This is a genomic window from Natrinema zhouii, assembly GCF_013456555.2.
GTDB classification, from domain to species: domain Archaea; phylum Halobacteriota; class Halobacteria; order Halobacteriales; family Natrialbaceae; genus Natrinema; species Natrinema zhouii.
Genome location: NZ_CP059154.1, coordinates 852,041 through 964,690 on the forward strand (window position 1 = coordinate 852,041; position 112,650 = coordinate 964,690).

General features: G+C 59.7%; 112 protein-coding genes, 1 tRNA gene and 4 pseudogenes (2 of these 117 only partly in view). 59 read left to right on the forward strand and 58 right to left on the reverse strand.

The features are described 5' to 3' along the window. Window positions 1-1,305, reverse strand: partial view of a gamma-glutamyltransferase gene (gene ggt, locus HYG81_RS22825; RefSeq protein ID WP_219628711.1) — the 5' portion only. 501 nt of this gene lie to the left of the window's left edge; only the first 1,305 of its 1,806 coding nucleotides appear in the window; it begins with the start codon at window positions 1,303-1,305; its stop codon lies off the left edge, out of view. A gap of 898 nt (window positions 1,306-2,203) precedes the next feature. Between ggt and HYG81_RS22830 the strand changes: the two genes are divergently transcribed. Then, entirely contained in the window at window positions 2,204-4,711 is a 2,508-nt protein-coding gene (locus tag HYG81_RS22830) for an MFS transporter (protein WP_180841976.1), read from the forward strand. A gap of 97 nt (window positions 4,712-4,808) precedes the next feature. Here HYG81_RS22830 and HYG81_RS22835 read toward each other — a convergent pair whose 3' ends face one another. From HYG81_RS22835 to HYG81_RS22855, 5 genes and pseudogenes are all read right to left on the reverse strand, one after another. Next, window positions 4,809-5,312 carry a PIN domain-containing protein gene (locus HYG81_RS22835; RefSeq protein ID WP_180841977.1) on the reverse strand — a complete coding sequence of 168 codons (504 nt, stop codon included), beginning with the start codon at window positions 5,310-5,312 and terminating at the stop codon, window positions 4,809-4,811. Further along, window positions 5,309-5,640, reverse strand: a pseudogene (locus HYG81_RS22840) (ribbon-helix-helix domain-containing protein). Before HYG81_RS22840 ends, HYG81_RS22835 begins: the two are co-directional and overlap by 4 nt. A 191-nt stretch (window positions 5,641-5,831) precedes the next feature. Further along, the gene (locus HYG81_RS22845) at window positions 5,832-6,818 is read right to left on the reverse strand and encodes an NAD-dependent epimerase/dehydratase family protein (protein ID WP_180841978.1); all 987 of its coding nucleotides are present in this window, start codon (window positions 6,816-6,818) and stop codon (window positions 5,832-5,834) included. Further along, a complete protein-coding gene (locus tag HYG81_RS22850) occupies window positions 6,815-7,768 on the reverse strand; it encodes an NAD-dependent epimerase/dehydratase family protein (RefSeq protein WP_180842962.1) in 954 nt (317 codons plus the stop codon). The genes HYG81_RS22845 and HYG81_RS22850 overlap by 4 nt, the downstream gene beginning before the upstream one ends. Window position 7,769: 1 nt before the next feature. Next, complete coding sequence (locus tag HYG81_RS22855; protein ID WP_180841979.1) at window positions 7,770-9,020, reverse strand: NAD-dependent epimerase/dehydratase family protein; 1,251 nt, start codon at window positions 9,018-9,020, stop codon at window positions 7,770-7,772. Window positions 9,021-9,604: 584 nt separating this feature from the next. Here HYG81_RS22855 and HYG81_RS22860 point away from each other — a divergent pair. Together HYG81_RS22860 and HYG81_RS22865 are read left to right on the forward strand one after the other, a co-directional pair. Further along, the gene (locus HYG81_RS22860; RefSeq protein ID WP_180841980.1) at window positions 9,605-11,410 is read left to right on the forward strand and encodes an ABC transporter ATP-binding protein; all 1,806 of its coding nucleotides are present in this window, start codon (window positions 9,605-9,607) and stop codon (window positions 11,408-11,410) included. A 525-nt stretch (window positions 11,411-11,935) separates the two neighbouring features. Further along, window positions 11,936-12,988 carry a glycosyltransferase family 4 protein gene (locus HYG81_RS22865; RefSeq protein ID WP_180841981.1) on the forward strand — a complete coding sequence of 351 codons (1,053 nt, stop codon included), beginning with the start codon at window positions 11,936-11,938 and terminating at the stop codon, window positions 12,986-12,988. 281 nt (window positions 12,989-13,269) lie between these two features. Here HYG81_RS22865 and HYG81_RS22870 read toward each other — a convergent pair whose 3' ends face one another. Beyond that, window positions 13,270-14,415 (reverse strand): O-antigen ligase family protein, encoded by a 1,146-nt coding sequence (locus HYG81_RS22870; protein WP_180841982.1) that lies wholly within the window; start codon window positions 14,413-14,415, stop codon window positions 13,270-13,272. Window positions 14,416-14,728: 313 nt separating this feature from the next. Then, window positions 14,729-15,505: an FkbM family methyltransferase gene (locus tag HYG81_RS22875; protein WP_226777516.1), complete on the reverse strand. Its 777-nt coding sequence runs from the start codon at window positions 15,503-15,505 to the stop codon at window positions 14,729-14,731. Between the two features lie 339 nt (window positions 15,506-15,844). On the opposite strand from HYG81_RS22875, the gene HYG81_RS22880 reads away from it, so the two are divergent. Together HYG81_RS22880 and HYG81_RS22885 are read left to right on the forward strand one after the other, a co-directional pair. Beyond that, window positions 15,845-16,039 carry an AAA family ATPase gene (locus tag HYG81_RS22880; RefSeq protein WP_180841984.1) on the forward strand — a complete coding sequence of 65 codons (195 nt, stop codon included), beginning with the start codon at window positions 15,845-15,847 and terminating at the stop codon, window positions 16,037-16,039. A 78-nt stretch (window positions 16,040-16,117) separates the two neighbouring features. Further along, window positions 16,118-16,690, forward strand: coding sequence for a Cdc6/Cdc18 family protein (locus HYG81_RS22885; RefSeq protein WP_180841985.1), 573 nt, complete (start codon window positions 16,118-16,120; stop codon window positions 16,688-16,690). A 294-nt stretch (window positions 16,691-16,984) separates the two neighbouring features. Here HYG81_RS22885 and HYG81_RS22890 read toward each other — a convergent pair whose 3' ends face one another. Next, window positions 16,985-17,764, reverse strand: a complete 780-nt coding sequence (locus HYG81_RS22890) for a glycosyltransferase family 2 protein (RefSeq protein ID WP_180841986.1) — start codon at window positions 17,762-17,764, stop codon at window positions 16,985-16,987. Between the two features lie 197 nt (window positions 17,765-17,961). Here HYG81_RS22890 and HYG81_RS22895 point away from each other — a divergent pair, with 197 nt between their 5' ends. Next, complete coding sequence (locus HYG81_RS22895) at window positions 17,962-18,915, forward strand: glycosyltransferase family 4 protein (RefSeq protein WP_180841987.1); 954 nt, start codon at window positions 17,962-17,964, stop codon at window positions 18,913-18,915. A 38-nt stretch (window positions 18,916-18,953) separates the two neighbouring features. After that, complete coding sequence (locus tag HYG81_RS22900; RefSeq protein WP_180841988.1) at window positions 18,954-20,486, forward strand: alkaline phosphatase family protein; 1,533 nt, start codon at window positions 18,954-18,956, stop codon at window positions 20,484-20,486. Window positions 20,487-20,705: 219 nt separating this feature from the next. Here the strand turns inward: HYG81_RS22900 and HYG81_RS22905 are convergent, their stop codons facing one another. After that, on the reverse strand, window positions 20,706-21,470 hold the full coding sequence (locus HYG81_RS22905; protein WP_180841989.1) for a polysaccharide deacetylase family protein: 765 nt from the start codon (window positions 21,468-21,470) through the stop codon (window positions 20,706-20,708). Continuing rightward, on the reverse strand, window positions 21,467-22,585 hold the full coding sequence (locus HYG81_RS22910) for a glycosyltransferase family 4 protein (RefSeq protein WP_180841990.1): 1,119 nt from the start codon (window positions 22,583-22,585) through the stop codon (window positions 21,467-21,469). The genes HYG81_RS22905 and HYG81_RS22910 overlap by 4 nt, the downstream gene beginning before the upstream one ends. 4 nt (window positions 22,586-22,589) lie before the next feature. Here HYG81_RS22910 and HYG81_RS22915 point away from each other — a divergent pair, with 4 nt between their 5' ends. Further along, entirely contained in the window at window positions 22,590-22,985 is a 396-nt protein-coding gene (locus HYG81_RS22915) for a hypothetical protein (RefSeq protein ID WP_226777517.1), read from the forward strand. Between the two features lie 5 nt (window positions 22,986-22,990). Next, on the forward strand, window positions 22,991-24,082 hold the full coding sequence (locus HYG81_RS22920; protein WP_180841992.1) for a glycosyltransferase: 1,092 nt from the start codon (window positions 22,991-22,993) through the stop codon (window positions 24,080-24,082). Window positions 24,083-24,137: 55 nt separating this feature from the next. Here the strand turns inward: HYG81_RS22920 and HYG81_RS22925 are convergent, their stop codons facing one another. Then, window positions 24,138-25,631 (reverse strand): sugar transferase, encoded by a 1,494-nt coding sequence (locus HYG81_RS22925; RefSeq protein ID WP_180841993.1) that lies wholly within the window; start codon window positions 25,629-25,631, stop codon window positions 24,138-24,140. Between the two features lie 295 nt (window positions 25,632-25,926). Here HYG81_RS22925 and HYG81_RS22930 point away from each other — a divergent pair. Beyond that, window positions 25,927-26,217: pseudogene (locus HYG81_RS22930) on the forward strand (UDP-glucose 4-epimerase); the annotation flags it as partial. 799 nt (window positions 26,218-27,016) lie between these two features. Continuing rightward, window positions 27,017-27,691: an O-antigen ligase family protein gene (locus HYG81_RS45540; protein WP_340674431.1), complete on the forward strand. Its 675-nt coding sequence runs from the start codon at window positions 27,017-27,019 to the stop codon at window positions 27,689-27,691. Window positions 27,692-27,888: 197 nt separating this feature from the next. Here the strand turns inward: HYG81_RS45540 and aglF are convergent, their stop codons facing one another. Continuing rightward, on the reverse strand, window positions 27,889-28,632 hold the full coding sequence (aglF, locus tag HYG81_RS22940; RefSeq protein ID WP_180841994.1) for a UTP--glucose-1-phosphate uridylyltransferase AglF: 744 nt from the start codon (window positions 28,630-28,632) through the stop codon (window positions 27,889-27,891). Between the two features lie 300 nt (window positions 28,633-28,932). On the opposite strand from aglF, the gene HYG81_RS22945 reads away from it, so the two are divergent. Beyond that, window positions 28,933-29,349, forward strand: a complete 417-nt coding sequence (locus HYG81_RS22945) for a VanZ family protein (RefSeq protein ID WP_226777518.1) — start codon at window positions 28,933-28,935, stop codon at window positions 29,347-29,349. A 91-nt stretch (window positions 29,350-29,440) separates the two neighbouring features. Here HYG81_RS22945 and HYG81_RS22950 read toward each other — a convergent pair whose 3' ends face one another. Next, window positions 29,441-30,043 carry a sulfite oxidase-like oxidoreductase gene (locus HYG81_RS22950; RefSeq protein ID WP_180841996.1) on the reverse strand — a complete coding sequence of 201 codons (603 nt, stop codon included), beginning with the start codon at window positions 30,041-30,043 and terminating at the stop codon, window positions 29,441-29,443. Between the two features lie 154 nt (window positions 30,044-30,197). Between HYG81_RS22950 and HYG81_RS46065 the strand changes: the two genes are divergently transcribed. After that, window positions 30,198-30,428 (forward strand): DUF8075 family protein, encoded by a 231-nt coding sequence (locus tag HYG81_RS46065; protein WP_486641982.1) that lies wholly within the window; start codon window positions 30,198-30,200, stop codon window positions 30,426-30,428. A 15-nt stretch (window positions 30,429-30,443) separates the two neighbouring features. On the opposite strand, the gene HYG81_RS22955 is transcribed toward HYG81_RS46065, so the two are convergent. Then, complete coding sequence (locus HYG81_RS22955) at window positions 30,444-30,794, reverse strand: DsrE family protein (protein WP_180841997.1); 351 nt, start codon at window positions 30,792-30,794, stop codon at window positions 30,444-30,446. A gap of 318 nt (window positions 30,795-31,112) precedes the next feature. Between HYG81_RS22955 and HYG81_RS22960 the strand changes: the two genes are divergently transcribed. The 7 genes from HYG81_RS22960 (at window position 31,113) to HYG81_RS22990 (ending at window position 37,309) form a co-directional block, all read left to right on the forward strand. Then, entirely contained in the window at window positions 31,113-32,102 is a 990-nt protein-coding gene (locus tag HYG81_RS22960) for an alpha/beta hydrolase (protein WP_180841998.1), read from the forward strand. Window positions 32,103-32,572: 470 nt separating this feature from the next. Continuing rightward, window positions 32,573-33,376: an alpha/beta fold hydrolase gene (locus HYG81_RS22965; RefSeq protein ID WP_180841999.1), complete on the forward strand. Its 804-nt coding sequence runs from the start codon at window positions 32,573-32,575 to the stop codon at window positions 33,374-33,376. Between the two features lie 272 nt (window positions 33,377-33,648). Continuing rightward, window positions 33,649-33,795, forward strand: coding sequence for a hypothetical protein (locus HYG81_RS22970; protein ID WP_180842000.1), 147 nt, complete (start codon window positions 33,649-33,651; stop codon window positions 33,793-33,795). Window positions 33,796-34,163: 368 nt separating this feature from the next. Continuing rightward, window positions 34,164-34,700: an OB-like fold-containing membrane protein gene (locus tag HYG81_RS22975; RefSeq protein ID WP_180842001.1), complete on the forward strand. Its 537-nt coding sequence runs from the start codon at window positions 34,164-34,166 to the stop codon at window positions 34,698-34,700. Then, a complete protein-coding gene (locus HYG81_RS22980; RefSeq protein WP_180842002.1) occupies window positions 34,693-35,211 on the forward strand; it encodes a metal-dependent hydrolase in 519 nt (172 codons plus the stop codon). Before HYG81_RS22975 ends, HYG81_RS22980 begins: the two co-directional genes overlap by 8 nt. Window positions 35,212-35,327: 116 nt before the next feature. Continuing rightward, entirely contained in the window at window positions 35,328-36,464 is a 1,137-nt protein-coding gene (locus tag HYG81_RS22985) for a DUF4330 family protein (RefSeq protein ID WP_180842003.1), read from the forward strand. 11 nt (window positions 36,465-36,475) lie between these two features. After that, window positions 36,476-37,309 (forward strand): hypothetical protein, encoded by an 834-nt coding sequence (locus HYG81_RS22990; protein ID WP_180842004.1) that lies wholly within the window; start codon window positions 36,476-36,478, stop codon window positions 37,307-37,309. 103 nt (window positions 37,310-37,412) lie between these two features. Here HYG81_RS22990 and HYG81_RS22995 read toward each other — a convergent pair whose 3' ends face one another. Beyond that, a complete protein-coding gene (locus HYG81_RS22995; RefSeq protein WP_180842005.1) occupies window positions 37,413-38,156 on the reverse strand; it encodes a beta-ketoacyl-ACP reductase in 744 nt (247 codons plus the stop codon). 769 nt (window positions 38,157-38,925) lie between these two features. Between HYG81_RS22995 and HYG81_RS23000 the strand changes: the two genes are divergently transcribed. Then, on the forward strand, window positions 38,926-39,141 hold the full coding sequence (locus tag HYG81_RS23000; RefSeq protein WP_180842006.1) for a hypothetical protein: 216 nt from the start codon (window positions 38,926-38,928) through the stop codon (window positions 39,139-39,141). Window positions 39,142-40,047: 906 nt separating this feature from the next. On the opposite strand, the gene HYG81_RS23005 is transcribed toward HYG81_RS23000, so the two are convergent. Continuing rightward, on the reverse strand, window positions 40,048-40,203 hold the full coding sequence (locus tag HYG81_RS23005; RefSeq protein ID WP_180842007.1) for a hypothetical protein: 156 nt from the start codon (window positions 40,201-40,203) through the stop codon (window positions 40,048-40,050). Between the two features lie 127 nt (window positions 40,204-40,330). Between HYG81_RS23005 and HYG81_RS46070 the strand changes: the two are divergent. Then, window positions 40,331-40,435 (forward strand): annotated as a pseudogene (locus tag HYG81_RS46070) (DUF7970 domain-containing protein); the annotation flags it as partial. Between the two features lie 207 nt (window positions 40,436-40,642). Here HYG81_RS46070 and HYG81_RS45545 read toward each other — a convergent pair. Together HYG81_RS45545 and HYG81_RS23015 are read right to left on the reverse strand one after the other, a co-directional pair. Further along, window positions 40,643-40,918 carry a sensor histidine kinase gene (locus HYG81_RS45545; RefSeq protein ID WP_226376025.1) on the reverse strand — a complete coding sequence of 92 codons (276 nt, stop codon included), beginning with the start codon at window positions 40,916-40,918 and terminating at the stop codon, window positions 40,643-40,645. 14 nt (window positions 40,919-40,932) lie between these two features. Further along, window positions 40,933-43,398 carry a PAS domain S-box protein gene (locus tag HYG81_RS23015; RefSeq protein ID WP_180842008.1) on the reverse strand — a complete coding sequence of 822 codons (2,466 nt, stop codon included), beginning with the start codon at window positions 43,396-43,398 and terminating at the stop codon, window positions 40,933-40,935. Window positions 43,399-43,566: 168 nt separating this feature from the next. Here HYG81_RS23015 and HYG81_RS23020 point away from each other — a divergent pair, with 168 nt between their 5' ends. Continuing rightward, window positions 43,567-44,004 (forward strand): DUF7344 domain-containing protein, encoded by a 438-nt coding sequence (locus HYG81_RS23020; RefSeq protein ID WP_180842009.1) that lies wholly within the window; start codon window positions 43,567-43,569, stop codon window positions 44,002-44,004. Between the two features lie 622 nt (window positions 44,005-44,626). On the opposite strand, the gene HYG81_RS23025 is transcribed toward HYG81_RS23020, so the two are convergent. From HYG81_RS23025 to HYG81_RS23035, 3 genes are all read right to left on the reverse strand, one after another. Further along, window positions 44,627-44,974: an avidin-fold protein gene (locus tag HYG81_RS23025; protein WP_180842010.1), complete on the reverse strand. Its 348-nt coding sequence runs from the start codon at window positions 44,972-44,974 to the stop codon at window positions 44,627-44,629. 117 nt (window positions 44,975-45,091) lie between these two features. Beyond that, window positions 45,092-45,319 (reverse strand): hypothetical protein, encoded by a 228-nt coding sequence (locus tag HYG81_RS23030; RefSeq protein WP_180842011.1) that lies wholly within the window; start codon window positions 45,317-45,319, stop codon window positions 45,092-45,094. A 457-nt stretch (window positions 45,320-45,776) separates the two neighbouring features. Further along, window positions 45,777-47,204 carry a sodium-dependent transporter gene (locus HYG81_RS23035; RefSeq protein ID WP_180842012.1) on the reverse strand — a complete coding sequence of 476 codons (1,428 nt, stop codon included), beginning with the start codon at window positions 47,202-47,204 and terminating at the stop codon, window positions 45,777-45,779. 560 nt (window positions 47,205-47,764) lie between these two features. Here HYG81_RS23035 and HYG81_RS23040 point away from each other — a divergent pair. Further along, window positions 47,765-47,956 (forward strand): hypothetical protein, encoded by a 192-nt coding sequence (locus HYG81_RS23040; protein ID WP_180842013.1) that lies wholly within the window; start codon window positions 47,765-47,767, stop codon window positions 47,954-47,956. A gap of 419 nt (window positions 47,957-48,375) precedes the next feature. Then, window positions 48,376-49,656 (forward strand): RNA-guided endonuclease InsQ/TnpB family protein, encoded by a 1,281-nt coding sequence (locus HYG81_RS23045; RefSeq protein WP_180842014.1) that lies wholly within the window; start codon window positions 48,376-48,378, stop codon window positions 49,654-49,656. A gap of 49 nt (window positions 49,657-49,705) precedes the next feature. Here the strand turns inward: HYG81_RS23045 and phaC are convergent, their stop codons facing one another. The 4 genes from phaC to HYG81_RS23065 are packed head-to-tail and all read right to left on the reverse strand — an operon-like array spanning window position 49,706 to window position 52,697. Continuing rightward, complete coding sequence (gene phaC, locus HYG81_RS23050; protein ID WP_180842015.1) at window positions 49,706-51,298, reverse strand: class III poly(R)-hydroxyalkanoic acid synthase subunit PhaC; 1,593 nt, start codon at window positions 51,296-51,298, stop codon at window positions 49,706-49,708. Then, window positions 51,295-51,843 (reverse strand): poly(R)-hydroxyalkanoic acid synthase subunit PhaE, encoded by a 549-nt coding sequence (locus tag HYG81_RS23055; protein ID WP_180842016.1) that lies wholly within the window; start codon window positions 51,841-51,843, stop codon window positions 51,295-51,297. Before HYG81_RS23055 ends, phaC begins: the two co-directional genes overlap by 4 nt. A 42-nt stretch (window positions 51,844-51,885) precedes the next feature. Next, window positions 51,886-52,371, reverse strand: coding sequence for a hypothetical protein (locus tag HYG81_RS23060; RefSeq protein ID WP_180842017.1), 486 nt, complete (start codon window positions 52,369-52,371; stop codon window positions 51,886-51,888). Continuing rightward, window positions 52,368-52,697, reverse strand: a complete 330-nt coding sequence (locus HYG81_RS23065) for an AbrB/MazE/SpoVT family DNA-binding domain-containing protein (RefSeq protein WP_180842018.1) — start codon at window positions 52,695-52,697, stop codon at window positions 52,368-52,370. The genes HYG81_RS23060 and HYG81_RS23065 overlap by 4 nt, the downstream gene beginning before the upstream one ends. Window positions 52,698-52,963: 266 nt before the next feature. On the opposite strand from HYG81_RS23065, the gene HYG81_RS23070 reads away from it, so the two are divergent. The 8 genes from HYG81_RS23070 (at window position 52,964) to cdd (ending at window position 61,023) form a co-directional block, all read left to right on the forward strand. Continuing rightward, complete coding sequence (locus HYG81_RS23070; protein WP_180842019.1) at window positions 52,964-53,602, forward strand: MaoC family dehydratase; 639 nt, start codon at window positions 52,964-52,966, stop codon at window positions 53,600-53,602. 120 nt (window positions 53,603-53,722) lie between these two features. Continuing rightward, on the forward strand, window positions 53,723-53,878 hold the full coding sequence (locus HYG81_RS23075; RefSeq protein ID WP_180842020.1) for a rubrerythrin-like domain-containing protein: 156 nt from the start codon (window positions 53,723-53,725) through the stop codon (window positions 53,876-53,878). 180 nt (window positions 53,879-54,058) lie between these two features. Further along, window positions 54,059-55,459 carry a phosphohexomutase domain-containing protein gene (locus HYG81_RS23080; protein WP_180842021.1) on the forward strand — a complete coding sequence of 467 codons (1,401 nt, stop codon included), beginning with the start codon at window positions 54,059-54,061 and terminating at the stop codon, window positions 55,457-55,459. Between the two features lie 106 nt (window positions 55,460-55,565). Next, on the forward strand, window positions 55,566-56,618 hold the full coding sequence (locus HYG81_RS23085) for a BMP family lipoprotein (protein ID WP_180842022.1): 1,053 nt from the start codon (window positions 55,566-55,568) through the stop codon (window positions 56,616-56,618). Between the two features lie 4 nt (window positions 56,619-56,622). Next, window positions 56,623-58,266: an ABC transporter ATP-binding protein gene (locus HYG81_RS23090; protein ID WP_180842023.1), complete on the forward strand. Its 1,644-nt coding sequence runs from the start codon at window positions 56,623-56,625 to the stop codon at window positions 58,264-58,266. Further along, on the forward strand, window positions 58,263-59,513 hold the full coding sequence (locus tag HYG81_RS23095; protein WP_180842024.1) for an ABC transporter permease: 1,251 nt from the start codon (window positions 58,263-58,265) through the stop codon (window positions 59,511-59,513). The genes HYG81_RS23090 and HYG81_RS23095 overlap by 4 nt, the downstream gene beginning before the upstream one ends. After that, window positions 59,506-60,549 (forward strand): ABC transporter permease, encoded by a 1,044-nt coding sequence (locus HYG81_RS23100; protein ID WP_180842025.1) that lies wholly within the window; start codon window positions 59,506-59,508, stop codon window positions 60,547-60,549. The genes HYG81_RS23095 and HYG81_RS23100 overlap by 8 nt, the downstream gene beginning before the upstream one ends. Window positions 60,550-60,624: 75 nt before the next feature. Beyond that, window positions 60,625-61,023, forward strand: coding sequence for a cytidine deaminase (cdd, locus tag HYG81_RS23105; RefSeq protein WP_180842026.1), 399 nt, complete (start codon window positions 60,625-60,627; stop codon window positions 61,021-61,023). A gap of 290 nt (window positions 61,024-61,313) precedes the next feature. Here cdd and HYG81_RS23110 read toward each other — a convergent pair whose 3' ends face one another. Then, window positions 61,314-61,745, reverse strand: a complete 432-nt coding sequence (locus tag HYG81_RS23110) for a DUF488 domain-containing protein (RefSeq protein ID WP_180842027.1) — start codon at window positions 61,743-61,745, stop codon at window positions 61,314-61,316. Window positions 61,746-61,806: 61 nt separating this feature from the next. Between HYG81_RS23110 and HYG81_RS23115 the strand changes: the two genes are divergently transcribed. Further along, window positions 61,807-62,628: a nucleoside phosphorylase gene (locus tag HYG81_RS23115; RefSeq protein ID WP_180842028.1), complete on the forward strand. Its 822-nt coding sequence runs from the start codon at window positions 61,807-61,809 to the stop codon at window positions 62,626-62,628. A 25-nt stretch (window positions 62,629-62,653) separates the two neighbouring features. Here HYG81_RS23115 and HYG81_RS23120 read toward each other — a convergent pair whose 3' ends face one another. Beyond that, complete coding sequence (locus tag HYG81_RS23120; RefSeq protein ID WP_180842029.1) at window positions 62,654-63,421, reverse strand: mechanosensitive ion channel family protein; 768 nt, start codon at window positions 63,419-63,421, stop codon at window positions 62,654-62,656. Window position 63,422: 1 nt separating this feature from the next. Next, window positions 63,423-64,235, reverse strand: a complete 813-nt coding sequence (dacZ, locus tag HYG81_RS23125; RefSeq protein WP_180842030.1) for a diadenylate cyclase DacZ — start codon at window positions 64,233-64,235, stop codon at window positions 63,423-63,425. 840 nt (window positions 64,236-65,075) lie between these two features. On the opposite strand from dacZ, the gene HYG81_RS23130 reads away from it, so the two are divergent. Next, window positions 65,076-65,756 (forward strand): helix-turn-helix domain-containing protein, encoded by a 681-nt coding sequence (locus tag HYG81_RS23130; RefSeq protein ID WP_180842031.1) that lies wholly within the window; start codon window positions 65,076-65,078, stop codon window positions 65,754-65,756. A 245-nt stretch (window positions 65,757-66,001) separates the two neighbouring features. On the opposite strand, the gene HYG81_RS23135 is transcribed toward HYG81_RS23130, so the two are convergent. Together HYG81_RS23135 and HYG81_RS23140 are read right to left on the reverse strand one after the other, a co-directional pair. Continuing rightward, window positions 66,002-66,086, reverse strand: a tRNA-Leu gene (locus HYG81_RS23135). 46 nt (window positions 66,087-66,132) lie between these two features. After that, window positions 66,133-66,306 (reverse strand): hypothetical protein, encoded by a 174-nt coding sequence (locus HYG81_RS23140; RefSeq protein WP_180842032.1) that lies wholly within the window; start codon window positions 66,304-66,306, stop codon window positions 66,133-66,135. A 237-nt stretch (window positions 66,307-66,543) separates the two neighbouring features. Here HYG81_RS23140 and HYG81_RS23145 point away from each other — a divergent pair, with 237 nt between their 5' ends. Next, the gene (locus HYG81_RS23145; protein WP_180842033.1) at window positions 66,544-66,852 is read left to right on the forward strand and encodes a transcription initiation factor IIB family protein; all 309 of its coding nucleotides are present in this window, start codon (window positions 66,544-66,546) and stop codon (window positions 66,850-66,852) included. Window positions 66,853-67,027: 175 nt separating this feature from the next. On the opposite strand, the gene HYG81_RS23150 is transcribed toward HYG81_RS23145, so the two are convergent. Then, window positions 67,028-67,492, reverse strand: coding sequence for a phosphopantetheine adenylyltransferase (locus HYG81_RS23150; protein WP_180842034.1), 465 nt, complete (start codon window positions 67,490-67,492; stop codon window positions 67,028-67,030). A gap of 146 nt (window positions 67,493-67,638) precedes the next feature. Between HYG81_RS23150 and HYG81_RS23155 the strand changes: the two genes are divergently transcribed. After that, on the forward strand, window positions 67,639-69,894 hold the full coding sequence (locus HYG81_RS23155) for an NADP-dependent malic enzyme (RefSeq protein WP_180842035.1): 2,256 nt from the start codon (window positions 67,639-67,641) through the stop codon (window positions 69,892-69,894). 4 nt (window positions 69,895-69,898) lie between these two features. After that, window positions 69,899-71,362, forward strand: coding sequence for an outer membrane protein assembly factor BamB family protein (locus HYG81_RS23160; protein ID WP_180842036.1), 1,464 nt, complete (start codon window positions 69,899-69,901; stop codon window positions 71,360-71,362). 245 nt (window positions 71,363-71,607) lie between these two features. On the opposite strand, the gene HYG81_RS23165 is transcribed toward HYG81_RS23160, so the two are convergent. Continuing rightward, window positions 71,608-72,795, reverse strand: a complete 1,188-nt coding sequence (locus tag HYG81_RS23165) for an ATP-binding protein (protein WP_180842037.1) — start codon at window positions 72,793-72,795, stop codon at window positions 71,608-71,610. 273 nt (window positions 72,796-73,068) lie between these two features. On the opposite strand from HYG81_RS23165, the gene HYG81_RS23170 reads away from it, so the two are divergent. Beyond that, a complete protein-coding gene (locus HYG81_RS23170) occupies window positions 73,069-73,440 on the forward strand; it encodes a 30S ribosomal protein S8e (RefSeq protein WP_180842038.1) in 372 nt (123 codons plus the stop codon). Window positions 73,441-73,548: 108 nt separating this feature from the next. Here the strand turns inward: HYG81_RS23170 and HYG81_RS23175 are convergent, their stop codons facing one another. The 5 genes from HYG81_RS23175 to HYG81_RS23195 all read right to left on the reverse strand — a co-directional run bounded on the left by HYG81_RS23175 (window position 73,549) and on the right by HYG81_RS23195 (window position 79,640). Continuing rightward, on the reverse strand, window positions 73,549-74,532 hold the full coding sequence (locus tag HYG81_RS23175) for an aldo/keto reductase (protein ID WP_180842039.1): 984 nt from the start codon (window positions 74,530-74,532) through the stop codon (window positions 73,549-73,551). 99 nt (window positions 74,533-74,631) lie between these two features. After that, a complete protein-coding gene (locus tag HYG81_RS23180) occupies window positions 74,632-75,627 on the reverse strand; it encodes a phosphate uptake regulator PhoU (RefSeq protein WP_180842040.1) in 996 nt (331 codons plus the stop codon). 217 nt (window positions 75,628-75,844) lie between these two features. Beyond that, window positions 75,845-76,072: a DUF7511 domain-containing protein gene (locus HYG81_RS23185; protein WP_180842041.1), complete on the reverse strand. Its 228-nt coding sequence runs from the start codon at window positions 76,070-76,072 to the stop codon at window positions 75,845-75,847. 369 nt (window positions 76,073-76,441) lie between these two features. Then, complete coding sequence (ppk1, locus tag HYG81_RS23190) at window positions 76,442-78,934, reverse strand: polyphosphate kinase 1 (RefSeq protein ID WP_180842042.1); 2,493 nt, start codon at window positions 78,932-78,934, stop codon at window positions 76,442-76,444. Window positions 78,935-78,947: 13 nt separating this feature from the next. Beyond that, entirely contained in the window at window positions 78,948-79,640 is a 693-nt protein-coding gene (locus HYG81_RS23195; protein WP_180842043.1) for a metallophosphoesterase, read from the reverse strand. Between the two features lie 170 nt (window positions 79,641-79,810). Here HYG81_RS23195 and HYG81_RS23200 point away from each other — a divergent pair, with 170 nt between their 5' ends. After that, window positions 79,811-80,476, forward strand: coding sequence for a 2,5-diamino-6-(ribosylamino)-4(3H)-pyrimidinone 5'-phosphate reductase (locus HYG81_RS23200; protein WP_180842044.1), 666 nt, complete (start codon window positions 79,811-79,813; stop codon window positions 80,474-80,476). 13 nt (window positions 80,477-80,489) lie between these two features. Here the strand turns inward: HYG81_RS23200 and HYG81_RS23205 are convergent, their stop codons facing one another. Next, window positions 80,490-81,260 carry an enoyl-CoA hydratase/isomerase family protein gene (locus tag HYG81_RS23205; protein WP_180842045.1) on the reverse strand — a complete coding sequence of 257 codons (771 nt, stop codon included), beginning with the start codon at window positions 81,258-81,260 and terminating at the stop codon, window positions 80,490-80,492. Window positions 81,261-81,387: 127 nt separating this feature from the next. Here HYG81_RS23205 and msrA point away from each other — a divergent pair, with 127 nt between their 5' ends. The 3 genes from msrA (at window position 81,388) to HYG81_RS23220 (ending at window position 84,046) form a co-directional block, all read left to right on the forward strand. After that, window positions 81,388-81,924, forward strand: a complete 537-nt coding sequence (gene msrA / locus HYG81_RS23210) for a peptide-methionine (S)-S-oxide reductase MsrA (RefSeq protein WP_180842046.1) — start codon at window positions 81,388-81,390, stop codon at window positions 81,922-81,924. A gap of 323 nt (window positions 81,925-82,247) precedes the next feature. Then, window positions 82,248-82,673, forward strand: coding sequence for a CBS domain-containing protein (locus HYG81_RS23215; protein ID WP_180842047.1), 426 nt, complete (start codon window positions 82,248-82,250; stop codon window positions 82,671-82,673). A 149-nt stretch (window positions 82,674-82,822) separates the two neighbouring features. Beyond that, on the forward strand, window positions 82,823-84,046 hold the full coding sequence (locus HYG81_RS23220) for an FAD-dependent oxidoreductase (protein WP_180842048.1): 1,224 nt from the start codon (window positions 82,823-82,825) through the stop codon (window positions 84,044-84,046). 71 nt (window positions 84,047-84,117) lie between these two features. Here the strand turns inward: HYG81_RS23220 and HYG81_RS23225 are convergent, their stop codons facing one another. Next, complete coding sequence (locus HYG81_RS23225; RefSeq protein ID WP_180842049.1) at window positions 84,118-84,477, reverse strand: winged helix-turn-helix domain-containing protein; 360 nt, start codon at window positions 84,475-84,477, stop codon at window positions 84,118-84,120. A gap of 114 nt (window positions 84,478-84,591) precedes the next feature. Between HYG81_RS23225 and HYG81_RS23230 the strand changes: the two genes are divergently transcribed. The 4 genes from HYG81_RS23230 (at window position 84,592) to HYG81_RS23245 (ending at window position 87,045) form a co-directional block, all read left to right on the forward strand. Further along, window positions 84,592-85,281 (forward strand): cob(I)yrinic acid a,c-diamide adenosyltransferase, encoded by a 690-nt coding sequence (locus HYG81_RS23230; protein WP_180842050.1) that lies wholly within the window; start codon window positions 84,592-84,594, stop codon window positions 85,279-85,281. 118 nt (window positions 85,282-85,399) lie between these two features. Then, the gene (locus HYG81_RS23235; RefSeq protein ID WP_180842051.1) at window positions 85,400-85,678 is read left to right on the forward strand and encodes an acylphosphatase; all 279 of its coding nucleotides are present in this window, start codon (window positions 85,400-85,402) and stop codon (window positions 85,676-85,678) included. A 12-nt stretch (window positions 85,679-85,690) separates the two neighbouring features. Then, the gene (locus HYG81_RS23240; RefSeq protein ID WP_226376026.1) at window positions 85,691-86,797 is read left to right on the forward strand and encodes an MBL fold metallo-hydrolase; all 1,107 of its coding nucleotides are present in this window, start codon (window positions 85,691-85,693) and stop codon (window positions 86,795-86,797) included. Beyond that, window positions 86,797-87,045, forward strand: coding sequence for a hypothetical protein (locus tag HYG81_RS23245; protein ID WP_180842052.1), 249 nt, complete (start codon window positions 86,797-86,799; stop codon window positions 87,043-87,045). Before HYG81_RS23240 ends, HYG81_RS23245 begins: the two co-directional genes overlap by 1 nt. A gap of 33 nt (window positions 87,046-87,078) precedes the next feature. On the opposite strand, the gene HYG81_RS23250 is transcribed toward HYG81_RS23245, so the two are convergent. Both HYG81_RS23250 and HYG81_RS23255 read right to left on the reverse strand, forming a co-directional pair. Beyond that, complete coding sequence (locus tag HYG81_RS23250) at window positions 87,079-87,396, reverse strand: DUF3784 domain-containing protein (protein WP_180842053.1); 318 nt, start codon at window positions 87,394-87,396, stop codon at window positions 87,079-87,081. 60 nt (window positions 87,397-87,456) lie between these two features. Beyond that, entirely contained in the window at window positions 87,457-88,377 is a 921-nt protein-coding gene (locus HYG81_RS23255) for a DNA-3-methyladenine glycosylase family protein (RefSeq protein WP_180842054.1), read from the reverse strand. A gap of 146 nt (window positions 88,378-88,523) precedes the next feature. Here HYG81_RS23255 and HYG81_RS23260 point away from each other — a divergent pair, with 146 nt between their 5' ends. Then, window positions 88,524-88,997 carry a DUF555 domain-containing protein gene (locus HYG81_RS23260; RefSeq protein WP_180842055.1) on the forward strand — a complete coding sequence of 158 codons (474 nt, stop codon included), beginning with the start codon at window positions 88,524-88,526 and terminating at the stop codon, window positions 88,995-88,997. 149 nt (window positions 88,998-89,146) lie between these two features. Here HYG81_RS23260 and HYG81_RS23265 read toward each other — a convergent pair whose 3' ends face one another. From HYG81_RS23265 to HYG81_RS23280, 4 genes are all read right to left on the reverse strand, one after another. After that, window positions 89,147-89,386 (reverse strand): UPF0058 family protein, encoded by a 240-nt coding sequence (locus HYG81_RS23265; protein WP_180842056.1) that lies wholly within the window; start codon window positions 89,384-89,386, stop codon window positions 89,147-89,149. Window positions 89,387-89,650: 264 nt separating this feature from the next. Next, window positions 89,651-89,830, reverse strand: a complete 180-nt coding sequence (locus tag HYG81_RS23270) for a DUF7836 family putative zinc-binding protein (RefSeq protein ID WP_226376027.1) — start codon at window positions 89,828-89,830, stop codon at window positions 89,651-89,653. A 125-nt stretch (window positions 89,831-89,955) separates the two neighbouring features. Next, on the reverse strand, window positions 89,956-90,939 hold the full coding sequence (locus HYG81_RS23275; RefSeq protein WP_180842057.1) for a transcription initiation factor IIB: 984 nt from the start codon (window positions 90,937-90,939) through the stop codon (window positions 89,956-89,958). A gap of 218 nt (window positions 90,940-91,157) precedes the next feature. Beyond that, a complete protein-coding gene (locus HYG81_RS23280; RefSeq protein WP_180842058.1) occupies window positions 91,158-91,445 on the reverse strand; it encodes a DUF357 domain-containing protein in 288 nt (95 codons plus the stop codon). A gap of 106 nt (window positions 91,446-91,551) precedes the next feature. Here HYG81_RS23280 and HYG81_RS23285 point away from each other — a divergent pair, with 106 nt between their 5' ends. Together HYG81_RS23285 and grxC are read left to right on the forward strand one after the other, a co-directional pair. After that, window positions 91,552-92,868 (forward strand): TIGR00341 family protein, encoded by a 1,317-nt coding sequence (locus tag HYG81_RS23285; RefSeq protein ID WP_180842059.1) that lies wholly within the window; start codon window positions 91,552-91,554, stop codon window positions 92,866-92,868. A 58-nt stretch (window positions 92,869-92,926) separates the two neighbouring features. After that, window positions 92,927-94,252, forward strand: a complete 1,326-nt coding sequence (gene grxC / locus HYG81_RS23290; protein ID WP_180842060.1) for a glutaredoxin 3 — start codon at window positions 92,927-92,929, stop codon at window positions 94,250-94,252. 64 nt (window positions 94,253-94,316) lie between these two features. Here the strand turns inward: grxC and HYG81_RS23295 are convergent, their stop codons facing one another. From HYG81_RS23295 to HYG81_RS45725, 5 genes and pseudogenes are all read right to left on the reverse strand, one after another. Continuing rightward, window positions 94,317-94,649 carry a type II toxin-antitoxin system PemK/MazF family toxin gene (locus HYG81_RS23295; protein ID WP_180842061.1) on the reverse strand — a complete coding sequence of 111 codons (333 nt, stop codon included), beginning with the start codon at window positions 94,647-94,649 and terminating at the stop codon, window positions 94,317-94,319. Then, window positions 94,646-94,999, reverse strand: a complete 354-nt coding sequence (locus tag HYG81_RS23300) for a MarR family transcriptional regulator (RefSeq protein WP_180842062.1) — start codon at window positions 94,997-94,999, stop codon at window positions 94,646-94,648. Before HYG81_RS23300 ends, HYG81_RS23295 begins: the two co-directional genes overlap by 4 nt. Window positions 95,000-95,089: 90 nt before the next feature. After that, window positions 95,090-95,302 carry a hypothetical protein gene (locus HYG81_RS23305; RefSeq protein ID WP_226777519.1) on the reverse strand — a complete coding sequence of 71 codons (213 nt, stop codon included), beginning with the start codon at window positions 95,300-95,302 and terminating at the stop codon, window positions 95,090-95,092. Between the two features lie 351 nt (window positions 95,303-95,653). Beyond that, the gene (locus tag HYG81_RS23310; RefSeq protein WP_233289910.1) at window positions 95,654-98,047 is read right to left on the reverse strand and encodes a BGTF surface domain-containing protein; all 2,394 of its coding nucleotides are present in this window, start codon (window positions 98,045-98,047) and stop codon (window positions 95,654-95,656) included. A 3-nt stretch (window positions 98,048-98,050) separates the two neighbouring features. Further along, window positions 98,051-98,125 (reverse strand): annotated as a pseudogene (locus HYG81_RS45725) (surface glycoprotein); the annotation flags it as partial. 489 nt (window positions 98,126-98,614) lie between these two features. Between HYG81_RS45725 and HYG81_RS23315 the strand changes: the two are divergent. The 5 genes from HYG81_RS23315 (at window position 98,615) to HYG81_RS23335 (ending at window position 102,010) form a co-directional block, all read left to right on the forward strand. Beyond that, window positions 98,615-99,295: a carbonic anhydrase gene (locus HYG81_RS23315; protein ID WP_180842064.1), complete on the forward strand. Its 681-nt coding sequence runs from the start codon at window positions 98,615-98,617 to the stop codon at window positions 99,293-99,295. Between the two features lie 597 nt (window positions 99,296-99,892). Next, window positions 99,893-100,456 (forward strand): S1C family serine protease, encoded by a 564-nt coding sequence (locus HYG81_RS23320; RefSeq protein WP_226777521.1) that lies wholly within the window; start codon window positions 99,893-99,895, stop codon window positions 100,454-100,456. A gap of 208 nt (window positions 100,457-100,664) precedes the next feature. Continuing rightward, window positions 100,665-100,910, forward strand: a complete 246-nt coding sequence (locus HYG81_RS23325; RefSeq protein WP_180842066.1) for an AbrB/MazE/SpoVT family DNA-binding domain-containing protein — start codon at window positions 100,665-100,667, stop codon at window positions 100,908-100,910. Further along, window positions 100,907-101,293, forward strand: coding sequence for a PIN domain-containing protein (locus tag HYG81_RS23330; protein WP_180842067.1), 387 nt, complete (start codon window positions 100,907-100,909; stop codon window positions 101,291-101,293). Before HYG81_RS23325 ends, HYG81_RS23330 begins: the two co-directional genes overlap by 4 nt. Before the next feature lie 381 nt (window positions 101,294-101,674). Further along, on the forward strand, window positions 101,675-102,010 hold the full coding sequence (locus HYG81_RS23335) for a DUF5789 family protein (RefSeq protein WP_180842068.1): 336 nt from the start codon (window positions 101,675-101,677) through the stop codon (window positions 102,008-102,010). A 414-nt stretch (window positions 102,011-102,424) separates the two neighbouring features. Here HYG81_RS23335 and HYG81_RS23340 read toward each other — a convergent pair whose 3' ends face one another. Beyond that, window positions 102,425-102,760, reverse strand: a complete 336-nt coding sequence (locus HYG81_RS23340) for a chorismate mutase (RefSeq protein WP_180842069.1) — start codon at window positions 102,758-102,760, stop codon at window positions 102,425-102,427. Continuing rightward, the gene (locus HYG81_RS23345) at window positions 102,757-103,629 is read right to left on the reverse strand and encodes a shikimate kinase (protein WP_180842070.1); all 873 of its coding nucleotides are present in this window, start codon (window positions 103,627-103,629) and stop codon (window positions 102,757-102,759) included. Before HYG81_RS23345 ends, HYG81_RS23340 begins: the two co-directional genes overlap by 4 nt. 132 nt (window positions 103,630-103,761) lie before the next feature. Here HYG81_RS23345 and HYG81_RS23350 point away from each other — a divergent pair, with 132 nt between their 5' ends. Together HYG81_RS23350 and HYG81_RS23355 are read left to right on the forward strand one after the other, a co-directional pair. Next, entirely contained in the window at window positions 103,762-104,193 is a 432-nt protein-coding gene (locus HYG81_RS23350; RefSeq protein WP_180842071.1) for a DUF5796 family protein, read from the forward strand. Further along, window positions 104,193-104,438, forward strand: a complete 246-nt coding sequence (locus HYG81_RS23355; protein ID WP_180842072.1) for a DUF7508 domain-containing protein — start codon at window positions 104,193-104,195, stop codon at window positions 104,436-104,438. The genes HYG81_RS23350 and HYG81_RS23355 overlap by 1 nt, the downstream gene beginning before the upstream one ends. Window positions 104,439-104,460: 22 nt before the next feature. Here HYG81_RS23355 and HYG81_RS45355 read toward each other — a convergent pair whose 3' ends face one another. Then, window positions 104,461-104,595 (reverse strand): DUF7128 family protein, encoded by a 135-nt coding sequence (locus tag HYG81_RS45355; protein WP_255647662.1) that lies wholly within the window; start codon window positions 104,593-104,595, stop codon window positions 104,461-104,463. A gap of 262 nt (window positions 104,596-104,857) precedes the next feature. Here HYG81_RS45355 and HYG81_RS23360 point away from each other — a divergent pair, with 262 nt between their 5' ends. Next, entirely contained in the window at window positions 104,858-107,092 is a 2,235-nt protein-coding gene (locus tag HYG81_RS23360) for an AAA family ATPase (protein ID WP_180842073.1), read from the forward strand. Window positions 107,093-107,129: 37 nt separating this feature from the next. Here HYG81_RS23360 and HYG81_RS23365 read toward each other — a convergent pair whose 3' ends face one another. From HYG81_RS23365 to HYG81_RS23375, 3 genes are read right to left on the reverse strand one after another with little or no spacing between them, the layout of a single operon-like run. Beyond that, window positions 107,130-108,290 carry a TrkA C-terminal domain-containing protein gene (locus tag HYG81_RS23365; RefSeq protein ID WP_226376028.1) on the reverse strand — a complete coding sequence of 387 codons (1,161 nt, stop codon included), beginning with the start codon at window positions 108,288-108,290 and terminating at the stop codon, window positions 107,130-107,132. Beyond that, window positions 108,290-109,672, reverse strand: coding sequence for a DUF8167 domain-containing protein (locus HYG81_RS23370; protein WP_180842075.1), 1,383 nt, complete (start codon window positions 109,670-109,672; stop codon window positions 108,290-108,292). Before HYG81_RS23370 ends, HYG81_RS23365 begins: the two co-directional genes overlap by 1 nt. 19 nt (window positions 109,673-109,691) lie before the next feature. Then, a complete protein-coding gene (locus HYG81_RS23375) occupies window positions 109,692-110,201 on the reverse strand; it encodes a DUF7382 domain-containing protein (protein ID WP_180842076.1) in 510 nt (169 codons plus the stop codon). 74 nt (window positions 110,202-110,275) lie between these two features. Here HYG81_RS23375 and HYG81_RS23380 point away from each other — a divergent pair, with 74 nt between their 5' ends. Further along, window positions 110,276-111,352 (forward strand): ATP-binding protein, encoded by a 1,077-nt coding sequence (locus tag HYG81_RS23380; RefSeq protein WP_180842077.1) that lies wholly within the window; start codon window positions 110,276-110,278, stop codon window positions 111,350-111,352. Window positions 111,353-111,421: 69 nt separating this feature from the next. Here the strand turns inward: HYG81_RS23380 and HYG81_RS23385 are convergent, their stop codons facing one another. After that, on the reverse strand, window positions 111,422-112,650 hold the 3' portion of the coding sequence (locus HYG81_RS23385) for a CDC48 family AAA ATPase (protein ID WP_180842078.1). 1,000 nt of this gene lie beyond the right edge of the window; only the last 1,229 of its 2,229 coding nucleotides appear in the window; the start codon falls outside the window, past its right edge; its stop codon occupies window positions 111,422-111,424.

Here is a 112,650-nt window from a genome sequence, read left to right on the forward strand (position 1 = left end):
CATGTTCCCCTCAGCGTCGGCCGTCGTGAAGTGCGTCGTCTGCCCGGGATGAGTCACGGCACTGTTCTTGTGGGGCTCGTTGCGTTCTTCTTTCCGTGCGCCCGAGGCGTTGCTACCGTGTTTGGATTGCTCGATGTCTCTGGGGCTCGTGTAGTACTGTTCGCCGGGCTGGTACGCGAAGGGGTCACCGGGCTCGCGAGTCGCGTCCGTCGCTTTCTTCGGGTTGATAATCTGCCGGCGAGCGTCGACGTACTCGTCGTCGAGCATCCCCTGCCACGGGATATCAACGAACTCCTCGTCGCCGAGGTACTCGTTACGGTCGGCAAACGCGAGCTGGAACGCTTCGATCAGTCGGTGGTAGACGTCGAACGACCGCCGATCGTAGTCTGCGAGATCGAACGGCTCGAGGAGGGAGAGAATCTGCGCGATGACGTATCCACCGGAAGTTGGCGAACGCATCGTCCGGACGGTGACCTCGTGTGCGGCACCGTTGTAGGTCTCATAGGTGGGCCTGGTGATATTGACGTTGTATCGGCCGAGGTCGTCGACGGTCATGCTCCCGCCAGTCTTTCGGTAGCGTGCTGCACCCTGGACTGTCTCGGCGATGTCCGCCGCGATCTCCCCCTTGTAGAACGGACCGATGCCGTCGTCGCGGATGAGACGGAGGGTATCGGCGAGGTCCGGCTGGACGAGTTCGTCGCCTACCTCGAGGGGCTTGCCTCCCGGAGCGAACACGTTCTGGGCAGTCGGGGTGAGTGCTCCGTCTTCGACGTTGTCTGCGATCGAACTCGCCAGGAACTCGTCGACGGTAACTGTTCGTCCGTCTGCTGCGGCCAACTCGATCGCTGGCTGGATGAGTTCGCTGAGTTCCGTTCGCCCGAACCGTTTGACGGCTACGTCAGCAGCCTTCAGCGTTCCGGGGACGCCGACTGCCTTCCCGTTCGTGTGGCGCGCGAGGAATGGTACCTCCTCGTCTTTGTTGTCCAGGAACATATCGGATTGGGCTCCGAGGGGTGCTCGCTCCCGGTTGTCGATCGCGATGATCTCGTCCTCTTCGGCGCTATAGACGAGCATGAACCCACCCCCGCCGATCCCCGACGAGTGGGGCTGAACGACGTTGAGCGCGAACTGGACGGCGACCGCCGCATCGATAGCGTTCCCACCGTTCTCGAGGACCCCGACGCCGGCTTCCGTCGCCTGCGGATGGACGCTCGAGACCATCCCACCGTTCGATTCTGCGACGGCAGTGGAGTCAGTCGTGATCGACGACTTCTCGAACGCGCTACTGGCTCCGACTGGCACCATGCTGGCTCCCAGTGTGGCTCCTGTACCTTGGAGGAACGTCCGCTTTGTTGCCGTAACGCGTTCTGTGTTAGCATCTGCCGGGTCATTCGACTCTGCTGGAGGCCTATCTTGTCCCATAGATGACTATCCTGAGTGAATGTGATGAGTATTCACACCATATGTGATGGCGGAAATATTATTAATTTAGTCAGAGCAGTGGAGTGTGAAGGCTCATCCTCAAAGAGCAACCGACCACAGTGAGTGAGCGAGTAGAGCGGAGATACGACGCCCTCACAATAGTCGAATTGACGGACTACGGATCTTTACTAAAATTCGATCTCTTGTGTTATCGGCTCCTTCTTCAACGATGACTGTTCTTGTGGTGAATACATCATCGCACATCTGAGCTAGCTCGGTTCACTACGCCGATGGCTCACCATACGGTGAGAAAACCATTGCTCGAGCAATCGAGCACACCTCTGACTTCTACGAGCCGACCGAGGCGACACCGGATGAAACACAGACGCAGGAAGTCGAGTCGTCGAAAGATCGGGAACAGGCCTACCTCGAAGAGAAGCTTTCACTCCTTCGAAAGCAGAACACGACCCTCGAGGCGCAACTAGAGGAGAAAACCACACGTATCGAACTGCTCGAACGTCGACTCGAGAGATATGAGGGACGACCGATGACTCGAGAGAAGTCGCTTGAGCAATCGCCAGAGACTCGGTCACGATCGATCTTCAATTGGTTACGGAACGTGACTAAACGGTGATCTGACCGCCTCGAGAGTCACTTTTCAGCTTGATTGATTGCTCTGGTAGACGAAGGCTTCCACAGTCCCACTGACACTCATGTCTCGGCCTGAACATATTCGTTCAGAACGAAAATATGATAGCATTGTACACTCACCAGATGGATAATGCCTACTGACGGCGTCCCAGGCGACATCGCCGACGCCACGGCCTCGTTCCTCGAGGACCGTGATGACGGCAATCAGGCGCTTGAGATCGTCCTCGCCGCCGACGCCAATCACGAAACATGGACGTTCGACGACGTGGACCTGGATTCTGGAACCTTCGGAGAACTCGTCTCCCGAGGGATCGTCACGAAGGTCGACGGCGCGTACCGGGTCGCCGATCCGGCGGTCGTCGAATCGGTGATGGCGGGTGAGGAACTCGAGCCGGAAACAGGGACGGCCAGCTCTGGGTTCGACCTCGACCTCGAGCGGCTCCGGGACGCTGTCGATTTGCGGGCGCTGACGGCGCTGCTGGGGGCCCTGCTGGTCGTCGCAGCGGCTCGGATGACGGCGTTTCGGTCGGTGTTCCAGCAGGGCTACGTGGTCTCACCGGGGAACGATCCCTACTACTTCCGCTACTGGATGGAGGAATTGATGGCGACGGCGTCGGGACCCGCGGATTACGAGGTGTTGGTAGATGCGCCGACCGGCGTTTCGGGAGTCCGACCGCTCGCGCACGCGACGAACTGGTTCATCGCCGAGTTACTCGGCGGTGGGCAGGGGGCTGCGGATACCGTCGCGGCGTGGCTTCCCGTCGTCGCCTCCGTCGCGCTCGGGCTCGTGATCTACAAACTGGCCGTCCTGTTGACTCGAGACATCCGGGTCGGCGTCGCGTCCGTCCTCGTCTTCGCCGTGACGCCGATCAACGCGGTCTACACGGGCCTCGGGTTCATCGATCACCAGCTTCACCAGTACTTCTGGCTCGGGATCACGCTCCTGACGCTGACGTGGCTCGCCGTCGACCTCCAGCGGCGACTCGAGGGCGGCGTGGCTTCCCGCGTCGGTGTTCGAGCGCATCTCCGAGCGCCACAGACGTGGATCGTCGCCGTCGCCTTCGGCGGCTCGGTCGCGGCCGGTATCCATGCCTGGGGCGGCTCGCCGCTCCTGCTGGTCCCGCTTGCGGCGTACGTCGGCCTCCGGGTCGCGATGGACGCTCGAGCGGACGTGTCGCCCGCGCTCGCGAATCTGCCGTTGCTCGCCGGATTGGTCCTGGGGAGCGGGCTCTCGCTCGCCCTCCACCACCGCTGGGGCTGGCACGCGGAGTTCGTCGCGACGACGCCGGCGCTGGTGCTTGGAGGAACGGTCGCCGCCGTCGCGCTTGGCGAGCTATGGCAGCGATCGGACGTGCACCTCGGCGGCTTGCTCGCGCTCGAGGGACTGGTCGCGGCCGGCGGGCTCTTCGCGTTCACACGGTTGCAGCCCGAGGCATGGGCCGAGGCGATGACGCGCGTCGACGATCTGTTCTTCCGGGAGGGGGCGACCGAGACGGCCTCGCTGTTCGCCACGGAGTACTACGTCATCTTCGGCCCGCTGTACCAGCTCGGGATGGGGTTTTACGTCGCGCTCGCGGTGCTGGGCTGGGTCGCGTGGATCGTCGCGCGGCGGTACGAACCCGGCTGGTTACTCGTTGGAACGTATGCGGGGTACCTGCTCGTGCTGGCCGGGATTCAGGTCCGCTTCGCCGGGCAGTTGGCGATCCCGCTAGCCGTGCTGACCGGGCTTGGGATCGTCCAGTTGCTTGCGGTCGTTGACCTGGCCCGAACGCCGATCCCGTTCCGCGAGTCAGACGTTTCAACCGGCGGCGCTCGAGGCGGCGGGCCGGCCGCCGCGGACGGCGGTGAGCGAACCGATGAGTCGCAATCCTCGTCGAAGCGCGGTTCCGACAGCAGTCGGTCACTCGAGCCATCGATTTCGATACCGGACGGTCGCCGGATCGGCTATCTGCTCGGGATCGGGCTGCTCGTGTTCGGACTGAGCCTCATCTACGTGCCCGGGCTGACGGCGGACGTGACCCACGGCGAGGCAAAGATCGAGGCAGTGAGCGCGATCGGCGACCACGCCGACGCGGCGAACCAGACCTACCCCGAAAACTTCGTGCTGAGCGAGTGGGGCGACAACCGGATGTACAACCACTTCGTAAACGGCGAGTCACAGAGCTACGGATACGCTCAAAGTAACTACGGCGAGTTCCGATCCGGGACGGATCCGGACGGCCGGTACGATCAGTTTAGCGGGCGGGTCGGCTACGTCGTCGTGACTGCAGTCGACGGCGACGCGCCGGCTGAAAGCGCGCAGGTTCGGTTGCTCGAGGAGTACGGTGCCGGCGGCAACGGCACTGACGGGCTGGCTCATTACCAGGCGCTGTTCGTCGACGACGAGGCTGCAGCGTTCGCGGTGGTTCCCGGGGCGACGCTCGAGATTCCCGGCGAGTCCGGAGAAAACGTGACCGTCGAGACTGAGGTGTCCGTCTCCGGCGAATCGTTCACCTACGAGCGCGAGGAGGTTATCGAGGATAACGGGCAGGCCACGGTGACGGTGCCGTACGCTGGTGAATATACGGTAGGTAATCGGACGGTGCGTGTTTCCGAGGACGATGTGTTGAACGGGAGTTCGATTTCGCTCGAGGAGTGAGCGCTCTGTTCGTTGCGGGAAGATGTGTGTCGATTTCGTCAGGTGTCACGTGTTCCGGGGCTCGAGTGGTAGCGAACGTGAGCCACCGACGGGGAAGTCATTCGAAGAGCTGTGTCGCCTGGTGGACGTACGCGTTTCCGTCCCAGCTTCGACACTGCGGGATTCCGTCCAGCAGGGATTTCGCGTCCGATTTCGAGAGATTCCCGTGGACGACGAACGCCTTCAGTAGCCGCGGCGTCGTCACGAGCCGTGCGTCGGGCAGCGACGCATGGATGAGCGCGAGCTGATTGTACTCATCACAATAGAAGAACGCCGCGCCGATTCGTTCGGCAAACTGGATCGCGGCGTTTTCGCCGTCGTCGAGCGGAAAACCGGGATCGAGATCGACGGAATGGATCGTCAATTGTGCTCGGCTATCGAGGACAGTTCGTGCTGCCGTTCCGTGTTCGTTGTCGTACTGTGCGATGGTTTCGAGCTCGTCGAGAACCACATCGGGCACGGCGACATCGTAGCCGTCCAGGAGCAGCGGTAGCGCACTTCGGCGGACCGTATCAGTACTCGCGAGGCTCACGAGTGCGGACGTATCGGCAACGAGATTCATTCGTCGAGGGCAGCCGCGAGGTCATCGCTCAGTTGGTCGTCTGTCAGTTGGTGTTTGAGCACGCGAAAATTCTGCGCGGTCTCGACGCCGACGATCGCTTCACCTGCTCGAAGTTGAGTCGGTCTTCGTAGTACGCGTTCGCGATCGCCTGCCGGACGCGGTCCTCGTCACTCGCGTTTTCGAGGTACTCACGAAGTGCTTCGACGAGGACATCGCTCCGGTTTTTCCCCTCCGCGATCGCGAGCGCATCGGCCTGTTCGATCAGCCGCTCGGGAGCGCGGCGTACACACGCGCCTTGGGAATTCCGGTCGCTTCGGAGATGTTCGATGCGGTCGTTCAACCGGCCCGGAGCAAGTGGGCGAGTACCGTCGCCTCGTACTCCTTCAGGTTCAATCGCTGAAGCAATTCAGTTAAATCGGTTCGCGTACCCATTATTGTTCTCTCGCCCCTTGTAACTGTAAATAGCGGTGTTCGAAAGCCTTCGTATCGGTCAGTGAACTGGCTGGTCACGGAAGTGGATTATGCCGATCGACGGATCAGTTCTCTAACTGATGCCTCGACCGTGTGCCGCGCCTCCCAGCCGAGTCGTTCGTTCGCTGTTGAGGTGTCGACTACGAAGTTTTCGACCATTGTCTCGCCGCTACGCGGGTTTTCGACGAGTTCGACATCGACCGAAACACCGAGTTCGTCGGCAGCGATCGACTGGATCGTTTCAGCGACGGACATGACTGACGGATCCTCGTTTCCAGCGATTTCGTACGTTTCGGTCCCTGTCTCCCCGTTCGATAGCTGATCGAGCAGTCGCTCCGTACTCCGAACGTACGCCCGTGCGACATCTTTGACGTGGACGAAGTTTCGGGACTGCGTTCCAGGTTCATAGACCGTCAATGGTTCCTCCGCCCTCACTCGGTTGGCGAAGAAGTTGATCACGGTCGGCTTCGAAACCACGGTTTCGTCGACAACGTGCTCGCCGTAGAGATTCGACTTCAGGAACAGATGGGCCGGAAACGATCCGGATGCAAACGACTCGATAGCCCGTTCACCGAGCAGTTTCGTTCGTCCGTACCAGTTCAGCGGATCCCGCGGCAAGTCGACGGTGATTGGAAATATCTCCGGATCGCCTAGAACGGCCATACTGAACGGAAAGGCGAGTGCCGTACCGCTTTTCCGGCAGAACCAGGCGACGTTGTTCGTTCCCGTCACATTGACCTCGTAGGCCAGGTCGGAGTTCTTGTCACAGTCGTCAACACCGCTTATCGCTGCGAGGTGTAACACGACATCTGTTCCATCGAGATGTGCCTCGAGTCGATCACGGTTTCGAATATCGACGTGGTCGATATCGATGTCGCCAACGGAGTCGACCTGCCCCCGATACTGGTTATCGATCGCTCGTACGTTCCACTCCGGGTGCGTCGACTGTAACTGCTGGAGAACGCGACTCCCGATGTATCCGGCCGCTCCGGTGACGGTGATCGTCGGGGACACAGCAGTATCTCGTGCGGTCATGCGGAGATCAGCTCCGATTGCGTTCGCTGCATGTGTTTCGCGAGGTCACGGATTCCGTCTCGAAGCGTCCACTCAAATTCGAATCCGGTTTCCTCGAGTCGATCGAAGTTCACGTGATAGGATGGACCGGGGTGTTCGTCCTCGAGATAGGTAATATCTAATTCTCGGTCGAGTTCCTCCCGGATGAGTTCGGCGATTTCGGAGATCCGATAGTTCCCCGCGTTCGAACCGACGTTGTACACCGTTCGGTACCACGACTCGGGGTTCAGTGCGGCATCCGCGTACGCCCGTGCGGCGTCGACGACGTGAATGAACGGTCGCCAGTTGCTGCCGTTGCCGTAGACGGTCAGCGGTCGGTCGGTGAGCCCCCGGAACACGAAGTGATTCACCACGAGGTTGAACCGAATTCCCGGAGCCCACCCGTAGTTCGTACTCATCCGAAGCGCGGTCCCGTCGAAGTCGTACTCGTTCATCGCTTCCTCAAGGAGTCGCTCGGCTTCGACTTTCGACTCGGCGTAGGGGTTGAGCGGGTCCTGTGCCGTCTCTTCGTCGATGTCCGTACTGGCCGCTCGCCCGTAATTGTTACACGACGAGGCGAATACGACGCGATCGACATCGAATTTTCCGGCGGCGGTGAGCACATTCTCCGTTCCATCGAGATTACTCGCGAAGGTTTCCTCGCGGCGATCGTGGGTCGAAGCGGCTCCCGTAATTGCTGCCAGATGGATCACGGTATCTACATCACGCATCGCGCTTTCAACATCGCCGTACTCACGTACGTCACCGCGTCGGAACTGCAGCCGGTCGTCGATACAGCCACTGAGGTTCGCTGGCGTCCCTGATGAGAGCGAATCGAGGACCACAACGTCGTTGACCCGTTGGTCGTCGAGCAGTGTCGGGACGAGAACGCTCCCGATGTATCCGCAACCTCCCGTCACGAGAACGCGCATCTCAGTCATCTTCCGTCGATGCCTGAACGGTCTCGGACGGACTGGACTCCTCCTCGTACTCGATGGTCGTATCGTCGCCCTCGTCGGTATCCAGCACGCCGGGAAGGAACCGATCTTCGTGCGCGACGACTGTCTCCTCATAGTCGATTAACGTCCCCAGAATCTGTCGAATTCCCTCCTCGAACGTGGTCGACTGCCCGTCGATCAGGTCGTCGTACCGATCGCTCTCGATCTCCATCTTGTGAGTCTCGTCCTCCTCACGCGGGTTCTCGAAGTGTTTGACGTCAACGTCAAGGTCGAATTCATCGGCGACGTCCGCGATCGTCTCAGCGATCTCGACGATGCTGATCGCTCGCGTTACCTGATTGTAGACGACGTGATCGTCGGGGCGCTCGTCGGGATCGGTAAGGGCGAGGCGAGCGAGACCTTCAACCGCGTCCTCGAGCGCAATGAACGGTTTGCGCTGTTCGCCCTTGCCGTAGACGGTCATCGGATAGCCGGCGATGGCCTGGGCACAGAAGCGGTGAACGACGACGCCGAAGTGGTAATCGAAGTCGAACCGTGTCGCCAGCCGCGGATCGGCCGCCGTCTCCTCGGTCTCGGTGCCGTAGGCGATGGCGGTCCGCACATCCGAGATTGGAATCCCGAACTGCTTGTGCGCCAGCCGCATGTTCGCTGCGTCGTGGGACTTCGTCAAGTGATACCAACTCCCGGCCATCGCGGGGAACGGAACCTCGTCGCGCTCGCTGCCGTTTTCCATCGTCGCCCCACCCTCGGGGATGGGAAACTCGGGCGCGCCATAGACGCCGGTCGTCGTCGTCTCGACGAAGTGGGTGTCCGAGAGACCGTTCTCGTCGAGCCCCCACAGGAGATTGCGTGTTGATTGGAGGTTATTGTGCTGGGTGAAGTTCGCCCGTTCACCGTTGATCTGCGAGTACGGCGCGGAGGGCTGGGCCGCCGTATGGACGACCGTCTCCGGTTCGTGCACCGAGAGGAGTTCGTCGACGAACGCCCGATCAGTGAGATTACCCTCGACGAACGAGAGGTTTCGCAGCCCGAGCGTCTCCTCAGCTGCCTCAAGTCGCTCGTTGATGTCTGCGATGGGGACTGCACTCTTCGAGCCGACCGACTCCACCCATTCCCGCCGACCGAAGTTATCGACCAAGACCACGCGGTCGTCAGTTCGCGTCGCGATTCGAAGTGCCGTCGGCCATCCGATGTACCCGTCTGCTCCCGTTATGAGAACACTCATAATTACTCAGGATCTGAGTATGTCAGCACGGAGTTATAGTCTTTCCGTTCAGCAGCGCCCGAGCGGCCACAATAGTTATATCGAGTTCACGAGGTGTTGAGAGATTGTGTTATATGGAGACCGAACCAAACACGACTGAACCAACAGACAAGCGAGATGACGATTGCCTCAAGGATGGGGCAGATGGGTGTGGCTGTACCGAAATTCAGGAGCATCTCACCGTATCTCGAGACGACGAGTGAGTGGCGATCTCGAGCTGTATTGATCAGATTACTTTTTGGTCGAATTTCATAGTCTTTTGAAAGACTTCTTAGTGAACAATAAGGGGAACATTCCACTGAATGATTTCAGCCAGAATTCCGCTTTGTCGATTCTAATCTTCGATCAGTTCTCATAACCGGAATATTGGACTTGTCGTTACTGAGTCCTATAAATCATCTAGTCGGGTACGGTGAGTTCAATTACTATTGAGTAAATATAAGCGAAACATAATGTGGTCGTCTTCTTTCGAGTGATATCTAGAATCCAGTACCGACGAAGTTATCAGGGTCCTTTCCAGATTGTGGCATAGTTGGATTCGTCATATGTCACTCACAGATTCTGAAGAGGTCTCTCGGCGCGAAAAGATCAACGCTCTTCTTGATGTTGCCCGGTTCGATCCGAAGTTTACTATTCTGATCATTGGGCTCGGGTTGATCGCGGCGATCCTCGAAGGGATCGGAATGAGTTTTATCCTCCCAATTATCGAGATTATTCAGGTCGACGATCCTGCGGCGGAGGCGGACGGGATGATGGCCGTCTTCGTAACTGCGTTCCAGACACTGGGAGTCCCATTCACGTTGGGGTACGTCGTCGTCGGCGTGTCCGCTGTGATGGTCGTGCGGTATACATCCAGTTTTTTCGTCGACTGGTTCCGCGAGGCATTACGGACCTACTACATCCGTGATTTGCAGATCCGTGCGTTCGGGAACGCGCTCGATGCTCGAATCGAATACTTCGACGAACAGGGATCGGATGATATGCTCAATGCGATCGTCACACAGACATTCTACGCCGGACGGGTGATCGTCCGTGTCGTGCAGTTGCTCGAACAGTTGTTTCTCGCGCTCGTCTATCTCGTGCTCGCCTTCGTGTTCGCGCCACTCCTCACACTATTCGCCCTCGGGGTGCTCGGTGGACTTACGGTAGTACTTCGATACGTGATCGAACCCGGGTACAAGATTGGAGACGTCGTCGCTGATTCGAATGAGCGCCGCCAAGAGGCAGCCCAGGCCGGAACACAGGGGATTCGCGACGTTCGGATTTTCGGCCTCGCAGAAGAACTGTCTCGTGATTTCGTCGACGCAGTCGACCAGTACACTAACGCACGAATCTCCCTTCAGCGAAACGAAGCTGCAATTCAGCGGTTCTACAATCTCGGTGTTTCGGTTTCGGTATTCGTGCTCATCTACCTCGCGCTCACCTACGCCGAGCTTTCGCTCGGTGCATTAGGGGTCTTTCTCTTCGCGATGTTTCGTCTCGGACCGAGGGTGAGCAACGTGAACCAGAAGTTCTACCAGGTCGAGAACGATCTCCCGCACTTGGTTCGCACGCAACAATTCATTCAAGAGCTGAAAAATCAGGAAGAGCCGAACGATCCTAGCCACGATGTCCCGACGGAAATAGAGCGCGTCGAGTTCGACGACGTTCGATTCTCCTACGACGACGAAGAGCAGGTTCTGAGAGGACTCGACTTCGAAGTCGAGAAGGGTGAATTCGTTGCGTTCGTCGGGCAATCGGGGGCCGGTAAATCGACGGTCGTTTCACTGCTGGCTCGACTCTACGATATAGATAGCGGTGAAATTAAGGCCAACGGGATCCCGATCGACGAGATGGACATCAACGAATGGCGAGACCGACTGTCTGTCGTCCGCCAAGATCCGTTCATCTTCAACGATACCCTCCGTTACAACCTCACCGTCGGACAGCGTGACGTTTCAGACGAAGAGTTAGACCGGATCTGTGAGATTGCCTGTGTTGACGAGTTCTTTGACGACCTTCCCGCCGGGTACGAGACCGTTCTTGGAGACGACGGTGTCCGATTGTCTGGCGGCCAACGACAGCGGGTCGCCCTTGCACGCGCGCTATTGAAAGACGCTGATATTCTCGTTCTTGACGAGGCAACGAGTGATCTCGACTCCAATTTAGAGAAAGAAGTGCAAGCAGCCGTAGAGTCGATGGATCAGGATTATATTATGATCGCAATTGCTCACCGTCTCTCAACCGTTACCAACACGGATCGAATCTATACAATGGACAGAGGAGAAATAGCCGAAGTTGGGGGGCATGAAAAATTAATTAATAGTGATGGAAAATATGCTGACCTGTACACAATACAATCTGAGAGTTGAAATATTACTGATGTTCACGAGTGTCGGTAAACCAGCAGAAGTTCGACGAACGTCCCTGACGTCCGCAGGAGGGTGAGTTCCTAGCTTGCAGTGGTGTCGATCGGTTCGATGAACGATGCCGACGAGCGCGGAAGGGAAAGAGTGCGGCTTGAGGCCGTCGCGATGCCCCGGACGATCCCGCTGCCGAGCTGGTGCAAGCTCAGGCGTGATCTCCGAACTGGCCAACCTCGTAGTCAAATTCAACAAGGATGAACGACTCCGACGTCCTGCTCACAGAGTTCTCTCTATTGGACGTCGTCTGGATTGGAGAGCAGTAACTCTCGGCAACTCGCATTATTGCAGGCGCTGTGCTCAACCGGTGCTCAGACAGTCTCGAGAATTCTAATCGGAGCATTGGTGTTGGTAGTGTCGTGGTCGTGCCGCAGCTACATGGCCTGTCGAAACGGGGTGTTTGCTAAGCGTCGATGCACCTACCGCGTCTCAATATGCAGTATATATATTAAAGCGCAATGTCTTGCCTTTGTTATGAAGGTCACATACCTTACCAGTACATTTTGGGGGATTCCAGCATCTACCTTTGCGAAATTTAATGATGTCATTCATTATTTGCAGGTGATGAAGAATCCTCCTTTTGATTTTGAAATCGTGAGTGCAAATGCTCGACACGTTGATTCAACTGCCAAGTGGAGTCTTTCACATTCACAGCATGAGTGGCGCCCTTGCCAGTTAAGCGAATACATTAAGAAGGTGAGTGAGGTTAAATCAGAGACAGACGTCTTCCATTTGAACCAGGCAGATCTCAAACTACTCTTACCGACAATAACTGCTATTAGATCGGAGTGTCCACTTGTTGTCGGGCCGAATATATCCACTTCTCATCAGTTGGCACATCACCGATACTCTCCCCTTTCTCGGTGGATTGATGCGATTGAAGTGTTCACAGACCACCATGCCGACACCCTTGTGGAGTCGGGAGCCGCACGGAGACAGTTGATCCGTATCCCGTCGGGTGCTCGGCCGGATTTATTTTATCCAGATGATTGTTCTGATGTGTCACAGTCTGATTGCACGGACATCCTGTTTGTCGGTGACGCGTCGGCAACGTACTGGAAAGGGTTTGAGATATTTATTAATGCGATCAAGAAAGTAATCGCGGAGGGACGATCGGTTGAGGCCACCGTGGTTGGGACACCGCCAGATGATGCGTTCTGGGCGGACGTACCTGCAAGTGTTGAATCACGGATAACCCTTGTAGGCCATGTTCAGCGATCCGATTTACCGCAGTTTTATCGATCGGCAGACGTGCTTGTAAATCCGTCACGGAACGAAACTGAAGGGATGACCTCGGTTGAAGCTCGTGCGTGCGGAACACCAGTTATCGGCAGCGACATCCCACCGTTCGAAAAGAAAAACACGCAGACATTCCCGGTGGGCGATCCAGACGGTCTTTCCACAGCTCTTTGTGCGTTTCTTGAGAGTCCCTTAGAGTATAAACAAGTAGCTCGGAGAACAGCCAATAAGTGGAGTATTGAGCAAAGCATTGGATCTCTTGCTGACCTGTACGGACAAATGAGATAAATCTCACTCCGGTAGAGTGATCAGACCTAGGTACAACCAAACAGCTCGACTTCGAAGAAGGTCATGACGCCATTTCCTCCGACAGCTTCAAGCGTCCCATCCGACCCCTGATAAGTTTCGACTATGAGTATGTCCCCTTCGGAAAGGTGCTCACTGGTTATCCCACCAACGGACTCCAGGCGGCACCATGCACGCCGCCGTAGCAGAAACCAGTCATGGGTTTCTCTTGCTGCCGTTTCAGAACGTCTCATTTTCTCGAGCGCCGCCATGAGAAATTCATCTCAGGATTGTACATCTGGTGCTGTTGAATCAATATTAGCTGTATCCATAATGAGATATCCTAATGAGAGGGATATCAACACGGGAAAAATCCCGGCCCCTATCAAAAGAGACGCATCAAACAGGAACACAATCGCCCATGCGACACCTAGTGCCCCGATTGCTGGATTTGTCTGGGGTGCCTGATAATGACGAAAAATTGTCCCCCAGAATAATAGCAGGAACGTTATCACAGTAACGATCCCTCCGCGGAGCCACCATCGATAGTAGGCGTTGTGAGGGCCATGATTGTGCCAACGTTCAGGTAGATATGGATCAATTGTTTCTGATGCTGGCATGAACCCATACCCAATCCAAAATTTCTCCCCCTTCAGAGAATTCACTACCCCTTCCCAGATGATTAACCGTCCAGAAAAGTGAATGTCATTTAAAACAAACGGAATCCATCCAAAGTAGATTATGGTCAGGAAGCAGAACAATCCTGCGAATAATCCAGATACGCATAGGATCGCGGCAGATGAACTGATACGAGTTTGAATAAAGTATACAATCATTGCGATAACAATACCGACTATCACTGCCCGGGAGTAAGATAAAAGAACAACAATTGTCGTTATGAGTAATAATACTCTCGCGACGTTTGTTTGATACCGATTATACTCTAAAAGTGCGCCAAAGAATCCTACCATCGCGAATTTAGCAAGCGCATTTGGGTTGGCAAAGATGCTACTAATTTGAAGGAAACTATCATCCCACCGAATGAGTTTGATGACACCGACATCAATCGGGGCGAAGAACCAGATCGGTATCGCAAGGAGTGCAAAAATTGCTGTTATACGGGAAATGGTCCCAAAAAGTATGTCAGAGGAAACCGCCTGCGGAACGATAAACAGGTTCGTGAGAAGAATTACTGCTGTATACACTGGGAAGAATAGCAAAGATTTAGATGAGTATCCACCTGAGAAAATCCTAATCGCTACGATAATGAGTAGAGTTAGTGCTAATAGCAGTTCACGTTTAGGCACCTTCCACGTCCTTTCGTCATATATCAACATATATGTCAAATATGTGGTATAGAGACCAATGATAACCACGGTGAAGACAGAGCTAGAAATGGTTATGTCTATTTTCTTTGTGAGGGAAGTCAACAAAATACCCATCATAAATAATAGACTAATACGCCTCATGATACTCGAAATTAATTCCTGGCACAAGTCAGTTTCGGTGCAGGACCTTGTCAGTCACCATCAGGCACTATGATTTCGAGGTCATCAAATGATGGTTCTCGGACCAAATCAATCGCCCGCTGGATGTTGTTCACCTCATTCAGCGTGGAAATGATACGCCAACACGAGAAGAAATATTGTATTACATACATACTTCGTATTCTGAATTAACCTATTTAAATCGACTCTTTCGATGGTTCTCCCTCGCTGCGGCAAGAAAATCCGAACGGAGAGACTACACCGCTCGAAGCAGATAATCGCCAGTCGAGGGAAGTTTCGCCTTATCGATATTCTGCCAGCCATTTCGGTCAGAACGGTGGTCTACCATCGTTAATTCGTAATCGTGTTTTTCGAGCTCATCGATCAGTTCGTTCTGCGTACTCCCCATTTCCTGAAGATACTCAGGATGAACTTCGATGAACAGTTCCGGCTTCTCTGTGGCGATTAGATTTAGCGCACCCTGAATAACGGCCATTTCGGCCCCCTCAACATCAATTTTTACCACCGTTGGTGAATCGTGAGTATCGGCATACGTGTCTAAGACAATCTGGTTCCCCCCGCTGCTATCGCTTACAAATGCGTTTGTAATATACCTGTGTTCGGCTAGGTTTCGTTCGAGTATTTCAGCAGACTTGGCGTTCGCCTCAAAGCTATGGATTTGGTGTTTTGGGAGGCCGCATTTCTCAGCAAAAATGGAGATACACCCCCACCTTGCACCCACGTTGTACAAGATGCTATCTCTATCAAGACGGTTGTATAACGATTGTAACAGTATGGGTTCATAAACACCACCAGAGGCGATCGAAGCTAATCTCGGCCATTCTGGGTCGACTTCAAACTTAATCTCACCAGCAGGCGTCTGCATTGGGAGCACAGGTTTTCCAATAGCAGTGTAGCGTACATTATAGTATTCTTCTAGTACTTTCCTCGTAAGGTAACTTAATGATTTGTTAGTTAACTTCACTGGCCCGTCTTCTCTTAGAATCTGTTTAGACCTCGATAATTTCGACATTGGTTTCTACTGTCGGCACAGGAATAAGTGGTTTTTGATTAGGAAAGAGGGGGCCTAGTCGCTACTCGCTCCGGTCGATCACGGTCGCGCCGTACACGACCAACTGCGAGCGGCCAGATTCACTGTTCGCATCGTTCACCCGATCTCGGACCAGCAAGCATGATCGCGTGGTTTCCGGGTGAAGTTCGCCGCGAGCGCAGACTCCGACTTCAGCGACTCGTAATCCGATCCAAGTTTCTTTTTGGTGCAGGTGCGAGAGTCAGTCCTCTCAGTCTATCAGACACATTGGACAAATTCCAGATATCCCTTTCCTACTTGCCTATATTGAGAGTAACCAAGATGCGGTACGTCACCAATCGCGAGGCACTCCAGACGGTGAGCCCACCCGCGGAGGTATACATCCGCGAAAACGAGTTGACGGCGCTTCGACAGACGCTCCAGCCGATCCAAGACGGTCACCCCGCGACCGGCGCGGTGATCTATGGCCCATCGGGCGCGGGCAAGACGCATTCGGCCCAACTCATTATCTCCTGACTTATCGACGCTGTTCACGAGACCGCTGAGAGAGATACCGGGTGCTTCAAGCCGACAGTCGCCAGCGTCAACGGACCGGTGAACGTCACGACCACGCATATCGACTGTTGGGACCATAGCTCCGCAACAGCGATTTTGACGAAACTCCTCGCCGGGCTTGGCGAGACGCGACTGGCGAACACACCGAGTTACGAGCTGGTCGACACACTACGGAATCGTCTCGAGCACCCCTATATCGTGATCTTAGACGGGGCCGGCCAGATCGCCGACGACAACGTGCTCAAGACGTTGCACAAAATCCCCGAGGTGACGCTGATGTGTATCGTCAACGAGTATCGGCCCTTTTTGCGCTCGCACGAGATGGGCATCGAATCCTGGCTTGAGGAGTATACGGATATCGAGTTCGAGGCCTATACGGAGGCCCAGTTACAGACGATTTTCGAGGGGCGCATTGAGCATGGTGTCGCAGACGGCGTCGTGCCTGACGAGATCATGGCATTCCTTTCGGAGGGCGATCGACAACCTTCGGCGCAGCGTCTACGAGGTGCGCGACCGTGGCATGGACACTGTCACGCTGGCCGTCGTGCACGAGGTCGTCCCCGAGACCGAGAAGGAATTGATCTACACGACGTTCTCGAAGTTGACCCGTGACCAGCGGGTGCTGTACGAGATCCTGGTTGAAGACGGGGGCGAGAGTCAGGTATAGTCGCCCGATGCGTTTTGTCTGGGTCTGCGTTGGTCGTAATCGACAGTCGTGGCTCAGCAGGTCCAGACGGAAGATCAGTTGTGTGCGTCAGTTCGTTCTGATCGATTTGGGTACTACTGAGATAATCAGCACGGGTGTTCGACATACAGAAATGATTTATCCCACATAGATATTATTTTTAATCTCGTAGACATATTCCTCTCTGGCAGCGTAGCTGCCCCTAATGCCCGTCTGCGTGATTATGTCGTGAACATATTATATGCCAGATGTACAGATGCCCCAACTCGTTTTGTGAGAGCAATCGGGGCCTCGGTTACGGACCAATCCATAGTCAATAGCGCTCTAAATCCGATAGAGGTATTGTGATAAAAGCTTCTCGAGGGTGAAAAATTTCGGCCTCCTCTGCTGGTGCGCTCGATCGTTTGGGTGAGCGGTTCATTGATGTTCATTAGCTCCCAATTTTTTGCCAGTCGGATCATAAGGTCATAATCGCCGAATGGCCGCCTTCGATAGCCACCAGTTGATGCAACAGCCTCAGATCGCAAGAGAACAGTAGTATGATGAAGTGGATTGGTTCGAATTGCCATCCATTTGAGTTCGTCACCTGTGGGTGCCTCAAGCTCTCGGACTACCTCTCCTGATCGATCTCGAAATCGTAGCCCAGTTCCAACAGCTGCGGCAGCGGGATTCTCATCCAGAACCTGGACTTGTTTCTCGAGTTTTCCAGAGAGCATCTCTGAATCAGCATCGAAGATAGAGAGATATTCCCCGTTGGCAGCGTTGCAAAGAGTATTATATTGAGACATTAGCCCATTTGTATCGGTCAACAGTCGGAGATCCGGGGCTATCTGGGATTTCACGATGTCGGTTGTATCGTCCGATGAACCAGCATCACACACTATTATTTCATAATCAGAAAATGACTGGGATTTGACTGAATCGATCGCACGTTGAATATTCTCTTCTTCATTGAGGGTTGGAATGAGAACACTGACACGAGGGGAAGCACTATCATCCATATAAGAGATGTCACAGATTACTACTACTTAAACAGATACTTTGAGAAATTTCTCGAGCGCTAATGAGCCTACCGAAACTCAGTAATTGATAGAGCTGAAATCTAATCCAAGAGATGAACGAGATGGGGCCGCTCGCAGTGTTCGTCGGTTCGGCGTCGGCACCGAATGTCCGTCGTGTTCTGAAAGATATCGCATCGATGGTACCAGTCGATCGCGATATCATCACAACTGAACGCGACCTCGCAACTGTAACTGGTTTCGAGGTTTTTGGCGTAAACTCCTCCGGAACATACCGCGGTGAAATCCAAGCGCTCGAGCAGTATCTCGATACGCATGATCCCAATGTCCTTCTGCAGATTACCCGTCCACCGACTCACGGAACGATTGCCGGCGTTCTTGCACGTCGCCACGACGTTCCATTCGTCTATCGCTATAGCGGTGATCGGTTTTACGAGTACCGTGTTGCCAGAGGCAGTGATCGACTCAAGGCATTCGGGCTCGGCGCTACACTCGGACGACTCCCAATTCGGCTTGCAACACGCCATATCACGCTCGGACCGACCGGTAAACGCCGGTTGATCGCTCGCGGCGTCTCCCCGGACCGTATCACGATCCTCCCGCCGACGGTGGATCCAACGCGATTCGATGACCCAGATCCGGTCTCTCTCGACGTTCCCCGAGATCGAACGGTCGTCCTGTTCGTCGGCCGACTCTCCCATCTCAAAGGTGTCGACACGCTCGAGCGCATTATCCCAGAAGTACTGAATCAACGGGATGACCTCCAGTTCGTCTGTGTCGGCGACGCCGAACGAGAACTGGACCTCCCACAACATGCTCGCGATCACGTCTCGATCATCGGACGCGTTCCACCGGACGCTGTACCGAACTACATGGCCACGGCCGATCTCCTCGTTCACCCGTCCTTGACCGAAGGCGTCCCACGCGTCCTGCTCGAGGCGCTTGCCGTCGGGACACCGGTTCTCGCTCGCGACGTCGGCGATGTCGCATCGGTGACTGACAATACTTTCAGGACCGATACGCAACTCGTCGTCAAACTCATGCATCTCGAAGCTCTCCCGCTCGACGATGTCGCACCGTTCACTCGCGAACATCTCGCGCCCGCTTATCAGCGCTTTTTCGAACACTGGTGAACAGATAGCTTTTCCCGTTCCGAGATAAACGCCAACCGATGACTACGCGGCCCACCATCGTCTTCGGTCTCGATGGCGCACACTACGAATTGCTCGAACCTTGGATCGAAGCGGGACACCTTCCGAACATCGAACGAGCAATCGATAGCGGCATCAGTGCGGATCTCGAGTCCGTTCTGCCGCCGGTAACGTCGCCAAACTGGAAAGCCTACGCGACTGGAAAGAATCCGGGTAAAATCGGGATCTTCTGGTGGGAAAACATCGATACTGACAATCGTCGAGTGCACTATCCGTCGAACCGAAAGCACGTGAATACGGAGTTCTGGGAACTCATCGCTCGAGACGAACCTGTCGGTGTCCTCGGTGTCCCGACGACGTATCCACCGAAAGACGTCGATTCGTTTCTCGTCTCTGGCCCGCCAGATGGAAAAAACACCGGCTATGCGCATCCATCCGAGCTCGAATCCCGTCTGGATGAAGAGTTCGACTATCGCGTCCGAAAGCACCACCGACTCGACGGCGAGCGAGAGGCGGCCGCAGAAGAGATTCTCGAGCTGATCGACAGTCGGTTTACGGCCGCGGAAATGCTCCGAAGTGAGCACGATGTCTCGTTTCTGCAGGTGACGACCTTCTACATTAATTCCCTACAGCACTACCTCTGGGACGACGAATACACGCTTCAGGGGTGGCAAATCATTGACGAACACTTAGGCCAGTATCTCGATGGTGACTTCAACGTCGTCCTGATGAGCGATCACGGTTCAAATCCGATCCGAACGGTCTTTCATATCAATGCATGGCTCGAAGCGAACGGGTATCTCGCGACGGATACCGACGTTGCTGACACGTTCTACCGCGCCGGTATCACGAAAGATCGACTGATTCAGTTGACTAACAAGCTTGGACTGACAGCGTTAGCAAAGCGAATTGCTCCGCGGAAACTACTGCAGTACTTGCCGGACAATACCGGTGCGGTAAACAAGGAAGGGAAAACGGACGCAGTCGACTGGGAAGCGACCGATGCGATCGCCAGTGGACAAGGTCCGATCTATCTGACCGCTGATCGCGGGACGACCGAGTACGATCGCATTCGAGATCAGTTGCAGGCCGAACTCGAGTCGACGACCGACCCCGACGGAAACGCGATTTCAGATGCAGTCTACAAAGGCGAAGAAGTATATTCGGGGTCTTATGTCGATGAATCGCCTGATCTGGTTATCGATCAGACGACAGGCGCGCACATCCCGGGTGGAATCGGACGTGAGGAGATATTTACTAAACCGACCGAAGAAGGATGGCGAGCCGAAAACAAACGCCAAGGCTTGTTCGTCGCAACGGGACCAGACTTCGCCGGCGGAACCCATGATCCAATTTCGATTCTCGATCTCGCCCCGACGCTGTTACATCTTCACGACCGACCCATCCCCGCGGACATGGACGGAACAGTACAACAATCGATATTCGATCCGGATAGTGACTCAGCACGCAGAGAAGTTCGGACAGAGCACATCTCGAAGCGGAAACAGGAGCGGGCACGAATCCGTGTCGTCGCGGCCGACCTCGACCTCTAATTATAGATACCCCAAGTCCTCGAGACGATCCTGAACGTCTTCGTTGGCTCCAGCGTCGTCTTCGGACTCTAGTTCATCGATTACAGTTTCGATGATAATAGTCGTATATTCTTCAGGCGAATCGAAGTTGTGGCGATTCGATCGGCGCACCACTTGGTCGTATACTTCGTCATCGAGGTCAAGCGTAAGCTCCATAGTCGTATCGTCGTCTCAATCGGGTTAGTGGTTTTGTTCGGCCATTCTCGTCTCGAACTCGTCAATCGTAACTGGGGTAGTAAACTCGCTTACTCTCGCGAGATACCGCTCGACACGCCCCCGACGAGAGCGGGAAGTAAGATCGTAATCGTGGAGCCCGACCATGAGATATGGTTGTTCAGTGGCCAATATCCGCCACGTCGCGATGTAACAGGCGATACTCCGGAAACTACTCGCGAGTAGTGCATCGATAGAAAGAGGGAGCGTCTCCACGTTCCATGGAAGGAATTGGCTTCGGAAAATCGACGAACCAAACACAGATAGTGGAAGTTCGACCACGTCATGAGATGTATACGGTGCACACGGATCGACTGGCCGGTGTGATGCATCGAATTCAAAGCCTGTCGCAGCAAGTGCCCGAAGCAGGTCGTCAGAAAATGACCACCGTCCTGCGCGGAAGGTTTGGGGACGTTCTCCAAGATTTGACTCGAAGACAGCAATACCTTCTTCAAGGAACGATTCGATAGCGTCTTGTCCGTATTCCCCGAGCCAATCGGAATCGCCACCTAAGCGTCCAGGATGAATATGCAAACCGACGGTGTGGTCGTCGTCAATCCACTGTTCAACGGTCTCTGTCCGCTCTCTAATGACTTTCGGCGTAACGAACATCGTCGCAGGAAGCGATAAATCAGCCAGTACCTCATCGAGTATATCCACGCTGTGGCAACTCCCGGTTTCGACGACGCCTTCGACATCGATAGTGACGAGCAACGGTGTTCGGTTTGTCACGCCTCGATCGCCCCCAAAATCTGGTTCGCAAACTGTTCCATCGAGTATTCCTCAAGCGTATTTACATCGAGTTCTCGAGTTCGGTCGAGTGATGCCGATTGAATTGCTTTGGAAAAGTCCTCGACAGGAGAGAGATGAAGCCGGGGGTGTTCGACCTCAGTAAGGATTCCGACAGGCGTTGCAAATACAGTACAACCGAGTGCGAGTCCTTCGAAAGCGACTGTCGGATACGCTTCAGTGTGAGATGGCAGCAGTAAGCCATCGGCAGCGTCGATTAGCGATAATGTCTTTTCGTGAGACAATTCTCCGCACATCGTTACGCGTTCGTGCTCCTCGTGGCGATCAATAGCGTTCTGGACGGCTTCGCGCTGTGGTCCACCGCCGATTATGACGAGTTGATATGACTGCGGAAGTTCGTGGAGCACATTGACTGCAGCGGGAACGTTCTTTTCTTCACTCAATCGACCAGCTACGACGAGCAGTTGTTCGTCAGGATCGGCGTAGGTCGATCGAATTTCCGCTTCCTGTGCATGCTCGTGTGCGGATCGAATTCTATCATCGTTTAGTATACCGTGGATGAGTTGGACATCCGCTTCTGATCGTTCTGCGATTAAGTCCCTGATGGCCGGAACACGGCAAAACACGTGGTCGCCCATACCGTGTGAGAAGTTGAGTCGTTCGAGGGCGAGTTTGATACTCGATTGTGTCTCTGGACGCATCGATGGCGTATATCCGACGAACGAAAGGCTCGGAATCCCGCGCTGACGACCGAGCGCAGCTGCGACCCAGTGAAGCGTATTCGATGCCGAGTAGACAGCATCGAACCGCCGGCCACGAGCCCACCATTGTAACCAACCGAACAATGCCCCTGAGTGGACGATCCGTGTCGCAGTCGATATCGATGATGCTGGTGGAAGCGACGAGGGATGAGAAGGGAACGGTCGAGTAATCTCAATATTGTCGACGAATTCGGAGACCGGCGTGTCCGGGAGACGGGGGGTAACTACAGTAACGTCGTGTCCACGCTGCGTGGCAATCTGTGCAAACCGCCACCGGGCGTGCGCCCCGCCACTTACGCTCGGATAGAAGTCCTCAGTGAGGACGAGAAGATGCATATCGGTGCCTATCCAGAGCGTATATTTGGGTTTTTCTTCTTCGATTGGAAGGAAAACATATGTGACGGATATATGTACAGTAAATAAATGTATAGCTGAGCTATTTATTAACGGGAATGTTGTTGCAGTGGACGGATTGAGCAAAGCATATAGAGAGAAGGCCAACAAGGCAAGTAGGAAGCCGAGAGACGAGATTAGGAGAAACAGCGTCTCTTCGATAGGCAGTTTCCTTCAACAGGGAGGAATACATCTCGCTCAAGGCCATTTAGAACCCCCCAAGCGAAAGAACACGAAAATGAATATAACTCATCCAATGTTAGTTATCGATGAACAAGTATTCGGTGGATCAGTATCGCAGGAATATCCGACTGTTGCCATCAGTGAATCGAGTAGGTGGTAGGCAGTATGAACGTCCTTCAGGTAAGCAAGTTCTATGCTCCTCATGTTGGTGGGATTGAGCACGTCGTACAACAACTGGCGGAAGGACTCGATAACCACGGACACGACGTAACTGTCCTCGCATCTGCCCGGTACGGGAGCGGTACTCGAGAACATATTAACGGAATTCCAGTTGTAAGGACTAGTAGCCTCGGTACACTCCTATCAACACCACTGTCTCCGACATATCCGATTCGACTACACGAATTAAACGACGTTGATATCATCCATATTCACTTACCGAACCCACTAGCGACCGTTAGCGAACTACTCGCCAACCAGACCGACGCTTCTATCTTTGTGACCTATCACAGCGATATCGTCCGGCAACAGATTGCTGGGCGAGTTTATCAACCGATTCTCCACCGATTCCTCGATCGTGCAGATCAAATCATCACTACATCTCCTAGGTTACGAGACAACTCTGCGGTCCTTTCTCAATACCGTGATAACTGTGCGGTTGTTCCACTATCTGTCTCACTTGATGAGATGTCTAATCCGCTATCAAATTCACCATCGATTGATATCGACGATTCCATCGTCCTCTTTGTTGGACGGTTGAACTACTACAAGGGTGTCGAGTACCTGATTGATGCAATGTCATCTGTCGATGGGACACTTCTCGTTGTCGGTGACGGCCCACGTCGACAGAAACTCGAAACGCAAGCTGCAAACAGCGATGCATCGGTCAAATTCCTCGGACGTGTCGATGACGCGACGCTGGAAGCTTGCTATACGGACGCCGATGTGTTCGTTTTGCCATCGGTCGAACCCAGTGAAGCGTTCGGTATTGTCCAACTCGAAGCGATGGCTCACGGACTCCCCATAGTGAATACGAACCTCCCAACTGGGGTGCCATGGGTTAGTAAACACGGTGAAACCGGGTTAACAGTCCCACCACGCGACAGCGATGCCCTCGCCAGCGCGATCTCAGAACTTCTTACCGGTGATAAACGCCGCCAACTCTTCGTTGAGAACGCTCGCAATCGAGTTCTGGAAATGTTCCTTGAGGACAAAATGATAGAATCGACAATAGAATTATACAAAAGGGCGATATAATATTCAGACCTAGTACGATAACAGTGTCCCTACTTCGGATCTCGAAAATCCCATCTCAATTGCTAGAAGCGAACTCTCTAATATCGGATACCACTTTCCAGATCTGCCGGATCACGATCGTAACGTCGAACCAGAACGATTGACTACGGACGTACTCGAGATCGTACCGGAGTTTCTTCGCGGGCTCGTGTCCGGTAACGTCGTTGATCTGAGCGAGTCCCGTCAGCCCTGGTTTGACGAACCAGCGCTTACTCCAGTCGACGCCGTCGTTCTGAATTTCGGTATCAAACTCCGGTCGCTCGGGTCGTGGACCGACGACGCTCATGTCGCCGACGAGGATTGACCAGAGCTGCGGGATTTCATCTAGATGCGTCTGCCGCAGGATACGACCGATACGTGTCACACGTGGGTCGACGTCTCCAGCGTCTTCTTCACTGATCTTAGCCCCCGTCTCGGACTCCGCGTTCTCGATCATACTCCGGAACTTGTACACAGGAAACGATTCGCCGAATACCGCAGTTCGATCCTGCTGGTAGAAGATCGAGCCGCCGTCCTCGAGCTTGATCACCACCGAAATCGCGGCGATAAGTGGTGCGAGTACCACGAGCGCGGGCACGGCAAACGCAATATCGAAAATCCGTTTGAATAGGTGATCCAGCGGATCCCACGGCTCGAGGTCCACGTCCACGAGTTCCCCAATGTCACCCTCGGAGACCAACACGCTCTCGGCGTACTCTCGGTGAACCTTAGCCTTCACACCGTGTTCATGACAGGCGTCCAGCGCCCCGAAGAACTCCGCGCGGTCAGCGTTCCGGAACGCGAGTACTACGGTGTCAATATCGTACGCGACGAGTACGTCCTCGAGCCGTGAGAGACCACCGAGCCGAGGCAATGCGTCGAGTGCGTTGAGCGGCTCCGAACCGTCCTCGAGCTCAGCGGTCGCATCGTGTCGAAACTCGACACCACCATCGGCGATCGCCTCGCTATCCATGTTCGACATGTTCCGCAGTTCATCCCGAACGTCGGTGATCGTCGGGCAAAGGTAGCCAATTATGGGTGCATCGACAGCAGGTGAAACGAGATCGATCTGCTCGGGATCGTCACCGACGATCAGCGTCCGACCATCGGAGTCGTTCGGCCGGGCCCGAATCAGGAGGAACCAGGCGGGAAGCGCAACCGAAAGCGACCCGACGATCATCACGAGCGTCGCTCGGGGCAGGCGATGCGACCACTGGAAGTAACCCAGCGTCGCCAGCGCGAGCCCGCCGACGAGGACACGCTTCTGAACGGAGAAGACCGTGTCGAGGATCCGACGCGGCCGCGGCTTAAATAGCGGCCAGACTGCCCCCGCGATCGCGAGGACGCTCAACGCCAACGCCCACTGAAGTGACGAGCCGCTGAGGATGGTCGGCTCGAGACGATCGAACAGTGGAACGACCGTGGTAAAGAGAGATTGAGTGACCGAGTGATTAGCGACGAGCACGGCGACAACGACGAGAGATGCCGTTCCGATTGCGCTCGCGAACCGATACCGCCACCCGGTAAGCATTGGATAATGGGGTGGAGCTACACACCCATATAAGCTTTGAACTGACTGGTAAAGCGATATACCTCCATATAGTGATTGTGGCCAGTTTGTGATGATCGAGTGCGAATTCCATCCGAAATTGGTCCCGAACGCGAAACCAATTGAGAGAATCACGACAGTCAGCGCTGATGCGCATCTGGTCGACGACCTCGTTTTGGACGCGGACGTTGTCTACCAGGCGGCCTAGGCGGGTGTGCGATCGAGCATCGACGAATCGAAAAAAGTCAACCAGTACAACGTCAACGGGACGATCAACCTCCTCGAGGACGACAGCGCCGACGGCGAAATCATGAACATCGGTTCGACGGACAACATCGACATCCACACGCTCGCAGAAGTCGTTCGGGACGAGATCGACCCGAGCCTCGAACTCGAGTTCGGCGAGGCCCGTGAGGGCGACGCCGAACACACCCATGCCGACATCTCCAAAGCTAACGACGTACTCGGCTACGAACCTACTGTCGACATCCGCGAGGGCGTCTCGAAGTTCATCGACTGGTACCGAGAGAACCGGGAGTGGTACGATCCGCTCGTTCGGGCATCGTAGTGTCGCTAAATACTTATTGTGCTATTTAAATACGATAGTTGTGAGTAACGCCGAGGGGGGATCATCGACGCTTCTAGTTCAGGATGTGGCTACTGGCCGGCTTGCCGATGGTGTAGCGTACGGGCTGTTCGGAATCCATCTGCTCCTGATGATCACCGCACACGCAACTGACGCGGTATTGGCGTGGCAGCTCGCCGCCTCTTCCGTCATCCTCAGTGCGGCCCTCGGTTGCCGTCTCGCTGCGAAAACCTATCGAGACGCCGAACAACTCCAGGCAGCCATCCTCTCGATACTTGGCCTGGCATTCATCGTTCTCAGCATGCTTTATCAGAGCAGTTCACCGGGGCTCGGTCTCGGACCGAGCCGATCGTTCGCGATCATCGTCGTTTTCTTGGGTATCGTCACCGCCCTGCTCGTTGCTACCGACCCAAGACGGTACACAGGTGGTGAATGGGTCGCAGTTGTCTGTTTTGCGATACTCGTTGGAATCTATTTCAGCCATACGCTCGCGTTCCACCCCTCGAGCTCGCAGTCCCGATGGCCGATATGGGCTGCAGTCGTGATGGGGTGTCATCTCCTGGTGATTCCACGACTCATCTCCGAGCGGGTCTTTCTCTGGTTTCTCCCTCGTCTAGCGGCGGTTATCGTGGTGCTCGGTTTGATCACCTACCTCATCGGAGACTATACGCTCTGGATCTTTGAGATTCGTCAGTACTCTAGCTCCCCAGGGGTTCCTGGATTCGATCCGAACATCACCACGATACAATCGATCTTCCCGAACCCGAACTCTCTCGGCCTCTTGTCGTTCGCCGGCCTCGTCGCAGGGGTCATCGAACTTCACCGTTCGGTCGTCGCTCGACGTCCGCTTGGTGCGAGTATCGCCGTCGCTCTCGCCGGAATCTGTGGGCTTGGAGTGTTCCTCTCGAACGCTCGGGCATCGATGCTCGCTGCGGCCGTCGCCGTCGCGATCTACGCCGCCTACGTAGTCGGTGGTCGGCTCACCGTGCCTCCACTGGTGATCGCAAGCATCCTCGGCGCGTTCGGACTGCTTGCGGGGATGTACATGAACGTCATCGACATCTCCTCGTCGAACCGCTTCGAACTCTGGTCTGCGAGTCTGCGAGCGATCCAGGACGGACCGCTGCTATTCGGACACGGAAGCGGCCCGATGAGTAGCGTCATCCAGCCCTACCTCAACAGTGATTTCTCCTTCTCGCCGCATAACGCCTATCTCACAGTGTTCCTTCAGGCTGGATTCGTCGGCGGCTTCGCCTATCTCGGCCTCGTCGGCGGCAGCATCGCTGGCGGTATAATCAACTATCGCGAGGTCAACGTCGCGATGCTTGCGTTCGTCGTTGGCTGGGCGATCCACCAAGGATTGGAATCCTATACCCTGTTTCGGTGGTCGCTTGGCTCCGTACTCGCCACTCTCGCAATCGGGTATCTTCTATCCAGTGACCCAGTGACTGACTGATTTGAATTCGCAGCGTGGCGGCCGACCGATGACGGCTACGCGACCTATCTAGGTGTTGCTAGAGCACTCGAGAATCGACTCGATCGCGAAGTAGATGTCAACGAGATCGACTTCGTCAGTTTCGACCTTGAAACCAGCTGCGACGCAGTCGAATGGAGGACCATCGATTCTCAAAACGAGGTGACGATACGGTTCCGCTAATCGGACGTAGTCGAAACGGCAGCCTCATCGTCCGCCTGTAGCCGCTCTTCTGCCTCGTCGCGATCCTCCGGGTACCCCACGTCGATCCGCCAGCCCTTGAGGCCGATCGCATCGATCGTCCGTCCGCTCTGAATCAGCAGGTCGATCGCTTCACTGATCTCGTACTCGCCGCGGTTCGATGGCTGCACCAAATGACAAGCGTGGAAGATTGCCGGCGTAAATGTATAGAAGCCGGTCATCACGAGATTCGACGGCGGATCGTCGGGTTTCTCGACGACGTCCGTAATCTCGCCGTACTTGTTGGTATCACAGACGCCGTAGCGCGAAGCCTCTTCCCAGGGCACCTCCTCGACGAGGAACGCTGCATCCGCACGTTCCTCCTGCTGGCGTCGAACGACTGCCTCGAGGTTCGCGTCGAAGATGTTGTCACCGAGGATCAGCATGAAGTCGTCGTCGACGTGCTCTTCGACGGTCAACAGCGCGTGAGCGAGCCCCTTCTGTTCGCGCTGGTGAGCGTACGTGATCGGCACGCCGCGATACTCGTCACCGTAGTGGTCGATGATCCGCTCCTTGAGATACCCTACGACCACGACGAACTCGTCCGCGCCGAGCTCGACAAGGTTGTCGAAACAGTGAGTGAGAATCGGCTTCCCGTCGACTTCGACCATGCCCTTGGGTTTGTCTTCCGTTAACGGGCAAAGCCGCGTTCCCTCACCCGCGGCGAGTACGACTGCGTTCATCGATTGAACGTGACAAGTATAGAAGCAAGAACCTTCTGGTCAACCGATACTGAACCATCGGCCACTTACTACCGAATTGTCACGTTCCAGATATGGCTCGAGAGACGTTCGACGACCGCGCTAGGAATACTCGAAAGTCATCACGAAGCAGAAGCAGGGTGCGAGGTCGGGAACCATCGCGGAGTAACAAGCTCCTGATAGGCGACAGTCGCCGCCTTACTATCTCCGACGGCGGAGCACGATTCCCTTGTGGTGGTTCGCCTCCCTCGCTGGTCGTCAGCACTCCGATGGATACCGGCCGTGCTCGTCGCCGGTCTCATCAGTTACTGGTCGGTCGTCACAGCGCCGCCACCGATCACGCTCGAGATACCACCATCGACCGGAGCCGACACTATGCAGGCGACGACCATCCCCAGTGACCTCGCGTGGTTTGACCCGCGTCACGCGATCGCCTACGCAACGCTCGCACTCAGCCTCGAGTACGCGCTTGACTACCGCGAGACGACATCGCCTCAGACCGACGAGCGGCGAAGCTATGAACGGACGATCGCCCGCATGGCCCTGCTGGTGCTCGTCGTGACAATTGGGTACGGAGCGCTCATGGAAGCCGGCCAACTGTTCCGGCCCGACCGCGTCGCCTCGCTGGCCGACGCCGCGAGTAACGGCATTGGAGCGACGGCTGCACTCGTCCTGTCCGGCCTCGAACGATGGACCTGACCGATCCGTTGTCTGGAGTCGGCCCAACTGCCAACCCAATAATCGATCGACTTGCTTAGCCTCAAGTATCGTAGCCTCCCTATTCAACAGTTTATAACGTACTATACCGTTCTTCTTCCCAAGGATTTGCAGTGTTCGAGTAGCCGCGTGTTTCCCAGTACCCTCGCTTGGGCTCAGAAAGGAACTCAACGCTCGTGACCCACTTAGCACCTTTGTACGCGTATAACTGTGGCGTCACAACGCGAAGCGGTCCACCGTGTTCCGACGGAAGTGGTTGTCCCTCGAGTTCAAGGGCGAACAACACCTCATCACGCAGACACTCGTCAAGCGGGAGATTTGTCGTGTATCCATCCAGAGCGCGAAACAGAACGTGCTCAGCATCATCTAAGACGCCGGCTCGTTCGGCGATCGACAGGAACGTCACACCGGTAAACTCGTTATCAAATCGGCTCCAGCCGGTTACACAGTGGAAATCCTGGCGCTGCGTTTCCTGGGGAAGGGCATTGAACTCGTCCCACGAATACGATAGCTCGTTTTCGACGGCACCAGTCACCGTAAACTCCCATGTGTCCATATTCCACGAGGGTGTTGCGCTCTTCGAGAGCACCGGGAAACGTTCAGTTCGACGCTGTCCGGGCGGTAATCGATTCTCACCAAACTCCTCGTAAATTGAAGTGGTGTCCCTGTCCACCATATCCTGCTCCAGTATGAGGAGCTACAAGAATCTGGACCCGACACTCGTCAGCACCTCATACGCATTCGCGAGACGAAGTAGCCATAGGGAGTGGTATTTTTTCGCTGGCGTCCGTTGGTGTTGATGAACCTCCATGCCACTCATTCACTTCGAGATGGCCGACTCGACTGAACGAACGCAGATCGGAGAAGGACTTGTTCGGTTCGCTGTGCAGGCCGGGCGATTAGAAACGGGTCAGGATGAGGGAAGATACTTCCTAACCCACGCTGACGGTTGTGACGCCGATGGAAAGCGAATCAAACCAGGGGACGGGTTTTGTTTCGATACGGAAACGGGCGATATTCTCTGTGAAGAACACGGGAAAGACCGAAGCGAAAATGGGTGAATTCTACAGACGGCTCTACGGTGCTTTGATGTACCCGTACCCCTCGTCCTGAAACCGTGCGAGCGCACCCGATCCGGATGGGGCCTCCTCGACACCCGGAAGCAAGTCGGCGTCGGTCGCTCCCATCCCATCAAGCGAGTTACGGCAGGCTAGCAATGTAACATCTTGCTCGCGGAGAGTGTCGACCATGTCTCGATTCGAGGCGGTTTCCGTGACGAACATCCGGACACCGGCCCCATTTGCAACTATTGCGACGTCGTCAGCGGACGAGGAAACGCTGTTGTCGGCGAGTAGATTCAGAGCGTTCACCATCGCGTGCTGCTGGTCACCTGGATCCGGGCTTGACACGTGAAAGACGGTCTGCATAGCGAGTAGAACGACGGCGATCAGTATAAACCAACACGTACTAGCACGTCTACCAGTATGTTTCAGGTCGCTCTGGGCACAACAATGAACACTAGCCGAACAATGGCCCCGATCTGATATCGTTTAAGAGACCTGAAGACAGTAAGCGAGGAACCCAGTGGGAACGCGTCGGCAAGTAGCTCCATGCGGAAGCCATCATCCCGATCACGACAAGCGTTCGTCAAACACTCAGGCATAATTCGGATTTTCAGTCCATACGTACAATCAAATCGTCTATCGTAGTGCATTTATGTCGTTCAATGACGTGCAGAGATGGTGATGGAAACAACACCAATAGAAGAGCGACGCGCCGCAGAACTCAACCCGGATGCCCAAGCTGTGTTGGACACGCTAGTAGAAGTGGATGCACCCGATATTTCACAGCTATCCCCCGAACAGGTCCGGGCGTTGCTCGGCGACTTTTTCACGCCGGATATCGAACCCGAACCGATCGCGGCGGTTGACGAGCGTAAAATCCGGGCAGACGCACGCGACATCCGGGTACGAACCTACAATCCAGATCCGGACCAATCCCTCCCTGTCGTCGTTTACTTCCACGGTGGCGGCTGGGTCGTTGGCAACCTGAATACGCACGATAAAGTCGCTCGCGCGCTGGCGAAAGAGGGTGAATGCGTTGTCGTCTCTGTTGATTACCGGAAGGGACCAGAGCACCCCTTCCCCGGTGCCGTCGAGGATGCCTATCTTGCGACGAAGTGGGCAGCGGATAACGCGAACGAACTCGGGGCCGGGAACGGACTTGCCGTCGCTGGTGAGAGCGCAGGCGGCACTCTCGCCACCGTTGTCGCGCAGATGGCCGTCGAGAAGGAGATCGGTTCCCCAGAAATTGACCATCAATTGTTGTTCTATCCGGTGACCAACTACTCGTATGACACCCACTCCTACGAGGAAAACAGAGATGGATTCTTCCTCACGGCCCGAGGAATGGCGTGGTTCTGGAGCCACTACCTTCGTGACGAGACTGACGGAGCAAACCTTCGAGCGTCACCACTTCGCGCTCCCGAGCGAATCCTCGCCGAACTGCCGCCAGCGACGCTGATCACCGGCGGATACGATCCCCTCCGCGACGAACAGTATGCGTACGCCGAAGCGCTTGAAAACGCAGGCGTTCCCGTCGAGCATATTCACTACGAGGACATGATTCACGACTTCGCTAACATGAGCCAACTCTCGGAGCCGTTCCCTGATATCGAAGCGGCGAACGATGCGCATGAGCGAGCTGGCGAAGCGCTCAGGACGGCCTTCGAGTAATGGCTACCGTCGCCTACCGGAGTTTTCATGACCGAGGCGGTGGAGGATCCGGCTGAGTTAACCCTGTTGAAAATCTTAGAACATGATAGGTTTGCCACCCTGTGCGGTAAGTCCAAGCGAAGGCGTTACCGGAGCGGCCACCCACATCTCGGATGAATATCAGAAACGACCTGCTGAATAAGGTCCAGAGAATCTATTCAGCAAAAAGTCGACTTTCTGTTGAATACGTCTCTAAGTAAAAGCAGAACGATCCGGTATTTCAAGATAGTTTATACATGGGTTTAAACTTATTATGGAACGTAAATCGTTATCGCCAATATTACAAAAACAGTGGTTCTTCAGCTCAATAAACAAGTATAAGCCGAAATATCTGCCTAGAGCAGGTTCTTTGTGGGAATAGAACTATCAAATGGTCATAAATGTGGGCTGGGCATTTATATACTCACGAGTGGTCCTGAACCTTGGTCAATATGAGCCGAATACAAGTTGAAGAGGGAGTAGAGCTGTTCGTTCAGGACTGGGGATCAGGTACGCCGCTCGTGTTTATTCACGGGTGGCCACTGAACCACAGGATGTTCGAATATCAGTACATCCAACTCCCAAGAGAGGACATTCGGTGTATCGGTATCGATCTCCGGGGCTATGGACAGTCAAGCAAACCGTGGAGTGAATATGACTTCGACATGTTCGCTGACGATCTCAAGACGGTTCTCGATGAACTCGATGTCGATGATATAATACTTGCGGGTTTTTCGATGGGAGGGGGAGTCGTCACCCGGTATATGAGCCGCCATAACGAAGAACATGTAGCAAAATTGGCGCTACTTGGTGCTGCGAGCCCCGTTTTGGCCAAGAAACCCGACTTTCCGGAAGGCGTCGATGAAGCTGCATTCATGGACCTTGCCGAGGGATGCTATGAGGACCGGGCGAAGATCAGCAGTGATTTCGCCGATTCGATGTTTCACTCCGCACCAAGTCCCGAGCTGAAAGATTGGCTCCAGAACATGAGCATGGAATCGTCGCCGCAGGCCATGGCCGATTCGATCGAAGCGGTCGGCGAGATGGATCTTCGTTCAGATCTTGCGGACATCTCTGTTCCGACCCTCATCTGTCACGGTGTCCATGATCAAGCTTGTCCGTTCGATCTGACGGCAAAGAAGCTCCACGACGGAATCGAAAACACGGAACTCGTTCGCTTCGAGGAGAGTAGTCACGCACTCTTCTACGAGGAAAAAGAGAAACTCAACCAAGAGCTGACTGAATTCAGCAAATAACTCCAAATAAACGATGGGTCCCATCGAAATGAGCCCCGTCGTATTTTATCACCGACATAAACCTGCCAATCCACCGGAAACAAGGATGCGAGAGATATGCGCTCTGTATTCAGCACGATTCTCATATTCCACTGTATCTGATAAAAACTACAGGGGTAAGTTTGCACGTGTAATGTTCGTGTATTTCACTCTAAAACATAGATGAATAATAGGATTTCAATAGAGCCGCTGAGTTCTTCACCCAGATGCGTGAGGATCCACCGTGTGCTGAGATGGAAGCGATCGCACATACGCTAGGGTACTACGACACCATCATTGGAGATACCATGTCGGACAATCCGCTGTCGACTGACCAATGGACTGATGCGACGGTTCCGCTGCTCGTGATGGGCGGTGGACGGAGCCCACTATTCTTCTAGATGGCGCAGAAGAACTCGTGGACATCTTCCCCGATCCCGAACTTAGGATTCTGGATGGACAGGAAGACGATGTCGACGCGAAGGCTCTCGTCCAAGTTCTGACAGCGTTCTTTGGAGCATGATCTGAGCGACTGAGAACTCCGTACTGGCGTCGTTTATCCTCTCGTGTCACTCACTGTCTTGTATTCAGTCTCTGGGATCAAAGGAATCCCGGGAGAGCGCCGAACGAATCCACGCAGTGCTGATGCGCTTCGATGACCGCCAGTATAGGCTTATATTTGATAATTTGCCCTCAGTATGTCACGACCCTCGATTGAAAGTGTGGAAAGCGGAACTGACAAGTGTGGTATCGGTCAGTGCAGAGACGAATGCGCACCGCGAGCAGAATCGTCATCGTCGCCGCGTTACTCCTCGTCCTCGGCGGACTCTGCGTCCACTACGGCGCGACGTACGACGACAACTGGCCCCATCCGACTGGCGACCAGCTCCAGGAACGGGGAACCGAGCCGTTCGTCGGCGAGCGCGTGCTCCTGTTCGGTGAGGTCAGGGCCATCGACGGGGACACGATCTCCATCCACGTCACGGACGACAACGATGCGGTCGCGGCCGAACTCGAGGTCTACGACATCCACACCCGAGTCGAACCGGGCGGCGTCGTACAGGTCTACGGCGTGCTCGAGTCCGAGACGGTGCTCCGCGCGGATCGAACGGTGGTCGTGAACCGCGGTCCGAACGCAGCCGCGTTCAAACTCGGCGCGTCGGTCGTCGGCCTATTGCTGGCGGTGGGCTACTTCCTTCGACACTGGCGGATTGAGATCCGCGAACTCACGTTCCGACCGAGAGCGATCGATGACAAACACGGCAGCGAGCCCGCTCCCGACACGGAGGGTTCCGACCGTGGCTGACCTGCTTTCACACGTCCTGCTCGTGTACGCCGGCTGTACGATCGCGGGCTGGTACCGACCGATACCGGATCGCTGGATTGCCGTAGCCATGATCGGTGCGATCCTGCCGGACCTGAATCGGATCACGATACTCGTCACAAACGGGACGCTCGAGGCGACCCTCGGAGTTCCGTTCGACGTCGATGCGGTATCGACCCTCGGGGGTGTCCTCGTCCTCGCCGGCATCGGTGCGATGGTCGTCGCTGACCGGCATCGACGAGCGTTCGCCGCCCTGTTTGCGGGTGCGCTTTTGCATCTCCTCGTCGACGCGCTCAAGGCCTACGCCGACGGAGCCGCGGGGATGTGGCTGTATCCCGTCACGTGGGCGCGCCATCCGACGCCGAGCCTGTACGTCTCGTCGGATCCGACCGTTCTCGTCCTGGTCGGCGCGCTCGCTGCCATCGTCGCCGGGATCGATCGGTACGTCGTCGGTTCCAACAGAATCGTGGCGTTCTCGTGGCGACAACCGTAATCGGCGACTCGAGAAGAGCGGACCGTTGTTCGATCGTGAGTTACAGCAAGAACTGACATGACAACGCCTATTATCCCGGCCCCGACTCTCTGGTCTATGAACTTCCGGAGCGATCTATGCCGCTGATCGACGATGAGGGCAACCTCTTCGGCGTGGTCAACGTCATCGACGCGCTGGCGGTCGTCCTGCTCCTCGCGGTCATCGTCGCGGGGATCACGTTTGTCGGCGTCCTCGGCTCGGACTCGGGTGGCGAATCCGAACCCGAGACCAGGTACGCCACCGTCGATCTCGGTGGCCAGCCCGACTACGTGGTCGACCGCGTGAGCGAGGGCGATACCGTCACCGTCAACGGCTCGTCGAACGGCCACACGATAACGGACGTCTATGTAACGCCTGTAAACACAGAAAATGGTGGGAGCCAGGCACAGATTACAGTCCGCGTTGCGGTCAACGGCAAGGCCGTCGAAGTCGAAGAGAGGGACGACCCAATCTTCCAATTCGCTGGTAAGCACCCTCGTGCCGGAGATTCCCTCACAGTCGAAACTGGCGACTACACTGCTAGTGGTCATCTAACGAGTCTCGAGTCGGAGGGAGAGTCCCTCTCAACCGACAAAACGCCCATCTTGCTCGAGTCAACACTCTCAGAGAGCACTGTCGACGAGCTCGACGAAGGAGATACTGTTACCCTCGGACCACACACCACGGCAACGATAACCAACGTGCAGTTATATCCGGCGAGTGGGGATCAGTACCGGGCGCTTATCGGCGCTGAACTCAGCACACTCCAACAGGGATCGATGCCGGCGTACGGTGGCCAGACAGTCACGGTTGGGAGTCAGATCAGTCTGAGTCCTGGCAGCTATGATCTGACCGGCGACGTAGTCCGACGTGGAACTGACCAGGAAGTCGGGGAACCAACGACGACCGGTGCCCAGATTGAACTCGAGAACGTCCACCCCGAGGTCGCAGACGAGTTCCAAGCCGGGATGACCGAGACCGTCCGCGGCGAGACGTTGGTCACGGTCCAGTCAGTCGAGACCGAGCCCGCAGCCGTCGTCCTCGAGAGCGAGGACGGAAACATCTACCAGCGTGAGCATCCGCGGAATAAGGACATCACGCTGTCCGTCGAGTTGCAAACACAACGGACGGATACCGGATTGCGCTTCCACGGCCAGTCACTCCAGGCCGGCAACAATGTCACCCTCGACTTCGGGACGACAACCGTCGAGGGATCGGTCGCACAACTGGAGTAGTCTCCCCACTCATGTTCGATACCGCACGTGACGAATCGGCCGTCGTCCGGGTCGGGCGTCGGCTCGCCGATCGGATTCGGACGGCCGTCCGACGATCGCGATTGGGCACCCACCTCGGCGGGATTGCCTCCGACGAGAAAGCCGGATCGGCAGATGCTGACGGGTCGACCGCCTCGCTGGCTGCTGACGACTCGAGTGGCTCACCGACAGACGACAATTCGAACGGCTCACCGACGGCCGGCGACTCGAGCGTCTCGTCGCCCCTCGAGACGCTCCTTGCGGGATCGGCGATCCGGAGCGTCGTCACGGAGACGAGTGCACGACTCCGAGCGGGGACCGCGAGGGCGCGGATCGCTACGTTCGGAAGGAGTGGACGGCGGTACGTGACGTCATCGTTCGGCTACCGATGGCTCACGGCCGAGCCCGACCCCGATGTGATCGTCATCGATCTCCGAGAGACCCGGACTATCGGTCCGTTCATCGCCGCGCTAGATCGAGCGTTGGACGGACTGGCGACCGCCGCTCCGACATCGGGTCTCACCGATTTCGCGGCGAGAGTCGGCGGATCCGTGCGCGATCGACCGATCGCCATCGCGAGTCTGTTCGTGCTTTCCGCACTCGTCCTCTCGATCGCCGTCCTCGGAACCGCGCTTTCGCCGGCGCTGTTCGGACTCCGACTCGTCATCGCGGTCGTCGCCGTGATCGGCCTCCGCTCACGACAGTCGCTCGAGGACCTCCTCGAGACGCGCATCGTCGGACTCCTCGCCGCAGCGTTCGAACCGCCCGAGCCGCCAGCGGACGAGACGCGAACCGACGACCAGACCGACGAGCTGGACAGCGATTAACGGTAACTCGAGGTCCCGCTACGCTCACTGTTTCCGAACTCGAGCGTACGCAATTTTCACGGCAACGGACACGGTTCGAGAAGTATCGATACTCGAGGCGAGACTAGAGATCCATGCCACCGTTGACGTCGATCACTTCCCCCGTCACGTACGAGGAATCCTCGCTAGCGAGGAAGCGCACGACGGCTGCGATATCCTCGACGGTCGCGAGTCGCTCGAGCGGGATGCCAGCGATGATCCGGTCGAGGACCTTGTCGGGGACGCCCTCGACCATATCGGTCGCGGTGAAACCGGGGGCGACGCAGTTGGCCGTCGAGCCGCCCTGGGCGAGCTCGAGGGCGATTGTCCGGGTGAAGCCGAACATGCCGCTTTTCGCGGCGGCGTAGTTGGCCTGGCCGAAGTTGCCCTGTTTGCCGACGACGCTCGAGATGTTGATCAGCCGGCCCTCGTCGGCGTTCCAGATATCGTCGTAGAACAGCTGCGTGCAGTTGAACACGCCGCCGAGATTGACGTCCATGACGCGATCCCACTCCTCGCGAGACATCTCGGTGAACTGCTTGTCGGCCGTGATCCCGGCGTTGTTTACGAGCACGTCGGCCGGGCCAAAGGCCTCGTGACAGACCTCAACCATGTGCTCGACCTCCGCGCGGTCGGAGACGTCGGCCCTGGCCGCGACGGCGGAGCCGCCCGCCGATTCGATGGCGTCGATGGCCTCGTGTGCTGCTCCTTCGGACGACCGGTAATTGATAACGACGTTTGCACCCTCTTGCCCGAGGTACTCCGCGATCCCCCGGCCGATCCCCTTCGCTGAGCCCGTGATAACACAGGTACGACCATCCATTGACATGGATCACACGTTCAATGGCCGATGGTAAATAACGACCCGTTAGGTATCTGAGGATAGTACCTGATATAAACCCGACTCGAGGTCGACGAACAGTGCTCAGCAATTTCCGTCGACTCGTGCCGAACGGGTTTCGTGAACTCGCTCTTGCGTACATCGTCCACATCTCGACCAAACCTGCTAACGCTCCTCCCTCAAACGGTGTGGCGAGCCTCTCGACCATCGGCTCAATATCACCGTCTCGGAGCTTCATGAGCCGCCGGCTGACCTCGTATCTGATGACGCGTCGATTCCGTTCCTCCTCGTGCATACGCACAGAACGGTCATGTCGCCTCTTAGCGCTAACCGAACAGGTTCCGATTCTTCCGATATTGAAAGGGGGGGATGGGGGTGGGAAAGGGGGATGGCAGATCTGAGACATTCTATTACTTTCGGTGATTACTATTAACTGTTTTCCATAGTGGCAGCGAGCCAATAAGTTATTGTCACGAGAGTTGCAAGGGGTAGATGGCGAGGGAAAGGATTCGGTCGTTTACCCACAACCGATCCCCGAGACATGGTCCCCTCGCCCGCCGAGATCGGATCACGTTCCGACATCAATGATCTAACTGACACACCACCGATCTCGAATCAACACTGGGCACACTACAAAGGGATGGGGAGACTCAAACGCTGACATCCCCCTGTCGGCGTTTTCTGCGGATGCATGAATTTATATACAGAGCCGCAGCCAACGCCGAACTCAAGAGGGGGCATTACGAACTACTCGAAGATGACTAACTCAGACGGCCATTCCACCGTTCGAATCTACGGGTGTCCATCGCCCGACGACTGCGACTTTGCGGCCGGCGGTGCGGCCGAGCTCCTCGAACATGTAAACACCGAACACTCCGGAGAGTATCAACAAGAGGACTGGCCGGCCACCGACGTCGCCAGGGAAGAACAGTACCTGGACGAGGACGACAGCGACGAACCAGCCGACGAGTAACCGAACTGTCCCCACATTTATCGGCCGGTAACAGTCCTGTAACCTCTCTACACGGCCAATAGAGTTAATCGTGAACGGACTCCAGATGATGATGACGAGGGAGGGTTTGGTTGACTATTCAACACTGACCCGTTCCGAGACAAACCCTCGTCAAACTGAGATCGGATCGCGTTCCGACATTGGGTCAATAGCCAAATTGACAGGGTCCGATCTCGGCCCCACCCTGGGGCACATCACAAAGGGGATGGGGGCTCTAACGCTGGCCTCTGGCCGGCGTTTCTGCGATGCGTGAGTTTATATACTGAGCCGCGGTTAACGCCGGCGATGTCTCTCACCGATCGCAGGAAGACCTCCTGATCGCCGTCGCACCGACTGAGTTCAGCGTCCACTATGAGGATGCTAGTTCCGAACTCGCCGAGCACGCGTGGCAGCTTGCAGCGAGCCGCCTTGTTGATCGCGATGTCGGGCCCGCCGAGGCTGTCGACGTACTGTTTAAGAATTGTTGATGTGAAAGTATACTCAACGCTACGAGATCTCTAGTCGATTAACTACCATTCGCGGGATAGGAACTCGTCAGCAAAGATCTGCTACGATGAATCTGTCCTCTAAGAGATGTTAGTAGAGAGCCAGTCCCAACTGCCGTCGACGTGCTCGAGATTGGATAGCTATCGCTCAGCGTTTGTCGACTCGAGAAAACCTCAAAAGCCGCCCAGATGGGCACAGGTGGATGGCCGCCGGGCGGCATGGAACCAAGATCGGGGTGGGGTTGGATGCTGATTGGATCGTGTCGCGTCGTGGGAACGCGACAGTGAATATGTTCGTCCTGACCTATATCAACCTCGCTCCGATTCCAACAAACTTGGAATCGACCTACTGACCCTTTGGAATCCCGTCGAGATCAGATAGCTACTCTTCTGCGAGCTCGAGCTCAACACGCCAGCGATCATCCTGGTAGCCGGCGAACGACAGCCGCCAGTTCTGGATGAGGTACGTCCCCGAGTCGAAACTGGCCACTGCTGGCGCGTCGATCGTCACGGTCTGGGAGCCAACTCGAGTCCTCATGGCAATTCTTCTCGTCCGAGATGGATCGCTCGACGATTGCGTCGGGGAAGCCTGCGGTGTGGACGATTGTCGCCGCCTGGAGGTCCAGTCGACTCTCGATTAGCAACGCGAGGGGAAAACGGACGTCGAGGCCGTCCTCGGCGAGTCGATCAAGAAGACCGATCTTCGCGAGGCCGCGCTGTTAGTTGGCCTCGAGCACGTCGACGAGGTTGCCGACCAGCTCCGCGAGTGAGGCTACGACTTCGAGTAGTGGTCATATTTAGAGAAATAGGACCTCGTAGTTGTCTCCCTCTTGTTGACTTCCAATAGTTGGCAACATGAGACCAGTAAAAGGGCCATGGAAGACAAGAAAGCCCATCATAGTCGCAACAGACGGCTGGCCGGCTTAACGAGGAGTGCGCGGAGCTTCTCGGATGGAATACAGAACAGTAATCCTGGCTCACTCAGCTGCTGGAAGTGTAAACGAGAACGTCGATCCTTCTCCGGGTTCGGAGTTAACCCATATGCGTCCGCCGTGACGTTCGATGATTCGTTGACAGAGTGCCAGTCCGATTCCAGTCCCGGAATGCTCCTCACGACTATGAAGTCGCTGAAATACCTCGAAGACGCGATCTTGGTCGTCGGGATCGATGCCGACACCATTGTCGTGGACTGAAATCTCCCATTTCTGTCCCCGGCCATCAGCTTTGACGTGGATTTTCGGTTCCTTGTCCACTATACGTGATCGCGTTACTGAAGAGATTTTGGAATATCTGGCGCTTGACTGTCGTCACCTTCTACGTGGGGAAGATCTTCGGTTGTAATTTGAGCGCCACTCTCGGCGAGCTGCATCTGTAGGTCTTCCTGTACCTCCGCAACGAGGCGATCCAAATCAACCGGCTCAAGCGGGTTACCCTGTGTATCGACTCGCGAGTACTCGAGGAGACCGTCGATCATTTCGCGCATCCGATCGGCACCATTAACGGCAAACTCAAGGAACTCTTCTGCCTCGTTGTCGAGGTCATCGCTATACCGACTTTCGAGAAGTCGGAGATAGCTCGAGACCATTCGAAGCGGCTCTTGGAGGTCATGTGAGGCTGCATATGCGAACTGTTCGAGACGCTTATTCGATTCCTCGAGTTTTTCGACGAGTTCCGTAAGTTTCTCCTCGCGTTTGATCTGCTCGGTGATGTCCTGCGCAAAGCTCAATCCCGCGAAAATCTCGCCGTCGGCGTCCTGTAGCGGTGTCGCCCATACCTGCCAGCGTCGGCCAACGACAGTAGTTCGGGTACTTCCGATCTCGCCGTCCTCGATGGCCGCGCGGAACAGCGGCTCGAGGTCTTCGACCACCTCGTCCGGGTAGATATCCCGCATTCTCGAACCTTCAGCTTCTTCTGTACTGGGTGCCGGGTCTCCGATTAATTCACCCGCTGCCAACGAGTAGCGGAGATCAGAGTCGTAGACGCCGACAACTCCGTTCGGGAAGTGTTCGGCCAACGTTCGATAGAGTCGTTCAGACTCCGCGAGCTGGCGTTGAGCTTCCTTCCGCTCGGTGATGTCGGTCAAAGTGACCACTCCGCGGGTCACCTTGCCGCGCGCGTCACGAATCGGCATCCCCTCGGTCCGAACGATTCGCCGCTCGCCGTCGGCGGCTTCAATCTCGAAGATCTCGGGCTCGGTGACTTCCTCGCCGTCGAGTACACGCGCGAGGGTCATCTCTTCGGGCGGAACCGTTTCGCCGGAGTCGGCCCACTGCACCGGATACCGTTTGTACTCCTCGACAGAGTGGACGTTGAACACGTCCCCGCCCCAGATCGCGTGTGCGGTCTCGTTGGCCTGGAGTATTCGACCGTCCTCGTCCGCGACGACGACGCCGACTGGCAGTACTTCGAAGAGGGTCTCGAGTTCGCGTTCGCGTTCCTTGCGCTCAGTGATATCCTGAGCAGCCCCACGGAGCGAAACAACTTTCTCGTCGACGATCTCGGGCACGCCTTGCAGCCGAAGCCAGCGCACCTCGCCATCGGCTGTACGTATTCGTGCTTCCACGTCGAACGGATCGCCGGAGTCGAGTGCTTCCTCAACGGCGTCTGTAACGATCGGTCGATCCTCTTCATGGTATTGGTTGAGTGCCTCATCCAGCGGCGGTTCCTCATCAGAAGTGACCCCGAGAAGTTCAAAGAGGTTGTCGGACCAGAACACGTCCTGCGTGTCTGGATCGATCTCCCAACCGCCAACGTCCGCGATGTGCTCTGTTTTTTCGAGCAGGTCGAGCGCTCGCTTGAGTTCGCGCTCGTGTCGTTTTCGTTCGGTGATATCGGTGATTGCCCCGTTCAATTGGACCGGTTCGCCGTCGTCATCGTATTCGGTTTCCCCTCGGGCCTCCACCCACTTGACATCGCCTGCTGCGTCCCTGACGCGGTACTCGACCTTGAGTTCACCCGTCTCCTCAACGGCCCGTGTGAGCTGTTTCCGTGTTCGAACCGTGTCGTCTTCGTGGATCGGTTCGTAGAAGTCTTCCATCGGAGCGCCCGCCGCAGCAGTCTCCGAGTCCACGCCGTACGACTCCGCGAGATACTCATCCGCGGTGACCACGTCTTCCTGGATATCCCAAGTCCAGAGACCAATCGACGCAGCCTCGGTCGCTAAATCCAGTTGGATTTGCTGTTCGTGCAGCTGCTGTTCTTTCTTTGCGCGATCAATCGCTGCTGCCAGTACATTTGCGACGTTCTTGACGAACGTAGCATCATGTTCCGTGAACTCCCGTTTCTTGGTCGTGTGCGTTCCCAGAACGCCCCATGGCTCTTCGATCGAGCCAATAATGACGCTAATACCGCTGATGACGTCGTGTTCACGCAGCAGATCAGGACCCGAAAAGCGCTTCTCCGTTCGAAGATTATCGACGATAATCGGTTCTTCAGAGAGTAGTGTGTATCCCGCCTGTGAATCCAAATCGGTCGGGACCGTCGCGTTTCCGACCAGTCCGTCGTGCCAGCCGACGCCCTCTCGTAGGAACACCTCATCCCCGCCGGGGAGCAGTTCGAGAATCTTCGCATACTCGTTGTTGAGCGTCTCGGCAACAGCGACGGCAGCGTCGTGCATCAACTGATCCAGGTCGTCAATCTCGAGTGCTTGTTGCCCGAGTTCGGCAACGACCTCCTGTTGACGGATGCGGGTATGAACGTCTGAGTCCACATCTGCACGAGGAGATGAAGTCATTCACTGTCAATATTAGATGACACGGTATAAGGGCTTCTGCGGCAGCTGGTCAAATCTTCTTGAGCGTTCCATCAGTAAAGATGACATTCTCTCATACCAAATTATAGTGGAAAATGTGTTTTCACCCCTAGATCACATTCTCTAAGCATCCACCTAGGTCACGAAATGATGGTCAAAAGAGACTGCCCCTCTAGCGATGTAGAACCGGACGAGATGTTGAAACTCTCCAAAGATGAAATCTTCCATCTCCTCCAAGCAAGCCGCAGAAGAGACATAATCGCCCATCTGTTGGATAACGAGAGGCCGATCAAGATGGGGGATCTCGTCGAGATAATCTCGGCGGAAGAACACGAGACGACTGTCGCAGAGCTGACCTCAACCCAACGCCAGCGCGTCTATATCCCACTCTACCAAGAACATCTCCCGAAACTCGATAAGAAGGGAATTGTTGAATACAACCAGCAACGCGGAATCGTCCGACCAACTGACCGATTAGAGGTCTTTCGACCACATCTCGAAGCAGTGGATCGAATCGACGGAGTTGATTATGCGGACACCGGTCCTGTCCGCTCCCTTATCGCGCGTGCTGTTAGTCTCATTATATGATCAATTGACGCAAGCAGTAGCCTGCTTACTGCCTCCGTGATTGGACACTTCCACCTCTACCATAAGTTAGGGGACAGTATCATAGCAGCCAGCATGGTAATCTTGGTTGCCCTTCTCATCAGAGGCTAACTCTCGAGAGTTCATTATTTATGTCAATTCTGTGGCCAGATCTCGAGTTTACTCGTAAGTACTCTTTAGATAGGATGAGTGAAATCGTAATCATTGCTACCCTCAGTCTGGGCGTACAAATACTCGATGGCGTGAGGAGTATAAGCGCCGGAAAGAAGCAGAGAAACGACACCCACGGACGGTGCTTTATCACGGATGATGCAGCTAGCAGCTATGTTTGGTGTAGATGTCCAATCTGACAATAAATCATAAGCGATACCGCTTTCCTCGGTCCGCTTGGTCCACCCAAGTTTTCGCCTCCGATCGACCACACCCAGCTTTAGTTCTCCTATTCTGGACCTCGACCTGTGACCAGCCACAGTGCGATCAAAACGATGAGGAAGGGGGCGCCAGCAGTTGGTAATACGATTTCTTTATTCAAAGTTGGTCAGAAAACTCGCGTTCAGTACAGATCAAGTAGTGAACGTCGAAAGTTGATTATATCAGGGACCATCTACTGGTCAACTTCTTCGTGCACTGACTCACCCTTTCCAGACTTCGATTCCCATTTCCACTCGTCTTCAACTCTGATACGACCATCGTCGAGAAGTTCGACATCACCGATAGAGTGTCCGGTAGCGGTTTCGTTTTCTGTGTTTATTTGGGTGTACCGGATGTCCCACTGTTCCCCGTCGAAGGTTCCAACCAAATGTCCGTCTACAACACTGCCACCAGAATAATTCGCGTATATTCGTTCGCCATTCTGCTCAAAGTGAAAGACGGTATTTGCACCCACTTCTCCGCCTTCATCATTTGCAACGCCAGCAAGTGTCCGTCCATCCAATGAGAGCTCGTCTGTCATACGTTACCCGTGTCAACTCAGCGAATAATACTTCCGGTGTTCCATTCGCATCTGTAATTGCCGTCCAGTACAGCTAATATAGGCATTATTTCTTGACTCTAAACTAGCTATAACGTGCTAATCAATAAGCGCAAGGAGTGTGTATCCCGCCATCATTGTCACTACCAGAAAGAGACCCATCACTAGGACCTGACCCAGTTCAGATGATGCAAAGTGAACATTCAAAATGAAGCCAATTACCACGCCAATAGCGGCTAAAAACGGTGTAGCCACGATGGGAACCCATTTATTATTCCATGCATCCCAGTTGGTTGTAAACACCTTGGATTTTAACGAGTTGTTCATATAACGTGACTATGAGACGTACTATTATAGCTTCTCAGTGTTCAGTTCGCACGTATAGTTGCCGTTCAGTACAGGACAGGAAGTAGACGCGTACTCACTGTGAGCAAACGGGTCAACATCTTACCCAGAGAGCGGTGCGCTACGCGCCGCGGCAAGGCGAACGGCCAACGGCCGTGAAGCGAGGGAGAGGAGTTCTTTTCGTCGGATCTAAGCGGTATCGAAGATTCCGTGAGGTTGTCGGCACGAAGTCGTTCGAAACGGCTTCGACGTTTCGTGATGCCACAAATTTGTAATTTGTGAGCCCGCCGACTGCTCGAAGAACTCTGTCTCCCGTTGTCGTCGGACGGCGTTGATGTCCGACTGGAAGCGATTTCTTCGGGCTCGTCCAGTCCGAGCGGGCTTCGCTCTCTCGAACGACAGCGCAAACGTTCGGTTCGCACTGAGCGACTCGTCTCAGTCAGTCCATACTCTCGCTCGGTTGCGGTCGGTTTTCGGAGACGGAACGGCGGGCCACGAAGACAAGCGCCATCACCGTCAGCAGCGTCGCGACCAACAACAGTCCCGTTCCCGCTGAGAGCTCGAGTAGGGCCGCGACGTCGGCGTAGAACGTAAAGAGGAGAAACGCCGGGAAGAGGGTCCCGATCGCGTATCGCCACGGGACCACCAGTGGGCGTGAGAGCTGTCCCGCACCTTTGAGGTACTCATCGATCGCGGCCGGACCGAGGACCCAGGCCGTGTACACCATGAACCCGGTCAGGCCGAGCACCAGGAGTAGATCGACGAGGTGGTCCGCGAACAGCGTAAACACCGCGGGGCTGAACGCGTTCACGCCGCCGGTGAGTGCGACCAGTGCGAATAGCCCCCGGGTCGCCGTCGACCGCTCGAGATCGAACTCGTCGACCAGAAACGAGACCGGAATCTCGAGCATGCTGATCAGACTCGTCAGGGCTGCGAGGAGAACGACGAGGAAGAAGACCGCGCCGAGAAGTCGCCCGGCGGGCAGGCTCGCGAACGCGCCGGCGATCCCGACGAACAGGGCGCCGGGGCCGCCCTCAGTCGGTCCCGGCGCGAACGAGAACAGCAACGGGAACACCACGAGTCCGGCCAGGATGCCGATACCGAGATTGAACACAGCGATCGCCGAGGCGTCGAGGGGCAGCGAGCGGTCGTCGTCGACGTAGGAGGCGTAGGTGATCATCGTCCCGCTGCCGATCGAGAGGGTGAACAGCGCCTGGCCGGCGGCCGCTCCCAGTACCGAGAGGAAGTTCTCCGCGAGGTAGGCACCGTCGAACTCGAGGTAGAACTCGTATCCCTGCGCGGCGCCGGGTTGTCGGGCCGCCCAGATCGCGAGTCCGATGAGCAACACGACGACGCCGGGTATCATCACCTTCGTCGTCGCCTCGATGCCGCGTCTGATCCCCGCGGCGACGATCAGAGACGTGGCCACGAGGACGGCGAGTTGGTAGCCGAACGCTTCGGCACCGTAGCTGATCGCCGCGAAGTGGGCTCCGGGATCCGCGAAATAGGCACCCGTCGCGCTCTCGAGGAAGTACCGAAGGATCCAGCCACCGACGACACTGTAGAACGACATCAGCATGATTGAGGTCACGACACAGAGCACGCCCAACGCCGTCCAGAAACGCGATCCGGCGAGCGTTTTGAACGCCCCCACTGGGTTTCGATTCGACCGTCGACCGATCACGAACGTGGCCAGCAATCCCGGTACCCCGACGCCGAGGACGATGAGCAGATACAACAGCAGAAAGGCACTCCCGCCGTTCTCCGCGGTCATCCAGGGAAATCGCCAGATGTTCCCCAGTCCGATTGCGCTTCCGACCGCGGCCAAGATGAATCCGGCGTGACTCGCCCAACTCTCACGTACCATTCTGTCTCAGGGAACCGACTCGGCGCGCATAAGAATTGTTTATTAGTGGCTCAGCTCATTCGCGGTGGCGTGGAATCAGGTAATACGATTTTTATCTAGAATCAAGTACAAAACTGAGATACCCGGTTCAGTAAGTACAGGGTGGCTATGGTTCAGACGTTCTTCCGACGGTAACTAGTTCCGCGGGCTATGAACAAGTGTCATAGTAATACAAAAAATATATACACTATCTAATTAAAATTCTCAACAATGGACAATGAGCCGATACTATTCCGACTGAACATTATCATTGGGCTTTTGATTGCGATTCTTGGGATACTGCTCATTCCTCTGTTTTCTATAGAGATAGTATCCCTCGGAGTGATTCTGGTCGGTGTTTTATTCCCATTACTCTTTCTGGGTTGGATTCTACTTCGGTAAGCGCGTACACCTACTGAGCGGCTGTTTGACCCCAAATCAGATGGTGAGAACCCGCCTCGATGGGTGAGTGCCTTCGGTAAGTACAGATGCGTACTTACCGAATCGAAATCTTTGTAATAGAAATTGTTCCAAGTTGATACATGAACAGAACAGATTGGTTCCTCGCGCTCATCACTTTTTTCTTGGCTGTAATCACCCTTGAAACCGTCTCAGGTGCCACGAACGAACTCTTTCGAGATATTGGTGGTAGTATCTCTCTATTGGTACTCTTCCTCTTGCCGCTCTATCTTTTTGCCCACGTCGTGATGAACCGTGATGAGCCGGACTGGTAATTGATTCCTCTGGCTCTATTGAACTACTTCGAAGTCGTCGCTCGAGGGCAAACACGACTCGAGCGACCAGCTGCCTTCGCGGCCTGATCCTGTGGCTCATTCGACCAGAAACGCTCAGAAAGGGAAACGGCCGGAACGTAACTGAGAGCTACCTAAAACAGCGAGAGAGTCCCGCCGTTTACGGCGGGCGTGAATCGCGTCTCTCGACGACGCGAACCACCGGTTACTCCCCGGACGGAGTCTCCAAGTCGTCGCGGCGTGGATCAACATCCCGCGCCACGTCAGACCGTGTTCGTTTTTCACGCGTTTGATGCGCTCATACTGTTCGTCGTCGGGGACTTCGATGTTAACGTGGTTCGACATAGTGTCTACGAGAATTCATAGGTTTATGTTAGTTGCACTCGTGCACAGAAGTAGCGATGAAGCGCACCAACGAGTTCGAAGTAGTTCCCCAGTCCGACGCGGACGAGGAGTTGCTTCGACGGCACTTGGACGCTTCAGCCGCTCTCTGGAACGAGATCAATTATCAGCGCCGAACCAACTTCGAAGACCCGGACGGCGACGTTTGGGAGATCGACGAGTACCGCGGACGGTACGGCGGGACGCTCGGCGCGTCAACCGTTCAGCAGATCGAACGCAAGAACCGCGAAGCGTGGCGCTCGTTCTTCGCACTCCGAGAGAAGGACGAAGCCAACGGCAAGCCCGGCTTCTGGGGCAACCAAGACGAGGGTCGCGAACTGCGGACATACATCCGAAACACGTCGTACTCGGTCGAATGGGGCGAACACTCTCGGCTCGAGATTCTTGTCGGCCAAGAGCTGAAAGAGGAGTACAGTCTTGGATACTGCGAGCGTCTCCGGCTCAAAGTTCGGGGCGAGCCCAACTGGAAAGAGTACGACAAACAGGGCCGATTGGAACTGTATTACGACGATGTGAGCGAGACGTTCAGAGCCTTTCAGCCAGTCACAATCGACAATTCTCGACTGGCACAACCACTGGCGGACGAAACCGCCGCTCTGGACATCGGCGCGAACAATATGGTCGCTTGTACGGTTTCAACCGGCGAGCAGTACTTGTACGAAGGGCGCGACCTGTTCGAACGGTTCCACAACACCACGCAACGAATTGCCGATCTCCAGTCAAAACTCCGCGAAGGGCGGTACAGTTCGAATCAAATCGACTCGCTGTACCGACGACGGACCCGACGACGTGACCATGCACAGGACGCGCTCTGCCGGGATCTGATCGAGCGTCTGTATGACCAAGGCGTTTCCACGGTGTATGTCGGCGATCTCACCGACGTACTCGAGACGCACTGGTCTGTTCGGACGAACGCCAAGCTGCACAACTTCTGGGCGTTCCGACGATTCGTCGGACGGCTCGCCGATACCGCCAAGGAGGTCGGCATAATTGTCGAAATACGCACGGAAGCGTGGACCTCGCAGACGTGTCCGAACTGCGGCTCGACCAAGGACACAACGCGGCACCAGGACACGCTCACATGTCGTTGCGGCTTCGAAGGCCACGCGGATCTCGTCGCAAGCGAGACGTTCCTGAGACGGCACGAAGAAGTAGCACGGCCGATGGCACGGCCCGTGTGCCTCAAGTGGGACAACCACGAATTGCTGGAGTCACCACGCTCTCCCCGTCCCAACGAGGAGCACACGAACCCGCAAGTTGCCTCCGTGGACTCGGCGTAGCCGAGACTCCCAGCGAGAGGAAACCCCGGCGTTCACGCCGGGGAGGATGTCATTGCTCTCGAGCCTGTTCCTTCCAGTCTTCGATTCGGTTGGGGGAGATCGCCGTTTCGGTGGCGAGTTCGGCGACGTCGGCGGCCGCGAGCTGGTCGAACGTATCGATACCGGCCGCGGCGAGGTCCTCCGCGTACGCCTGCCCGACGCCCGACAGATCGGTGAGATCGTCGGTTTCGGACTCGATTGCGGAGGCGGCCTCCTCGCCGGCGACCTCTTCGACGACGTCCTCGTCGACGGTCATCTCGCCCGGCTCCGCGGGTTCGTCCTGAACGTCGTCTTCGGCGCGCTCGACGATCTCTTCGTCCGAGCGATCGCTCGTCTCGACCTCGAGATCAGCGTCGGCGTCGGTGTCTGTGTCTGCGTCGGCATCGGACCCTGACTCGACGCTCGTGCCACCGTTCGCGAGGTCTTCAGCGCCCGACTCGTCGCCGGTGGCGTCCTCGGCGAGGGCAGCGTCGGCGTCCTCGGGCTCCGGCGTTTCGGGCTCGGATTCCACGTCCGTGCCGTTCGATCGCTCCTCGAACCACTCGGAGACCTGTGGCCAGAGTTCCTCGTGGCTTCGAGAGGAGACGGACATGCCGATGTGACCCGTCGGGAACTCGAGGATCTCGGTGTCCTCGGAGGTGATCGCGTCGTTGAACGGTTTGGAGGCCGCCGGCGGAATGAGGTGGTCGTACTCCGCGACGATCTGGAGGACGGGCATGTCGATGGTGGTGATATCGACGTGTTCACCGCCCAGCGTGAGCTCGTTCTCGTAGAGCTTGTTGTCCTGATAGATATCGCGGATGAACTCCTCGTAGGCGACGCCGGCCACGTCGATTCCCTCGTCGAGCCAGCGCTCCATGCGAGCGAAGTTCTCGACGAAGTCCTCGTCGTCCATGTTGTCGTAGAACCTGGCGTACTTCGTGATGTTGTTCGCGACGGGATCCATCAGTGCGAAGCCGACGTCCAAGAACCCGGCGGGGACGTTGTCGAACGTCTCGGTGACCGTTTCGGGGTCGTAGTAGTCGTCGGCACCCCAGAGTTCGAGGACGCCGCCGTCGCCGGCGAAGCAGAGACCGGCAGCCATCAGCGCCAGGTTCTCGACTTTTTCGGGATACAGCGAGGCGTACATGGCCGACTTCGTGCCGCCCATGCAGTAGCCGAGGATGTTGATCGAGTCCTGCCCGGAACGCTCGCGGACGACGTCGACGCAGTTGTCGATGTACCGGTTGACGTAGTCGTCGAGCCCGAGCGAGCGATCCAGCTTGGACGGCTCGCCCCAGTCGATCAGGTAGACGTCGAAGCCGGCCTCGAGCAGCGTCTGGACCACCGAGCGGTCGGGCTGCAGATCGAGGATGTACGGCTTGTTGATCAGCGCGTAGACGATGAGGATGGGGATGTCGTGTTGCTCCTCCGTCATCGGCTCGTAGTGAAGGAGCTCGAGCTTGTTCTCTTCGTAGACGACCTCGCTGGGCGTCTGCCCAACGTCGATGTTCTCGATGGTTTCGGTGCGCTCGGGGGCGACCTGCGTCTTCTCGGCGAAGTCGGCGGTCGCCTCCCAGGCCTGCCGTTGCATGTTCAGCGCGGTGGCGAAGGGGTTGTTCATTGCTCGTCTTCTAAGTGCTCGAGGACGCGGTCGAGTTTCTGCTCGACGGCGTGCTGACGGCGTTCTAGTTCGACGAGGCGGTCACCGATCTCGACGACGTCGTCTTCGGTCGCGAATCCGAGCGAGCGGAGCGTTTCCTGGGCTGCCTCGTCGGCCTGCTGCTGGAGTTCGAGGACGTCGCCGACGGTTTCGCCGGTCATCTTGGCGAACGCCGTCGTCGACATGACGTCCTTGAACGCGTCGTTCGCGGTGTTGAGCCAGATGTCGCGGAACTCCTCGACATCGACGTCCTCGCCTTCGAGCTGGTCGTTCGCCCGCTCGACCATCTGCTTGGAAGCGTTCATCCACGTCTCGTAGGCGCGGGCGTAGCCCTCGACGCCGTCGGAAATCTCGGAGTCCTCACTGGCCTCACCGACGGTCTCCGACCAGCTCTCGACGAACTGCGCCTGTGCTTCCATATTGTCCTCGAGAGCCTCGAGGAACTGCTCGTTCCACTGTTCGGCGAACGCGTTCCAGTCTTGCATCGGGGGTTGTGAGTCTGACATGGGTGAAAATTGACGGTGTACTGTAAAAAACGGCTCCCTGATTTACGCCGAGACGTCGAACTCGTCGGCGGCTTCTTCGACGTTTTCGGCGACGGCACCGACGTTCTCCTCGACCTGCTCGTGGGCCTCGAGGGCTGCGTCGAACGACGTGTCGACGACTTCGGAGTAGCTCGCGGCGAACTCCTCGTAGGCGACCTCGGACTCCTCGAGCGCTTCGAGGTAGGCGTCGATCGACTGCGACTGGGCCTCGGTGGCCGAGTCGAAGCCCTCGTCGACGAGCTCGCGGAGCTCGCCGAAGTCGGCGGCTTCCTCGGGCAGCGACGCTTCGAGGGCGTCGAAGTAGGCGTGGATTGCGCCCTTGGTCAGCTCGGCGTTGGATTCGGCGAGCGAGCTCGAGGTCTCGATCGCGTCGGCGAAGGCGCTGATCGAGGTCTGCTGGGCCTCGAGGGCGTCGTGGGTCAGGGACTGGCTCTGTTCGATTGCGGTTCGCTGTGCGTCGAAGACTGCGGTGAATGGGTTCTGTGTCATGATTGATCCTCTCGGTTGCGTTTGACGGGAACGACGATCGTCTGGACGATATCGCCCTCTTCGATGTCGAGGGCTTCCCGTTCGGGGCCGGGAATGCTGATACGACCACCGCTCTGAACGCGGGCTTTGAACGTCGCCGTGCCCATGTTCATGGGCCCGAACGCCGAGGCGTTCTCGAGCGGGTTCGCCGACGTGGCCTGCAGCAACTGTTTCATCATCTCCTGCTGGGATTCGGCGACCTGCTCGCCCGCGTCCTGCATTTCCTGCACTCCCTCCGTAAACATCGCGGGAGGGAACCAGAGCGATCGGTCGGAGTCGTCCGTCATCAACAGTACATTGGATCGCAGACATCATAAGGCTTTCCACTAGATACCATCTGATGGCATGAGATGGTTTAGTCTGGATCGATCCACCGCTCTTCGACTCGGATGAACGGTGCTCGCAATCGAACGCTGAACGTGACAGACAGGTGAAAATGGCGATATCAGTCGATAGGGGCGCTCTAACAGCGTATTACCCCAGATAGGGAGGAGTAAAACGGTGTTGGAGAAGCCAAAGAAGTCATATACACGCCACACCTAGCCGTCCATAGATGACATCCCAGAACGCCGGCGAAGAGAATCTCGCGGCCATGACGAACGCATGGTCGGCTATGACGCGAGGGTTCCTTCGATCCGCGACCGCGGCGAACCGTGCCGCCGTCTCCGCGATGCTTCCATCCGTCGACGGCGAGACCGATTCGGAGACGAACAGAGTCGCTCCATCGATTCCGTCGATCGACTACTCCGATCTCGACTGGCAGTTCGATCGCACCGTCGACGATCCCGATCACATCAGCGTCGGCGACACCGTCACCTTCGAGAAGGCGCTCACCGACGAGGACGTCCGTGTGTTCGCCGCGGTCAGCGGCGACACGAACCGCCTGCACCTCGACGAGGCGTTCGCGTCCGACACTCGGTTCGGTGAACGTATCGTCCACGGGACGCTCGTCTCCGGGCTCATCAGCTCCGCCCTCGCTCGGCTTCCCGGACTCACCATCTACCTCTCACAGGACCTCGAGTTCAGCGGCCCCGTCGGCGTCGGCGACCGCGTCTCGGCCCGCGTCGAGATCGTCGAGGACCTCGGGAACGACCAGTACCGCCTCGAGACGGTCGTCCGAGACGAGGACGACGACGCGACCGTGATCGACGGCGAGGCCGTCGTCCTGATCGACGATCTGCCCGCCGAGTAACGTTTTTCCGCCGGCCCGAGGCCATCGTTTTCTACAGGCGGAGCAGGCCGAAGCGGTTCACTTATGTCACCAGATATGACTCGCAGTTTCTATTTATGACTGGAATTCAAAGAGGTGAGTATGCCACATGGTCAAGACGTTGAAAACGATACGTCAGAAATAGCATCCGAATACGAGTGCCTTCAGTGTGGGAGGATAGTCAAGGCCGAGACGAGCCCCGGCGAGTGTGAGGAGTGTGGCGGCGACTTCCAGAATCGAGCGAAATCGGTGGAATAGGGTTCTACCGGCTTCCTACGCGGTCTACTAGCGGACTCTGTTGAAGCTACCGTGAGTTGAGATTTAGTACTGCTGACTGGGCAAAGCGAGCATCGAAGTGACGCCCCGACTCGCCAACTGTTCTTGTGTCGAGTCGTCGAACCAAAACAAGCTAAGTAGCTCCTCGCGGAACGGCCGGACATGACGCTCTTTGGAACTGCAGGAATTCGCGGCCCGGTCGAGGACGTTTCGCCCTCGCTCGCGCTCGCTGTCGGTCAGGCCGCCGGCGACCCCGGCGAAACGTTCGTCGTCGGTCGCGACGGCCGAGAGACGGGACCGGCGCTCGCGGCGGCGATGACGGCTGGCCTCGAGAGCGCCGGGGCCGACGTTCGCCAGATCGGACAGGTGCCGACGCCCGCACTCGCGTTCGCGTCGCGCGGCCGACGCGGTGTGATGCTCACGGCGAGTCACAACCCGCCCGCGGACAACGGCATCAAACTCTTCGTCGACGGCGTCGAATACGACAGCGATGCGGAACGGACGATCGACGACCGCGTCGCGAGCGAGAACGCGCGACTCGCTCGCTGGGACGAGTGGGGCGAGTCCGAGCGCCTCGCAGTACTCGATCGGTATCTCGAGGCCGTCGAGGGCTACGTCCGAGAGCGCTTCGGGACCCAAAACCCCGAGGACGAAACGCCGGATGACCCGCTCGCAGGGCTTCGCATCGCCGTGGACTGCGGAAACGGCGTGGGCGCGCTCGCGACACCGCAGCTCCTCGAGCGACTCGGTGCGACCGTCGTCGCGGTCAACGCGTCCGTCGACGGCCACTTCCCCGGCCGCGAGAGCAAACCCACGCCAGAGACGCTCTCGGAGTTCATCGCGTTTCTCCGTGATGGCGACTTCGATCTCGGGCTGGCCCACGACGGCGACGCTGATCGGCTCGTCGTCCTCGGTCCCGACGGTGCGGTGATTCACGAGGACACCGTCCTCGCCGTCGTCGCAGCCCGATACACCGCAGACAGCGACGCCGATGATCCCGTCGTCGTCACCACGCCAAACGCCTCCGCGCGCATCGACGAGCGGGTCCGCGCGGCCGGCGGTCGGGTCGAACGCGTCCGGCTGGGTTCGCTCCACGAGGGAATTGCACGCGAACGCTCCCGCGGATCCGCGGACACCGAGATCGTCTTCGCCGCCGAACCCTGGAAACACATCCACACCGCCTTCGGCGGCTGGATCGACGGCGTCGTCAGCGCCGCGGTCGTCGCTGCGCTCGTCGCCGACGCCGGCGATACCGACCAGCTCAGGGACCCCGTCACCGAACGCCCCTACCGGAAGGTCAGTATCGACTGTCCGGACGCGGTCAAAGCCGACGTAATGGCCGCACTCGAGACCGAACTGCCCGCGGCGTTTCCGGAGGCGACGGTCGAGACGGAGTACGGCATCCGCCTCGAGTTCGCGGACGCGTCGTGGCTGCTCGTTCGACCGAGCGGGACGGAGCCGTACATTCGCCTGTACGTCGAGAGCGACGACATCGACGCCCTCGTCGCGGACGCACGGGCCGTCCTCGAGTCGGCAGTGGCGGACGCGACGCCCGATAGCTGACGTAGAAACGCAACCAGACGGGACGACTGAATATTTAGTGAGTTTTTCCCGGGTCGAAACGAACTCTCCGACGGATATTTAGCAGATGGTTACTGTACGATAGTGCATGTCACGAGAGAGACGAAGCGTTCTTAAAGGACTGAGTGCAGTCGGCCTCGCGGGGGTCGCCGGCTGTATTGGTGGGTTCGGTGGAGAGAGTGACGCAGAGTATCAGGTCGGGATGGTGTACGCAACCGGCGGGCTCGGAGACGACTCGTTCAACGACATGGCCAAGCAGGGAGTCGTGGACGCACGGGACGAATTCGACCTCGCGTTCGACGAACGGGAACCGGGGAGAGAAGGCGAGTTCCCCAGTGCACAGCGCGACTTTGCGGAGTCCGGTGACTACGATCTGATCAACTGTATCGGCTACGCACAGGCCGAGGCGCTCGGGGAGAACGCTCCCGACTATCCGGACCAGAACTTCATCATCGTCGACGCAGTAGTCGAGGAGGATAACGTCCGGAGCTACGTGTTCGAAGAGCCTGATGGCTCGTTCCAGGTCGGCCACCTGGCCGGGCTGCTGACCGATCGGGAGTTCGCCGCCGGTGCCGGCGAGACGAACCCCGACGCCAGCACCGTCGGATTCATTGGTGGCACCGAATCTGCCCTGATCCAGTCGTTCGAGGCCGGCTTCCGAGCCGGCGTCGAGCACGCGAACGCCGACGTCAACGTCGTCTCGTCGTACGTCGGTGACTTCAACGATACCGCCCAGGGACAGTCGAGCGCTCGATCGATGTACCAGAACGAGGACGCAGACATCATCTTCCACGCGGCCGGTCGAACCGGTATCGGCGTCTTTCAGGCGGCCCAGGACGAAGGTCGGTTCGCGATCGGCGTCGACAGCGACCAGTCGCTCTCTAACGAGGACTTCGCGGACGTCATCCTCGCGAGCATGGTCAAGCGCGTCGACACCGCTGTCTACAACGCTATCGAATCCGTCGTCAACGACGAGTTCGAAGGCGGTGCAGCCGAAACCCTCGGCCTCGAGCAGGATGGCGTCAGCGCCGTCTACGGGGACGAGATCGGCGGCGAGATCCCCCAGGAGATCAAAGACGCTCTCGAGGAGTCCCGGCAAGCGATCATCGACGGCGAGATCGACGTCCCAAGCGAACTGTAACCGTATGAGCGAGCCCGGAATGGGGACGACTGACGGGATGGGACCAACCACGGAGGTGGGGGAGCACACTGCCGAGACGAAGGGCACAGGCAGCGACCTCGCCGTCCACCTCGACGGCATCACCAAGCGGTTCCCAGGAGTCGTGGCGAACGACGACGTGGATCTCCGCGTCGAACGAGGGACCGTCCACGCCTTGCTCGGGGAGAACGGGGCCGGGAAAACGACGCTGATGAACGTCCTCTATGGACTCTACGAACCTGAGGAGGGGCGGGTCGTCGTCGATGGCGAGGAACGGACCTTCGACTCGCCGCGGGACGCCATCGACGCCGGCATCGGGATGATCCACCAGCACTTCATGCTGGTCGATCCGATGACGATCGCCGAAAACATCGCGCTGGGGAACGAACCCACGAAGTGGTTCGGCATGGCGGTCGATCGCGACCGCATTGACCGCGACATTCGCGACCTCTGTGATCGATACGGCTTCGACGTCGATCCGGGAGCCACGGTCGAAGACGTGGGCGTCGGCGTCCAGCAACGCGTCGAGATCCTCAAGGCGCTGTTCCGCGGTGCGGACATCCTCATCCTCGACGAGCCGACCGCCGTTCTCACGCCCCAGGAAGTCGAGGGCCTCTACGACGTCCTCGAGGAACTCACCGATCAGGGGAAGACGATCATTTTCATCACGCACAAACTCGACGAAGCGACCCACGCCGCCGACGCGATCACTGTCCTCCGGGACGGGAAGTCCGTCGGGACGGTCCGTCCCGAGCGCACGAGCCGGGAGGACCTAGCCGAGCGCATGGTCGGCCGGGAAGTGCTCCTCGAGGCCGAATCGGAGCCGGTCGAAACGGGCGATGTCGTCCTCTCGACGCAGGACGTCGTCGTCGAGGACGCCCGCGGCGTCGAACTCGTCTCGGGGATCGATCTCGACGTGCGCGCGGGCGAAATCCTCGGGATCGCGGGCGTCGACGGCAACGGACAGGCCGAACTGGTCGAGGCGATCACCGGCCTCAGGACGCCCGACGAGGGGACGATCGCCTACGAGGGAGCGGATATCACGGAGTGGTCTCGACGTCGACGGATCGAGAGCGGGATGGCCTACATCCCCGAAGATCGCCACGAGCGAGGGCTCGTCATGCCGTTCGACCTCGTCGAGAACGGCGTCCTCGGAAGCCAGCGGTCGGCCCGATTCTCCGACGGCGGTCGCATCGACTGGACCGGCGTCCGCGACCACACCGAGGAGCTCATCGAGACCTACGACGTTCGACCGCCGAACGCCGACGCCGACGCGCAGTCCTTCTCGGGCGGCAACCAGCAGAAGTTCATCGTCGGTCGCGAGTTCGAGCGCGATCCCTCGCTCGTCGTCGCGACCCACCCCACCCGCGGCGTCGACATCGGCTCGACCGAGTTCATTCACGACCGCCTGCTCGAGCTTCGCCGCGAGGGGGTCGCGGTCCTGCTCGTTTCCTCGAAGCTCGACGAGGTGCAGTCGCTATCGGACCGGTTGGCGGTCATCTACGAGGGCGAATTCATCGACGTCACCGATCCGGACACCATCACCGAGGAAGAACTCGGCTTGCGCATGGCCGGTCACCAGCCGGGAACGGACGCAGTCGACGGACCGAACGCAGGTGAGTCCCGATGAGGGAGCGACTCGAGGGGGTTCTCGAGCGCCTCGTTCGGGCATCGGTCTTCCATCGGGTCGTTATCAGCGTCGCGGCACTGTTCGCCGCCGTTCTCATCGGCGGCATCCTCGTCTTCGTCTCCGGCGGGTTCGCCTCCTGTCGGGCCGGTCTCGACGTGGCAGGCATGACGTTCTGTTACAACCCGATGCAGGTCTACTACGAGCTGTTCTTCGGGGCCCTGGGCCACCCGCTTGAGGTCGGCTGGCAGCTCACCAATGGGAGCCTCGCGACGACGCTCCAGCAGATGACACTGCTGATCTTCGCGGGGCTATCGGTCGCGGTTGCGTTCCGTGCCGGCCTGCTCAACATCGGCACGCAGGGTCAGCTGGTCGTCGGCGGGCTTGCGACGGCGGTCACCGTCGTCTACGCGGCGTCGATCGTTCCCGACGGGTTAATCGGAACCGTCGTACTCATCCCGCTCGGGGTCCTCGCTGGTGCGCTCGTCGGCGGGTTCTACGGTGCGATTCCAGGCGCGCTCAAGGCCTACGCCGATGCCAACGAGGTCATCACGACTATCATGCTCAACTTTATCGCGGTCGGCATCACCTCGACGCTGCTCTCCTGGCGGTTTCAGGATCCGAACAGTAACAATTCACAGACGGCACCGATTCCCGAGTACGCCGAGATACCGACCGTTCCAGTGATCGGCTTCGCCGGTCGAGTAGACTTCTCGCTGCTCGCGCTGGCTTTCGCCGTCGCGCTCATGATCGCCATCGCGTGGCTGTTCGCTCGAACGTCGTTCGGCTACGAGCTTCGCATGAGCGGCACGCAGCCGGAAGCGGCCGCTTACGGCGGCGTCGACGAGAAGAAGATGACCGTCGCCAGCATGACTCTCTCGGGCGCGCTCGGTGGCATCGCCGGGGCGTTCTGGGTGCTCATGGTACACGGCCGCTGGCTCGAGAATGTTCCGTCGATCGGGTTCGACGGGATCGCCGTCTCGGTGCTGGCCGGCAACGGTCCGATCGGTGTCGGCGCGGCGGCGTTCCTGTTCGGCGTCCTCGAGAGCGGCTCGAGCAGGGTCGGGACAGCAACGGACGTCCCGCCGGAACTGGTCGGGATCCTGACCGGGCTCATCATCCTCTTCGTCGCCATGCCGGAGTTCTTCCGGATGGTGGGTCGACGATACGTCGATGTCGGTTCGGCGGAGCCGGTTCGGGCGGACGGCGGTGGCTCGGGAGCCGACGACGGAGGTGAGAACGATGCGTAAGCGATTCCGCCGAACGCGCGAAACCCTCGCTCGATATCCGCTCGCAACGGCTCTCGGTGGCCTCGTTATCTGTCTGCTCTTCCTCTGGCTGACGCCGGCAAGCTGGCAGACATCGACGCTCCGGCTCGCCGTCCCGATCGCGCTCGCGGCGATCGGCGGTATCTTCGCCGAGAAGAGCGGCGTTATCAACATCGGCATCGAGGGGCTGTTGATCGTCTCGTCGTTCAGCGCGATCATCGCCGTCTACTGGCTGGGCAATGGCACGACGCTGGGTCTGTCGAACCTCTGGTGGGGCCTGCTGATCGGCGTGCTCGTCAGCGTCGTCTTCGCGCTGATCTTCGCGATCGTCTGTATCGAGTTCGAAGCCGATCAGATCATCGCCGGACTCGCGATCTGGCTCATCTCGCTCGGTCTGGCGCCGTTCGCCTCGCGGATCGTCTTCGGGAGTCCGAACACCGCGAACGTCGCGCTCTTCGACGACGTGACTGTCCCGGTGCTGTCGGAGATTCCGATCTTCGGCTATCTGCTGTTCGACACCGAACCGCAGGTGTACATCATGCTCGTGGGCGCCCTCGCGGGCTGGTACCTGCTCGCTCGGACGAACTTCGGGCGGTGGGTGGTCGCCAGCGGCGAGAACCCGAAGGCGCTGGATACGGCCGGCGTCGACGTCCGCAAGATCCGCTACGCCGCGGTGCTCCTCTCTGGCGTCTTCGCCGGGCTCGGCGGCGCGGGCTTCGCCCTCGGTACCCTCGGCACGTTCACCGGCACCGGCGACACCGCGATCAACGGTCGGGGATTCATCGCGATCGCGACCTACCTGCTCGCGAACTACCACCCGCTTGGTGCCCTCGTCGGATCGTTCCTCTTCGCGGGACTCAATTCGATGCAGGACACGCTTCAAACGGCGGGATACGGCCTTCCGACGGAGCTCATTCGGACGATTCCGCACATGACGGTCATCCTCGTCCTCGTGCTCGTCGGGCGCACCCGCCTGCCGGACGCCGCCGGCGACCACTATGAGTCCGGCGAGGACTGATCACCGTCGGCCGTCTCGGCCGTCGAAACCCAACCGGTCGATGCCTTCTTGCCCCCGCTCGGGCTACCACCCGTCGTGACTGAACACGAGCTCATTACCGCCGCTCGCGACGTCCAAGACCGAGCACACGTTCCCTACTCCGAGTACCAGGTCGGTGCTGCCCTCGAGACGGCCGACGGAGAGGTCTTCGTGGGCTGCAACCTCGAGAACGCGAACTTCAGTAACAGCCTTCACGCCGAGGAGGTCGCGATCGCGGAAGCGGTCAAGAACGGCCACCGGGAGTTCTCGCGCCTCGCCGTGAGTTCGGGACGCCGCGACGGCGTCACCCCCTGCGGGATGTGTCGGCAGACACTGACGGAGTTCTGTGACGACGACCTCGTCGTCTACTGTGACGAGGGCGAAGGTGAGGAGCCGACCGAGTACACGCTCGGCGAACTGCTGCCGAACACGATCACGCAGGAAACGCTCGAGTAGCTCGCAACGCGCAATTTTCAGAACTGTCGTTCGAACGCCAGCGGATCGGAAACAGTATGACATCCACCCCACCGTAAACGGCGGGGTTTCCTCGGGCTAGGAGTCTCGGCTACGCCGAATCCACGGAGGCAACTTGCGGGTTCGTGTGCTCCTCGTTGGGACGGTGAGCGTGTGATCCAGGCGATCGGTCGCGGAGCGACGACGGTTTTGACCAGGCGTGCGATCTCGCCGTCCGTTCGGTCTGCCGTCGCGAATTCGTGCATTTCCTCGTCGGTAAGCACCCCTCTTACTCAAGCCTCCGCTTCGAGGAACTCTCCTAGAATCGTCCGGTGACAGCGCTTCTTCTCGGTGTTCTCGAAACAGACCAGCGCCAGCGACTCGCCCGACGACAATCGATCGTCCAGCGCAGCAACCGCCGCCTGTGCCTCGTCATCGCTCTCGAGGTACTCGCGATACGCCTCGCCGAAGCCGACCTGATCCCACGCGGCGTTGTGGGCCCCCTCCTCGCAGAGCCCCTGCATTTTCATGTCCTCCTCGACGTCGCGCATCGACTCGAGCAAGTCTGTGGGCGGCCCGAGTGCTGGGATGTTCTCGTCGACTGCCGCGTGGAACCACGGCGTCGGCTGTCGAACGACACCCACGCGTGTCGTATCCGCCGGCAGGTCGACCAGTTCGTGCTGGATCGCAGCGACGTAGGTGTCCGTGAGCGTCCCTCGAACCATATTCGGAACGGTACGCGCGCCCCGCATTTATATACAGCGTCGGCTCGAATCGCCGGTACTCATGCCTCGCGACAGCGAAGACCCCAACGTCGACGAACAGTACCACCTCGAGGTCGGCCCCGACGACGTCGCCGATACCGTGCTTCTCCCGGGGAACCCCGAACGGCTCGAGAAGATCGTCGCGTTCTGGGACGACCACGAGATTCGGGCCCATCACCGCGAGTACCGAACGGCGACGGGGAGCTACGAGGAGACGCCAATCTCGGTCACGTCGACCGGGATCGGCAGCCCCTCGGCCGCGATCGCCGTCGAGGAACTGGCCCGCGTCGACGTCGAGACGTTCATTCGAGTGGGCTCCTGTGGAGCGATCCAGCCCGAGATGGCCGTCGGCGACCTAGTGATCACGACCGGTGCAGTCCGCCAAGAGGGAACCAGCGACGAGTACGTCCGGGAGGACTACCCGGCCGCCGCCGATTACGAGGTCGTCTCGGCGCTGGTCGCCGCCGCCGAGCGACTGGGCTACGAGTACCACACTGGCGTGACGATGAGCGCGGACTCGTTCTACGCCGGTCAGGGCCGACCGGGCTTCGAGGACTTCGAGGCCGCCGGAGCCGACGAGCTGGTCGACGACCTCAAAGCGGCGAACGTCAAAAACATCGAGATGGAGGCCAGCGCCATTCTGACGCTCGCGAACCTCTACGGCCTCCGTGCCGGGGCGGTCTGTACCGTCTACGCCAACCGCGAAACCGGCGAGTTCAGAACCGAAGGGGAGTCCCGCGCCGCCGAAACCGCGTCGCTCGCGACGCACCTGCTGGCGAAGATGGACGCCGTCAAACGCGAGGCGGGCGTCGACCGCTGGCACGCCGGCCTCTCGCTCGAGTAGCCACGCAGAAGAGACGCCGTCCGCGTCAGTCCCGTATCCGGATGATTCCGTTCTCGAATACTTTTCGATTCGGGACGATATACTCCTCCGAGTCGTCTTCGATCTTGGTGACGAACAGGTCGACCTCTTGGACGATGCCCGTCTGATCGCCGATTCGGATCTCGTCACCGATCCCGTAGGGCTGGTTGAGGAGCAGATAAATACCGGCGGCGCTCGAGACGAGGAACTCCTTGAAAGCGACGGTGCCGACGATGACGATACCAACGGCGTACACCGTCAGCAGGATCAACAGCGCCAGCACGTGGACGCCGATCTGGCCGAGCGCGATGATGAAGGTGACGTACAGCACCGTGTACTTGACCAGTTTCGGGATGATCGATACCTCTGGGAGCTTGACGCCCCGCAGATACTCGCTGACGATCAGCTCCGACTTGTCCGCGACGACGAACCCCAAAATGAGGACGAGCACGGCGATAAACAGCTGCGGAATGAACTCCGTGACCCGAAGCCAGAAGGCGTCCGTATCCAACAGTTGGGCGATATGGATCGCGGTCAGCACCGCGATGCCGTAGATGAACCACGAGCTCAGCCGCGCGACGATTTCGACCGTCGACGTGCCGATCGACTGCGCGGTCCGCTCGAACGGCGTCCCCTCGACTGCCTCCGGGACGCCCGAGGCCGACAGCAACTCCTCGTTGAGTCTGCCGACGAGGTAGCCGACGACGAGCCCGAGTGCGAGGACCGCCGCCGCGATGACGGCTGGCTCGTTGACGAGCGTCTGCCACTCTACCATATCAGTACGCCTCCGGATCGACCTCCAGAATGAGTTCACCGCCCTTGAACGCCCGGACGAGCCCGTCGCTTTCGGACAGCACAATCGCGATCGCGTTGGTATCCCGCGTGATCGCGCCGCCGGCCATGTGCCGCGCCCCCAGCCCCTTCGGAATGTCGACCCCCTCCGCCGACGGCTCGAGGTAACGGTACGCGGAGACGATCTTGCCCGCGTCCGAGATGATAAACGCGCCGTCGAGCCGCGAGAACTCCTTCAGCATGACGTTCACGATCGGGTCGCCGACGTGGACGTGGGACTTCTCGAAGGGGTTGTACGAAAGCGGCCGGGACTTGTTCATCACCTTCCCCGCGTCGCCGACGATGAACAGCGCGCCGACGGGTTTCCCCTTCTGGCCCTTCTGCCCCAGTTCGATTGCCAGCTCGAGGACCGCCTTGACCACTTCGGGGTCCGCGCGGGACTTGGCGAAGATATCGTAGATGCCGGTGTGGCTTTCCGCGTCCGCACGGACGCGAGAAACCGTATCGATTCCGTCGCCGAAGACGCTCGTCGCGCAGGCGAGTTCGTCCCCATCCTCGATCACACCCTGCTCTAGGGCGCCCTCGAGTCCGAATCGGATCCGCTCGGAGATGTCCTCGAACTCGAGGGGGAGTTCGACGAACGTCTCCGCGCCGACGGCGTTTTCGGTGCCGACGACGACGACGTCGAGGTCCTCGACGGCCATGAAGCGTTCGTAGTACGAACCGCTTGGCGAAAAGAGCACGACTGCATCAACACTTGCGAAGATGTCCCCAAACACGTCGTCTAAGCCGGCCATTGATGATACAACTCGGTCCTGCCCGAATAAGCGTTTTGGGACGTCTGACGCGTGTCTGTCGATTCTATCCGAATTCGCTCGCGTTCAATCAGCTGTGATCTCTCCCTATTCGATCCAGGGAGGAAGGCGCAGTCGTCAGCTATAGAGTGAGAGTCAGCGGCCACACCCCGTTTCTCAGTCAGTGAGAGCGGTTTCGAAGTCCGATTTCTTCAGTATCTATTGGAAGATCAAACCGTGCTATCGACGGTGGTTTGTGGAGGGTATTGTCGGATTCATCCCACCCTAAAGCACAGGGCTTTCTCCTTGCCCCTTCGTAATGGCTCAGGCCGGACTACGCAGCGGATACATTCAGCAGACCGGTTCGGCAGGACGTGGCTTCAAAATATTAGCAATCGTCGATGAGACTGCAGTAGGAACCATCATCGGTTTCTCTGTCTTAACCCGGCCCGGACAATGATGATTCCCACGGACAATGATATTGCACCAATGACCGTCCACTGCACTGATCTTCCGGTGATCGGTTCGCAGTCGGCGACGCACAAAATGGGATCTATCTGGATGATTCCGAGGCCTTGAACTACCCATAACATTCCAAGAAGCGCCACGATAGCACCGAGGATCGTCAATACAGTCGCTTTCGTGTTCCACGTGTGGATATTTTGATTCTCCATTAGAGAGAGAGAAGGACCGTTTATCCTCGGGTTTTACGCCGAGCATGCACGCTATCTTTATAACCTGCTGCAGGATCACAATTTGCATAATGGGATCTGTCGCTCTTCAGCGTGAGACACGATACGGGAGGGGACGAATAGACGGCCGAGTACGTGAACACCGACGGTGATGAGATACATAACCGTCGTCGTAGCCTTGGAAGAATACATTCGATCGAAGACCGATCAACGGATGCAGAGAGGCGTCAACGATCCGAGAGAGGTTTGGATCGATGGCGCGCTCGTCGCGACACAAGAAGCAATACAGTATCTCAATCTTCTCGATGATGGGACCGTTGTTGGGGTCGCCCGGTTCAGAGGCGATGCTGAGCAGCTCGCAACGATAGAAGACGAGATTCCGGAGATCATCTCGTGCACTGTGACAGGTGGTGAGACGTGGCTGGCGTATATGCACTACGAGCCTGACGAGCTTGAAACGACCCTTCTTGAACGTATCAATACCGAGGCCATCAGTATCGACTGGCCGATGAGGGAGACCGATGATGGGCTGCAAGTCACCCTCTTCGGTGAGGACGCAGCCCTCCAGCAACTGATCGCGGGCTTCCCTGACGAAGTAGACGTAACTCTCGAACGCGCAGGAGAGTATCAACCACAGATGGGTGACCCAGCGGGGCAACTAACCGACCGGCAGAAAGAGATCCTCCGGACTGCACTCGCCGCAGGATACTATGATATCCCTCGTCGTGCAACACAACGCGACTTAGCCGCCGAGCTTGGACTTTCACGGGGAACGATTGGAGACCATCTTCGGCGGGCGGAAGCGAAGATCATCCGGTCGATCATTGTCTGAAGTACGCTTTACTTCACCTGATTCGAATCGCTCCTGCTCCCTCACTCGTTTTCTCACTTCGTTCGGAAACTCGTTCAATTCTCACGGCTCACTTCGCTCACCGTTCGCAAAACCGAGACGCGATCCTAGTGAGCGTCTCGCAGTGCGCGGGACCGGATTCGAACCGCGAGGACTTCGCTTCGCTCGTCCTCTGGGCTACGAATCCGCTGGCTGCACTCTCCGCTCACGAAGTTGTTCGCGGAGAATGCGCGGGACCGGATTCGAACCGGCGGACCCCTACGGGACAGCGTCCTAAGCGCTGCGCCGTTGGCCTAGCTTGGCTACCCGCGCCCAGTCCCGACTTTTCTCGAATCGAGTAAGTACCTGTCGGTCCGCGTCAGGGGTGTTTCACTGGCTCCTCCGGTGACCAATCCGGCGGAACGATGAACGTCACGTGCTCCGGATCCCGAAGCTGGTGTAACTCCGCGGCCTGTTCGGCCAGCGGTCGCTCCCGATACGGCATCTCGAGTCCGCAACCGGTACAGACGAGTTTGCAGGTTGGCTCTTTCATGAGGCGGCGTCAACCGACACCGACGGCTGGCGTCGAATAGAGTGTCGATAGACGGCTGGTTTAGTAGTTGTCTCCTAGTGAAATCGGCAGAGAACGGCCGAATTTCCGATGTTTTCGTAGTAGAACGTTGCCATCCGTAGTACCGGATTGGGACGGCGACTGAATTCGTCTCGGCCGGCCGGCGAAACGGCGTGCTCGGACCACACGTTTATCTCGTCCGATCCGATACCCGGACGTATGCACAGCGCCCGGGATCGCATCGAATACGAACCGTGGCTCGAGGAACTCGAGACCGTCGCCGACCGGCTGGAGCTGACGAGTGAGGCCAGATCGTGTGCGGCCGATCTCTTCCTCACAGACGTTCCAGACGCCGATCGCTCGAAGCGAGCGGTGCTCGCTGCCAGCCTCTATGCCGGCTCGCTCGTCGCCGGTGACGGCCGCACCCAGGGTGCAGTCGCCGACGCCGCGGACGTCTCCCGCCTGTCGATCCAGTCCCGCTGGAAGGAGTTGCTCGAGTCGGCCGGACTCGAGCCGCCACGCTGGTAACAGCCTCGTACAACAACCGTTTAGCAGCCAAGTGGCGGACTACTTGGATAGGTATCTGCTACGAGAACGGCGCGAGGCGGATTCTCTGGAAAATCAGTTCGTGTGACGAGGGATCAGTTCACGCGACAGGAGAGACGGGTCACACGCGTCCGGCACGAGCCAGTATCCGCGTTAGTCAATCGTCGATGACGGTCCCGTGTTCGTCGATTTCGCCCGTGACGATCCGGGTGCTCGAGATGATGTCGCCGTCGTCTGCGAGAACGTGCGGGACGACGACCACCTCGAGCGGGTCGTGACCGTTCTCGCGGCGGATCTCGTTGATTCGTTTGCCGCCCTCGCGGGTTTCGGGCGAGACGACGAGATAGTCGTACTGCGGTTCAGTCGCGATTCCCGTCGGGGACTCGAGCATCCGAATCTCGAACTCGCGGTCGTGGTCGGCCGCGATGGACTCGAGTTCGGCCGCGAGGTCGTCTTTCCGTTCGGCGAACGATCGGACGTGTCGGTCGACGTCTCGTGACTTCGGTGCGAGTTCGTCGCTGGTCAAGCCGACCGTCACGTCTCCGAGTTCGAACGCCCGTTCGAACAGCCGTCGATGGCCGTCATGAACGGGGTCGAACGTCCCACCAAGCGCGACGTCCATACCCAACGTCACTTGCGCGGTGCGTATAAAACGGTCGAATCGGCGTCTCTGCTCCCGGGAATCATCTACGCTGTGCCTCTGCGATTTCGACATATGTCGAAAGTGACCTTCGCATTGTTTTTGTAGTCCCCTGCAGTGTGCCCGGTATGGGATTAGACGAGGATTCACTGGAGTATCACCGAAGCGATCCGCCGGGCAAAATAGAGATTTCGACGACGAAACCGACGAACACACAGCGCGACCTCTCGCTGGCGTACTCGCCGGGCGTCGCCGCGCCGTGTCTCGAGATCGACGAGGACGAGACCGATGCCTACACCTACACCGCAAAGGGCAATCTCGTCGGCGTCGTCTCGAACGGCTCGGCCGTGCTCGGACTCGGCGACATCGGTGCACAGGCCTCGAAGCCGGTCATGGAGGGCAAAGGCGTTCTGTTCAAGCGCTTCGCCGATATCGACGTCTTCGACGTTGAACTCGACGAGGCCGACCCCGACAAGATTGTCGAAGCCGTCAAGATGATGGAACCCACCTTCGGCGGCGTCAATCTCGAGGACATCAAAGCCCCCGGCTGTTTCACCATCGAAGAACGGCTGCGCGAGGAGATCGACATTCCGGTCTTCCACGACGACCAGCACGGCACCGCGATCATCTCCGGTGCCGCGCTCATCAACGCGGCCGACGTGGCGGGGAAGTCCCTCGAGGAACTCGAGGTCGTCTTCTCGGGAGCCGGCGCGAGCGCCATCGCGACGGCGCGGTTCTACGTCTCGCTGGGGGTCGAACGGGAGAACATCACGATGTGTGACTCCTCGGGAATCATCACCGAGGAGCGCGCAGCGGCGGGCGACGTCAACGAGTACAAACAGCAGTTCGCTCGCGACGTGCCCGAGGGCGGCCTCGCGGACGCGATGGAGGGGACAGACGTCTTCGTCGGCCTCTCCATCGGCGGGATCGTCTCCCAGGAGATGGTCCAGTCCATGGCCGACAACCCGATCGTCTTCGCGATGGCCAACCCCGACCCGGAGATCGGCTACGAGGAAGCCAAGGAAGCCCGCGACGACACCGTCATCATGGCGACCGGGCGCTCGGATTACCCCAATCAGGTCAACAACGTCCTCGGCTTCCCCTTCATCTTCCGCGGTGCGCTCGACGTCCGCGCCACCGAGATCAACGAGGAAATGAAGGTCGCCTGTGCCGAGGCGCTGGCCGAACTCGCCCGCCAGGACGTTCCCGACGCGGTCGTCAAGGCCTACGGCGACGAGACGATTCAGTACGGCCCGAACTACATCATTCCCAAACCCGTCGATCCGCGCGTGCTCTTCCGCGTCGCACCGGCGATCGCCGAGGCCGCGATGGAGTCCGGCGCCGCTCGCACCGAACTCGACCTGGAGGAGTACGAGGAGGAACTCGAGGCCCGCCTCGGGAAATCGCGCGAGATGATGCGCGTCGTCCTCAATAAAGCGAAGAGCGACCCCAAGACGGTCGCGCTCGCGGAGGGCGAAAACGAGAAGATGATTCGTGCGGCCTACCAGATCCAGGAGCAGGGGATCGCCCTGCCGATCCTCATCGGCGACGAGGACGAAATCCGGGGAACGTCCGCAAACCTCGGTCTGGACTTCGATCCGCAGATCGCCGACCCGTCCGTCGGCGACTACGAGGCGTACGCCGACCGGCTCCACGAGCTCCGGTCTCGAAAGGGTATCACGCGGAGCGAGGCCGGTGAACTCGTCGAGCGCGACTCGAACTACTTCGGCAGCGTCATGGTCGAACAGGGCGACGCGGACGCGCTCCTGACCGGCCTCTCACACCACTACCCATCGGCACTCCGGCCACCGCTGCAGGTGATCGGCACCGCCGACGACGTCGACTACGCCGCCGGCGTCTACATGCTGACGTTCAAGAACCGCGTCATCTTCGTGGCCGACGCGACGGTCAATCAGGCCCCCGACGAGGACGTCCTCGCGGAGGTCACCAAACAGACCGGGAAACTCGCGCGACGGTTCAACGTCGAACCGCGGGCCGCCCTGCTCTCGTACTCGAACTTCGGCAGCGTCGACAACGAGGGGACCCGAAAGCCGCGCAAGGCGGCAGCCATGCTGCAGGACGACCCCGAAGTCGACTTCCCCGTCGACGGCGAGATGCAGGCCGACACCGCCGTCGTTGAGGACATCCTCGAGGGGACCTACGGCTTCTCGGACCTCGATCAGCCCGCGAACGTGCTGGTCTTCCCGAACCTCGAGTCGGGGAACATCGGGTACAAACTGCTCCAGCGACTCGGCGGCGCGGACGCGATCGGGCCGATGCTGGTTGGGATGGACAAGCCGGTTCACGTCCTCCAGCGGGGCGACGAGGTCAAGGACATCGTGAACCTCGCCGGTGTGGCGGTCGTCGACGCCCAGCAGGAGTAACACGGTGAGCGAGCACACCGCCGACCGTCGGGACGGCGACGCCGATCGGACGGTCCACGAAGCGGGATCCGATCGGAACGTCTCAGCGGCCGGCAGTGCTCGAGTCACCAGACGGCAGCTTCTCAGCACCGCAGGAACTGCCGGAGCCGTCGGCCTCGCCGGCTGTGCAGACCGACAGTATCGGTCGCCACCCGACTGCGCTGCCGTCGCGACCGCCGGCGACAACGCGGACGGCTCCGTGCCGCTGCCAGCGGACGACGACGTGTCGATGTTCCGTCGCGGACTGCGACGGTACGGCTACTATCCCGAGGAAACCGTTCCATCGTCCGTTCAGGTCGACTGGTCGTTTCCGGTCAACCGCATCGGGCACACCGCAGCCAAATCGTCCCCCCGTCCGACGCCCGACGGCGAGACGGTGTTGATCGCCGGCGACGACGGCCGGCTCCACGCCGTTACGCCGACCGGCGAGCACCGCTGGGAACGCGAGATGGGGGCCGGCCGAAGCCTCGGCTTCCACGGGACGCCGGCGATCGTCGACGACACTGCCTACATCGGCGGCTACGACGGCGAACTCTACGCCGTCGACATCGACTCCGGTGACCTGCGCTGGCAGACCCGAATGCATGAGTTCGGCGGGGCGATCGCGATCGGCTCGAGTCCCGCATACGTCGACGGCTCGCTCTATCTGCTCACCGAACACAAGAACCCCGCCAGTGGCGTGCTGTGGGAGGTCGACGCGGCGACCGGGAATCCGACCTGGAGCGACGACCGCATCTGGGGCATGCCCCATCCCTCGCCCGCGATCGACTGCGAGGCGGGCCGACTCGTCACCGGCTCGAACGACGGCGTCGTCTACTGCTGGGAGTTTCCCTCCCTCGAGTTCGCCTGGTCATTCCAGGCGGGCGGCGAAGGCGGCCCCGACGGCGAACCGATGGCGGGCGGTCGATTCAATCTCGGTGCGCAAATCAAGGGGACGATCCCGACCTACGACGGTGCGGCGTTCGTCGGTTCCTGGGACGGCCGGTTTTATCGCCTCGATCTCGCTGACGGCAGCGAGGAGTGGTCGTTCGACACCGGCAACGTCGTCATGTCGAATCCGGCGATCGACTCCGACCGGGGAGTCGTCTACGTCGGCAGCGACGACGACCACGTCTACGCGCTCGAGGCCGCGACCGGCGACGAACTGTGGTCGACGGACATCGACGGCCACGTCATCGGCTCGATCACTGCGACGGCCGAAACGATACTCGTCGGTTCCTACGACACTCACCTGTATGCACTCGACAGGGAGACCGGTGACCGACGCTGGCGGGTCGAAAACCGCGGTCACGTGACCAGCGGTGCGATCCCCCGTAACGGCCGGATCTACTACGCCGAGCGCGGCGTCTTCTCGAACTACTACGACGATGACGAGGAGACAGTGCTCGGGAAGCCCGGCCGTGCTTACTGTTTGGTTCTGGACGAATGACGACTATCGTTTCTCAGTAGCGATCGAACGTTACCTCCTTCGCTCCAACGGACGGAGCTTATCGGTGGTCCCTCATTCCGGCCGATATTACTCGGCAGACGAATATTCGCCGTTCACGTTCAGCGTCCGACTTCAGGGCAGATGAATGAGCCGTTTGAAACACTCAGTGGTACGTACAGGTCGCTCCTGTATCGACACGGCCACCGTGTTTTCAACCGAATGACCGCAGCGAAGAGATAGACTGTTTAGGTCGATATCGAATCGCTTTGTGTGGGGTGGGTATCTGCCTTGTCGGGCACTGCTGGTAACGAAAACGTAAATGTCGTTCCCTCGCCAGGTGCGGAATCGATCCGAATCTCGCCGCCGTGTCGTTCGACAATTCGTTTACAGAGTGCGAGTCCGATTCCCGTCCCTGAATGTTCTTCTTGGCTGTGAAGCCGTTGGAATACCTCGAAGACGCGGTCTTGGTCCTCTGGATCGATCCCGATGCCGTTATCGCGAACCGAAATGATCCACTCTTCGGTATCACGTTCAGCGGAAACGTCGATCCGTGGCGCTTCGTCGCCAGTATACTCGATCGCGTTCGAAAGGAGGTTCTGAAAGAGTTGGCGTAATTGACTCTCATCACCCTCAACGCGTGGTAACTCGTCGGTTTCGATAGTGGTTTGGGTCTCCTCGATTTGTAGTTCGAGATCCTTTCGAACGTTCGCAAGCACCTCATCAAGATCAACGGGTTCGAACGGTTCACCCTGTGTATCGACGCGTGAATATTCAAGCAGCCCCTCGATCATCTCTTTCATCCGCTCCGATCCGTCGATCGCATAGTCGAGGAACTCTTCACCGTCTTCGTCGAGTTCGTCACCGTATCGGCGCTCGATAAGCTCCAGATAGCTTGAAACCATTCGGAGCGGCTCTTGCAGATCGTGAGACGCAGCGTACGCGAATTGCTCGAGCCGTTGGTTCGATTCTTCGAGTTGTCTTTGCGTTTGTTCCAGCAGGCGATTTTGTCGTTCGAGTTGATAGTTGCCTGTTTTCGCGTGTGCAGCGTACGTCCCGACGCCGTATCCGGCGACAGAACTGAACCCTGTAAGTATAAGCACGGACCGAATTAGGTTGGAGAGGCCCGGGCCGGGCTGGAAGTTGTAGAGCGCGAGAATGGCGAGCATCACCCCGATACCGACGAGACACCAGACGGCAATAGTGGAGTAGAACCTCGGGAGGATGTCGGTTCGGGGCAATCGATATCCGCCACCGAGGAGGAGGGCACCAGAACCGCCGATAAAGCTGACGACGATGAGAGTATTCGAAGGAGCCATCTCCGGAGGAGTTGGCATGAACACCCAGCCCGCAACAAGTACGAGGTACAGCACACCAAGTGCCATAATTATATTTCTCCCGCCAATAACGCCCACGAAGCGGTCCCAGAGGCGCATTGCAGTAACTGTGGGAGGGCCAATTATAGCCCTTTTGAATTGATCAGTGAGTTCTAAACAACCTATGAGGACGAGTTCCCGACCCACCGATAGGTATGTGATCGCAGTATTCGAGTGACCCCGCTATTCGATACGGAGAGGAGGCGACGGTGGCGTGTTAGATGGTCTTCGCGTTTAGATAGTCAGAAAGAGGGGCGTCGACATCCCCGTGGCGCGCTCACAGCGGAATTTCGTAGCAGTGCATTCAAGTAGACGCCAAGATTTTGATTGGGTATGCAAGATCAGGGACGCTCTGCGCGCAAGCGAACCGGTGGCCGACTGAAGAACGTTCGAAATCGCCGCAAGGACGAACTCGGTCGACTGCCGACGGAGACGGAGGTCGGCGAGCCCCGATTCCGAACCGTCGACGTCCGCGGTAACGGCACGAAGACGCGAGCGCTCGCGACGAACGTCGCAACCGTCAACAAGGGCGCCGAGACGGTAACCGCGGATATCGAGGACGTCGTCGAAAACGACGCCAACCCGAACTACATCCGCCGAAACATCATCACGAAGGGTGCCGTCATCGAAACGAGCGAGGGCCAGGCCCGCGTCACGTCACGACCCGGCCAGACCGGTCAGGTCAGCGCTGTCCTGCTCGACTAACGTGAACTGATTTTCGTCGCGACTCGCGAGTCCATCGTTCGGTAGCGGGTAGTGTCCCCGTTGTTGTCAGTGCCGTCGGCGCTGTCGCCGACCCGACGCTAGTTTTGGTCACACGTCGCCAATATCCGGATTCCAGACGGGCGTGATCGGTTCTTCCAACTGTTCGAGTTCTCCGTCGGTGAGATCGACCCCGAGCGCGCCGACGGTGTCTTCGAGGTGATCGATCGTTCGCGGACCGACGATGGGCGCGTCGACGACGTCCATGTGGAGCAACCAGGCGAGCGCCACCTGCGCCGGCGTCGCGTCGTGAGCATCAGCGATATCGCGGACGCGCTCGAGGACTGCCCAATTCTCCTCGGTGAACCGTTTCTGCATGAACTCGTCAGTCGCGGCCCGACCCGAGTCGGGCTCTTCGTCCCGTTGGTATTTGCCCGTCAGAAAGCCGCCGGCCAGCGGTGACCACGGAACGACGCCGATATCTTGATCGACACACAGCGGTAACGCGTTCGCCTCTTCGTGTCGATCGACGAGGTTGTACTCGCACTGCATCGAGACGAAGCGCTCGTAATTGTCGATATCCGCCGCGTGTAGCGCCTTCATGAACTTCCAGGCAGACATCGTGCTCGCACCGATGTACCGAACCTTGCCGGCTTCAACGAGGGAGTCGAGCGCCGAGAGCGTCTCCTCGATCGGCGTCTCGTCGTCCCAGCGGTGGATCTGATAGAGATCGATGTAATCGGTTCCGAGGCGCTCGAGACTCGCGTCGGCCTGATCGAGGATGTGTTTGCGGGAGAGTCCCTGTCCGTTCGGTCCCTCCTGCATCGGGCCGTACACCTTCGTCGCGACGACGAGTTCTGACCGAGCGCGGTCCGCGTCTGCAAGGGCTTCCCCGAGGATTTCCTCGCTCTCACCCCCCGAGTAGACGTTGGCCGTGTCGAAGAAGTTGATTCCGAGCTCGAGCGCCCGGTTGATCACCGCGTGGGCTTGCTCGCGGTCGTGTACCATCCAGGGCTGTTCGGATCCGAAGTTCATACAGCCGAGACAGAGGCGAGAGACTTCCAGTCCCGTCTCACCGAGGCGCGTGTACTCCATGCCCTCGTTCTTCGTGACGGCACGGGTTAAAGCCGCCACGGAACCCCTTGGGTACTGATACGACGAAAACGAGCGCGGAACCGTGTGCTCGACGGCGGCTCAGGGCCGCGGCGCAGCCTTCTGTAACGCCGTCTCGGCGATGTTACCGCCGTAGTCGGCACTTCTGGACAGCGAGTCGACGATCAGTCCGAGCGACTGGGCCCGTGCGGGCTCGAGATCTCGGAGTTTGTCGTCGATCTGGCGAGTGTGCTCGTCGATCTCGAGGACGGCCGCGAGCGCGTCGTGTCCCAGCCGATTCGCCTCGTCGGCGTCCTCGGCGAACAGCGCGTCCATCGACTGCTCGAAGACGCTCGCGGCTTCGGCGTGGAGTCCGTGGAGCGCGTCGGCGACGTCAGCGGGAAGCTCGTTGAGCTTGAGTGCGATGTCACTGATCTTGACGGCGTGGTCGGCGATTCGCTCGAGCTGGCGGGCGCTCGAGTGGAAGTCGAAGCAGGCCTCGCGCGAAACGCCCAGTTCCTCGACGGCGCGCGGTGATCGTAGCGTCGCGCGGAAGATCCGCGAGACGACGAGCCAGAGCCGGTCGACGTCGTCGTCGCGATCGATCACGTCGCGAGCGATGTCGTCGTCGTTCTCGATCAGTGCGGTCACCGCGTCCTCGAGCATCGATTGGGCGATCAGGCGCATCCGCGTGACGGCGTTGATGATCGACAGTTCCGACGAATCGAGCAGATCCTGGATGACCACGCTGTCGTTCGTCTCCTCGAGGACTTCGACGCCGACGAGACGCTGGGTCGCGTCGCGGATCGCGCTGCGCTGATCGGTCGTGATACGGCCCGCCTCCAGTGAGATGACGTCGAAGCCGCTGACGTACATCGTCATCACTGCCCGCATGAGCTGTTCGTCCGCGAGCCCGGAGACGTCCAGCGTCCCCTCCTGCCGGCGCGTTTCCCGTTCTGGAGTCAGAAGGAGTTCGTCGCCTTCGGGGTAGAATTCGACCGTCGTCCCGCTGCTCACGTCGTTGGTTGTCGCCCACGTTTTCGGCAGCGATACGGTAAACGTTGACCCGCCAGTCACCTGGACTTTTCGCGTCTCCATACGAGGCGCATTCTACTGCAACAATATAAATCTACTAGTCTATAGAGAAATAGCCATCTCCACTATTCGGGCATCTATAGCCATCCTTCCCCTATTTCCGGTCCTTATCGGGGTGTACCACTCCAGCGATAATCGTTCACAAGCATAGGTCTATATAGACTGGGGTCGAGCAAGCGACACTCGGTTCCCATCGGGTCAGACCGGAGACGATTCGCTGCTATTGCATATCGGCGAGCTCAACGAACGCCCCGACGTCCGCCGACAACCAGGTGGTCAACTGGTCGATCTCGGAGCACTCGCGCGGTGCGATCGTACATCGATCGGGCCGGTCCTCGTACCGGACGACGATCGACTCGAGCGCGGGTGCGTCGGTCTCGTACTGCGCGGCCGTCGCGAGTCGCTGCCGAGAGGATGGGTCGTCGTAACCGCTGGTGAATCCAGTCATGGGTTCGGGTAACCGTGTATTCGAATCGACTGCCGACGCGTACAAAGCCGCTGCTAATTGTGATATTGTGCGTTCTATACCGGTTCTAGGCGCTCCGTACGAGGGCGAAAATAGGTCGGGACGAGATCCGTCCCGACAACGAGTCGGTGAATAGCTACGTAGATTGCCCGCTTCGGTACTGACTATTCGCTACCAATGCTACCTGTCAGCTACCGATACTGATCGCCAGCAAATAGCGGTCACTGACGGTCGATGATCTCGTGGAGTCGGCTCAGATGACGACCCGCCATTGCACAGTTGATGATCGGAACGATCCGAGAGGCGAGCGCGAACAGGGTCGACTGCGCCCGGGTTCGGAGCGCCGTAGCGCTACGTCCGGGGATCGTTTCGCGCGTCGTTCAGCGCGGAGCGTATGAACGTCTCGTGGACGTCCGTCGTCGATCCGTCCGCGGCGGGCCGACACCGGTCATAGCTCCCGTCCGAACGCATCACCCACCGATTCCGATCGTCCGCGAGCAACGTCTCGAGGATCGTCTCGAGTCGCCCCTGAAGCCCCGAGTCTTCGATCGGCGTGATCGCCTCAACCCGGCTGTCGAGATTGCGGGTCATCCAGTCGGCCGAGCCGATGTAGTATCGGTCCTCGCCGCCGGCACGGAAATAGAAGATCCTCGAGTGCTCGAGGAAGCGGCCGACGACGCTGTAGACGTCGATCGTCTCGCTGATCCCCGCGAGTCCGGGGCGAAGTCGACAGATATCGCGGACGACGAGATCGATATCGACGCCGGCCATCGACGCCTCGTAGAGTTCGCGAACGATCGCCGGATCCTCGAGGCGATTCATCTTGGCGATGATGCGGGCGTCGTCGCCGTTGCGGGCGCGCTCGGCTTCGGCCCGAACGAGTTCGACGAAGCGATCGCGCATGTTTCCCGGTGCAATGAGCAGTTTCCGGTAGTCCCGGTGCATCGAGTGGCCCGTGAAGTAGTTGAACAGTCTAACGAGATCCTGACCGATGTCCCGATCGGCCGTGAGCAGCCCCAGATCCTCGTAGCGCTTCGCGGTCTCGGAGTGGTAGTTACCGGTCCCGATGTGGGAGTAGAGCCGCACCCCGTCGTCCTCCTCGCGGACGACCAGTGACGTCTTGGTGTGGGTCTTGTACCCGATCGTCCCGTAGGCGACGTGGATCCCCTCCTCTTCGAGTTTCTTCGCCCACTCGAGGTTGTTTTCCTCGTCGAAGCGGGCCTTCAGTTCGACCATGACGGCGACCTGTTTGCCGTTTCGGGCGGCCTCAAGGAGGCTCTCGATCACCTGCGAGTCGCTGGCGGTCCGGTAGATCGCCGCTTTGATCGCGAGTACGTCGGGGTCGTTAGCCGCGGCCTCGAGGAACCGCTGGACGGTCCCCTCGAAGGAGTGGTAGGGATGGTGGACGAGCACGTCGCGGTCGCCGATCGCGTCGAACACGGACGTCCCGTCCTCACACCGCCCCAGTTGCGGATGGGGCTGTGGCGACCACTCGGGAAGTTTCAGTTCCGGTCGGTCGAGATCGGTCAGGTCCGCGAAATCACGATACTCGAGGGGGCCGTCGAGAGCAAACACCTCCCGATCGTCGAGGTCGAGTTCGCGCGCGAGTATTTCGCGGATCTCGTCGGGCGCGTCGCGCTCGATCTCGAGCCGGACGGCGGTGGCAAAGCGGCGTTCTTCGATTACCTCTTCGATCATCTCGATCAGGTCCTCGGCGACCTCCTCGTTGCGCCGGACTTCCGCGTTGCGCGTCACGCGGAACAACGCGGTGTCGACCACCTCGACGTCCGGGAAGAGCAGATCGAGGTTCGCCCGAACGATGTCCTCGAGGCGGACGTACCGCGCGTCGTCGCCGAGCTGGACGAATCGGAGCTGGTTGCGCGGGATCTTCACCCGCGAGAAGGTGAGATCGACGCCGGGCCGCTCTCGTGTCAGGACCGCCAGCGAGAGGCTCTGATTCGAAATGAACGGGAACGAGTGGGCCGGATCGAACGTCAGCGGGGTCAGGGTCGGCAGGACGGAACTCTCGAAGTACTCGCGCAGCTTCCGGCGCTCGACGGCGGCGAGGTCGTCGTATTCGACGATGCGAATTCCCGCGTCCGCCAGCGCGGGCCGGATCTCCTCGCGGTACCACTCGGCCTGGCGCTCGAGCAGCGGTCGGGCTTCCTCGAGAACTTCCGCCCACTGCTCGCGGGGCGTGCGACCGTCCGGCGTCTCCTCGGTGATACCGGCCGCGATCTGCTGTTTCAGGCCGCCGACGCGCTTGCGGAAGAACTCGTCCATGTTCGTCGTGACGATCGCGAGGAACTTCACGCGCTCTAACAGCGGATTGTCTCCGTCTCCCACCTCGTGGAGGACGCGGCGCTGGAAGGCGAGCTCGCTGAGTTCGCGGTTCAGGTAGTACGAGGGCTCCGTGAGATCGACGCTGGAGGGGGCAATCTCCGGGTCCTCGGACTCGATGGTCGATCGGTCGACCTCCTCGGGTGCCGTCGCCGCAGCGGTCTCGGCGGACCCGTTGGTACGGCCAGCGTCCTCGGCTGGATCGGGGTGCGCGGCCGTTTCGGTGTCGGCGGTCGAGTCGATATCGGCATCATCGGTTCCAGCGGCCGCCTCCGACGCTGTCGAGTCGGAACCACACCACCGCACGGTTCGCCCGGTCGGACTCGAGTCGGCGCCACTCTCGGCCGTGGGTCGATCGATCGCCCCCGAGTCAGCATCCTCGTACGGTTCGTCGTCCAATATCGACCGAAAGGCGAACGCTGCCTCCTCGGTCGACGGTTCGGCCGGTCGTTCGTCCGGTTCCGAACCCTCCTCGTCGTTCTCGGTACTGTCTCCGTCGTTCATTCCGAATTCCCCCTCAACTGCCGTCGAGCGTGACGAACTTCTCGGACGATCGCTCCACGTGATCGGCTCCAGTGACGCTATGAAACCGATCGCGTCGGACGTCGTAGGCCGTGAGCTTCCCCCCGTAGACACATCCTGTATCGAGGCCGACCGCCCACTCGCGCTCGATCGGCGCGTCGAGTACGGTGTGTCCGAAAAAGACCCGCGGCGGTCCCTCGTACGTCTCGAACCAGAAGGGGCCCTCGTAGCCATCGCCGTCCGGCGACCGCATCGTCAACACGTCGCCGGCGGAGTGGGTCGATAGCGGCCGACTCGGATCGACGCCGCCGTGAACGACGACGCCGCCGTCCCACGAGATCGCCGTCGGAAGCGACTGCAGATACCGGGAGTCGGCCGCGTCGAGACCCGGAAGCGAGGCCTCGCCCTCGAGCAGCTTTCGCTCGTTATTTCCCCTGACCGAGAGCAGTCGTGGCGACTCCCTGATGCGATCGAGTACGGCCTTGCTCTCCGGTCCCTTTCGAACCAGATCACCGACGAACACGGCCAGATCGTTGCCGCCGAGTTCGAGCGTCTCCAGCAACGCCTCGAGCGCGTCGAGACAGCCGTGGACGTCACCGATGACGTAAACGTCGTCCCGATCCTCGAGGACGATATGCCGGTGGTCGAACGATACCGTGTCGTCGAACGCAGAGGTCCCGGTCGTCACGTGTTGTACGTCCGAATCCTCCGGCGGTACCGGATAAGTCGTTTATATGTTTTGTATTGAACAGTATATAGAACAGTATAGCCAGCGTGTAGACTCCGTCGGCGGCTCGTCGCGATTCAAAAGTCGGACGAGACACGAGACTTCTTTACCGCCGACTCCACAGCAGGAGTATGCACGTCGTCGTCAACGCCGCCGCGAGCGCGGACGGCAAGCTGTCCTCGCGCCGGCGCGAACAGATCGCGATCAGCGGCGAGGCGGACTTCGAACGCGTCGATCGACTCCGGGCGGCGAGCGACGCCGTCGTCGTCGGCGTCGGAACCGTCCTCGCGGACGATCCCCACCTGACCGTCAAAGACGAAGCCCTGCGTAGCCAGCGCTGCGAGGACGGCCGCCCGGCCAACCCCGCGCGGGTCGTCGTGGACTCGAGCGGTCGAACCCCGACTGACGCGGCGATCCTCGACGACGCGGCGACGACCTACCTCTGTCTGAGCGAGGAAGCACCCGTCGATCGCCGCATGGCCCTCGCCGACCACGCCGAGTTGGTTACGGCGGGCGACGAGCGTGTCGACCTCCTGCGGGCGTTCGCGACGCTGCAGGAACAGGGCCTCGAGCGGATCATGGTCGAAGGCGGCGGCGAACTCATCTTCTCGCTGTTCGAGGCCGGACTGGTCGACGAGCTGCGGCTGTTCGTCGGCTCGAAAATCATCGGCGGTCGCGACGCCCCGACGCTCGCCGACGGCGAGGGCTTCGTCGCCGACTTTCCGACGCTCGAGCTCGCGGACGTCGACCGGATCGACGACGGCGTGTTGCTGACCTGGCGAGTCGACGAACGTTAGAGAGAGACTCGAGTTACTCGAACTCTGGGTCGCGATCCTCGACGAACGCCGCCATTCCCTCGCGCTGATCGTGCGTCCCGAAGAGGCTCGCGAAGGCGCGTTTCTCGTAGGCGAGTCCGCTCTCCTGGGAGCCCTCGAGTCCCTGATTAATAGCCTGTTTGGCGGTCTGCATCGCGAACGCCGGCTGTGCGGCGAGCCGGTCGGCTAGCTCGCCGACGACATCTGTGAGGTCGTCGTCCGGGACGACCTCGCCGAACAGACCCGCTTCCGCAGCGGAGGCGGCGTCGAGCCGTTCGCCGAGGAAGATCATCCGCCGAGCGGTCTCGTCGCCGACCAGCCGCGGCAGCCGCTGGGTGGCCCCCCAGCCGGGAATGATGCCCAGATCGATTTCGGTGTTGCCGATCAGCGCCGATTCGGCCGCGACCCGCAGGTCACAGGCCAGCGCCATCTCGCAGCCGCCGCCGAACGCGTAGCCGTTGACCGCGGCGACCGTCGGCGCGGGGAACGCCTTGAGCGCGTCGGCCACGTCGTGGCCGAGTTCGCCCCAGTCCTGCGCCGCTTCGGCGGAGAGCTCCCGCATGTATTTGATGTCCGCGCCGGCGATGAACGCGTCGCCGGCACCCGTCAGGACGAGAACGCGCGCGCCCTCGTCCGCGGCTTCCTCGAGCGCCTCGCCCATCGCTTCGAGTGTCTCGACGTTCAACGCGTTGAGCGCGTCGGGGCGGTCGACGGTCAGTGTCGCAACGTCTCCGTCCCACTCGAGTCGGACTGTGTCCCATGACATACACCGGCGTTCAGGAGCCACCGACAAATCTTTTCGCACGCGATTCACCCGGCGAGCGGGGCGCCGTCACTGGCCAGTCGGTGTGGTACCCGTCACATCTTTCCTCGGTCGCACCCTACGGACGGCTATGGAACGAGCCACGTTCGGCGGCGGTTGCTTCTGGTGTACCGAGGCGGCGATGAAGGAACTCGAGGGCGTGGAGTCGGTCACATCCGGCTACGCCGGCGGGCACGTCGAAGACCCGTCCTATCGCGAGGTCTGCTCAGGGAACACCGGGCACGCGGAGGTCGTTCAGGTCGAGTACGATCCCGACGCGATCGGCTACGACGAACTGCTCGAGGTGTTCTTCGCGACCCACGATCCGACGCAGCTGAACAGACAGGGACCCGACGTCGGAACGCAGTATCGCTCTATCGTGCTGTCTCACGACGAGGATCAGCGGAGACAGGCAGAAGCCTACATCGAGGCGCTCGACGAGGAATACGACGACGACGTGGTGACCGAACTTGAGCCCCTCGAGACGTTCTATCGCGCCGAGGAGAAACATCAGGATTACTTCGAAAAGAATCCCAACGACGCCTACTGTACGATGCACGCGGCCCCGAAAGTCGAGAAGGTCCGGGAACGGTTCGAAGAGAAGGTGGCGCCCGCCACTGGCCAGTAAGGACTGCAGAGCTCATCATTCTCGACGCCTGTTCAGGGCGGGGGAGAATGTCAAGGCGAGTCCCCTGGCACGTCGCCGACTCGGACGATCGGCGACGGATCATCGCGAACGCGCCAATAGAGTCCACGCGAATAGACGAGGAAGCCATAACGGAGAAACACCGATGCTGGGCACCGGTGAGGGAATCCGTTCTCCGTCTAATTTCGAGGGAGATCTGACACCATCAGTTGCGGGTTTGACGCCTCGGTTTCGAGTCTTCGGCCATCGGTTTCGTATGAAAGGACCCGTTTGAATAGCAATCGGGGAGTCGTTCAAACTGAACTATGTCCGTCGGAAAACTCGGTCCCCAAGATGTCGTCACAACAAGTCCAGACAGCGAACTCGAGGAGATCACGGAGACATTGGACGACGAAAACGTCGGTGCGATCGTCGTCACCGAAAACGACGAACCCATCGGGATGATCACCGACCGCGATGCGGCGCTCGCGATCCACGAGTACGACGACGTCGGGTCGGTGTCGGTCGACGACGTGATGACCGAAAAACCAGTGACGGTCCACGAGGACGACGATCCGGTCACGATTTCGGAGGCGATCCGCGATAACAACGTTCGCCGCTTCCCGGTCGTCGACGACGACGGCGAGCTGGCGGGCATTGCGACGCTGGACGATCTGGTCGCGACGATCGGTGAAGAACTCGAGAACGTCGCCGATACGATCGAAGCCCAGTCGCCCGACTACAGCCCGTAGCGCCGACGTTGTCGATTCTCGAGTCGCCGTGTGTCGAACCCGATGTCGACTCGAAGTTCCCTTCTTTGTCCGCGTCTGGCCCGTCTCGACCGAGCCCGTCCTCCGTCGAACAGTGAAAGGTACGTCCGTTCGGGACGCGTTGTGCGAATATGAACAATCGAACGGACGTTCTCGTCATCGGCGGCGGCGCGACCGGAACGGGGATCGCCAGAGACCTGACGCTGCGGGGCGTCGACGTCACACTCGCCGAACGAGGTGGACTGTCGTCGGGCACGTCGGGGCGGTCACACGGCCTGCTCCACAGCGGCGCTCGCTACGCTGAGGCCGACGGCCCGGAGGCTCGATCGTGTCTCGAGGAGAACCGCATTCTCCGGGATATCGCCGGCGAGTGCGTTCGAGAGACGCGAGGGCTGTTCGTCCAACTGGCAGACGACGACCCGGCCTACTTCGAGGCGAAGCGTGCGGCCTGCGAGGACGTAGGGATCCCGACCGAGGTGGTCGACGGGGAGAGCGCTCGCGAGGCAGTCCCGGGGCTCGCCGCCGACGTCGAACGGGCGATGTGGGTCCCCGACGCGGTCGTCGCTCCCTCCCGGCTGGTCGCCGCGAACGCGGCCGACGCTCGCGAGCACGGCGCTCGAGTCCGCACGCACGCGCCGGTCACGTCGATGACCGTCGAAAACGGGCAGGTCACGGCCGTCACACTGGGTGGTGACGCCGACGAGACGATCCGACCGAGCTACGTCGTGAACGCGACCGGGCCGTATGCCGGACAGATCGCCGATATGGCAGGCGTGTCCGTCGCGATGCGACCGACCCGGGGCGTCATTGTCTCGATCGCGTACGACGGTCTCGAGCCAGTGCTGAACCGCTGCCGCGAGCCCGACGACGGTGACATCGTCGTCCCGCACGACGGCGAGGCCGTGCTCGGGACGACGAGCGTTCAGGTCGACGATCCGGACGACTACGAGCAGGCCGACTGGGAGATCGAGCGGACGATCGAAGAGTGCGCGGCGATGCTCCCGTCGGTCGCCGATAGCGAGCGCGTTCGGACCTGGTGGGGCGTCCGCCCGCTGTACGAACCCGACGAAGCCGCCCGCGGCGGCCGGGGCATTTCGAGGGGGTTCCACCTGCTCGAGCACGCCGACGAGGGCGTCGAAAACTGCTGTAGCATCGTCGGCGGGAAGCTGACGACGTACCGCCGGATGGCCGAGGCGACCGCCGATCTCGTCTGTAATCGGCTCGGCGTCGACGCCGACTGCGAGACCGCGGAGCGCCGGCTCCCGGGCGCATCGGATCCATCACGGCTCGACGAGTTCGTCCGGCAGTTCGACGGGCAGGGGCCGACGGATGCGGACCTCGTCAGACGAGAGTGATCGCTCTCGCGGACGGGTAGTCGGTCTCGAAGAGGCCGAGTCCGGCAAGTAGAGAGCGCGAGGCGACGCGTTCAGGACTCTCGTTGCGTGTTGGACCAGATGCCCAGCCCACTCGATCGATCGATGTCGGCACACAGCTCGTTGTCGTCGTCGAGTCCGATCGAGATCCGATCGAGATTGGCGACGTAGCGTGCCGTCCGGTGACTGCCGTGACGCACGCCGGCGGTCTCTTCGACCAGCCCGGCATCGGTCAGCAAGTCGAGTTTACGATACGTCGTCGAGAGCGGATGGTCAGTCGCCTCGGCAATATCGTGGACTGTCATCGGCTCCTCGAGTACCCTGATGATCTCCCGGCAGGAATCGTCGTCGAGCGCGGCGATCACGCACTCGAAGGCGGGAGTGTCATCGGACGATGAGAACTCGAGAGACATTGGCTGAACCCACGTTAGAAGTGAGGCCTAAAGACACGTTTGGTTAGGTGTGTTGGTACGCTGTGACGACTCGGGTTGACTAACTACATGTACGCTCGGGTCGACCGATCGGGTATGAGCGACGACCGGAAATCGGACTCAGCGATCGAGAACACGCCGGGGCAGGGACGAACGCCGGAAGCCGAGCGGATCGAGCCGGCCGCACCCGAGGAGTTCGGCCTCGTCCAGGTCTGGTGGGGCGACGGCAAGGGGAAGACGACCGCGACGCTGGGCATGGGAGTGCGCGCCGCGGGCCACGGCTACCGCGTCCACATGCTCCAGTTCATGAAGGGCGGGGCCTCAAGCGTCGACGCGGTGCGCGGCGAGTACAACGCGATGGCCATGCTCCCCGGGCTGAGCTACGAGAACCTCGGCCACTACGGCTGGCACGGGATGGCGGACGGCAGCGACGAGGCGGATCACGAGGCCGAAGCACAGGCCGGACTCGAGCGCGCCCACGAGCTACTCGAGGCGGCGGGAGAGACCGACCTCGACGAGCCGATCGATCTCGATGCGGAGCCGGAAGCGGGCGTCCACATGCTGATCCTCGACGAAATCCTCTATGCCGCGGATCGCGGGTTGCTCTCCGAGTCGGACGTTCACGAGCTCATCGACGCGAAGCCGGACGGCCTCGAGCTCGTGTTATCGGGGAGCCATACCGAGCCGTCGTATCTGGCGGACCGTGCTGACCTAATCACGAACGTCCGGAAGGTGAAACACCCGATCGACGACGGGCAGCGGGCACGCCGCGGCACCGAATTCTGATCGGTTCACCGACGGTCGCCGTCGTCTGACCGACCGATGCCAGACCTGCTCCGTCGGTCCCACCGCCCGCGACTCGAGCGGACCCGGATTTTTGGCGGTCGGGACCGATGGCTCGCACATGGCAGACCGAACCCGCGCACACGTCTTCGTCTCGGGGAAGGTACAGGGAGTCTACTACCGCGCGAATACACGCGATACGGCCCGCGACGAGGGTGTCGACGGCTGGGTGCGGAACCTCGAGGACGGTCGCGTCGAGGCGGTCTTCGAGGGGCCCGAGGATGCGGTCGAGTCGATGATCGAGTGGTGCCACGAGGGCAGTCCCGCGGCCGACGTTGAGCGCGTCGAGGCCGACTATGAGGACCCGCAGGGGGAGGACGGGTTCGAGATTCGCTACTGAGGTAACCGAGAGATGACCGTCGAGGGAGCCAAGCGACGAAGCGACAACGGGACGGTCCTCGAGCCCCTAGCCAGTCCAGTGACCGTACGGCATCGAGACGGCATCCACTTCGAGAGCGAGGACGGCGAGCCGCGCGTCGTCGCCGACGCCCGCAGCGCCGTCGGGAGGGTCAACGTGGTGAGCCACGCCCACGCCGATCACACCTTCCGGACGACGCCGGAGACCGTCGTCTGCTCGGCCGAGACCGCGGCGATCGCCGAGGCCAGAACCGGCTCCGGCTTCGCGTTCGTCGAGGACGCCCCCGGCATCGAACTCGTCCCGGCCGGCCACGTCGTCGGCTCCCGCGCGGCGATCATCGACCTCGAGGCCGGCGACGAGGGCAACGCCAGGGAGGCGGCCGACGCCCCGCAACGCTACTGTTACACTGGCGACTTCTCGACTCGAGATCGCTGCTACCTCGAGGGGTTCGACCCGCAAGCGGTCGACGCGGACGCGCTCGTCATGGAGACCACCTACGGGGTCCCGAAGTATCGATTCCCACCGCAGGAGCGTCTCGAGGCCGAGATTGTGGACTGGCTCCGCGACAACGACGATCGACCGTGCTTCCTGTTCGGCTACTCGCTCGGTCGCTCGCAGAAACTGCAGTGGATCGCCCGCGAGGCGACCGGCGACGACGGCCGCGAGATCCTGGTTTCCGAGTCGATTCACGACGTAAACCGGGCCATCGAAACGGCGACGGATGGTGACCTCGAGTTCCCGGGCGAGCGCTACGACTCGCTGCGGGGGCTAACGGACGAGATCGTGATCCTCCCGTCGAATCAGGCTCGGGTCGACTGGGTCGAGGCGACCGTCGATCGCGAAGCGGGAGTGAAAGCCGGCTTCTCGGGATGGGCCGTCGACGACTCCTTCCTGTACCGGGGGAACTACGACGTCACCTTCCCACTCACCGACCACTGTGATTTCGACGAACTCGTCGCGACGGTTCGAGCGATCGACCCCGAGGTCGTCTACACCAATCACGGCTTCGACGAGGCGTTCGCGGATCACCTCGCGACCGAGCACGGCTATCGGTCGCGGCCGCTGAAGCGAGACCAGACCACGCTCGAGGAATTCTGTTAATGGGAATCATCGACCGCTTCGAGGAGGAGTATCTCGCCGTCTCGAGTAGCCGCGCGTCAGTTCGGGAACTGCTCGAGTTGTTCGCCGGTGCGGTGCTGTTCGTCGTCGGTGCGAGCGCGCTGGCGTACTATCTGCTCGGTCAGCAGATAGCGATATGGGTCGCTGGCGGGCTCGTCGTCATCTTCGCGATTACACTGCTTTCGCAGGCCTACTGGGCCGTGACCGGCCGCGAGGACTACGAGGAGTAATCGGCGGGCCGGCGCTCGACGCCGTTCTCACCCTCACTCCGTGGTTTCGAAGCGACGAGCTCCGCGGATCATTCGGACGGTCAGGAGCCCGACGCCGACGAGGAACGCGATCCAGATCACATCGGCGCCGTCGAACGGCTCCGCGTACTCGACCAGCGCGACGAGCGAAACGAGCGCCGCGACGTAGAGTGCGTTGGTCCCGGTGAAATCCGTCAGCCCCTCCTCATCGTCGACGCGATCCGGATCATAGCCCGCGATCAGCCGAACCGCCCCGAAATACTTGATCAGGATTCCCAGCGTCGCGATGAACGCCGCCGTTGCGAGGGGGCCGACGACTGACCCGGTCACCATACGGCAATAGTGACAGGCCGTTCATAAAAATCGTTCCGGGAGCCTCGTTCGGCGACGTCCCTACGCTCCAGTCCGAAGATGATGGAAGATGTAGGTCTGGGAGTACCCCGCGTACTCGCCCCCGAGCCGTTCGCGAAGGGCTCGAGAGGTGTCGGCGTAGGTCCCGCGATCGCAGTCGGGATAGTACTCCTCGATCGCCGACTTGAGCCAGGTGTCCAGCGGGACGGCCTCGTCGAAGTCCAGCGCGAAGAGGAGCACGCAGTCGGCCACCTTGTCGCCGACGCCGACGAACCGCGTCAGATACTCTCGCGCGTCCTCGTACTCGAGGTTCTGCGCCTCGGCCGGATGCGCTTCGCCGGTCGCGACCATCTCGGCGGTCCGGACGACGTAGGGAGCGCGGTATCCCAGTCCGAGCTCGCGGAGTTCGGCTTCGGTCGCGGTCGCGAGCTGTTTCGGCGTCGGAAACGCGTGATACGTCTCGCCGTCGAACTCGATTTTGTCGCCGTACTCGCGGGCCAGCGTCGAGACCATCGTGTGAATCCGGCCGACGCGCATCTGGGCCGAGCAGATAAACGAGATCAGACAGCCGAAGGGCGGATCCGCGACCAGTCGCATCCCGCGGTGGGCCTCGTAGGCCTCGCGGAGCAGTGAATCGTCCGGGCCGGCCGCGACGATCGCCTCGAGGTCGTCGTCGAGGCGCAACAACCGGCGCACGGCCGGTTCGGCGTCGGTCGTCGACTCCCACTCGAGATTGCCGTCGCGGACCCGGACGCGGATCACGTCGCCAGCGGCCGCGGCGTCCGAGTTGCCGGAGACGGCGTCCGAGCCGACGACCGTCGAGTACCACGCCCCGGGAGCCGGCGTCTCGGTGTACATCTCACCGTCTTCACGCTGCCAGAGGTAGCTCTGTCCGCTCTCGAGGGTTCGGTACAGGTCGAGTCCACCGGTGAGTTCGTCGATTGGGATCGTCCCCGTCTCCATTCGCTCGAGCCTTCGGGGGCGTGGACCCTTTGCCTTTCGAACCGACGCTCGGACCGATCGAGTTCTGGACGGCCGTTCGGCAGTCACACGGAGATGTTCCCGTCCCGGGGCGAACCTTCTTACTGGAGGCGACCGAATGCCTTGGTATGGATTGCAGGGTTGTGGTCGAAGCTGCCGTGCCGGTCTTCGACGTTGAAACGGAGGACGAAGCGATCCGTATCGCCATCTCGAAGACAGGAGAGATGTTGAACCCTGATCTGAACTACGTCGAAATCAACATGGGCGAGCGCACCTCTCCATCGGGAGAGGAGCTCCCACCGGCGTTCATCGCGGCCGACGAAGCGCTCGTCGCGCTTGAACTGGAGATGACCGTCTTCAACGTCGAGCGCGAGGAACACGCCTCGCGGATCGCACGAAAGGAGATCGGCCAACTCCTCGAGAACATTCCACTCGAGGTCATGGAGGTCGAGGTTCTGGAAGACGATGCGAACGAGGACAAAACGGCGGACGAAGACGAAGAGACGACCGCTTCTGGCGACGAGTCGACGGAGACGGATTCGACCGACGACGCCGATGATGACGACGAAATCCTTCCCGAGTTCGAAGATCTCGTCGAGTAACGGTCAGATCGGCCGCTCGACCCCCTCGAAATAGCGAACCGACCATCCACGGCTCCGGCGGTTGCGGGAGAGGGAATCCTCGAGCCGAGAGCAATATGACGAGTCTTTCCAGTCGGCAGTGTCGATGGTCGAAGGGTACGACGAGAATCTCAGTCCGCGGTTGCGGCGACGGCTTCTTCCTGCTCACCTTCCCGCATGTTCATCGTGATTCCCCCAGCGAGCGCAAAAACGGCGGCTTTGTGATCGGTTTTTGATTTGTGAATTGATGTCGGTCGAATCCCCTTCGCTTCGTATTCACCGAGATCAATCTGACAGTTCTCCCACTCTGCACACTGATTGGATACCTCCGCGAGAAGGCCGTGAAGGTGAATGAGCTCCTGCTTCTTCATACCATCTTCTCCTACCCACTGCAGGGTTATATTATTATCTTGAGTTGCGTTAACACGCGACCCGTGCTGTCTGAGCGGTGTATCATCGAGAGAGACGATTCGAATGCGGAGCCTACGCGATGAGATTACGCGACGGAGATGTGTTATGGCGCTGTTTACCGGTCTAATAGCAGCTTTCGATATACTTTCTGAGAGGCGACAACCGGAACGGTAATCCATCCCTACGACCGGATCAACGAGCAGCGAAAAGGTGGTTGCGGAGCCCTATCCGAGCTGTTTCAGCGTCTGGAGGTCGCGATCCGTTCGCATAAATTCGGCCGTACGATGAGAGGCGTGACAGTTCGGACAGTGATACATGTTGGCTGCCGCAGGGAGTTCGTCCGGAGAAACCTGCCAATCTTTCGTACATTCAGGACACAACAGTTGCACAGTCGTTCTATCCATGCTACACACTTTCACACGAGAGGGCAAAAACGTTGTCGCAAATTCACGCCACGAAACACCACCCGCATCAGCGCGGCGCGACAGATAACAGCCGTCGACCGACGGCTCAGTCGCCGAATCCGGATTTATGCGGGTGCGGCCGTGTCAGACGCCTCGAGCAGCTCCTTGTAGCGGTTCCGGATGGTGACCTCGGAGATGCTGGCGACCTCGCTGACCTCGTTCTGGGTGACCTTCTCGTTGGTCAGCAAGGCGGCGGCGTACACCGATGCGGCCGCGAGGCCGACCGGCGACTTGCCGCTGTGGACGCCCTCCTGACGGGCCGACTCGAGCAGTTCGCGGGCCATCCGCTCGGTCTCGTCGGAGAGGTCGAGGTCGCTGACGAACCGTGGCACGTAGTGTTCGGGGTCGGCCGGCTTGACCTCGAGGCCGAGCTCCCGAATGATGTAGCGGTAGGTGCGGGTCAGTTCCATCTTCTCGACGCGGGAGACGGCCGAGATCTCGTCGAGGCTACGCGGTGTACCGGCCTGGCGGGCTGCGGCGTACAGCGAGGACGTCGCGACGCCTTCGATGGACCGGCCCGGCAGCAGGTCCTCCTCGAGTGCGCGTCGGTAGATGACGCTGGCGGTCTCGCGGACGTTCTCGGGGAGGCCGAGCGCGCTCGCCATCCGGTCGATCTCGCCGAGTGCCTGCTTGAGGTTGCGCTCCTTAGAGTCACGGGTGCGGAAGCGCTCGTTCCAGGTGCGCAGGCGCTGCATCTTCTGGCGCTGGCGGCTCGAGAGCGCGCGGCCGTAGGCGTCCTTGTCCTGCCAGCCGATGTTCGTCGAGAGCCCCTGGTCGTGCATCATGTTCGTCGTCGGTGCACCGACGCGGGACTTCTCGTCTTTCTCGCTGGCGTCGAAGGCTCGCCATTCGGGGCCGCGATCGATCTCGTCTTCCTCGACGACGAGGCCACAGTCCGTACAGACCGTCTCGGCGTGTTCGTCGTCCGAGATCAGTCGGCCGCCACACTCCGGACAGTGCTCTTGCTCGTCGGAAACCGCCGTGGTTTCCTCCTCTTCGGTTTCGGTCTCGCGGTCGTTCGTATAGGTTCGGATGCTGGTATCTGTCATGGTGTATCGGGTGAGTTACTCGGGGCTCCCGGGTGGGGTAACCAGAAGAAACCCGGTCGCCTCAGCTAACAAAGAGTTAGGCCGTAAGCCATATAAAGATTTCGCCTACTTTATAAACTAACCGGGTTTGCTGGTATATATGTTCCGGTTACATAGTGATTAATCATCTTGGATAGCAGGGCCGGAGTTCAAGTCCCCGGTCGACGAGCGGTGCCCGCTCACTCGACGGTGAAGAGGTGGCCCTCTCTCGGCACGTCGAACAGTCCGACGCGGGCCCCCGCGTCGAGCCACGCGTGCCCGTACGAAAACGATGCCAGCGCGTTGACGAGATCGTCTCGCTCTCGAAAGTGGTTCCCGTCCTCGAGATACGATGACGCCATCTCGTAGCAATCGGCGGCCGCTTCCGCCATCGGGGTTCCGTCCGGCGGCGCGATCGACGCCGCCGCGAGCGCCTCCGCGAGCAGTTCGCCGTAGCGGTTCGTCTTCTCCTCGAGCTCGGCAGCCATAGTCGGTCCTCGTCGCTCGGCCCCGTAAGTGCGTCGTCGCGCCCGCGGCGAAGTCCCCGACTTAACGACTGTATACGTATGACCGACCCCGCCATGGCTCTCGAGAGTGCGATTACTCCAGGTGTTCGTGCCGGACGACACGCGGGACGAGGCGCTCCAGGTACTCGAGGGCGAAGACATCGATTACGTGTTGACTGCCGAGAACAGTGACCGGGACAACGGCGATCTGGTCACGTTTCCGGTACCGACCCAGGCCGTCGACCACGTGCTCACGTCGTTGCGCGAGATCGGCATCGATGACGACTTCATCGTCGTCTCCTCGATCGAGACCGCACGCACCCCGCGGATCGATGAACTCGAGGAACGGTACGTCAGCGGGGAGGAAGCGGACGACAGCATCACTCGCGAGGAGATTCGGACGCGGGCGCTGAATATGACCCCCAGTCGGGTCACCTATTACGTGATGACGGTCCTGAGCGCGATCGTCGCGACGGCGGGCCTGTTGCTCGACTCGCCCGCGATCGTCGTCGGTTCGATGGTTATCGCCCCGCAAGTCAGTGCGGCCCTTACCGGCACCGTAGGGCTCGTCCTCGACGACCGAGAGATGGTCCGTAGCGGACTGTCGTCGCTGGCGATCGGGCTCGTCGTCGCGATCGTCAGCGCCTTCGCCTTTGCCTGGCTGGTACGTTTCAGCGGAGTCATTCCCTCGACGATCGATATCACAGCCATCGCCCAGGTTCAAAACCGAATCTCACCGGGCCTGCTCGCGCTCATCGTCGGGTTCTGTGCCGGGGCAGCGGGTGCGTTCGGTCTCGCGACGGCGATCCCCGTCTCACTGGTCGGCGTGATGATCGCCGTCGCGCTGATCCCGGCCGCCGCCGCAGTCGGTATCGGGCTGGCCTGGGGCCATCTGCCTGTCGCCCTCGGAGCGTTCGTCCTGGTCGCGGTCAACGCCGCGTCGATCCTGCTGGCGGGGCTCGCCGTGTTCTGGTACCTCGGCTATCGACCGCTGGACTGGACGTCGGGAACGCTCCGCGGAAACGTCTCCTGGGACCGCGTTGGCACCCTCGCCGTCGTGCTCGTCCTCGGAATAGTCGTTATCACCGGTGCTGGCATCGTCCTCGGCCAGCACGTCGCCTTCGACAACGAGGTCAACGAGGAGGTCAGAAGCGTCCTGAGCGACGCCGAGTACGACCGACTCGAGCTGGTCGAGGTGCGCGCCGAGTTCAACGACGGCGGCCTTGTTAGCGACGAGACGGCCGTCACAGTCGTCGTCCAGCGGCCTGCAGACTATCCGTATCCCAACCTCGCCGAACGGCTCGAGACGGCACTCGAGGATCGAACCGACCGCGAGCTGGTAGTCACCGTCGAGTACGTCGACAGCGCGACGACGGCGAACGACACCACGGGCCCGTCACAGTAAGCGGGACCCGATTGCTGAGAGCGCAAGCGGTTTAGGCACTCTATCCGAACTATGAAACATGAGCGAACAGCCACGCGTCGAGATATATACCAAAACGGACTGTCCGTACTGTGAGAAGGCGAAGGATCTCTTCGATAGCAAGGGCGTCGAGTACGAGACGTACAACGTCTCCGACGACGACGAACTGTTCGAGGAAATGGTCGAGCGCGCGGACGGGCGCAAGACCGCCCCCGAAGTGTTCATCGACGACGAACTCATCGGCGGCTGGGACGACACCAGCGCGCTCAACGAGACCGGCGAACTCGACGAGAAGCTCGGTATCGCCGACGAGAGCGACGGCGAAATCGTCGAACACCGCACGATGATCATCGCCGGTACCGGGATCGCCGGGCTGACCGCCGCGATCTACGCCGGCCGCTCGAACAACGAGCCGCTGGTCATCGAAGGCGACGAACCCGGCGGTCAGCTCACCCTGACCACCGACGTCGCAAACTACCCCGGCTTCCCCGACGGCATCGGCGGCCCCGAGCTGGTCAACAACATGAAAGAGCAGGCCACGCAGTTCGGTGCCGAGCTGAAAAACGGCATCATCGAGTCGATCGACGACTCGAGTCGTCCCTTCCGCGTCGAACTCGCGGACGGCGACGTCTACACCGCGGACGCCGTCATCGCCGCGTCGGGGGCCAGCGCCCGCACCCTCGGCATCCCCGGCGAGGACGAACTCATGGGCTACGGGCTCTCGACGTGTGCGACCTGCGACGGCGCGTTCTTCCGCGACGAGGACATGCTCGTCGTCGGCGGCGGCGACGCCGCGATGGAAGAAGCCACCTTCCTCACGAAGTTCGCCGACACCGTCTACATCGCCCACCGCCGCGAGGAGTTCCGTGCGGAGGACTACTGGGTCGACCGCGTCCACGAGAAGGTCGAAGACGGCGAGATCGAGATCATGAAAAACACCGAACTGACCGAGATCCACGGCTCCCAGGCCGAGGGCGTCGATCACGTCACGCTCGTCGAAAACGACAAGGGCCACCCCACCGACCGCCTCGAGGACCCCGAAACCGAGGAGTTCGAGTTCGACGTCGGCGCGGTCTTCTTCGCCATCGGTCACACCCCCAACACCGACTACCTCGCGGACACCGGCGTCGAGATGGACGCCGACGGCTACCTCAAGACCAAGGGCGGCGAGGGCGGCGGGCAGACCGAAACCCACGTCCCCGGTCTCTTCGGTGCCGGCGACGTCGTCGACTACCACTACCAGCAGGCCGTGACTGCGGCAGGGATGGGCTCGAAGGCCGCACTGGACGCCGACGAGTATCTGGAAGACCTCGAGCGCGCGGACTCGAGCGTCGAGGAAGTGGAGCCGGCAGCGGCTGACGACTAACGGTTTCTCATCGGTACCGCATCTGACCCCGCGTTTCCGGATTCAGATCCGTTGTTCACACGTACTATAGGCCGAGATAGGAGACAAGAGTAGCGACAGCGTCGTCGACGATTGCTTCGTCCAGCGTTCCGAGTTTCCGATCGATAGCAGCTTCATCGATCGCCATTACCGACCACGGCAGAATCGCGCTCTCGTCCGGGAGTCCGCCGGTGACCATGTCAGCATCGTAGATCGGAATCCGTTCGTCGTACCAGGTCTTCGTCGAAAGCGTGAGACAGATGTATTGGTCGCCGTGAAACGGCATGTCTGTAGTATTGAGTACGAGCCAAGGACGGGCCATTTCTGGCCCTTTGAAAGGATCGTCACCGTAGACGATTGTGCCGCGGTCGTACGTCATCGATCGTCTCGGTCGGCGGCATGTTCGACCCACTCCTCGCGATCTTCCGCCCCGTAGAGCTCGTTAAATAGTCGGTTCGCTCGGTGGATATCGTACGCCTTCCGCAATCGTTCCGTGTCGTCCGTGATCGCCCAGTACGACCCCTTGTGGCGGACGAGGTCGCGCTCCTCGAGTCGAGCGAGGACGGTATTGATCGAGTTCCGGTTGATATCCGTCCGGTCGGCAATCGCCGTTGCCTTCCAGGCACGATCATCGTTTTCGAAGAGGAACACGAGTACCCGCTCGGGATTGCTCATCTCCTCGAGTTCCTCCTCGCTGCGTTCATTGAAACGGTCGATATCGATAGACATAGTGGGTACTAGCGATGCCGAGCATATAGTTGTACCCTCTGTCACCGATGTACGATACTTCCGTGCGTACCTACTGGTAGCGAGTTTCGGTCAACACGAACTCGAGTAAGACAGGGAAAGGATTTCGAACGCGCGGACTCGAGCGTTGAGGAAGCGGAGCCGGCGGCGGCTGACGACTGATAGGTTCTCGAGCGAGGCAGCAGAGATCGGTTCTAGCGCATCCTCTTTTGGACTGTGTTCGGCGAACTGGAACTCGATTCGATCCGTGTAGACTGCGCTCTCGAATCCTCGCACCCATACCATCACACGTCGAGACGTAGCAATACCCGTATTCGGGCACTCACGCTCGAGCACGTTTAGCCGTATCAGATTTCGCAAAGGCCAGCGCCGTTTCGGACTGACCCACGTCGATCGGCACCGAGTCGAGTTCTCGACTCGGCGAACACGTCGTCGTCACCGTTCTGTGACTCGAGTTTAGCGACGTGTACTCGAGTGAGCTCGGCTTCGGTCAGGTTCAAAACGGGATCCGATGCATAGCCGAACGATATCGAATTGGGTCAGTGATACCGACACCCGCTGCTGTGGCTGGTGGGTGTAGCGTCAATAAAAGAAACCGCGGAAATTAGGGCCGGCGGAAGCCGGTAGTTCTACAGCTTAGTTCTGGCGGCGGAGTGCCAGCATGGCAGCGCCGAGGAGTGCGACGAGAGCGACGCCGACACCGAAGCCGGGCGTACCATCGTCGTCATCGTCTCCATCGGAGCCGTCGTCACCGTCGGATCCGTCACTACCGTCGGAGCCGTCGGAGCCGTCGGATCCGTCACTACCGTCGGAGCCGTCGGAGCCGTCGGATCCGTCACTACCGTCGGAGCCGTCGGATTCGTTGACGGTCAGCGTACCTTCGTCACTGGCGTCGCCAGCGGAGGTACTCCAGCTGATGTCGCCTGCGGAGCTGGTGTCGAAGTCTTCGCTGACTTCGTGCGTGCCACCAGCTTCAACAGTGATTTCTTCCTGAACGACGACCTCGCCGTCGATCGTGACGTTGAAGTCGACAGTAGCATTGGCGTCACCGTCGTTGGAGACGGTCACGTCGAGTGCTGCATCTTCATCAACCTCGACCTCAGAGGGTGCGTCACCCTCGACGGAGATGTCGGATTCAGGCTCGGGTTCAGCATCGACGAGGACAAGGTTTTCGACAGTTGCACCGAATTCAGATCGCTCTTCAAGATCGAATTCGGTACCGTTCATTTCTCCAGAGAAGTCGAACGTCGCTGTGAAGGTTCCGTCACTAGCGACATCGGTGTCTACGGTGTTGACGAAGTTCCCGGATGCGCTCGCGGTTGCCGAGAGTTCCGTGCCAGGCGCGATGTTCGTCTCGCCCACTAGATCAGTCTCTTCAGTGATTTCGACTTCGTCTCCGTCTTCGAGAGTCCACTCGAAGTCACGCTCTTCAATCGAGAGCGAGTGCTCGTTCTCGATCTCGTCGTCTTCGTCGGAGATGTAGTTGTGGTCTGTCTGATCGACGTTGTAAGTCACGTCGTAGCTGGTGGCCTCCAGAGCGTCAGCGTTGTCGACCTTGAGCAGGAGGCTGTCACCATCGTACTCGGAACTGTCAACTGCAACCAGTTCAAGCAGACTGTCACTGCTTTCGGTACTGCTGTTCCAGATAGCTGGTTGAGCGTTCGTACCGGGGTTCGATTCTTCGAGTTCGATGGAGACACCAGCATCGGTGAGGATACTGTTAATGGGGTCGCCATCCTCAACACCGGCGAGTGCACCGGTCAGACCGAGATCTTCGACGTCGACGACCATGTAGTCGCCCTCGGCGAAGGTGTTCGTCTCCGTCAGCGTGGTCTCGGTAACATCGTCGGCGTTATCGAGATCGTCCTCACCAGGCGCGGTGTGCGTGCTGATGTCGCTGTTCTCGGAGCGCTCGGTGAGCGTTAGGTACGAGGAGTCTTCCTCGTTGATGATTTCGGCATTACCGGTAGAGTCAGAATTGTCGAAATCATCGCTCTCAGTATCGAACTGGTCGCCGATGATCAGTTCGTAGTCACCGGCACCGAGTCGGTCCGGGAGCGTGCCGTCGTCGCTGATGTTAGCGTAAACGACACTAACATCAACGTCGCTGGAGCTGATCTCCTCACCGTTTTCGTCGATAGCGGTGAAGACATCTCCTCCGTTCTGACCCGCGGTGTAGGTGTTCATCACGAGAGTGATTTCGTCCTGGTCGTAGTCTGCAGAGTCAATTTCGAGACCAACTTCGTAGTTAGTGTCTTCGTGTTGACCAACCTGCAGGGCAGTGCTGCTAGTGCCGTCGGTATTGATGTCGATGGTTGCGAGTTCGCCCTGCTCAACCATTTCGACGTCACCAAAGCTACGCTCGGCTTCTTCGCCTTGGGTGACGTTGATCGTGGCGCTGGCTTCAGCGGTCGTGTCCGTCACACTAAAGGTAAACTCATATTCACCGGCATCGATTTCGTCGAAGTTGGCATCTTCGAAAGTGCCTTCTGCGTTATCGAGAGTGACCGTATCGTCGTCACCGTCAGAGTTGTTGCCAATGACGTCGTTGCTTTCGCTGGTCTCTCCGAAGATGTTCTCGAGATCATCAACGTTGAGGCCGTCAGCGCTGACGTTCACGTCGTAGTTCGCGCGATTGGAGTCGAACGTGAGGTCGGTCACCGTATCGGAGCCTTCGTTCGTAATCTCGCTGTCGTCGAACTCAGCGTCGAGTTGCTGCGTAGTCAACTCAAAGGAGTTCTCTCGAATTTCCTCAACACCGTCACCACGGAGGAAATAATCCCCCGTCTCGAGGTTCTCGGTGTCGATTGTGACTACGCCATCATCGTTTGTACTGACCTCGGTTTCGAATGTACTCGAGGTAATCTGGCCGTTGTCGTTGAACTCATCAACGCTTCGAAGCTGATAGGCTGTATTTGCTTCTGGAGTCGTAGCGTTGATTTCTTGACCCTGATAGTAAATCGTTTCATCAGGATCGAAAGTCACGTCATTTGCAGCCGCCGTCGCCGAGCCCGCAAACGCAGCGGACATGGCAACAACGGAAAGGACCATAAGCGCGGCCAGGACAACTGCACGTCCCTTTTCGCGATATGTCGTTTCGTTTGTCATTTAGGTTGTGTTATTATCGTGTTTGGATTAGTTAGCGCGCGATTCACCTGGAGAGCGAGTCCACCGCAGCACCGTACTACCGGACTTATTGGTCGACTCACACCGGGTAGGGGTAATCAGTTCTTTAGACAACTCCATAATAAGCTTTCTGTCTCATATATTAAAAATGATATGCGGTAAAATTCTATTAACGCCCGACAGCGTCGGGGTGATAGCGAAGCAGTAAGAGTGTTGTGGCCGATCGAAACAGTCCTCCGGGAGTGATATTCGCTCGAGCGATGCTCTCTAACGGGATGGTAACTCAATACTACCGCCGTCAATCGCGTCTCTCGGCTGGGACGCGGTCCGCTGTCGCAGACGAATCGTGTTAGGAAGAGTGTTCTTCAAGCCAGCAAGACACGAGTGGTGATCGCGACCGGCTCACCGGAGACCCCAGCCAGTATCACAGGAAAACTAGGAATTATATTCTGAACCGCCCTTCGCCTACGCATGCACCGAGAATTCATCGAGTTGCTCGAGGCCAACGCCGACCACGCCGAAACGCACCAGTCACAGTTCGACGACGTCCAGGAGTCTCAGGAACCGGACGTCGTCACCGTCTGCTGTTCCGACTCGAGGGTTCTGCAGGATCACATGTGGGGCAACGACGAGCCCGGCCGGATCTTCACGTGTGGCAACATCGGCAACCGCGTCGTCCAACGCACGGACGCGGGCGAGGTCGTCTCCGGTGACGTCCTCTATCCGGTCGCCCACACCGGCACGGAGACCGTCGTCGTCGTGGGCCACACGGGCTGTGGAGCCGTGACCGCGACCTACGACGACCTGACCGAGGGAGTGTCCGAACCCGACGGGATCAGTCACTGTCTCGAGCTCCTGAAGCCACACCTCGAGCCGGGCGTCGAACTGCTCCCGGACGATATCGACCGAACGGACGCGATCAACCGACTCGTCGAGTACAACGTCGATCGACAGGTCGAGTTCCTCACGGCCAGCGACGACGTCCCGGAAAGCGTCGACGTCGTCGGTGTCGTCTACGACTTCCAGGACGTCTACTCCGGAAACCGAGGGGAGGTCCACGTCATCAACGTGGACGGCGAAACCGACGCCGACGCGCTGCGAGACGAGTATCCCGACCTCGAGTCGCGGATCGAACGCCAGTGGGAGTACTGAACGTCTCCCATCGTGCGGTTCATCGGGAGAATCGCCGAACTGATCGAGGAGGCTGTCGGTAGAGCATTGGCGGCGACGATACCGGCGGACGTCACCGAATCGACGTCGCCTCGATTCTCATCTTTCCGGACTTCTCGACGATCAGCGCTTCGTCGGTCTCGAGTTTGTCGTGACAAGCTTGGGTATCAGACATCGGATCCGAGTGTGAGGGTCTCGTCGTAGCCGTCTCCCTACGATGTATTCGACGAGCGTGGAAAACCCTCCCAGATACACGAACGGTTATCTCACAGGATACTAATCGGGCTGTATATGGACCGGACATCTCGCCGAGATATTCTCAAAATTAGTTCGACTGCGATCGTGGCAGGGCTTGCAGGCTGTACAGACACAGACGGTTTTTTCGCTCCGTCGAACACCACGGAAAACGCCGAAAATGACGCGCAGAGAGAGCGTATCGAGGAGCTCGAAGACAGAATCGAATCGAAAAACGAACGTATCGAAGCGCTCCATCGAGAAGAATCGATATCGGAGTTCTCGACCGATATCGTTGAGCAGGCAGAAGCGATGGCCAAAGCGGCCAGAGAATCCGTCGTGACGGTGAGCGGAGACAGAGCTGGCGGGACCGGGTGGGTTCTCGATGCGACGAAAGGACACGTTGTGACGAACTCCCACGTCGTCACTGGCGACGAATCGTTCTCGATCGAAACGTTCGGTGGCGACACCGGTAGCGCAACCCGTGTCGGGTACTACCGAGAGATGATCCCTGACGTTGCGCTTCTCCAAACCGATCTGGACGGACTGCAAGAACTCCCGACTGGGGACGAATCGACCCTTCGCCCCGGCGACCCGCTGGTAACGATCGGACACCCTGGCAGTATCGGTAACTGGATCATGAGTATGGGGCGCCACGAAGAATACGACGCAAGATTCGAGACGCTGTACTCGACAGTCCCCACGTCACAGGGCAACAGCGGTGGGCCACTGCTGACGCTCGAGGGAGACGTTGTCGGCATTGTGAGTGGATCGAGAGTGCCGGAGAGGGGCGGCGAGGGTGACTTCTCGAAATCCGAGGTAGTGTACACGCAATTGCCTGAACCTGAGCGGTCGACAACGAGTGCACCGGTTGAGACGCTTCTGGAATCGGTGGACGAGTGGACGTGAGTCAGCTGAGTACGAGTGTACTGCTATCGAATCGTTCCGTAAAAAACACGAGTTCGTTATCGTGCTCGAGCGTAACAGTTACATGTATATTTTCGCGCTACTCGACCTTGTTCAACTTGCTAAAATTTGCTAGATACTCTACGAATATCGTACCACTAGTCGATTCTTGATGGTAAGATTCTTTGTTCGTGGTAACATAATCACTTCTATGTCAGCGGAAACCGATGGGCAAGGGCGGCTGTACCTTCCAAAAGAGCTGCGTGAGAAGTACGGCCAGAAGTACCATATCGTCACGTACGAGGATAAACTCGAGCTAATTCCGGTGGCAGACGACCCCCTCGCTGCCGTCCGCGAGGCAGCAGGCGAGCTTCGTGATGCATCGGTCAAGGAGATCCGAGAGGACATCAAGGCGGAGGCGAAAGACGAGGCCAAGGAAACCGGCGGTGACAGATGACGGTGTACGTCGAAACGGATTTCCTGCTTGCACTCGCCAAAGACTCCGATTGGTTGCAGGGCTCTGCGGAGGACGCCCTCGTCGAGTACGACGTCGAAGCATCACCGTTCTCGTATCTCGAATTACTCCTCGCCCGAGAACGCTACGAGTTCGACTACGTTCCGCTGGTGGCGAACCTACTCGAACTTGTTCCCGTGCGGGACGAAGAAGAGAAACAGGTAGTGCTGAAAGCCATTAACTACTACGACGAGGGAATGACTCCGTTCGACGCGTTCCACGCGGCGACTGCGGAAACGCGAGCGATGGATGTACTCTCTTCCGAGAAAGACTACGCAGACATCGAGGTAGAACGAGTCCCACTCGAACCGACCGACGAAGAATGACTTCAGACTGAAAGAGCATCGTGTTGCTTCCAGTTGTCGTGGGTTACTAGCCCTCCCGTTCGCAACACCTCTTCTGCCTGTTACTCGAACGACACAACTCACTGACTACTGTCCAGAACAGCATTCTCCGATAAAGTGTCTAAGACGGTCGTATACCTGACTACCGACTCTCCCGCTGCTCGACCTTGTTCAGGTCTATAACTCACGTTACACGGTTGCGTGTACTTTTCCGGTTTCCGAACGAGTGAACCGCAGAAACTCAACTATCCACTGAATCGCTCAGTACGCGTGCGTATCTCCCGATGTAGTCGGTAAGTGTTTGAGGAAGTCGTACCGAGCAGCGCCAACAGGATTATTCCGCCCGCTCACATAGAACGGATGATGGGAGACAACAAAAAGGGCCGCGACAAGCAAGCGGATGATGAAGAGCGACGCCAGCGAGAGCGGGAACTTGAGGAAGCGCGTGACCGGGGCGACGAATCCGAACCGGTACACGACGAAACTGGTGAGAGGCTTGGTGATCTTGATGAAGCGCTCGAAAGCCAAGACTATCCAACGATGACGGATGAATTGATTGAGGCCCACGGCGATCGTGAGGTCGAAACGCAGGAGGGTTGGAAATCAATCGACGAGGTGCTCGCCCCGATCGATAACGAACAATACGACTCCGCCGATGACGTTCGAAACCGGATACAGGGACTGATACATCGTGGATGAGTGCGTCCAAATCAACACTGTATCCGTATTCACCTACCCATGAATCACACTAGAAATTGAAACAGGGCCCGGAACAGCACTACTGTATATCGCGTTCGTCATAGCCGCGATTATCGGGATCTATTACGCATCTACCGCCGTCGTCAAGTCGTCCACTACATGTTAGATCATATACACTATTGAATCTCGGATGCTGTGCTATTACAGAGATTTGTCAATCAGATGGTGGATTTGATAAGGAGATCGGTAATACTTCACAAGGATGTGTTTTGCTACGCCCACCTCCTGTACTGAACAATATGTACATCATTTTCACAAAGCAACACTAGCTACTCTCTTGATGGCTATGGTCAGTAAGAATGACAATAGTGGGGGACAGTTCCGGTGCCTACTATCGGTTTGTAATGTTATGCGCTACCGTTTATCACGCTGGGAGATTTTGTTCAGCTCGATCAGCAGTCGGAAGATCGCCTTCACGAGATTCGCATCGACGTCGAACTGCTCGGCGTTGTCACCCGCTCGCTCCATGACCTGCTGTTCCTGTTTCTCGTCGGTCGTCGGCAATTCCCGTTCGTCTTTGACCGCGGCGATCGTGTCCGCGACGTAGGTCCGTTGGGCGATCAGCTCGACGATCTCCTGGTCGATCGTCCGGATCTCCTCGCGCAATTCGTCGAGGTCCATCTCTTCGGGTGTGCGGTTCTCCTCGTCGATTCCGCCGTCCGTTGCCGTCTCCGTTGGCTCTCGAGTCATGTCGTTCGTGTTCCGTCCGTTCGCGTCTGCAGTAATCGTGTCGTTCCGTCCCGCTCGTCCCACCGTGGTTGCACTGTCTCGAGCGTCTCCCGCTCGCCGACGGCGACGTAGCTCGGCCCGGTTCCGGAGAGCGAAACCCCGGTAACGTCGGGTAAGACGTCGATCATCGGCCCTGTCGAGAACTCGAGCGCCCCACAGAAGGCGAAGCCGTTGACGGTCATGGCTTCGCCGTAGCGTCCCTCGAGCGCGAGCTCTTCGACGAGGTCGGCCATCGGAGCGACGCGCTCGCAGGCCGACACGTCGGCGTCCGCGCTGTAGGACTGTTCGGGCGGCGTGTAGACCAGTGCGTGCCAGTCGACCTCCTCGCGGGCGAGCAGCGCGTCGGCCGTGTTGTCGGTCACCGTCACGCCGCCGAGCATGCTCGCGCTGGCGTCGTCGAACGCGCCGGTCGCCGTCACGCCGGCCTCGCGGGCGGCCCGAACGCCGAGTCGGCAGGCCTCGATCCGGTCGACCGAGTCCGCGACCTCGAGGGCGTCGAGCGTCGCGAGCACCGTCGCGTTGGCCGCGGCGCTGGAACTCTTCAGCCCGGAGGCCATCGGGACCTCGCTCTCGGTATCGACGCGTGCACCCACGTCGGTTTCGTCCAGCCCGGCCCGCCCGGCGTAGTCGGCGATCGTCATCGCAACACAGCGCTCGACGAGCGTCGTATCGGCCTCGGGCCGGCCGGCGATCGCACCGACGATCTCGCCGTCGTTCGTGAGCTCGACGGTCGCCGTCGTCTCGAGGTCGATCGCGAACGCCGAGCCGGTTCCGGTCGCGAGTGCGTTGAGTACCGTCCCGGCTGCGGGGGCGACAGCGCGGCCATCCATACTCGGACACTCTCAGAGAGCGTACTTACGGCTAACGATCCTCGAGACCGATCGCTGGAGGGCCGCCTCCGAAGCGAACCAGTGAGACCAAAGAACGCACCGTTTTTCCCCGATCCGACCGAAGCGGAGAGCATGAGCGCGCGCAACAACGTCGCCCCCGGCACGATCGGGGTCGATCTCGTCGATGGTGGCGTCGTCGTCGAGTACCACGACGGCCGAGACGTCTTCTACCACGGCCCGCCCGAACCGGTCGACGGCGCCCTGACGACCCCACCGGGCAAAGAAGTGCACGTCCTCGTCACCGATCCCGACGGGGTCGAGGGCGTCATGACGTACGTCAACGATCGGAACACCCACGACGACATTCTCGAGACGACCGGCGTCGGCCGCGTGATGCTCGATCGCGACGACGAGGAGGTGCTGTTCCCGGGCGTCACCGTCGCGACGGAGGCCTACTCGGTCCGCGTCGAGGCCGATCTCTCGGTCGTCGACGGACGCGTCTTCGTCTTCGCCGAGGACGAGATGAGCGAACACGCCTACGAACTCGTCGAGGAGACCGACTGATGCCGCTGCAGAAATCCTGGCGCGACCTCGAGCGGAAGACGGTCGCCGCTGCGCCGGATCGGCCCGGGGTCTACGAACTCGGTGACGACTCGGGAACAGTGCTAGCAGTTGACCACGGCGTCCTCCAGGACGAACTCAAGAGCGCGCTGGCCTACGGTGACGGCGACCGCGTCCGCTGGACGGAGACCCACACGCTCGAGCAAGCACGCGAACTCGCGGCCGAGCATCGCGAGCGCCTCGAGTGATCGGTGCCGGAAAACAGCTGCCTCACTGAATATAGGACGGATCGCTGTCGTCACACCGCGATTCGTGTTCCGTCGCGTCCGACTTCTCGTCGAAGAGGAGCCCGCAGGTCTCGCACTCGTACCAGGTAGTGTCGTTGCGTTCGGTCTGGACTACCATATGAAACGATCAGGACACGAACGACAAAAGGCGTTTCTCCGGTCCCTGCAGCGACTCGCGCGAACAGTACTTGCGCGGACTACTTTCGCGCGAACGGTACTCGCGCGACCTGATCTCAATAGGTATCAGTCCGTCGTCGCCGTCGACGAAAGTGAAACGTGCTACCGCCGTCGCACAACGACGATATTGATTCCAGATTGGACTGGCTCACGCCGGCTCCCGAGGGGACAATTCTCAAGGCGACCCGCCCGAAAGGACGAATATGAGTTCGTCGGAACCGAACGGCGTCACGTTGTCGGTTCGCGCTGCGGAAAAGGGAGATGCCGGGCGGGGTGTCGCGCGAATCCCCGAACCGGTGCGACGACAGCTCGGTATTCTCAGCGGCGATGCCGTCGTGATCGATGGCGAGGAGTCGACGGTCGCCAAGATGTGGCCCGCCGATCCGTCGGTCCCCGATAACGCCATCCAGGTCGATGGCGATACCCGCGCGAACGCCGGCGTTCACGTCGGTGACACGGTTACCGTTCGACCGAAAGACAAGTCGACCATCGCCGACGCCGATCGGGTGACGCTCGTCGCGCCGCCGGGACTCGCCGAGAATCAGCGGCGAGCCGCCGAGACCAGCGCGGCGGAGAAGCTACGCAATCGACCGGTCCGTGCCGGGGAGCAGGTCCGAATCGAGGGGATCGATCAGCAGCCGTTCAGAGTCACCGATACGGATCCCGATGGGGACGTTCGAATCACGAGCGCGACGACGATTCAACTCGTCGACCTCGAGACGGGATCGAACGCCACCACCGCTTCGAGCGGAGCCGGATCCAACGACCGCGGCCGACAGTCGGACGGCTCCGCCGGAGCAACGGCCGGGACCGACTCCCGTCTCGAGACCGGAACGACCGAACTCGAGGCGGGCTCCGGCGTCACCTACGAGGACATCGGCGGCTTGGACGAGGAGCTCGAGCAGGTCCGCGAGATGATCGAGCTACCGCTGTCGGAGCCCGAACTGTTCAGACGCCTCGGCGTCGAACCGCCCTCCGGTGTTCTGCTGTACGGCCCGCCCGGAACCGGGAAGACGCTGATCGCACGCGCCGTCGCCAACGAGGTCGACGCCGCGTTCGAGACGATCTCGGGGCCGGAGATCATGTCGAAGTACAAAGGCGAATCGGAGGAACAGCTCCGAGAGACGTTCGAGAAAGCGCGCGAGGAGGCACCCACGATCATCTTCTTCGACGAGATCGATTCGATCGCCGGCACGCGCGACGACGACGGGGACGCTGAAAACCGGATCGTCGGTCAGCTACTGACCCTGATGGACGGCCTCGACGGCCGCGGCGAAGTGATCGTCATCGGCGCGACCAACCGCGTCGACGCGATCGATCCCGCGCTCCGGCGCGGCGGTCGCTTCGACCGCGAGATCCAGATCGGCGTCCCAGACGAGTCGGGCCGCCGAGAGATCCTCGAGGTCCACACCCGCGGGATGCCGCTGGCCGACGACGTCGATATCGACGCGATCGCGCGCCGGACCCACGGCTTCGTCGGCGCGGATCTCGACGCCGTCGCGAGCGAAGCGGCGATGGCCGCCATCCGCGATCGGCCGACCGAAACCGACGAGCGCCGCGAGTGGAACAGAAATCCGACCGTCCGAAAGAGCCACTTCGACGCCGCGCTCGCCGCTGTCGAACCGTCGGCGATGCGCGAGTACGTCGCCGAGTCACCGACGACCGACTTCTCGGATGTTGGCGGCCTCGAGGAGGCGAAGCAAACGCTTCGTGAGTCGGTCGAGTGGCCGCTGACCTACGACAGACTGTTCGAGGAAACGAACACCGATCCTCCCTCCGGCGTCCTCCTCTACGGCCCGCCCGGCACTGGGAAAACGCTGCTCGCGCGCGCACTGGCGGGCGAGACCGACGTCAACTTCGTCCGCGTCGACGGCCCCGAAATCATCGATCGCTACGTCGGCGAGTCGGAGAAAGCGATCCGCGAGGTGTTCGAACGCGCCCGCCAGTCGGCGCCGTCGATCGTCTTCTTCGACGAACTCGACGCCATCGCGGCCGCTCGAGGCGACGGCCACGAGGTCACCGAGCGCGTCGTCTCGCAACTCCTGACCGAACTCGACGGAATGCGGGAAAACCCCAATCTCGTCGTCCTGGCCGCGACCAACCGCAAAGACCAGATCGACCCGGCGCTGCTCCGACCCGGTCGACTCGACACCCACGTCTTCGTCGGCGAGCCCGATCTGGACGCCCGCGAGAAGATCCTCGCGGTTCACACGCAGGGCAAACCGCTCGCCGACGACGTCGACGTCGACGAACTCGCGGCCGAACTCGAGGGGTACACCGGCGCGGATCTCGAGGCGCTGGTCAGAGACGCCTCGATGCGGGCGATTCGAGAGGTGGCCGCGGAGTCGGATCCCGAAACGGCCAACGAACGGGCCGGCGAGGTCAGAATCGAACGACGACACTTCGAGGCCGCCCGGGAGTCGACCGACGGAATGTGAATGCTTCGAACGGCCTCGATCCGGCGCTCGAACACGACTATTGCGACACGGAACGGTCCCCGTTCGGCGAAAGGGGGGCCAGTTCGCTGGCCGTCCCGAGGACGGAGAGCTCGTCGCCGTCCCGTAGCGTCTCGTTGTCGTCCGGGAACGGGATCACCTCGTCGTTGCGGACCACGACGAGAACGGTCCCCGATAGCCAGCCGACGAACACGTTGTCGAGGGTGCCGCCGTCCTCGACGGTGATGGACCGCACCGTCTCGTCGGCAGCACGGACCACGGAGCACAGCGCGTCCCCGTCGTCCGGCGCGTCCGATCTCGACGTCAGTCGATAACTCGAGTCTAGATCGAACGCGAACCGGTCAACGACGTCGGCGTCAACGGTGATCGTTGCGACATCCCCGGTGGTGGCCCGTAACGTTCCGGTCGCGACGAGTCTGCTCGAGTCGCTCGCGGTCGACCAGACCTCGATCGGATCGCCCACGCTGGCAGTCAGTGCCGGATCGGCGCGGATCGCCATCGCCACGGTCCCCGTCGGGAGCATCGACCCAATTCCGGAGCGAGCGCGTCCGACCACGAGTCGCTCGATCGCCCCGTCGGCTCCGATCGTGATCGACGCGTGGCCGAGATCGTAATCGCGCTCGAGGCGAGTCGCGAGGCGAGAGCGAAGTACCGATTCGTCGCTGCTCTGGGGAAGCAACACCGTCCTCCCGGCGAGATCTCGTTTGATCGACGGATCGACCGGCGGATAGCCGTCCGCGTCGTCGATCTCCTGCGGTAGCTGAACGACTATCGAGAGCCGTGCCGATCGGACGAGCGAGGCGATTTCGCCGGTCGCTTCCATCCGATCGATATCGAAGACGTCTCGAGCGACCTCGTCACCGATTCGTCGACCGGTCTCGGCGGCGACCGCACTGACGACGACCGCGCCGAGGAAGTACGTCGCGGTCGCGTGGTGGACGAGCGGGGTTTCGTCGATGATCGTCGCCTGCCCGAGACCGGTAGCGTTCAGCCAGCCCGTTACGACGGCGAGCCCGGCAAACGCGCCGACCCCGATCGGAGCCGCTCGAGTGCTCGTGGCCCGGTAGCCGAACGCGACTGTGGTCACGACGATGCCGGCGACCAGCGCGAACCCGAGTATATTGAGCAGTGCCGTTTCGGTCCACTCGGTGACGATTGTCTGCAACACGACGGCTCCCATCATGAGTCACCCGCAACTGCAGGTAGCACGGTCGACTTCGGGTTCGAGTCACGATCGTCGTCGATCCGTCGTCGTAACGCGGTTCGTTTGCCGACGACGAACACCTCGTCCCGGTCGTCGAGCGTCGTCACGTCGGGATCGAAACACCACGTCTCGCGTTCGGCGACCGTCGTTAGGTTCGTTGGACTGGAAGCGTTCTCGTCGGGATTGGAGCGATTCGCCGCGAGGACTCGGATCGAATCGTCGCTCGCTCCGTCGGTCTGCTCGACGGCCGCCGCAACCGAACCGAATGTCACCCGGCGAACCGAGTACGCCGCTCGCTCGAGTCGGGACAGCGCCTCGCGGTCGGCGTCCGGGCCGGTGGCGTGAGCGACGATTCGGGCGCGCTCAGCGGTGAGTAGCGGCTCGGCATCGGCGGACGGAACGGCGACAGTAACGCAACCGTCGCCACCGGTCGTTTCGGCGGTCGGTCGCCGGGCCGCGTTCACCGCCCCGACAGTTGGGTGGTGCCCGTTCTCGAGCGTCCCTCTCTCGCTGGATCCGGCCCCGGAATCAGTGACCGGATCCGACGATGGGGATATCTTTGACGCCGAAGTGCCCACGTGTACGTTCCTGGACTGACCGTCCCCACTGACACGCAGAACGGTCCCCGTCACTGATCGGTCTCGGACGGGGACACCGATGATGTCACCCGGTGCTAACCCGGCCGGACTGAGTGCCGAAATCGAAACGGCACGCCAGCCATCGGGAATTGCCGTCGCAATATCACCGGACGCCGGTGCGGCGGCAACGGCCGCTCGACCACGCCCGTCGATCGACACGGAGACTGCGGCCAGTTCGTAGCCGGTCCGGAGTCGCGTCTCGAGTCTGGTCTCGAGCGCGGACAACGGCAGGTCGACGGGGAATCGCCATGCGTCCGCCTCGAGCGCCGTCCGAACGTCGGGCGACAGCGGTGGGTAGCCGTCGATATCGCGGATTCGACCCGTCGTTCGGATCGTCACCTGTCCCATCGCATCGACCGAGTCGATGGCTTCGGCGGAGAGCGATCGGCCTCGTCGGATCGGCCGCCCGGATCCGAACGGAAGTTCCGACGCGACGCGTTCACCCTGACTGGTCGCGTACATCGATAGGAGTGCGACAACGAGCGTCCCGGCTGCGAGGCGAGGAAGCTGCGTTCGAACGAGACCGGGCTCGAGCACACCGACGAAGTAGCCGTTGAGGGCGGCGAACCCCGTGCCGAGCGTGACGCTCGCCGACAGCGGTAGCCTCAAGCCGCGGCCGCTACACACAGCACTGAGGACTCCGACGGCGATCGCCGGGCCGATGCCGATGACCAGCCCGAACGCGATTCCGATGATGAGGTCAGTCGTCGTTTCGATCATCGTTCGAATCGATCATCGGTTATCGAGCGACGACCCGAATGTTCGGGTTCGGTTGTTCGTCGATGTAGTTGCTGTCGGACGGCGGGATGACCTCGAGCTGGATCGTTCCCATGTCCTGATCCGCCCGAAGGCTCTGTGCGCCGTCGAAATCCAGCTCTGCGTGGTTGTCGTCGCCGGTCGATTCGTCGAGGACGCCATCGAGCTGAGCGGAATCTGCGGTCGCGACGATCGTCGCGTCCGAGACGTTGTTCCCGTTTTCGTCCATCGCGTACGCATCCACCGTCGCAGTGCCGTCGTCTGCGTCGATCACCTGATCGTCGTCGGCGATTTTCACGGTCACCTCCGTATCGCCGACGCTGCCAATCCCGCCGAGCATGTTCAGCATGATCGCCAGCGCCGCGACGCCGACGACCAGCGCGATCACCAACCGAATCGGTAATCCCTCGATCGCGCGGTCGTCTCGAGCGAACGAGGTCCGCGATCGGTTCGTCCCATCCGTCGAATCCGAATCGATCCGTTTCGAAGTCACGCCTCGCTTGGCCGCGGCTTCGCACTTAAACGGTGGCTCGAGGATTCAAATACGATGCCGCGGCAGTTCCGTCCGTGAGTTTCGTACTGGGTCGCGACGGCGATCGCGAGGACGGTCCGGTCGGCCGCCTCGGTTCCTACCGGGCGCTCGACGGCAGCGACGGCGCGGCCCTCCACCTCGATCTGAACGGGCCACACGCGATGTTGCTCGTCGGCAAGCGCGGCTACGGGAAGTCCTACACGATGGGCGTCATCGCGGAAGATCTCGCCCGGTCCCGCGGCGTCGCGCCCGTCCTCGTCGATCCGATGGGTGCGTTCGACACGTTGGCGGAGCCAGCCGACGGCGACGCAGTGCCGGCGAGCGTCGTCGAGGAACCAGCCGTCACGGCCGGCTCGCTCGATCCGCGATCGTGGTGTGAACTGCTCGGTCTCTCGCCGGAACGCGACGCTGGCAGTCTGCTCTGGCGGGCCGCACAGGAGGAGTCGACGATCGATGGCATGCAGGCACACGTCGCGTCCGCCGGCGCCTCGAGCGTCGCAACGCGTGCCGCGATCAACCACCTGCGCCTCGCCGATTCGTGGGGCGTCTTCGACCCTGACGGACTCGACGCGACGGCACTCGGCGGTCCCGAAGTGACGGTCGTCGACGTTTCGGGGCTCGCGGACGCACCAATGAACGCCGTCTCTCGCGGCGTCGCGGAGGCGCTGTACCGAGCGCGGATCCGTGACTCGATTGACCGGCTCCCGTGGCTGTTGCTCGACGAGGCTCACACGTTCTTCGACGGCGTGGCCGAACCCGCCCTCGAGACGATACTCACGCGCGGCCGTGCGCCCGGCGTCAGTCTGGTCGCCGCGACACAACGGCCAAGCGCCATCCCGGAGGTCGGCATCTCACAGTCCGACATCCTCTGTGCACACCGACTGACCGCCCGGGACGATCTGGCGGCGCTCGAGGGCGCACAACCGACGTACATGAACGGCTCGCTGGTCGACGCAGAACGGTTGCCGGACGTGCCCGGTGAGGTCGTCATCATCGACGACGAGACGGAGACGATCCACGCCGCACGGATTCGGTCTCGAGACACTCCACACGGGGGAACAAGCCCGACTGCGAGCGACGTGATGGACGACGGAGTCACGCAAGTCGAGTAGCAGTGGTCGTCGAATACGACGCGGGGAACGAAAATCCGAGCGACGGAGAAAAGACGGGAGTGAGCGTGACTACTGGAAGCCGATGCGGCTGCCGCGGCGACCCGACGGATCGGGGCCGCTCGTGCCGCCCTGGAACTCCTCTTCGATCTGCTCGTAGTAGTCGAGGATATCGTCGGTGATCGTCGGCCGGACGTTCTCCATGGCCTGTCGGAAGTGGCGCATTTCGACGATGTCGGCCTCCTCGTCCTCGCGGAGGGCCTCGATGGCCGCTTCGCGGGTGATCGACTCGAGGTCACTGCCGACGTAGCCGTCCGTAATCTCGGCGATTTCGCGCAGCGTGACGTCGGCGGCCAGCGGCGTGTCCTGGGTGTGGATCTCGAGGATGCGTTCGCGGCCGTCGACGTCTGGTTCGCCGATCATGACGAGCCGGTCGAATCGGCCCGAGCGCAGCAGTGCGGGGTCGATCATGTCCGGCCGGTTGGTCGCGCCGATGACCATCACGTTCTCCATCTCCTCGAGTCCGTCGAGCTCGGTCAGGAGCTGGTTGACGACCCGCTCGGAGACGTTCGAGCCGACTTCACCGCCCCGGCCCGGTGCGAGCGCGTCGAGCTCGTCGAAGAAGATGACCGTCGGGGAGACCTGCCGCGCCTTGCGGAAGGTCTGTCGGATGGCCTTCTCCGATTCGCCGACCCACTTCGAGAGGAGCTGCGGGCCGCGCACCGAGATGAAGTTCGCGTTGGTCTCGTTGGCGACGGCCTTCGCCATCAGCGTCTTCCCGGTCCCCGGCGGGCCGTAGAGGAGGACGCCGGCCGGCGGATCGACGCCCAGCCGATCGAACCGTTCGGGGTTCGAGAGCGGCCACTCGACGGACTCCTGGACCTGGTCTTTAGCGTCCTGCAGGCCGCCGACATCGTCCCAGGAAATCTTCGGCAGCTCGACGAGGACCTCCCGCATCGCGCTCGGTTCGACCTCGTTGAGCGCCCCGCGGAAGTCCGTCCGCTTGACGATCATCCGATCGATCAGGCTCGGCGGGATGTCCTCCTCGTCGAGATCGATTTCGGGGAGGTAGCGCCGGAGCGCCTTCATCGCGGCCTCCTTGGTCAGGCTCTCGATGTCGGCACCGACGAAGCCGTGGGTCTCGTCGGCGAGGTGGCCGAGGTTGACGTCGTCCGAGAGGGGCATCCCGCGGGTGTGGATCTGCAGGATCTCCTCGCGGCCCGTCTCGTCTGGAACGCCGATTTCGATCTCGCGGTCGAACCGGCCGGGTCGACGCAGCGCGGGGTCGACCGAATCGACGC

Bases quoted from the DNA above. Each gene is read 5' to 3' on its own strand.
- HYG81_RS23090 (WP_180842023.1), top strand. From the start codon at position 56,623: ATGAGCGAGCCCGGAATGGGGACGACTGACGGGATGGGACCAACCACG.
- HYG81_RS23325 (WP_180842066.1), top strand. From the start codon at position 100,665: ATGTCAGCGGAAACCGATGGGCAAGGGCGGCTGTACCTTCCAAAAGAG.
- HYG81_RS23080 (WP_180842021.1), top strand. From the start codon at position 54,059: ATGACGCTCTTTGGAACTGCAGGAATTCGCGGCCCGGTCGAGGACGTT.
- HYG81_RS22950 (WP_180841996.1), bottom strand. From the start codon at position 30,043: ATGGTGGACAGGGACACCACTTCAATTTACGAGGAGTTTGGTGAGAAT.
- HYG81_RS45355 (WP_255647662.1), bottom strand. From the start codon at position 104,595: ATGGTAGTCCAGACCGAACGCAACGACACTACCTGGTACGAGTGCGAG.
- HYG81_RS23205 (WP_180842045.1), bottom strand. From the start codon at position 81,260: ATGTCATGGGACACAGTCCGACTCGAGTGGGACGGAGACGTTGCGACA.
- HYG81_RS22845 (WP_180841978.1), bottom strand. From the start codon at position 6,818: ATGACCGCACGAGATACTGCTGTGTCCCCGACGATCACCGTCACCGGA.
- HYG81_RS23170 (WP_180842038.1), top strand. From the start codon at position 73,069: ATGCAAGATCAGGGACGCTCTGCGCGCAAGCGAACCGGTGGCCGACTG.
- HYG81_RS22975 (WP_180842001.1), top strand. From the start codon at position 34,164: ATGCGCACCGCGAGCAGAATCGTCATCGTCGCCGCGTTACTCCTCGTC.
- HYG81_RS22995 (WP_180842005.1), bottom strand. From the start codon at position 38,156: ATGTCAATGGATGGTCGTACCTGTGTTATCACGGGCTCAGCGAAGGGG.
- HYG81_RS23020 (WP_180842009.1), top strand. From the start codon at position 43,567: ATGGTCAAAAGAGACTGCCCCTCTAGCGATGTAGAACCGGACGAGATG.
- HYG81_RS23035 (WP_180842012.1), bottom strand. From the start codon at position 47,204: ATGGTACGTGAGAGTTGGGCGAGTCACGCCGGATTCATCTTGGCCGCG.
- HYG81_RS23110 (WP_180842027.1), bottom strand. From the start codon at position 61,745: ATGGTTCGAGGGACGCTCACGGACACCTACGTCGCTGCGATCCAGCAC.
- HYG81_RS23345 (WP_180842070.1), bottom strand. From the start codon at position 103,629: ATGGATGGCCGCGCTGTCGCCCCCGCAGCCGGGACGGTACTCAACGCA.
- HYG81_RS23245 (WP_180842052.1), top strand. From the start codon at position 86,797: ATGGGAATCATCGACCGCTTCGAGGAGGAGTATCTCGCCGTCTCGAGT.
- HYG81_RS23165 (WP_180842037.1), bottom strand. From the start codon at position 72,795: ATGCGCCTCTGGGACCGCTTCGTGGGCGTTATTGGCGGGAGAAATATA.
- HYG81_RS22910 (WP_180841990.1), bottom strand. From the start codon at position 22,585: ATGCATCTTCTCGTCCTCACTGAGGACTTCTATCCGAGCGTAAGTGGC.
- HYG81_RS23145 (WP_180842033.1), top strand. From the start codon at position 66,544: ATGCACAGCGCCCGGGATCGCATCGAATACGAACCGTGGCTCGAGGAA.
- HYG81_RS22890 (WP_180841986.1), bottom strand. From the start codon at position 17,764: ATGGATGATAGTGCTTCCCCTCGTGTCAGTGTTCTCATTCCAACCCTC.
- HYG81_RS23065 (WP_180842018.1), bottom strand. From the start codon at position 52,697: ATGACGGACGACTCCGACCGATCGCTCTGGTTCCCTCCCGCGATGTTT.
- HYG81_RS22895 (WP_180841987.1), top strand. From the start codon at position 17,962: ATGGTACCAGTCGATCGCGATATCATCACAACTGAACGCGACCTCGCA.
- HYG81_RS23155 (WP_180842035.1), top strand. From the start codon at position 67,639: ATGGGATTAGACGAGGATTCACTGGAGTATCACCGAAGCGATCCGCCG.
- HYG81_RS23330 (WP_180842067.1), top strand. From the start codon at position 100,907: ATGACGGTGTACGTCGAAACGGATTTCCTGCTTGCACTCGCCAAAGAC.
- HYG81_RS23040 (WP_180842013.1), top strand. From the start codon at position 47,765: ATGAACAGAACAGATTGGTTCCTCGCGCTCATCACTTTTTTCTTGGCT.
- HYG81_RS22970 (WP_180842000.1), top strand. From the start codon at position 33,649: ATGGAAGCGATCGCACATACGCTAGGGTACTACGACACCATCATTGGA.
- HYG81_RS23370 (WP_180842075.1), bottom strand. From the start codon at position 109,672: ATGATCGAAACGACGACTGACCTCATCATCGGAATCGCGTTCGGGCTG.
- HYG81_RS22830 (WP_180841976.1), top strand. From the start codon at position 2,204: ATGCCTACTGACGGCGTCCCAGGCGACATCGCCGACGCCACGGCCTCG.
- HYG81_RS23060 (WP_180842017.1), bottom strand. From the start codon at position 52,371: ATGACACAGAACCCATTCACCGCAGTCTTCGACGCACAGCGAACCGCA.
- HYG81_RS22965 (WP_180841999.1), top strand. From the start codon at position 32,573: ATGAGCCGAATACAAGTTGAAGAGGGAGTAGAGCTGTTCGTTCAGGAC.
- grxC (WP_180842060.1), top strand. From the start codon at position 92,927: ATGAGCGAACAGCCACGCGTCGAGATATATACCAAAACGGACTGTCCG.
- HYG81_RS23045 (WP_180842014.1), top strand. From the start codon at position 48,376: ATGAAGCGCACCAACGAGTTCGAAGTAGTTCCCCAGTCCGACGCGGAC.
- HYG81_RS22925 (WP_180841993.1), bottom strand. From the start codon at position 25,631: ATGCTTACCGGGTGGCGGTATCGGTTCGCGAGCGCAATCGGAACGGCA.
- HYG81_RS23240 (WP_226376026.1), top strand. From the start codon at position 85,691: ATGACCGTCGAGGGAGCCAAGCGACGAAGCGACAACGGGACGGTCCTC.
- HYG81_RS23350 (WP_180842071.1), top strand. From the start codon at position 103,762: ATGAGCGCGCGCAACAACGTCGCCCCCGGCACGATCGGGGTCGATCTC.
- HYG81_RS23150 (WP_180842034.1), bottom strand. From the start codon at position 67,492: ATGGACGTCGCGCTTGGTGGGACGTTCGACCCCGTTCATGACGGCCAT.
- HYG81_RS23130 (WP_180842031.1), top strand. From the start codon at position 65,076: ATGAGATACATAACCGTCGTCGTAGCCTTGGAAGAATACATTCGATCG.
- ppk1 (WP_180842042.1), bottom strand. From the start codon at position 78,934: ATGAACGACGGAGACAGTACCGAGAACGACGAGGAGGGTTCGGAACCG.
- HYG81_RS23270 (WP_226376027.1), bottom strand. From the start codon at position 89,830: ATGGATAGAACGACTGTGCAACTGTTGTGTCCTGAATGTACGAAAGAT.
- HYG81_RS22920 (WP_180841992.1), top strand. From the start codon at position 22,991: ATGAACGTCCTTCAGGTAAGCAAGTTCTATGCTCCTCATGTTGGTGGG.
- HYG81_RS22985 (WP_180842003.1), top strand. From the start codon at position 35,328: ATGCCGCTGATCGACGATGAGGGCAACCTCTTCGGCGTGGTCAACGTC.
- HYG81_RS22850 (WP_180842962.1), bottom strand. From the start codon at position 7,768: ATGCGCGTTCTCGTGACGGGAGGTTGCGGATACATCGGGAGCGTTCTC.
- HYG81_RS23355 (WP_180842072.1), top strand. From the start codon at position 104,193: ATGCCGCTGCAGAAATCCTGGCGCGACCTCGAGCGGAAGACGGTCGCC.
- HYG81_RS23200 (WP_180842044.1), top strand. From the start codon at position 79,811: ATGCACGTCGTCGTCAACGCCGCCGCGAGCGCGGACGGCAAGCTGTCC.
- HYG81_RS23260 (WP_180842055.1), top strand. From the start codon at position 88,524: ATGGATTGCAGGGTTGTGGTCGAAGCTGCCGTGCCGGTCTTCGACGTT.
- HYG81_RS22960 (WP_180841998.1), top strand. From the start codon at position 31,113: ATGGAAACAACACCAATAGAAGAGCGACGCGCCGCAGAACTCAACCCG.
- HYG81_RS22855 (WP_180841979.1), bottom strand. From the start codon at position 9,020: ATGAGTGTTCTCATAACGGGAGCAGACGGGTACATCGGATGGCCGACG.
- HYG81_RS22990 (WP_180842004.1), top strand. From the start codon at position 36,476: ATGTTCGATACCGCACGTGACGAATCGGCCGTCGTCCGGGTCGGGCGT.
- HYG81_RS23215 (WP_180842047.1), top strand. From the start codon at position 82,248: ATGTCCGTCGGAAAACTCGGTCCCCAAGATGTCGTCACAACAAGTCCA.
- HYG81_RS23005 (WP_180842007.1), bottom strand. From the start codon at position 40,203: ATGAGGACTCGAGTTGGCTCCCAGACCGTGACGATCGACGCGCCAGCA.
- HYG81_RS22900 (WP_180841988.1), top strand. From the start codon at position 18,954: ATGACTACGCGGCCCACCATCGTCTTCGGTCTCGATGGCGCACACTAC.
- HYG81_RS22955 (WP_180841997.1), bottom strand. From the start codon at position 30,794: ATGCAGACCGTCTTTCACGTGTCAAGCCCGGATCCAGGTGACCAGCAG.
- HYG81_RS23000 (WP_180842006.1), top strand. From the start codon at position 38,926: ATGACTAACTCAGACGGCCATTCCACCGTTCGAATCTACGGGTGTCCA.
- HYG81_RS23085 (WP_180842022.1), top strand. From the start codon at position 55,566: ATGTCACGAGAGAGACGAAGCGTTCTTAAAGGACTGAGTGCAGTCGGC.
- HYG81_RS23115 (WP_180842028.1), top strand. From the start codon at position 61,807: ATGCCTCGCGACAGCGAAGACCCCAACGTCGACGAACAGTACCACCTC.
- HYG81_RS23225 (WP_180842049.1), bottom strand. From the start codon at position 84,477: ATGTCTCTCGAGTTCTCATCGTCCGATGACACTCCCGCCTTCGAGTGC.
- HYG81_RS23340 (WP_180842069.1), bottom strand. From the start codon at position 102,760: ATGACTCGAGAGCCAACGGAGACGGCAACGGACGGCGGAATCGACGAG.
- HYG81_RS23265 (WP_180842056.1), bottom strand. From the start codon at position 89,386: ATGAAGAAGCAGGAGCTCATTCACCTTCACGGCCTTCTCGCGGAGGTA.
- HYG81_RS23300 (WP_180842062.1), bottom strand. From the start codon at position 94,999: ATGTCTATCGATATCGACCGTTTCAATGAACGCAGCGAGGAGGAACTC.
- HYG81_RS23235 (WP_180842051.1), top strand. From the start codon at position 85,400: ATGGCAGACCGAACCCGCGCACACGTCTTCGTCTCGGGGAAGGTACAG.
- HYG81_RS23015 (WP_180842008.1), bottom strand. From the start codon at position 43,398: ATGACTTCATCTCCTCGTGCAGATGTGGACTCAGACGTTCATACCCGC.
- HYG81_RS23025 (WP_180842010.1), bottom strand. From the start codon at position 44,974: ATGACAGACGAGCTCTCATTGGATGGACGGACACTTGCTGGCGTTGCA.
- HYG81_RS22865 (WP_180841981.1), top strand. From the start codon at position 11,936: ATGAAGGTCACATACCTTACCAGTACATTTTGGGGGATTCCAGCATCT.
- msrA (WP_180842046.1), top strand. From the start codon at position 81,388: ATGGAACGAGCCACGTTCGGCGGCGGTTGCTTCTGGTGTACCGAGGCG.
- HYG81_RS23255 (WP_180842054.1), bottom strand. From the start codon at position 88,377: ATGGAGACGGGGACGATCCCAATCGACGAACTCACCGGTGGACTCGAC.
- HYG81_RS23360 (WP_180842073.1), top strand. From the start codon at position 104,858: ATGAGTTCGTCGGAACCGAACGGCGTCACGTTGTCGGTTCGCGCTGCG.
- dacZ (WP_180842030.1), bottom strand. From the start codon at position 64,235: ATGGCCGGCTTAGACGACGTGTTTGGGGACATCTTCGCAAGTGTTGAT.
- HYG81_RS23280 (WP_180842058.1), bottom strand. From the start codon at position 91,445: ATGGCTGCCGAGCTCGAGGAGAAGACGAACCGCTACGGCGAACTGCTC.
- HYG81_RS23310 (WP_233289910.1), bottom strand. From the start codon at position 98,047: ATGTCCGCTGCGTTTGCGGGCTCGGCGACGGCGGCTGCAAATGACGTG.
- aglF (WP_180841994.1), bottom strand. From the start codon at position 28,632: ATGAACGCAGTCGTACTCGCCGCGGGTGAGGGAACGCGGCTTTGCCCG.
- HYG81_RS22875 (WP_226777516.1), bottom strand. From the start codon at position 15,505: ATGTCGAAATTATCGAGGTCTAAACAGATTCTAAGAGAAGACGGGCCA.
- HYG81_RS23275 (WP_180842057.1), bottom strand. From the start codon at position 90,939: ATGACAGATACCAGCATCCGAACCTATACGAACGACCGCGAGACCGAA.
- HYG81_RS23305 (WP_226777519.1), bottom strand. From the start codon at position 95,302: ATGGTATGGGTGCGAGGATTCGAGAGCGCAGTCTACACGGATCGAATC.
- phaC (WP_180842015.1), bottom strand. From the start codon at position 51,298: ATGAACAACCCCTTCGCCACCGCGCTGAACATGCAACGGCAGGCCTGG.
- HYG81_RS23315 (WP_180842064.1), top strand. From the start codon at position 98,615: ATGCACCGAGAATTCATCGAGTTGCTCGAGGCCAACGCCGACCACGCC.
- HYG81_RS23220 (WP_180842048.1), top strand. From the start codon at position 82,823: ATGAACAATCGAACGGACGTTCTCGTCATCGGCGGCGGCGCGACCGGA.
- HYG81_RS23120 (WP_180842029.1), bottom strand. From the start codon at position 63,421: ATGGTAGAGTGGCAGACGCTCGTCAACGAGCCAGCCGTCATCGCGGCG.
- HYG81_RS23140 (WP_180842032.1), bottom strand. From the start codon at position 66,306: ATGAAAGAGCCAACCTGCAAACTCGTCTGTACCGGTTGCGGACTCGAG.
- HYG81_RS23095 (WP_180842024.1), top strand. From the start codon at position 58,263: ATGAGGGAGCGACTCGAGGGGGTTCTCGAGCGCCTCGTTCGGGCATCG.
- HYG81_RS23185 (WP_180842041.1), bottom strand. From the start codon at position 76,072: ATGACTGGATTCACCAGCGGTTACGACGACCCATCCTCTCGGCAGCGA.
- HYG81_RS23055 (WP_180842016.1), bottom strand. From the start codon at position 51,843: ATGTCAGACTCACAACCCCCGATGCAAGACTGGAACGCGTTCGCCGAA.
- HYG81_RS22860 (WP_180841980.1), top strand. From the start codon at position 9,605: ATGTCACTCACAGATTCTGAAGAGGTCTCTCGGCGCGAAAAGATCAAC.
- HYG81_RS23335 (WP_180842068.1), top strand. From the start codon at position 101,675: ATGGGAGACAACAAAAAGGGCCGCGACAAGCAAGCGGATGATGAAGAG.
- HYG81_RS23175 (WP_180842039.1), bottom strand. From the start codon at position 74,532: ATGGAGTACACGCGCCTCGGTGAGACGGGACTGGAAGTCTCTCGCCTC.
- HYG81_RS23295 (WP_180842061.1), bottom strand. From the start codon at position 94,649: ATGACGTACGACCGCGGCACAATCGTCTACGGTGACGATCCTTTCAAA.
- HYG81_RS23030 (WP_180842011.1), bottom strand. From the start codon at position 45,319: ATGAACAACTCGTTAAAATCCAAGGTGTTTACAACCAACTGGGATGCA.
- HYG81_RS23230 (WP_180842050.1), top strand. From the start codon at position 84,592: ATGAGCGACGACCGGAAATCGGACTCAGCGATCGAGAACACGCCGGGG.
- HYG81_RS22835 (WP_180841977.1), bottom strand. From the start codon at position 5,312: ATGAATCTCGTTGCCGATACGTCCGCACTCGTGAGCCTCGCGAGTACT.
- HYG81_RS23075 (WP_180842020.1), top strand. From the start codon at position 53,723: ATGCCACATGGTCAAGACGTTGAAAACGATACGTCAGAAATAGCATCC.
- HYG81_RS22880 (WP_180841984.1), top strand. From the start codon at position 15,845: ATGCGGTACGTCACCAATCGCGAGGCACTCCAGACGGTGAGCCCACCC.
- HYG81_RS23070 (WP_180842019.1), top strand. From the start codon at position 52,964: ATGACATCCCAGAACGCCGGCGAAGAGAATCTCGCGGCCATGACGAAC.
- HYG81_RS46065 (WP_486641982.1), top strand. From the start codon at position 30,198: ATGGCCGACTCGACTGAACGAACGCAGATCGGAGAAGGACTTGTTCGG.
- HYG81_RS23100 (WP_180842025.1), top strand. From the start codon at position 59,506: ATGCGTAAGCGATTCCGCCGAACGCGCGAAACCCTCGCTCGATATCCG.
- HYG81_RS23180 (WP_180842040.1), bottom strand. From the start codon at position 75,627: ATGGAGACGCGAAAAGTCCAGGTGACTGGCGGGTCAACGTTTACCGTA.
- HYG81_RS23365 (WP_226376028.1), bottom strand. From the start codon at position 108,290: ATGGGAGCCGTCGTGTTGCAGACAATCGTCACCGAGTGGACCGAAACG.
- HYG81_RS23250 (WP_180842053.1), bottom strand. From the start codon at position 87,396: ATGGTGACCGGGTCAGTCGTCGGCCCCCTCGCAACGGCGGCGTTCATC.